Below are 84726 nucleotides of genomic sequence, written 5' to 3' on the forward strand. Positions count from 1 at the left end.
CTCCAACGCCGCCTCACCGACCTCTGGCGCGACACCCTCGAACTCGACCACATCGACATCCACGACAACTTCTTCGACCTCGGCGGCGACTCCCGGAGCCTCTCTGTCCTGGCCGCCCGGATCCGGGCGGAGTTCGACGCGGACGTGCGGGTCCTCGACCTGATGACGCACCCGACCATCGCATCGCTCAGTCGGCGGCTGAGCGGCGATCAACCGGACGACGACCGCCTGAGCGCGGTCGCGGAACAACGCGCCAAACGGCGAGAGCGGAGACGGAAGCCATGAGCGCCCGACAGGCAGTCGCAGACGACGACCGGATCGCCATCGTCGGGATGGCGGGCCGCTTCCCGGGCGCGGACGACGTGGAGGCGCTGTGGGAGCTCAGCGTGTGCGGCGGGTCCGGCGTCCGGCGGGTGTCCGGCCGGGACGGACTCGTGCCGTACCGGGGCGTGGTCGACGGTGCCGACCGGTTCGACGCCACCTTCTTCGGCGTCCCCACGCACGAGGCGCAGATGACCGATCCGCAGCAGCGGATGCTGCTGGAGGTCGCCCAGCACGCCTTTGACGACGCGTCGATGGATCCGACCAGGGCCTCCGGGGCGGTGGCGGTGTACGCCGCCTGCGCACCCACCGCCACCACCGCCCCGGCCGACTCCGTGTCGGGCACCTACGAGTGGGTGTTGGCCACCTCGGCGGACTTCGCCGCCACCCGGCTCTCCTACCGGCTGGGCCTGCGCGGCGAGAGTATGACGGTCCAGACCGGCTGCTCGTCGTCGCTGGTGGCCGTGCACCTGGGGGTGCAGGCCCTGCTGTCCGGGCAGGCGGACGTCGTCCTCGCCGGCGGGGTGTCCTTCCCGGGCGACCAGGAGTCCGGCTATCCGACCGAGGAGGGCATGATCGCCTCCCCGTCGGGGCGGTGCCGCCCGTTCGACGCGGACGCGGACGGCACCGTACCGGGTGGCGGCGCCGCACTGGTCGTCCTCAAGCGACTCACCGACGCCGAACACGACGGCGACCGGGTGCACGCCGTGATCCTGGGTTCGGGGACCAACAACGACGGCTCCACCAAGGTCGGCTTCATGGCCCCGTCCCCCACCGGCCAGGCCGAGGCGATCGCCACCGCCCACGCGGTCGCCGGGGTGGATGCCGGATCCATCGGCTACGTGGAGACGCACGGGACGGGCACCCAGCTCGGCGACGAGGTGGAGATTGAAGGGCTGCGCCGCGCCTTCAACCTCGATCCGGACCGGCCCGGACCGTGCCGCCTCGGCTCGCTCAAGGCGAACTGCGGGCACCTGGACCGGGCGGCGGGCGTGGCGGGCCTGGTCCGCGCCGTGCTGGCCCTCAAGCACCGCACCATCCCCCCGATGGCCGGCTTCGAGCGGGCCGATCCGGCTCTCGACCTCGACGGTGCCGGCTTCGAGGTGCCGTCCGCGCCGGTCGGGTGGGAGACGGAGGGTACCCCCCGCCGGGCCGGGGTGAGCAGCTTCGGCGTGGGCGGAACGAACGTGCACGTCGTACTGGAGGAGGCTCCAAGTCGGCAGCCGGCCCCGTCGGTGCCCGCAGGCGACGTGCTCCTGCCGCTGAGCGGCCATGTGTCCGCGGTCGTCGCACACCAGGCAACCGGGCTGGCCGGCTGGCTGGCCGCGCGGCCCGGAATCGACCTGGGGCAGGTGGGACGGGCACTCAGCCTGGACCGGCGGGCCCGGGAACACCGGTCCTGGGTGGTGGCTGGTTCACCCGAGCAGGCGGCCGGGGCACTCACCGCGACACCCGGGCCGGTGGTCGCCGCCGCCACCCCCACGGTCGTGTTCGCCTTTCCCGGCCAGGGCGAGCCCGTCGTGGACGGCATGGCGGAGCTCTACCACACCGAACCGGTCTTCCGCGCGGCACTCGACGAGTGCGCCGAGGTGATCCGGAACCTGGCCGGCTTCGACATCCGCGCCGACCTGTACGGGCAGCACGACCGCGCCGAGTTGGCCCGGTGGTACGAGGACATGTCGCGGTTCCAGCCGGCGCAGTTCGCCGTGGAGTGGGCGACGGTCGAGTTGTGGCGTTCGTGGGGGGTGTCCGCCGACGCCGTGATCGGTCACAGCCTCGGCGAGATCGTGGCGGCCGTGTATGCCGGCGTGCTGAGCCTCGCCGACGGCCTGGCCTTCGTGGTCGAGCGCAGCCGACGGATGGAGGAGGCGCCGCTGGGCGAGACGATCAGCGTCGCGCTGCCGGCACGGGACGTCGAGGAACGTCTCACCGGGGACCTGACAGTGGCGGCGGTCAACGGCCACGAGCTGACCGCGGTGACCGGACCGGTACCCCAGGTGGCCGCACTCAAGGCCGAGCTGACCCGGTCGGAGGTGTTCTTCCGGCCGCTGAACATCCGCCGGTCGCCGCACGGCCCCGCGATGCGGGAGCCGGCCCGGTTGCTGCGTAGCTACCTCTCCTCGTTCGCGCTGGCCCCGCCCACCGTCCGGATCGTGAGCAACGTGACCGGCGACTGGATCGGCGACCGGATCGCCACGCCCGACTACTGGGCCACCCAGCTCTGTTCGCCGGTCCGCTTCACCGACCAACTCTCCCGGGTCGCCGAACTCGACGACGTCGTCGTGCTCGTGGTGGGTCCCGGCACCGGTCTCGGTCGCATGATCTCGCACGAGCTGGCGGGGCGGGTCCGCGCCGTCGTCGCCTCGGGCCGGGGCGCCGACGATCCGGGCGGCGACCGCCGGGCAGTCCTCGTCGCCGCCGGGGAGCTGTGGTCGCACGGCGTCGCGGTGGACCTCGCCCGGCTGGCCCACCCGTCCCGGTACGCGACGGCGCTCCCGCCGACCTGTTTCGACCACGGTCGACGGTGGCCGGTGGGGCAGCCGGCCCGCCGGGAGCGCAGTGCCCCGGCGGGCCGGCTGCCGGACCCGGGTGCCTGGTTGTACGAGCCGGAGCGGACCCTGCTGAGTCGGCCTGCGGTGCCTGCGGTGCCGGTGACCATCGCCTGGCACGGCGCGCCGGGCGCGGAGCACGACGCGTTCCTGCGGGCCGCCGTGTCCCGTGGGCACACGCTGGTGCCGCTCGACCACGTCACGTCCGCCCCGCCGAGTGAGGGCCCACGGGACGTGCTGTGGTGGTTCGGGAACGACCCGCACGACCTGCTCCGCCGGGCGGCGGCCTTGGCCGACCTGCTCGGCCGGCAGGCGACCGGTACCCGGGTGTGGCTGGTGACCGGCGACGACGGGAACGGTTCCGGCCTCTCCGCGAGGAACCTCGCCCATGCCGTGGCGCGGGTGCTGCCGCAGGAGAACGTCGGGTGCGCCTGGACCGCTGTGACGCTCAGTGTCTCTGTGCAGGGGCACGAGCTCGACCTGGCGGCCGGTCACCTGATCGACGCCGTGGCCGACGGCACCGACGGCACAGTGCTCACCGTGGACACCACGGGCGCACGACGGCTCGGCTTCCGCCGGTCCTGGCCGCACTGGCGGGCGCGCCCGCTGCGGGAATCCGGCTGTTACGTGATCACCGGCGGGCTGGGGCCGGTGGGTCGCGCCATGGCGCTGGCCCTGGCCCGGGAGGTGCCGGCCACGGTCGTGGTGCTGGGCCGCCGGGCCGGGAGCGCGGTCCCCGACGAGGTGACCGCCCTGGCGGCGAGGCTGCGGGAGGCGGGTTCGCGCCTGGAGTACCGGTCGGTCGACGTGACGGACACCGCTGCGGTCGTCGCCTGTTTCGCCGACCTGCGGTCCCGGTTCGGACGGATCGACGGCGTGGTGCACGCCGCCGGCTTCACCGACCGGGCAGCGTTCCCGCTGGCGGCGGACGCCGCACCGGAACTGGTCGAGGTCGTCGCAGCCGCCAAGATGGACGGCGCGCGGGCGATCCACGACGCCCTCGCCCCGGACGACGCGGACTTCGTACTGCTCTGCTCCAGCCTCTCCGTGGTCCTCGGCGGGGTGCGGTTCGGTCCGTACGTCGCGGCGAACGACGCGCTGGACGAGTTCGCCGCGCGGCGGTACGCGGCCGGTGACGACCGCTGGGTCAGCGTCGGATGGGACGCGTGGACCGACGGCGACGACGCCGTGCCGGACCCGGTTGGCCCGGCCCGGTACGCGCTGACCGCCCGGGACGGTCACGAGGTGTTCCGGCGGTTGCTGTCCGTAGGCGGTCCCGTCGTCTGGGTGTCCACCGGTGACCTGGACGCCCGATTGGTCGAGGTCGCCGACCAGGTCGGCATGGGCCCTCAGGCGGCTGTGCCGGACGGCGCCGTCACCACGGCCGACCCGGGTGGCCTGGTTCGGGCGGTCCTGACCGAACTGCTCGGCGCGGTACCGCCCGACCACGACCGCGACCTGCGACTGGACGGGCTGGAGTCGCTGGCCATCCTGCAGATCGTCACCCGGCTCCGGGACCGGACCGGGGTCCGGATCGCGCTCGCCGACGCGCTCCGCTCGCTGAGCGTGACCGGGCTGGAGGCGCTCGTCAGCCGCGTCGTGTCCGCCCCGGACCGGGCGTCCGGCTTCCTGATCACGCCCACGCCCCCGGCTGCCGATCACCCCACGTCGAGTACCCAGCGACGCTGGCTGGAGCTGCTGCCCGAGGGGTACGGCGGTCTCGACCTGGCCGTCGAGGTCGAGTGCGGGTACCCGGCCGAGCAGCTCGTCCGGGCGGTGGAACGGACGATCGACCGCCACGGCGGGCTACGTACCGTTTTCCACCGCCGGGGCGACACCTGGCGCCAGTCGGTGACCCAGGGCCAGCCCGTGAAGCTCGTGGACCTGTCGGCCTTTACCGAGGCCGAGCAGCGGGCCGAGATCAGCCGGCTCGTCCAGACCGCCGGGGACAGCTGGTTCGACTTCGGTCGGACCCCACCGTTCGAGGTCACCATCGCCCGCCTCGCCGAGGGACGACGCCACGCGATGCTGATCCATGCCCACCATGTCCTCTTCGACGGCTGGTCGTCGAGCATCTTCCTGCGGGACGTGGCGGAGGAGTTGGACTCGGAGCCCGGGAAAGCGCCCCTTCAGTATGTGGACTACGCCGCCGCGCAGTGGGACTACCTGCACAGCCCGGCGCTGCTGGCCGCCCGGTCGTACTGGCGGGAGCACTTCGCCGGGGCGCCGGCGCCGACCCGGGTGCCGGGCGACGTGGGTGACGGGACGGGCGACGCCGGTGACGGGGCGGCCGACGACCGGGGCGAGCTGCTCACCTTCGCCCTCGGCGAGGCGACGTCGGCTGCGCTGCGGGACCGGTCCGCCGCACTGGGCACCACCCCCTTCGGTCTCATGATGACCGCGTACGCGGTCCTGGTGCACCGGCTGACCGGGGACGACGACCTGGTGCTCGGCACCACTGCGGCGGGCCGCCCCAGCGCCGAGGCCGAGGAGATCGTCGGCGTGTTCGTCAACCCGCTACCACTGCGGGTGCAGATCGATCCCGGGGGCAAGGTCGGGGATCTGGTGAGCCGGGTGCACCACAGCCTGGTCGGCTTCCACGACCACGGCAACTATCCCCTGGAGGACCTGGTCACGGCCGTTCCACCCTTCATCGGGCTGGGATTGAACGATACGTTCCAGTGCTATCTTCTCTACCAGAACTACTGGCGGCCCGAGGCGGGCACAGTACGTTACCAGCCGATGCAGCTCGACACGCCGTATCATCACAAGGTGATGCGTGACTGGGAGATCGTTCTTGCGGAGGGAGAGGCTGGACTGACCGGCGAACTGTGGTACCGGACCAGCCGCTACTCCGCTTCCTGGGCCGAAGGGTGTGCCGCTTCCTTCCGGAAGCTCCTCGGCCGGTTCGCGACTGACGCAGAGATCTTCCGCAGCCCCGTGGGGGCACTGCTCGACCAGTAGAAGAGATAAAGGAGTAGTTCCGTGTCCGGTCCGATGACCGCGGATCAACTACGATCAGCGTTCCTCCAGTACTTCGTCGAACGCGGCCACACCCGGGTGGCATCCGCGGGCCTGATCCCGGCTCACCCGGCCGCGCCGCTGTTCACGAACGCCGGAATGGTGCAGTTCCTTCCATACTTCTTCGGCGAGGAGGCTGCGCCGTACCGGCTGGCCACGTCCTCGCAAAAGTGCGTCCGGGTGCGCGGTAAGCACGACGACATCGAGGCCATCGGCCGGACCACCCGCCACCTGACCTTCTTCGAGATGCTCGGCAACTTCAGCTTCGGGGACTACTTCAAGGAAGGCGCGATCTCCCACGCCTGGCACTTCCTGACCGAGGTGCTGGGCATGCCCGCCGACCGGCTGTGGGCCACGGTGCACCACAGCGACGACGAGGCGGCGCAGCTCTGGCGGGACGTCGTGGGCCTGCCCGCCGACCGGATCCACCGGCTGGGCGAGGACAACTTCTGGGAGATGGGCAGTACGGGCCCGTGCGGGCCGTCCTCCGAGATCTTCTTCGACAAGGGCCCGGAGTGGGGTCACGAGGGCGGGCCGGCGCACGGCGGCGAGGAACGCTACGTCGAGATCTGGAACCTCGTCTTCATGGAGTTCAACCGGCCGGAGAGCGGCGAACTCGAACCCCTGCCCCAGCGGAACATCGACACCGGGGCCGGCATGGAGCGGATCCTGCCGATCATCCAGGGCACGAACTCGGTTTTCGAGACCGACGTGCTGCGGCGCCTGATCGGCGACGCCGAGCAGCTCTGTGGCGCGACGTACGGGTCGGACGCGGAGCGTGACGTCAGCCTCCGCATCGTGGCGGACCACTCCCGCGCCATCTCGTTCCTGATCGCCGACGGCGTCGTGCCCTCCAACGAGGAGCGCGGGTACGTGCTGCGCCGGATCATCCGGCGGGCCGCCCTGCACGCCCAGCGGGTTGGCGCCCGTCGGGGGGTGCTGGCGGAGATGGCCGGCCGCGTCGCCCAGGTCATGCACTCGGGGTACCCCGATCTGACCGAGGTGATCGACCAGGTGCAGAGCACCCTGGAGCGGGAGGAACACCGGTTCCGGGAGACCCTCTCGCTGGGGCTCGGGATGCTGGACAGTGCGGTTCCCGCGGGGTCGACGACCATCCCCGGCGAGGTCGCCTTCAAGCTGCACGACACCTACGGTTTCCCGATCGACCTGACCCGCGAGATCGCCCGGGAGCGGGGACTGGGCGTCGACGACGCCGGGTTCGAGGCCGCGATGACGCAGCAGCGCACCCACGCCCGCGCCGATGCGAAGGCCGGTGCGGTCGACAACGGCGCGGCCAACGCCAAGGTGGTCCGGGACGAGTACGGCGTGACCGACTTCCTCGGGTACGAGACGCTCACCACCGACGCGAAGGTGACCGGGGTCTTCCCCCACCCCGAGCCGGGTCGGGTGGAGGTGTACGTCGCCGCGTCCCCCTTCTACCCGGAGGGCGGCGGCCAGATCGGCGACACCGGCACGATCACCGGTCCCCATGGGCACGGCCGGGTGCTCGACACCGACGCGCCGCTGCCGAACGTCATCCGCCACCACGTGGAGGTGGAGCAGGGCACCTTCGGTGTCGGCGAGACCGTCGCCCTGGCGGTCGACGCCGATCGGCGTGCCTCCCTGCGGCGCAGCCACACGGGTACCCACCTGCTGCACTGGGCCCTGCGCAAGGTGCTCGGCACGCAGGCCCGCCAGCAGGGCTCACTGGTCGCACCCGACTACCTCCGGTTCGACTTCAACCACCACTCGCCCCTCACCGACGAGCAGCTCAGCGAGGCGGAGAACCTGGTGGCGGAGCAGATCCGCAGCAATGGCGGGGTCGAGATCAAGCACTCCTCCCAGGCGGAGGCGAAGGCTGCCGGGGCGATCTCGTTCTTCGGCGAGAAGTACGGCGAGGTGGTGCGGGTGATCCGCGCCGGGGAGCACTCGATGGAGCTCTGCGGCGGCACCCACGTGTCCGCCCTGGGTGAGATCAGTGAACTGGTGGTGACGTCGGAGTCCTCCGTCGGCGCCAACCTGCGCCGCATCGAGGCGTTCACCGGTGCCCGGGCGTTCGAGGAGAACCGTCGCCAGCGCCAGTTGCTGAAGGCGGCGGCCGGCGCGGTCCGCACCACGCCCGACCAACTGCCCGCAGCGATCGGGCGGTTGCAGGAGGCGCAGAAGGCCGGGGAGCGGGAACGCCGTCAGCTGACCACGCAGATCGACCGGTACCTGGCCAGGGACCTGGCCCGGGAGGCGGACGACGGGCTGGTCGTCGCCCGCTGTGACGGCCGCGACCAGGGGCAGCTCAAGGGCCTCGCGCTGGCCGTGCTGAACGAGCCGGGCATCTCGGCGGTGGGCCTCATCGGATCGGCGGACGGCAGTTCGGTCGCGCTCGCGGTCGCGGTCGATGACCGGGTCGGCGACGCCCCCTCCTTCGTCCGGGCGGCGGCAAAGCTGGTCGGTGGGGGCGGCGGCGGGCGGGACCGCCGCATCGCCGTCGCCGGGGGACGCGACCCGAGCCGTATCGACGAGGCGCTCAAGGCGCTGCGTGAGGCACTCGCCTCGGCCTGACCGGCCAGGTGCACGGGGCGGGCCGCTCGACGGCCCGCCCCGTGCCGTCCTGGTCAGGAGCCGGGCCGGGCCGTACGGTCACAGCCGCTCGACGTTGGGCGCCGCCGGCACCCGGTGCACCGTGTCGAGCACGAGTCGACACTGCTGCCAGTCGATGGCGCCGTCCAGTGCCTCGTGCGGCGTCACCAGCACCACGCAGTCGTACTCGTCGAATGGAAGCTTCCGTACGTCGAGCGAGCTCAGGACGGTGCCGTCGATGTCGAGCTCGGCAACCCACGGGTCGCAGTAGTCCACTGTGGATCCGCTGGCGAGCAGCCGGCCGATGATGTTCAGGGCCGGCGCGTTACGCAGGTCGGGCACATTCGGCTTGTACGCCACACCGAGTACCAGCACCCTGCTGGTCTCGATCGGGGTACCCACCCGCGCCAGCATCTCCGTCACGCGGACGGCGACCTTGAGCGGACGGGCACTGGCCTGGCGGTGCGCGGCCTCGATGATCGGCATCGGCACGGACTGCCGCCCCGCCTCGGTGATGAGGAAGAGCGGGTCGACCGGGATGCACTCGCCCCCGATCCCGGGCCCCGGCCAGTGCGGCAGGTACCCGAAGGGCTTGGTGGCGGCGGCACGGATCACCTCGTCCACCGGGACACCGAGTTTGTGGCAGAGGTCGGAGATCTCGTTCGAGAAGCTGATGTTGACCAGCCGGGCGCTGTTCTCCAGGAGCTTGCTCATCTCCGCGACCGTCGCGTCGGACAACTCGGTGACCTGCATGGAGATCGACGTCAGCACGGTCGCGGCCCGACGGGTACAGGCCGCGCTGACGCCACCGACCACCCGGGGGGTGTTGGTGATCGTCCAGCCGTCCCGGTTGGCCGGGTTGACCCGCTCGGGCGCGCACGCCACGAAGAGGTCCCGGCCCAGGGTGAGCCCGGTCTCGGCGGACAACCGCTGCGCCCAGCGCCGGGTGGTTCCCGGTGGCACCGTCGACTGGAGCACGACCACCGTGCCCGGTCCGATCATCGGCGCCAGTGAGGCGAAGGCGCTGTCCACGAAGGTCAGGTCGGGCTGCTCGTCGGTGGTGACCGGGGTGGGGACGGACACCATCACCACGTCCGCCGAGCCCACATCCCGGGCGTCGAGGGCGAGGTGGAGGCGGTCGGCGACGGCGCGGATCTGCTCGTCGCTGATGTCCGGCAGGTACGACCTGCCCCGACGGAGCTGCTGCACCTTGACGTCGTCGATGTCCACGCCGTGCACCGTGAAGCCGGTGGCGGCGAAGGCATGCGCGAGCGGTAGACCGGTGTAGCCGAGGCCAACCACCGCGATGGTCAGGTCGCGGTCCAGGGCCCGCTGGTGAAAGGCCCCCTCGTCGCCGTAACTGGTCGAATTCGTCGGTTCCGTGACAACGTTCATATCTTCTCGCCCTCATACGCACCCTGCGCGCCTCCGGCGCCCACGGGCGGTTCTGCTGTCGCCCCGGTTCCCCGCTCCGGCGGATGTGTCTAGCGGCCGGCGGTCATCTCGTCCCGGTGGTGCTCCGTCTGGGGGCGCTCGAGCACGGTGCAGGCTCCGGCGATGGCGGCGGGTGTGCCCTGGTCGAGGAACTGCCGTGCGGGCACCCTGAGGCTGTGGGTGTGGCGCAGCAGTGCGATCGCCTGGACCACGAGCAACGAGTGCCCGCCCAGCTTGAAGAAGTTGTCATGCGGGCCGACCTTCTTCCCGAGCACCTCTTCGAAGACATCGGTCACGGCCGCCAGGTTGCTGTCGTCAGCGGACATCTTTCCCCCCACGGATGTGGTCGCTGTGCCCGGCCTGTTCCCCGTCCCGGTAGATGACGCCCCGCTCCGAGTCGAGGACCAGCCGGTCGCCGTAGGGGAGTACCCACGCCGGGTCGTAGTGCCCGCAGTCTCCGCCGACGAAGATCGGGAAGTCCGTACCGCCGAGGTGCCGGTCGACGAACCCCGCGATCAGGGCTAACCACTCCTCGAAGTCGACCCATGGGTTGTCCCCGATCAGCATCCCGTTCAACGTGCGGAAATCAATCAGCTTCGCCAGCCGTTCGAGGTGCTCGTGGACGTACGACAGCTCCGGCTTGAGGGGGTCCCACCACAGCACACAACCGGTGGGGTCCAGCAGTTCCGCCTCGACCAGCCTCGGAAGGACGCTCAACTCCGCGCCGAGCAGGGGACCACTGCCCACCCCCGGACGGAGCCAGGCGTGGTGGCCGGATCGGGGGCGTTCCAGCGGAGTCTCGTCCTGGGCCAGCGACCGCCAGTTCCGGCCGCCCATCGTCCGGGAGGCCGACACCTGGTACGTGACCGGATCGTCGGCCATCAGGACCTGCCGGAACGAGGTGAGGGTCTCCCCGGGGACGGCCAGCTCCCCGAACTGGAAGACGTAGGTCACGCCGACGAAGGAGGAGACCCGGGCCCGGGTCTCCAGGAAGGCGTTGAGCACGATGTTGTCCGAGCGCCCGATCAGCGGCTTGGGGTTGTCGGCGAACACCGACGGGGAGAGGTGGGGCAACAGCTCAGCCGAGGTGGAACCCCCGGCGGCACAGAGCACGGCGGCGACCTCCGGGTCGGCGAAGGCGCCGTGCAGGTCGTCCGCGCGCATCTGCGGGGTGCCGGCCGACCAGCCGTCGTCCGAGATCTCGAAGCAGTTCGGGGAGAAGTCGACCCGCAGGCCCAACCCCTCCAGGGCGGCCCTGGCCCGCTCGGCCCGAACGGTGGCGAAGGCCATGGAGGGCAACGCGGGACTGATGATCCGCACCAGCGAGCCGGGGGCCAGCGGGGCCGGTCGCAGGATGTCCAGTGTCCGCTCCGTCATCGATTCGTCTCCTACAGATGAAACCGGTCGGTGGTCACAGCCGGCGTGCCGAGCACCCGGTACCCCTCACCGGACCTCCTCCATCGCCCCGGACCCGGGCGACCCGGCCGGCGCGAACCCGAGGACCGCGCCGTAGAAGGCGAGTTCGGTGCGGGCGACCGTACGGATCGTCTCGGCCAGCCGGAACCCGTGCTGCTCGCCGGGAAACTCGACGTACTGGTGCGGGACGCCCCGGTGCCGCAGCGCCTCGGCCAGCCGGGCCGTCTGGTCCGGCGGCACCACCCGGTCCTCGGCGCCCTGAAAGAGCAACAGCGGCACCCTGAGCCGGTCCAGGTTGAACAGCGGGGAGCGTTCCCGGAACCGGTCGATGTCCCGGGGCAGGCTGCCGATGAGGAACTCCAGGTACGACGACTCGAACTTGTGGGTACCCGCGGCTATCGAGGTGGCGTCCGCCACCCCGTAGTAGGACACCCCGACCGCGAAGAGGTCACCGAAGGTGGCCGCGCAGAGCGCCGTGAAGCCACCCGAACTCGCTCCCTTGACGATCAGCCGGTCCGGGTCGGCCAACCCCAGGCTCACCAGCCGGCGGGCCGCGTGCTCGCAGTCGGCGACATCGACGACGCCCCAGCGGCCGCGCAGCGCCTCCCGGTACCGGCGCCCGTGGCCGGAGCTGCCCCGGTAGTCGACGTCCGCCAGGGCGAAGCCGCGGCTGGTCCAGAACTGTACGGCGTAGTTCAGTGCCGGGCTCGCCGAGAACGTCGGTCCGCCGTGACAGAGGACGATCAGCGGGGGCAGTTCCCCGGCCGGTGCGGTGAAATCGCCGTTGCGCGGCGGGTAGTACAGCATCCGAGCGGTGGCGCCGTCCGCCGACTCGTACTCGAGATAGCGCGGCGTCGACAGGTACTCCGGTCCGACCAGCGTACGGCGGCTGCTCCGCAACACACGGTGTTTCCTGCCGCCGGTGAGATCGAGTTCCACGACCGCACTCACCTGGTCCGCCGAACCGCATACCGCGACCGCGCGAGTCCCGGCGACACACAGATCGGTGAAGGAGGTGAAGCCCGTATCTATCGGAACGAACCGCTCCCCGCCCGGTTCCGACAGGCCCAACTGACCACTGTTGTCCCTGGTCCACACCGCGACCAGGGTGCCGTCGGCGAGAAAGCCGTAGGGACGCTCCCCGAAGTGCCACGACGGTTCCGCGAACTCCGCGTCCAGACCGCCGACCCGGTACCCCCGCACGCCGTCGTCTCGGTAGACGTTCCAGAAGCCGGACCGGTCGGACACGTAGTACAGCGTGCCGTCCGGGGCATAGCCGGGATGGACGACCGACTCCGTCCGGCTGCCGGCCACGAGGCGCGTCCCGACCAGGTCACCTGACGGGCCGAGAGTGCCTTCCCACAGCTCGGTGCCGTCCCACGGCATGTTCGGGTGGTCCCAGGTGAGCCAGGTCAGCCGGGACCCGTCGGGCGAGAACCGGGGCCCCGTCACGAAGTCGTGCCCGCCGCAGAGCGGCACCGGGTCGGCTGCGCCCGAGGTGGGCACCGCGACGATGTCGTGTCGCACGCCCTCGTCGGTGTGCCGTTCCCGGATGCACACCACTCGGCTTCCGTCCGGGCTGAGGGTGAGATCACCGAAGCGCACCCGGCGGTCGGCAACCGCGGGGGTTATCGGCTGGGTGGACCCGTCGTCCCGGTCCATCCGGTAGATCCGCTGGTCGTCGCCGTTGACGAAGAAGATGTGCCGCGAGGACCCGGCGTAGGCGAGCCCGCCGTACTCGTAGACGAGGCTGCGGACGCTGAACCCCGAGGTGGTCACGTCCGTGGGCGGCCCGTCCCCGACCTGCTGGACCAGCACGTAGCGGCCACCTTCGGCCGGCCGCAGCTCGACCCAGAGAACGGCTGGTCCGACGACCAGCGGACAGCTCGGCACCACCCGGTCCTCGGCCAGCAGGTCCTCGCTGACAGGGGACTTCCAGGATCCGTACGGTGCCGTGGTGGCGACCGACCTCACCAGTGGAACCCGTCGAGAAGCTCCACGATCTCCGGGTCGCCGCTCGCCCGGAGCCCGTCGGTGAGCGCCGAGGACACCGGCACACCACGGGTGATCTCGCTCTTGAGCCAGGACGGCGAGTAGCCGAACAGGATCAGCCGGCGTCGTCCACAGGTCTCGGCGGTCGGCTCGGTACGGTGCCACAGGTTGCCGTGCATCAGGATGCAGTCGCCCGGCTCGAAGTAGAGCTTCTGCTGACCGGGCTGGTCCGAGGAGTCGTTGGGCAGCTTCAGGGTCGTCTGCTGGTGGCTTCCGGGCAGCACACAGAGCGCGCCCTCGTCGGCGCCGACCCGGTCGAGGTAGATGAGACCGTGCACCTGGTGGGGGTACACGAAGTACGGCGGCATCGGATCGGGGACCACCCGCAGGTGGATGTGCCAGTTGACCCCGGCGTTGGCCACGCCCTCGAAGGCCATCCGGGCCTCCACGCCGAAGGCGACCTGGGGACCGAGCAGGTAACGCGCCACGGAGAGGGTCGGCTGGTAGCGGATCAGCCGGTGGAAGACCTCGTCCTTGTCCAGCAGGGCGCGGATGTACAGCCCGTTGTTCGGCAACCGCTCCGCAGTCGGGTGGCTGATCTCCTCGGCCGCGATCCGGTCCAGGGCCGCCCCGAACTCCGCGATCCACTCCTTCGGGACCAGCCCTCGGCGTAGCAGATACCCGTCCTTCTGGAACCCGGCCAGTTCGTCCTCAGTGGCCTCGACCCGCACGGAACGAACGGGGTATCCATTATTCCGGTCATTGATGTGGTACTCGACTTCAAAGCCTCCACCGGCAGACGTCTTGCCATTTGCCGCCATGTGGTAAACCCCTAGTCGATTTGGGGTTACGCAACGCATAAATGGAGGCTACGTTACGCAACCAACGGTCAAAGCCGGTAGCGGTGAGGTCGGAAATCCTGTTGAATCGAAGATTCATCGATACAGCGTGGAGCCATCAAAGCACATGTGACGAGTTTGCGGAACCCCGGCCAGGCGACCCGATGCGGCTCCGACCGGGGGCAGGTCAAGCCCGGACGACGGTTGCAGAACGAATCGCAAACAGTGCGCTCTGCGATCGCGTTATTGTGCCGATACAGATTGTGGACCGATCTGTGGGGAAGCATCCACGCCCTTTACCCACAAGGCTCTCGGCAGGCGGACCACGGCCGGATTCCAGCCAGGACTGTCACCGGGCAGCGACTCCGACGGAAGTCAACGGCCATGACGGCGAAAAATCGGAAAACAGAACGCACTCATCGAGCAACGTGCGCGGATAACGCCGGGGATCGCCCTGCCGCCAGGCGGCCGGCCACTGGTCCGCCCGCAACGGCTCCCGGGCGCTCCCTGGGACCTGTGACACGTCCCCCTCGGGCCGGTGCCCGGGGCAACCGCCGCAGTGCCAAACTGATCGCCACGGAACGATCCGAGGACACGGGAGGCGGCGTGCGCTGGCGCAGTTTCGTGGCGGTGGGGGACAGCTTCACCGAGGGCATGGACGACGCGTATCCGGACGGCACCTACCGCGGCTGGGCGGATCTGGTGGCCACCCGGCTGGCGGCCGAAGCCGGCCCCGACTTCCGGTACGCGAACCTGGCGATCCGGGGCCGGCTCTTCCCCAACGTCGTGGCCGAACAGGTGCCGGCCGCGCTGGCGATGAGGTCCGACCTGATCAGCTTCGCGGCCGGCGGCAACGACGTGCTGCGCCGCACCTTCGACCCGGACGCCCTGGCGACCCGCTTCGACGACGTCGTCGGCCGACTTCGCTCGGGCGGCGCGGACGTGGTGCTGTTCCGGTTCGCCGACGTGATGGCCCGGCTGCCCGGCCAGCGCCTGGTCGCCCCCCGGGTCCAACTGCTCAACCAGGCGGTCGGGGCGACCGCCGAGCGGCACGGCGCGATCCTGGTCGACCTGTACGCCGACGACACCTTCCTCAACCCGATGCTGTGGAGCACCGACCGGCTGCACCTGTCGGCGGCCGGGCACCGGCGGGTCGCCGCGCAGGTGTTGACCGCGCTCGGGGTCGGCTGCGACGAGGAGTGGCTCATGGTCCCGCCGCACCCCGCGCCGACGCCCTGGCTGGCCGCCCGCGCCGCCGACCTCCGTTGGGCGGGCCGACACCTGGCCCCGTGGATCAAGCGCCGGCTGACCGGCCGGTCGTCCGGGGACACGGTCACCGCGAAGCGGCCCCGACTCGGCCCGTTCGCCGACTGACGTGCCCATCCTGCACGCCGCGCGGCTCCTGCGGCACACCCTCGACGATCCGCCGGGGCCCGGCGGGGCCGTGCTGGTGGCCGGGAGCCGGATCGAGGCGGTCGCGCCGCTGGACGAACTGCTCGCGGCGTACCCCGGGGTGCGGGTGCGGCGGTGGGCCGGGGCCCTCGGGCCGGCGCTCGTGCACGACGGGCCGCTGCCGGCCGCCCCCACCCCGCGCGAGCGGGTGCACGCGCTGTTCCGCTCCGGGGCGGCGGCGGTCCCGGCCGCGCATCTCACCGACCCGGGCCTGCGGGCGGCGGCGGTCCGTGGCGACGTCGCGGTCCTCGATCGGGTACGGCCGCCCGCACTGGTCGTCGGCGGACGGGCCGACCTGGCCGTCTTCGCCGACGACGGAACCTGCCTCGCCACGGTGGTGGCTGGCCGACTGGTGTACCGCCGGGCCTGACCGTCCTCGGCCCGCGTGGCCCGCCATGATCGTTTGCTGGTCACCGGCATGACACGCCGGGCCCGCTGCCGCTCAACGACAGACGATCATGAGACGGCGTACTGGGGCAGGCTTCCGATGCGGGGCACCTCGTCGGGGAACCCGCGTACCTTGGGACTCATGCCTGTGCCGAGCGATCCCGATCCGCGCCTCCAGTCGTACGCCGACCCGCAGCGGCTGGTCACCACCGAGTGGCTGGCCGAGCACCTGGGCGACGAGGGGCTGGTGGTGGTCGAGTCCGACGAGGACGTGCTGCTCTACGACACCGGGCACATCCCGGGCGCCGTGAAGGTCGACTGGCACACCGAGCTGAACGACCAGGTGACCCGGGACTATCTGGACGCGAAGAGCTTCGCCGAGCTGTGTGCCGCCAAGGGCATCGGCCGCGACGACACCGTCGTCTTCTACGGCGACAACTTCAACTGGTGGGCCGCGTACGCGCTCTGGGTCTTCTCGCTCTTCGGGCACGCCGACGTGCGTCTGCTCGACGGCGGCCGGCAGAAGTGGGCCGCCGAGGGGCGCGAGCTGACCCGGGACAGGGTGACCCGGCCCCGCGCCGAGTACCCGGTGCCGCAGCGCGACGACGCGCCGATCCGGGCGTACCGGGAACAGGTGATGGCGCACGTGGCCGCCGGCCGGCCGCTGGTCGACGTGCGCTCGCCCGGCGAGTACACCGGCGAGATGCTGCACATGCCGGACTATCCGCAGGAGGGCGCGCTGCGCGGCGGGCACATCCCGGGTGCGGTGAACAAGCCGTGGAAATCCGCCGCGAACGACGACGGCACGTTCAGGTCCGCCGACGAACTGCGCGCCATCTACGCCGACCAGCTCGGGCTGAGCCCGGCCGACGACGTGGTGGCGTACTGCCGGATCGGGGAACGGTCCAGCCACACCTGGTTCGTGCTGCGTCACCTGCTCGGCTACCCGCAGGTGCGCAACTACGACGGCTCGTGGACCGAGTGGGGCAACTTGGTCCGGGCCCCCGTCGTGCGGGGCGACCAGCCCGGCGGTCTGGCGACCTGAGCAAGATCCTGATAGGTGCCGTAGGGCATCTCTTGTGGCGGCCAGAGTACGGTCGGTCGTACGGGGACCGACCGACGCGGCGGCGCGGGGGGCAGCCCGGCGCGCTCAGCCGGCGGCGAGGGAGACCTCGCCGTGCAGGTCCTGGACCACGCCGGTCACCTCGCCGGTCTCGGGCTGCCAGCGCAGCAGCCCGCCCGGGTCGTGGCGCAGCAACACCGCCCCGTCCCGGTCCCAGCCGAGCACCTCGCAGCAGCCCTTCCACCGGTCCCGACCCAGGTCGAGCAGGTGGGTCACCACGCCGGTTTCGGCATTCAGCAGCGCGACGCCCTCCAGCCCGCCCATGGTGTCGGTGGTGATCCAACCGGCCCGGGCCATCCGCTCGCCGCGCTGCCAGCCCCGCCCGTAGAACTCGTCGACCCGGTGGCCGCGGGGCAGCGCGCGGAAGTCGACCGGGCCGCTGCCCCGGTGCGTCTCGTCGCCGCTCCAGCGGACCCGCGTCAGGCTCGGCGGCGTGCCGCCCAGTTCGAGCAGGGCGTTCGGGGGGGCCGTCGGGTCGGGCGCGACGACGTCCCACGGCGACACCGGGATCTTCCGGCTGGTGCCGGTGTGCGGGTCCATGTCGTACGTGGTGTCGCCGTCGCCGACGAGCAGCCGGTTGCCGGACCAGAGGACGTGCTCCAGGTAACCCCTGAGCGGGTGGCGGCGCACGGCGGCGGTGGTCAGGTCGACCACGATCACCTCGTCGGTCTGGGCGAAGGCGGCGGTCCGCCCGTCCGGGGAGAGGCTCCCGCTCTTCAGCGCCGCCGCCTCGTTGCCCCCGGCGTCGCGGGTCGGGGCGGGAGTGACCACGTCGAGGTCCCGGACGAGGCCGTCGTCGCCGAGCACCCGGATCCGCCCCTCGACGGCGGTCTCCGGGTCGATCGGCTGGTAGAGCGCCAACGCCCTGCGGACCGGTCGGGCCGAGAGCGTCGCGCCGACCGGGTCGCCGAGGCGGCCCAGGGGGCGCCCGGGATAGGCCAGGTCGGCCGGGATCGTCTGCACGGGCCCGGGGTGCGGGACCGGGCTCCGGTCCGGTGTCGCGGTGGTTGCCGGTGGCGGCGGGTCAGCGGGGCGCAGGGCCAGCGCCGTACCCCCGGTGAGCAGGGCAACCGCGAGCGCGGCGGCACCGGCGGCACGGCGGGCGCGACGCACCCGGCGGGCCCGCTCCCAGCCGGCTGCCGCAGGGTGCGCCGGGCGGACGTCCTCGGCGGCGACGGTGAGCAGCCGGTGCACTTCCTCTTCCCTCACGGGTTCACCTCCATCCCGGTGACCAGGCCCTTGCCGGGCCGTCCCTCGTCCTGACCAAGCTCCGGCGCTACCTCGCGGAGCCGGCGCAGCGCCGCGTGGCACTGGCTCTTCACGGTCCCGACCGTGACGCCGAGCGCCTCGGCGGTGGCCGCCTCGGTGAGGTCCTCGAAGTAGCGCAGCACCAGCACGGCGCGCTGCCGGGGCGGCAGGTGGCCGAGCGCGTCGCGCAGCGCGAGCCGCAGCGCCCCGTCGCCCTCGGCCGTTGGCCGCTCCGGCGGGTACGCGCTCAGCCACTCCCGGCGGCGACGGCGCCACCAGGAGACGGTGTCGCGGTAGAGGATCGCCCGCACGTAGGCGGCCGGGTCGCCATGCCGCACGGCGGGCCAGCGCAGGGCCAGCTTCAGCAGCGCCTCCTGGAGCAGGTCCTCGGCCTGGTGCCGGTTGCCGCAGACCAGGTAGGCCGCGCGCAGCAGCCGGTGCTGGTGGCACTCGACGAAGGTGACGTAACCGTCCCGCCCGTCGTCGATCGTCGGCGCTGCCATTCGCCCTCCCTCCGGCCGGCGTCGCGCATACCGCGTCACCAGGCAGACGCACGGGGACCCGGAAAAGGTTGGCCGACCCCGGCGGGCACCGCCACGGCGATCCGACCGCACTGCGCGGCTGCCCCACCCGGCACTGCGCGGCTGCCCCGACCGGCAACCGCTGCGGTGCCCGGTGGGCGTCGGCCAATCGGGGCAGCGCCGGGCCGAGCATCTGGCCTTGGCGATGACAAGCCGCATAGCGGTGATCGGCGCTCAGCGGCGACGGGGCGGCTGGGTGATTGCAGCCGGCTCGGCGGTTGCAGCCGGCTCGGCGGTGGCGGGCGGCTGCGGCTTGGCCGGTCCCAGCGCCCGCCACGACGCGACGGTGACGAGCACGAAGACGACGGCCACCGCCACCGCCACCGCCACCGCCACCGGCCCCACCCCGTACGCGGCTCCGGCCACCCCGGCGAGCGCCGCCCCGATCGGCGCGGTGATCAGGCCGACCATCCGCTGGGCGGCACCCACCCGGCCGAGCAGCACGGCCGGCACGTGGCGCTGCCCGTACGACGCCCAGAGGCCGTTCCACACCGTGGTGCCAGCGGCGAACACCGCAAGCGCCAGCCCGCCGGGCACCGGGTGCCGGGCCAGCGCCAGCCCGGTCAGCGCGACGGCCTGGGCGGCGAGTACGGCGCGGAGCGCAGGCACCGTGCCGAGCCGAGCGGCCAACCGACCCGCCCCCAGTCCACCGGCGAGGCCGCCGAGCACCGCCGCCGCGGCGAACAGTCCGTACCCGGCCGGCGGCACCCGCAGCACGTCGAGCGCGTAGAGCACCAGCACCGCCATCAGCCCGCTGATCGCGAAGTTGCTCCCGGCGGTCGCCACGGTCAGCCGCCACAGCGTCGCGTCCCCGCGCACCCACCGCACCCCCTCGACCCCCTCCCGCCACACCGCCCGCGCCCGCCCGCGCCCTCTCCCCGCGTCACGCCCCCGGCTGTCCTCCGCGATCTTGCAGTTGCGGCCCCCACTCTGGGGCTTTTCGCCGGATTCGTTCGGGCCCAAAGTGCAAGATCGCGGGGAGTGGGAGTGGGAGTGGAGGGCGAGGGTCAGGAGGGCCGCGGCAGCGAAGGTGAGGGCGTCCACGGCGAACGGGAGGGGTGCGGCGAGGGCGAAGAGCACGCCGGCGGCGGTGGCGCCGAGGAAACCGCCCGCCACCGCCGAGCCGGCCTGTAGGCGGCCGTTCGCCCGGGCCAACGCGGCCGGGGGCACCACCGCCGGCAGCATCGCGAACGAGGCGGCGTCGAAGAGGGTGCCGAGCGCGGCGAGCAGGAACGCCACCGTCACGAGTACGGCGACGCCGGCCCGGTCGAGGGCGACCGCGAGGGCGAGTCCACCGACCACGGCCGCGCGCAGCCCGTCCACCACCGCCATCGTCCGGCGGCGGTCCCAGCGGTCCGCGTACACGCCGCCGAGCAGGCCGAACAGCAGCGGCGGGAGCTGCCCGGCGACGGTCACCACGGCCACCGCCCGGGGGTCGCGGGTCAGCGCCGCGGCCAGCAGGGCCAGGGCGGGGGTACGCAGGCTGTCGCCGAACCGGGACAAGACAGCGGCGGACCAGAGCAGCCGGTAGTCGCGACCGAGGCCGACTGTGCGGCGCGCGGCCGGGGCGGCGTGGCCGGCTGGGGCGGTACGGGTCATGCGGCCGACACTCGGGGCTCAACCCGGTCGAGGGTCAAGTTCCGGCGTACGGGGGGCAGCCGGCCGTCGGTGATCACCGGTACGGTGAGCGCCGGCACCGGACCGGGGAGCAGCAGGCGTGGACCGCACCTTCCAGGTCGACCTCCGAGGCGTGGTCGACCTGCTCAGTCATCATCTCTACGGCAGCCCACGGGTCTACGTCCGTGAGCTCATGCAGAACGCGGTGGACGCGATCACCGCGCGCCGGGCCACCGAGCCCGACGCCCCGGCGCTGATCCGCATCGAGCCGCCCGAGCTGACCGGCGACGGCACGCTGCGGGTGCACGACACCGGCGTCGGCCTCACCGAGGCGCAGGTGCACGAGCTGCTGGCCACCATCGGCCGCAGCTCGAAGAGGGACGAGCTGGGCTTCTCCCGCCACGAGTTCCTCGGCCAGTTCGGCATCGGGCTGCTCTCCTGCTTCCTGGTCGCCGACGAGATCCGGGTGGTCACCCGGCACGCCGACGAGCCGACGGTGCTCTGGACCGGGTACTCCGACGGCCGGTACGCCGTCGCGACCGCGCCCGCCGGGCAGCGGCGGGCCGAGCCGGGGACGACCGTGACCCTGGTGCCACGTCGCGACGCCGGCCAGTGGCTCGCCACCGCGACGGTCACCGACCTGGCCCGGCTCTACGGCTCGCTGCTCCCGGTCACCGTCCGGGTCGGCGACGCGGTCACCACCGCCGGGGACCCACCCTGGCCGACCGCGCCCGGCGTGCCCGCCGACCGCCCGGCCCTGCTCCGGTACGCCCGGCAGCACCTCGGCGTCGACCCGTTCGACGTGGTGCCGCTGTCCGTCCCGGAGGCGGGGCTGACCGGCGTCGCGTTCATCCTGCCGACCCCGGTGAACCCGGCCGCCCGCGCCGGCCACCGGGTGTACCTGAAGCGGATGCTGCTCACCGAGCACGCCGACGGACTGCTGCCCGACTGGGCGTTCTTCGCCCACTGCGTGGTGGACGCCAGCGAGCTGCGCCCCACCGCCAGCCGCGAGGCGCTCTACGAGGACACCCTGCTGACCGCGACCCGGGAGGCCCTGGGCGCGCAGGTGCGCGGCTGGCTGGTCCGGCTGGCCCGGCACGACCCGCGCCGGCTCGCCGAGTTCCTCCAGGTGCACCACCTGGGGGTCAAGGCGCTCGCCCTGCACGACGACGAGATGCTCCGCCTGGTCGACCAGTGGTGGCCGATGGACACCAACGTCGGCACGCTCACCCTGGCGGAGTTCCGCCAGCAGCACGGCCTGATCCGGTACGCCGCCAGCCTGGACGAGTTCCGCCAGCTCGCCGCCGTCGCCGCCGCGCAGGACCTGGCCGTGGTCAACGCCGGCTACACGTACGACACCGAGCTGATCGAGCGGCTGCCGACGGTGGACCGGTCGGCGCTCATCGAACGGCTGGAGCCCAGCGACCTGACCACCCGCTTCGACGCCCTCGAACCGCAGGTGGAGCTGGCCCTGCGGCCGTTCCTCGCCGGGGCGCAGCGGGCCCTGGAACGGCTCGACTGCGAGGTGGTGATCCGGGCGTACGACCCGGTGTCACTGCCGGCGCTCTACCTGGTCAGCAGGTCGGCGGCGTTCAACGACCAGCTCGCCGCCACCCGGGACCGGACCGACGAGTTGTGGGGCGGGGTGCTCGACGCGCTCGCCGCCTCCGCCCCGCCGGACCGCCCGCAGTTGGTGCTCAACCACCGCAACCCGCTGGTCCGCCGGGTCACCACCCTCGACGATCCGGAGCTGGTCGGGCTCGCCGTCGAGGCGCTGTACGGGCAGGCCCTGCTGCTCGGGCACCATCCCATCCGCCCGGCCGACGCCGCGCTGCTGAACAGTTCCTTCCTCGGCCTGCTCGGCCGGGCCGTACCGGGACGGGAGTGAGGCCGCGATGAGTGAGGACGACCTGTGGCGGATGCTGCACGGGACCACCGAAATGCCGTACGGGGCGGGGCGGACGGCCGCCCTGGAGCAGCTGCTGCGCCGGGCCGACGCCGGGGACGACCGGCACCTGGCGTTCGCCGTCCGGATGCAGGCCACCACCGGATACGTCTACGGCGGTGAGGCGGGCAAGTCCTTCGTCACCTTCTCCTGGTGCCTGGCCGAGTTCGACCGGGATCCGCAGCCGTACCACCAGGGCTACGCCCACCAGCTCCTCTGGCACTTCAAGTACATGGTCAACGCCATGCTGAAGTTTCCCGAGCTGCCGCTGGACCGCACGTACGCGGTGCTCGACGACATGGAGCGTCGGTACCGGGACGCCGGGCACAGCCTCCAGGCCGTACACAAGCACCGCTACCTGGTCGCCGACCACGTGGGCGACGCCGAGGCCGCCGAGCGGTGGTACCGGGAGTGGCTGACCGCCCCGCGCGACGAGCTGTCCGACTGCGCAGGCTGCGACCCCACCACCCAGGTCGCCCATCTCGCCCACGTCGGCCGGCACGACGAGGCGGTGGCGCTGGCCGAGCCGGTCCTCGCCGGCCGGCTGACCTGCACGGAGCAGCCGCAGGCGATCCTCACCGCGCTGCTGGTGCCGTACCTGCGCACGGGGCGGGGCGACGCGGCCCGGGACGCGCACCGGGAGGCGTACCGGCGGCTGCGGGGCAACCTGTCGGACCTGTGGGACATCGGGGACCACGTCGAGTTCTGCACGCTGACCGGCAACGAGGCCCGGGCCGTGGAGATCGTCGAGCGGCACCTGGACTGGCTGGACCGGGCGCCCACCCCGGCCGCCGCGATGCACTTCGCGGCGGCGGCCGCCGCCGCGCTGCGCCGGGCCGCCGGGGCCGGCGACGTCACGCTGCACCGTCGGGCGGCCGGCGACCGGCCGGCGGGTGAGGTGTCCGCCGCCGCGTTGGCCGCCGAGCTGACCGACACGGCGACGGCGCTGGCCGCCCGGTTCGACGCCCGCAACGGCACCTCGCACCAGTCGGAGCGGATCGCCCGGCGGCTGGCCACCGGGCCCGCCGGGGAACACCTGCCGCTCTCGGCCAGCCTGCGCCGCAGCCCGGCCGATCCGACCCGGTACCCGCACCCGGCGGTGCCCTCGGCCGAGGAGCCGGCCGTCCCGGCTGACGCCACCGCCGACGAGCTGCTCGACCTGGCCGACGAGTGCCTGCGCACCCACCGCCGGTCGGGGCTGATCGCCGCGCTGGCCGCGTACGACGAGCGGTTCGGCGCCGCCGAGGCGCCGCCCCGGACGGCGGCCCGCCGGCTGGAGCTGCGGGCGGGTGAGCTGACCGAGACCGACGGCCCGGAGGCGGCGCTGGCCGCGAGCCGGGCGGCGCTGGCCGCGTACCGGGAGCTGGGCGACCAGGTCCGGGCGCAGGTGGTGGCCGGCCGGCTCGGGGTGCTGCTCTGCATGAGCGGGGAGGCCGAGGAGGGTCTGGCGCTGGTCCGGGGAGCCGCCGACCTCCTCGCCGCGCACGCCGACGCCCGGGAGCGGGCCGCCGCGCACGACCGGCTCGCGCTGGCGCTGGCGCACCTCGAACGCTGGGCCGAGGCGCTGGCCGCCGCGGACCGGGCCGCCGTCGAGGCGTACGACGATCCGTGGTTGGCCGCCCGGGCGGCGCTGCACCGCGCGCACGTGCTGGAGGAACTGGACCGGCCCGAGGAGTTCCGGGCGGCGGCCGGGAAGGCCCGCCGGCTGGCCCGGGAGGTGGGCGTCGGCGAGCTGGTCACCGCCGCCGCGCTCGCCTACGCCCGGGCGGTGGACGACACCGCCGAGACGGTGGCGGCCTGCGACGAGGCGCTGCGCACCGCGCCGCCGGGCGCCCGGCTCCCGGTCCGGGTGTTCCGGGCCCGGGCGCTGCTGGCCGCGGAGCGGGCGGCCGAGGCGGTGGAGGACTTCGCCGAGGCGGTGACCCTCTGTGTGGAACAGGGCGCCGACGGGGACGCCTTCCTGCGCTGGGAGCTGGCGAACGCGTACCGGATCGCCGGGCGGCCCGCGGAGGCGGCCGAGGTGGCCGAGGAGGCGGTGCTCGGGCTGGACCGGCTCGGGGCCCAGGCCGAGGCGGACCGCTGCCGGCATCTGCTGGTCGGGATCTACGTCGACCTGGGCGAGCTGGAACCGGCGCTGGCCCTGCTGGCCCTGCTGGCCCGCAACCTCGACGGGCCGGACAACCTGCCGCACCGGGCGCAGGTGCTGGAGGAGGCCGGAGGCCTGCTCTACGACGCCGACCGGGACGCGTTGGCGGGGCAGCGGTTCGCCGAGGCCGCGACGGCGTACCGGCTGGCCGGGGCCCCGGTCGACGAGCTGCGCGCCCGTCGCCGCGAGGTGGACGCGCTCTTCTGGGCGGGCGACGGGCCGGCGGCGGTCCGCGCGGTCGAGGTCTGCGACGGGCTCGCGACCGCGCTGACCGGTCAGCCGGAGCAACCGCCGGTGGTGACGTACGAGGTGGCGCTGGCCACCGAGGCGGCGGCCCGGGTGCTGGCCGGCGCCGGCCGAACGGACGAGGCGCTGGACCGGTTGGCCGGGGTTCCGGCCCGGCTGCGGTCGATCGAGGCCTTCGGCGAGGCGGCCCGGGCGGAGCTGCTCACCGGCGAGACGCTGGCGCACGCCGGCCGACCCGGCGAGGCCGAGCCGCTGCTGCGCGAGGTGCTGGGCGGGCTGCCTCCCGGCTCCCGGTCGGCGGCCCGGGCCGCCTGGCTGCTGGCCGGGACGCTCGATGAGCTGGGCCGCCCGGACGAGGCGGCGGCGGTCCGCGCGAAGCACGGGCTGACCGACGACGAGGAGGACTGACCGGGGCCGGCGGACGCGACCGACGGGTAACCGAGCCCCACCCCGTCCGGGGGCGGGTCTAGGCTTGCCCGGTGAGCGTGGAGCAGCGGGCACGGGGGACGGCGGGCGGCGTGACGGGTACGGGTCGGCGACGGTCCCGGCGGGACGAGATCCTGGAGATCGCGGTCGGGCTCTTCGCCGCGCGGGGCTATCACGGCGTTTCGATGGACGACATCGGCGCCGCCGCCGGCGTCACCGGCCCCGCCCTCTACCACCACTTCGCCGGCAAGGAAGCCATGCTGGTCGCCGCGCTGGTCCCGGTCAGCGAAGGGCTGCTCGACGGCGGGCGGGAGCGGGCCGCCGGCCACCCGGACGACCCGGGCGGCACGCTGGAGTCGCTGATCGACTTCCACGTCGAGTTCGCGCTCGCCAATCCGGCCGTGATCGCGCTTCACCTGCACGAGCTGGACCGGCTGCCGGACGAGCCGCGTCGCCGCATCCGCCGGCTCCAGCGGCTGTACGTCGAGGAGTGGGTGACCGTGCTGACCGCACTGCACCCGGGGCAGCCGGCCAGCGAGGCGCGGGTGCTGGCGCACGCGGCGTTCGGCCTGATGAACTCGACACCGTTTCTCGGCGGTGAGGTGGACCGGCAGCGCCGTGCCGCCCTGCTGCGCGCCGCCACCCTGGCCGCCCTGCTGACCGAGACGGCTGCCTGAGCCCCACCCGGGGGAGCTGCCTCGGCGGACGCGTCAGCCTGAACATTGCGTCATCCGGTGCAGCCCCAACGCAGATATCCGCCCCGGCCACCTCCCACGGGGGAAGAAAACAGGCCCAGGGCGGGCGCTCAGCGGCGCTCGGTGCGGCGTGGGCGGGTCGGGGACAGCCAGCCGAGGAACCGGGTGTGCATCGCGGCGGGGTCGGGGCAGCCGCCGAGTCGGTAGGTGTCGTCCGTGGCGTCGTGCATCATGGCGGCCAGGTAGAAGGCGAGCGCGACGGTGTGGCCGTGGAACTCGGTGGGCAGGTCGAGTTGCGCCGCCGGGCAGGGCCATTGGGCGGCGCAGACCCGGCACAGCCAGGCGGGCCGCATCGGCAGGTGTGGGCGGGGCATCAGGACACCCGGGTGGGGCTCGCGCCCCGGGCCGGGGTGGCCTGCCGCAGGGGTGCGGCGAGCCGGCGCAGCCCTGCGCGCAGCACGAACAGCTCGCGCTTGGCGACGGCGTCGCCTGCGGCGTTCAGCTCGTAGGCCTCGACCCACGTCCAGCCGTGGTAGGTGTGTTGGTTCCTCATCTCGCGGATGACCCGTACGGTGATCGGCCTGACGAACTGCGGGCTCGCGGCGCGGGTCAGGTGCAGCACGTCACCCGGGTGGATCGGTCGGGCTGCCTCCGCCGCCCTCGGCTGGTGGAGTTCTTCTCGGTTCGACACGGCGTTTCCCCTGTCCGTGGAGATCTGGAGAGGGGGCCGCCCGCGCTTCGTGCGCAGGACCGACCGGGCGACCCCCTCGACGAACGCGGGCCGGGGCGCACTCCTCGCCTGCCAACCCACGCCGTCCTGGAAACAACCTGCCGTATGGTGACGGGACGCAGACACAGCGTTAAGGTAGGACTCCGATAAGCCCGGGACGTCCAACCAGGAGGTAAGGGTGAATCACGGACTGATAGCAGCCATGGTCGAGGCGGGTGAGACCGCCGACAGCCTCGCTGCTCAGGTAGGGGTGGACCCGAAGACGGCGCAGCGGTGGGTGAGCCTGGGACGCATACCGAGGCCGCTACGCCGCTCGCAGCTCGCGACGATCCTCGGGCGGGATGTAAAGGACCTTTGGCCGGACGTGCTGAAGCGCCGCGAGCCGGTGTGGTTCCGACCGTGGGTCGAGCTTGAGCGCGAGGCGGTCGCGTTGCGGTGGTTCGAGCTGGCATGGGTCCCGGGCCTCTTTCAGACGGAGGCGTACGCGCGGGCAACGCTCGCGGGGGAGACGCTGACCCCCGAGGAGGTCAACGCGCTGGCGGCTGCGCGTATCGACCGGCAGGCGCTCCTGCACCGGTCCCGACCGCCACTCGTCGTCGTGGCGATCGACGAAGCGGTCCTACGGCGGCCGGCGGCGCGCGACGACGGCACGCTGATGCGCGAGCAGTGTGAGCACCTCGCCGCGTGTGCGGAGCTGCCCGGTGTACAGGTCCACGTGGTCCCGGCAGACACCCCCATGTACCCCGGCATGGGCGGGCCCTTCACCCTGGCCGAGATGCCCGACGGGGCGCGGGTGGCGCACATAGACGGGCAGATCAATGCGCAGATCATCACCGATCAGGTCGATATTGCTACCATGGAGCGGCGATGGGCGCGCATTGTAGGTGAAGCGCTACCTCGGGTGGCCTCCCTGGACCTCATCAAGAAGGCGGCAGCATCATGGACATGATCGGCGCCCAGTGGCGTAAGAGCACGAAGAGCGGAAACAACGGCGGTAACTGCGTCGAGGTCGCCGACAATCTGCCCGGCGTCGTCCTCGTCCGCGACACGAAGGACCGCGACGGCGGAACGCTCTCCTTTTCGCCGGCCGTGTGGCGCGGCTTCGTCGACCTGGCGAAGCGCGTCGGCTGACCCCGCTCAACCCGAAGGCCCTTCAACCCATACGCCCTTCAACCCGCAGGCCCTCGGCATACGCCGGGGGTCTGGTTCGTTGCCGAAGCGGGACGACACGGGTGCGATGCCGTGCGCCTAGTGCCGCCCGAAAACCGGTCGCCACTCTGACGACGAGCGGAGTTCGGGTAGATCTTGGAAGATTTCGGCCCCCGGAAGGGCCGTTTGCTTCCAAGATCTCCAAGTTCCAGGGTCGGCGCAGACCTGACATCCCGGAGCGGGCGGGCCCCCACCCCACCCGCCGAGCCGAGGCAGGCCGACTTCAGACACCGGCCCTCGCACCAGCGGCGGCGAGGAACTGCGGCGGGACGTCGGGCGCGTCGTCAGCGTCCTCCCTGAAACCCTCCCGGCTACGGGGCTCGACTCGTGGGCGACGGGTCACTCGTGGTTTCCTTGCCTCCGTCCCATCTTTTGGACGCTGGAGGAAAACATGATCGAGTCGCTGTTGGTCGCCAACCGGGGCGAGATCGCCCGCCGGGTCATCCGTACCGCGAGGCGGCTCGGGATCCGCGCGATCGCGGTGCACTCCGAGGCCGACGCCGACCTGCCGTTCGTCACCGAGGCCGACGAGGCGGTCTGTGTCGGCCCGGCCAACCCGGCCCAGAGCTACCGCAACGTCGAGGCGATCCTCGCCGCCGCCAAGTCGACCGGCGCGCAGGCGATCCACCCCGGCTACGGCTTCCTGTCGGAGAACGCCGACTTCGCCCGTACCGTCGAGGCCTGCGGGCTGGTCTGGGTCGGGCCCGGCGCGGACGCGATCACCGCGATGGGCGACAAGATCAACGCTCGGAACCTGATGGCCGCAGCCGGGGTCCCGGTCGCGCCGGGCACCACCGACCCGGCGGCCGACGTGGAGGCGGCGGTCGCCGCCGCCACCGGGATCGGCTATCCGGTGATGGTCAAGGCGGCGGCCGGCGGTGGCGGCATGGGCATGGGCGTGGCCACCGACGAGGCCGGGCTGCGCACCGAGTACGACAAGGTGCGCTCGTTCGCCGAGCGGATGTTCGGCGACGGCTCGGTGCTGATCGAGCGGTACTTCCCCCGGGTACGCCACGTCGAGGTGCAGATCCTCGGCCTGGCCGACGGCCGGGTGGTGGCGCTCGGCGAGCGGGAGTGCTCGGTGCAGCGGCGCAACCAGAAGCTGGTCGAGGAGTCCCCGTCCCCGGCGGTCTCGCCGGAGCTGCGCGGGCGCATCCTCGCCGCCGCGGTGCGCGCCGGCGAGGCGGTCGGCTACCGCAACGCGGGCACCGTCGAGTGCCTGCTGGTCCCCCGTCAGCGGGGCCAGGCGGGTGACGGCCCCGGCTCGGAGGAGTTCTTCTTCCTGGAGATGAACACCCGGCTTCAGGTGGAGCACCCGGTCACCGAGTACGTCTACGGCGTCGACCTGGTCGAGGAGCAGCTCCGGGTGGCCTCCGGCCTCGCCCCGACCTTCGACCCGGACGCGCTCGTCCCGCGCGGACACGCCATCGAGCTGCGGATCAACGCCGAGGATCCGAAGCGGTTCCTGCCCGGTCCGGGCGTCATCAGGGCCTGGAACGAGCCGACGGGCGAGGGGGTACGGGTCGACTCCGGTTATGTCGCCGGCAACACGGTGACCCCGTTCTACGACAGCCTGATGGCCAAGCTCATCGTCAGCGGCAGCGACCGGTCGGAGGCCGTCGAGCGGGCCCGGGCGGCCGTGGCGGCCTTCGAGATCACCGGCCCCAAATGCAACCTCCCATTCCACGCCGAACTCCTGGAGAACGAGGAATTCCTCTCCGGCGACTACGACACCGGCATTGTCGGCCGGATGCGCTGACCGTTCCGGCCCGCCGGTCCGTTGCCCTCGGGCCCGCCCACCACGATGAACGGGACGGGCACGAACGCGAGCGCTGCTCCCACGGCCGGCGTACCGGGGTGAGCCCTCCCGAGCGCCGCCCGATCACCCCCGACGGACAACGCCGGGGGCGTGCGGGAGCGGGTCGACCTGGTACGCGGCGGGGAGCGGGCCGGTGGGGCGGGGCGTGGCCCATACCTGATCGAGCAGGGGAGACCGGTGCCGACCGGCCGGGGCGTCGTTGGTCGTGGTGGGGGTGGTGGGGGGTTTCCCGGCCGCGGGCGGGGCGGAGAACCGGCCGGGGTTCCAGCCCCCACGGGGCGCCCCGAGGGGCGGCACGGCCGCCCGGTGCCGCGGCACGTCCTCCGGCCGGGCCTCGGCACCGAGCGGCCGGTGCCGGGAGCCGTCCCGGACGGGCTGCCGGGCCGGCGTGCTGAGGGCGTGTCGTAGCAGCTCGTTCTCGGCCTGGCTGGCGGCCAGCCGCTGCCGCAGCGAGGCGTTCTCGCGGAGCAGCTGGGCGATCGTGGTGCGGGCGCACTCGTCGGGCCGGTCGGCGTCCGCCTCCGGGTCGATGACGTCGGGGTGCGCCGGGCCGGCCGTCCGGTGGCCCGACGGCGGGCGCTCACCCCGGGCGGCCTCGTAGAGCTGTTCGAAGTGGCCGAGCGTGTCCTCCCGCTCGGCCTCCGCGACGATGCACTCGACGACCAGGACGACGGTCTGCCACGGGGGCCCTTTCGTCTCGGCAGTGAAGTGCCGCGAGAGTCGCTTGCGCCAGGCGTCCCGGTCGCGGGCGGGCTTGTTCCGGCAGATCCGCTCGGCCAGCCTGCTCCAGGTGTCGACCGCCCCGATCCCCGGGCAGCCCTCGACGAGGTCGCGCACCGCCAGCCCGTACGCGGACACCGCCGTGGACCCGTACCGGGACTCGTACTCATCAGCCAGTCGCTCACGCGGGACGAGCCAGTGCCGCCGATGCCATCCCCGGGGCGAGGGTGACGTGCTGGTGTCGGAGGTCATGGCCGGACCTTTCGCAGAGCTGCCTGACTCGGGAACCGTATTTGTACCCCTTCCGGTCGAACGACGGATACCTCGATGTGTGCCCACGGTCATTTTCTGGCCGGGTGGTTGTCCGGGTAGGACGGTCTGATTCCAGTCGGGAAGGCCTGCGCGGACCTCCGACGACACAACCCTTGCGGCGGGCCGGCGACCGAGCCTCCACTTTGGCCGCCCGGCTGGGTCGCTGCCCGGCCAGAACGCCGCGCGGTCAGCCGTGACCGGTCGTTGTTCCCGTCGTGCGACCGGCTGCCGTCGAACTGCCTGGCGGCGTTTATCGGACGTGCATTTGCCGATGGAAATCCCATCGGTGCATCTTGCATAACCGGGATGGGGAAATGGGAAGAGGAAGAGCGAACAATGGCGTGCCTCCACGCCTCGACCGTCGTCGCCTGGCCCGGTGGCTGCGGTCGGTGTCCCTGTTCACGGAGGGGGCGATGGCGATGGCGCTGGCTCTGGGCGGGGAGGAGGGCGTCGTCTGCGCCGGAGCCCTCTTGGCCACGCTCCGCAGCGTCGCGGAACTCCTGGAAGGGCCCGCGCGGCGCTGACCCCGGTCGCAGGCTCGGGGTGAGGGCGCGAGCCGGCGGCGGGCTCCCTCGCCGGCTCGCCGCGCCTCGGCTTCGGTCTGTGTCGCTCGTCGGCTCGGGTTCCGCCGCCGGGCTGGCACCCGGCTTCGCCCGTACGTTGCCGGTCGGCGAATGCCGCCGGGTCCGGCCTGGCGTCCGATGCCGGCCTTCTGGTTCCCTGGGGGAACCACCGGTCGGCCGGCGTCGGCCGTCGGCCGCCTTCACGAGAGGCGGCGCGGCGCGACGGCACCCCGGCGACCCGATGTCACAGCGAGGTGACCATGAGCCAGATGCCAGTGGCGGTGTCGATCCGCGAGGTCGGGCCGCGCGACGGGCTCCAGAACGAGGAGCCGGTCCCGACCGAGGCCAAGGTGCGGCTGATCGACGCGCTCTCCCACACCGGGGTACGCCGGATCGAGGCGGTGTCGTTCGTGCACCCGAAGGCCATTCCACAGATGGCCGACGCCGACGAGGTGTGGCAGCGGGTCGCGAAGGCCCCCGGGGTGCGCTATTCGGCGCTGGTGCCGAACACCCGGGGCGCGCAGCGCGCCCTCGCGGCCGGGTTCACCGAGATCGAGGTGGTGGTCTCGGCCAGCGACACGCACAACCGGCGCAACGTCAACCGGTCCACCGACGAGTCGCTCGACGACATCGCGGAGCTGATCGACCTGCTGCACGGTGCCGGGGCGACGGCCGAGGTGATCGTGGCGACGAGCTTCGGCTGCCCCTACGAGGGCGACGTGGACCCCCGGCGGGTCGCCGGCATCGTCGACCGGGTGGTCCGCGACGGCGCCGACCGGGTCGCGTTCGGCGACACCACGGGCATGGGCACGCCCCGGCGGGTCCGCGAGCTGCTGACGGCGGTACGCGACCGCAACGCACACGTTCCCGTGCTCCTGCACTTCCACAACACCCGGGGCACCGCGTTGGCGAACCTGCTGACCGCCTTGGAACTCGGGATCACCGAGTTCGACGCCAGCGTCGGGGGCCTCGGCGGCTGCCCGTACGCCCCGGGGGCCAGCGGCAACCTGGCCACGGAGGAGGCGGTGCACATGCTGCACGACATGGGCATCGACACGGGAATCGACCTGGACGCCCTGATCGGGGCGGCGGAGCTCGCCGAGCGCCTGCTCGGCAAGAAGCTCCCCTCCGGCGTCCTCCGCGCCGGCCCTCGCACCCGCCTAACCCCCACCCCAGCTGGCTAGGGCCTGTGTCGAGGTCATCGACGTAGTCACCCTTTGGTGGCGACGGTGTGCGCGGTGGCGTCGGGGTACAGGGCGGTGTCGTCGCCGACCGGCGGCCAACCCCGCGGCGCCTCCTTTGCTCTGCTGCGCCCGGTGCAACGCTCGCGGAGTGTGACGGTCCTGCCGACCTCTTGGGCCGGCACCCGACGCGAAGCGGCTGCGCGACGCTGCAGCTGGTGCTGGTCGTTGCACGGGGTGTTGCTGTTGCACGGCGGTGCTGCTGTTGCGGTGGCGGCAGCAGAGCAAAGGGGTCGAGGTGGCACTACCCGCCCGGCCCACGCCCCCGGGACACCTCGGTGATCAAGAGGTCTACGTCGTGCGGCCGGCCCGTTCTGACGCAAACCTCTTGATCGACGCCCTTGATGGAGGGTGGGGTGGGGTGTTGGGGGGTGGGGGAATGGGTTAGCCTAACGATCGTTTAGGTTGTTTTGCCGCGCTTTTATGGGGCGTGGTGGTCAGGCGGCGAGGGAGTCGGCGTGACGCTCGACGGTGAGGCACTGGAGCAGCTGCGCAAGCGCGCCCAGGCCGGCGGTGCGGACAAGTACCATGCGGCGAACGCCGCGAAGGGCAAGCTCTTCGCCCGCGAGCGGGTGGCGCTCCTGGTCGACGAGGGCTCCTTCGTCGAGGACGGCCTGTACGCCAACGCGCTGGCCGAGGGCCTGCCCGCCGACGGCGTGGTCACCGGCACCGCCACCATCGACGGCCGGCAGGTCTGCCTGATGGCCAACGACTCCACGGTCAAGGCCGGAAGCTGGGGCGCGCGTACCGTCGAGAAGATCATCCGGATCATCGAGCGGGCGTACTCGACCGGGGTACCGATGGTCTACCTGGTCGACTCGGCCGGCGCCCGGATCACCGACCAGGTCGACCTGTTCCCCGGCCGGCGCGGCGCCGGGAAGATCTTCTGGAACCAGGTCCGCGCGTCCGGCTCGATTCCGCAGGTGTGCGCACTGTTCGGGCCGAGCGCGGCCGGCGGGGCGTACATCCCGGCGTTCTGCGACGTGGTGGCCATGGTGGACGGCAACGCCAGCATGTACCTCGGCTCCGACCGGATGGTCGAGATGGTCACCGGCGAGAAGACCACCCTGGAGGCGATGGGCGGGGCCAAGGTGCACTGCGCCGAGTCGGGTGTCGGGCACTTCCTGTGCAAGACCGAGGCGGACGCGCTCGACGTGGTCCGCCGCTACCTGTCGTACCTGCCGGCGAACTGGACACAGCAGCCGCCGGCCGCCGAGGCGCTGCCCGCCCCGGAGAAGGCCGACCTGGCCGCGCTCGTCCCGGCCAGCGAGCGTCAGGCGTTCGACATGCGCCGGTACGTCCGGGGCCTGCTCGACGACGGTTCCTTCTTCGAGATCCAGGCGCTCTGGGCCAGGGAGCTGACCATCGGCTTCGGCCGGCTCAACGGCGAGGTCGTCGGCGTGGTCGCCAACAACTCGATGTTCAAGGGCGGGGTGCTCTTCGTCGACTCGGCCGACAAGGCGACCCGGTTCGTGCAGCTCTGCGACGCGTTCAACGTGCCGCTGCTGTTCCTGTCCGACGTGCCCGGGTTCATGGTCGGCAGCGCGGTGGAGAAGCAGGGCATCATCCGGCACGGGGCGAAGATGATCACCGCGATCTCCGAGGCGACCGTACCCAAGATCTGCGTGGTGGTGCGCAAGGCGTACGGCGCGGGCCTGTACGCGATGGCCGGCCCCGGCTTCGAGCCGGACGCCACGATCGCCCTGCCCACCGCGAAGATCGCGGTGATGGGCGCGGAGGCCGCGGTCAACGCCGTCTACGCCAACAAGATCGCCGCCATCGCCGACGAGGCCGAGCGGGCCGCCTTCGTCGCCGCCAAGCGCGAGGAGTACGAGCGGGACATCGACATCGTCCGGCTCGCCAGCGAGCTGGTGGTCGACGCGATCGTCGAGCCGCACGAGCTGCGCGCCGAGCTGGTCCGCCGGTTCACCGCAGCCCGCACCAAGGACCGGCACTTCTCCCGTCGCCGGCACGGCGTCACCCCGGTCTGACCGCCCCCCACCCCAGGGGTACCGGCCACCGAGACCAAGGATCGTCCCACCCGTCAGCGTCACGAGCGCCCGGCGGAGGAACCCGTACAGGAGGAACCGATGGACTTCCGGCTCACCGACGAGCAAGAGGCGCTGCGGGAGAGCGTGCGGGACTTCGCCCGCGAGGCAGTCGCTCCGGTCATCGCCGAGCACTACGAGAAGCACACCTTCCCGTACGAGGTGGTCCGGCAGATGGGCAAGATGGGCCTGTTCGGCCTGCCCTTCCCCGAGGAGCACGGCGGGATGGGTGGCGACTACTTCGCGCTCTGCCTCGCCCTGGAGGAGCTGGCCCGGGTCGATTCCAGCGTGGCGATCACCCTGGAGGCGGCGGTCTCCCTCGGCGTGATGCCGATCTTCCGTTTCGGCACCGCCGAGCAGAAGGCGCGGTGGCTGCCGAAGCTGGTCAGCGGCGAGGCCCTCGCGGGCTTCGGCCTCACCGAGCCCGGCACCGGCTCCGACGCCGGTGGCACCCAGACCCGGGCCGTCCTGGACGAGTCCACCGACGAGTGGGTGATCAACGGCTCGAAGGCGTTCATCACCAATTCGGGCACCGACATCACCGCGCTGGTGACGGTCACCGCCGTCACCGGCATCCGGCCGGACGGCGCAAAGGAGCTGTCCACGATCATCGTCCCGTCCGGCACCCCTGGCTTCACGGTCGCCCCGGGCTACTCCAAGGTCGGCTGGAACGCCTCGGACACCCACGAGCTGACCTTCGACGACTGCCGCGTGCCGGCGGCGAACCTGCTCGGCGAGCGCGGCCGGGGCTTCGCCCAGTTCCTGCGCATTCTCGACGAGGGCCGGATCGCGATCGCAGCCCTCGCCGTCGGCCTCGCCCAGGGCTGCGTCGACGAGTCGCTGAAGTACGCGAAGGAGCGCCAGGCGTTCGGCCAGCCGATCGGCAACTACCAGGCCATCCAGTTCAAGATCGCCGATATGGAGCTGAAGGCGCACACCGCCCGCCTGGCGTACTACGACGCCGCCGCCCGAATGCTGGCCGGCGAGCCGTTCAAGCGGCAGGCGGCGATCGCCAAGCTGCACGCCAGCACGATCGCCGTGGACAACGCCCGCGAGGCCACCCAGATCCATGGCGGCTACGGCTTCATGAACGAGTACCCGGTGGCCCGGTTCTGGCGGGACGCCAAGATCCTGGAGATCGGCGAGGGCACCAGCGAGGTTCAGCGCATGATCATCGCCCGCGACCTCGGACTGTAAACGGAAGGGCCCCTCGCTGACGCCCCCGGCACGGGCGGGAACACCGCCGCGACCGCTGCCGCGCGGCTGTCGGATATCCGTGTGCCGGGGCGTCGGCAGGCCGACGGTTGCCTGCCAGCCGTCACACCCGATCCGTACCCTTCCTGCCCATGGTGCCCGATCATGATCGTCCGCCGGGTGCGGACGGTCGTACCGGCCTGTCGGACCTGTTGCGCGCGTACCGGCGCGGGGCCGGCCTCACCCAGGCCGAGCTCGCGTACCGGGCGGGTATCGGCGTGCGTACGGTCCGCGACCTGGAGCGCGGTCGGTCCGCACGACCGCAGCGGACCACCGTCGAGCTGCTCACCGGCGCGCTCGACCTGTCCGGCCCGGCGCTCGCGGAGTTCATCGCCGCAGCCCGGTCCGCCCCCGCCCCGCCCGACGGCCCCGCCGCCGGGCCGTCCCGGCGGCCGACCCCGACCGTCGGCGCCGGGTGGTCGCCGGCCGCCCAGTCCGCCGGTACGCCGATCGCGCTTCCGTCCCCGGTCGAGCTGATCGGTCGGGAACGGGACGTGGCCGAACTCGTCGATCTGCTGACCGCCGGCCACGGCCCGCCGGTGGTCACCCTCGTCGGACTGGCCGGGGTGGGGAAGACGGCGCTGGCCCTGGCGGTGGCCCACGCCGTCGCCGGCCGGGTGCCGGCAGGCGCGGCCGGGGTGCTCGTCGGGGAGGGCTCGGACGCCGCCGACGTGCTCTCGGCGGTGGCGGCCGTGTTCGGCGGCGCCCGCCCCCCGGACCTCGCCGTCCGGGTCGCGGGCCGCCCGGCGCTGCTGCTGATCGACGCGGTGGAACGTGCGCCGGACGCGGTGGCCGAGGCGCTGCACCGGCTCGCCCGGGCGGTGCCCACGATGCGGATCCTGGTGACCGGCCGGCATCCCGTCGGCGTGCCCGGCGAACGGGTCTGGCCGGTGCAGCCGCTGGACGTGCCCCCGCCCGAGCTCGACCCGGCGGAGCCCGATGTCCTCGCCGGCTACCCGGCGGTGACGCTGTTCACCGCGCGCCTGGCCCGGGTGCGGCGGGAGCCGCCGGACCCGGCCGAGTTGCCGGCCCTCGCCGCGCTCGCCCGCCGGCTGGGCGGGCTGCCGCTGGCCATCGAGCTGATGGCCGCCCGGGGGCGCATCCTCGACCTCAACGAGCTGCTCGACCGGTACGGCGACCGCGTCCTCGACCTCACCACCTCGCCGGTGTCGGCCCCTGGGCCGGGGTGGGCGGCGTCCGAGCCCGGCGGGGCGGTGGGCGGAGCACCGGTCACCCTGCGGGACGCGGTGGCGGCCAGTTACCGTCTGCTCGCGCCGGACGAGCGGGCGGCGCTGCGTCGGCTCTCCGCGTTCAGCAACCGGTGGTCGGTGGAGCTGGCCGAGGAGATGCTCGCTGACGACGCCGACCCGGAGGGCACCGTGTCGGTCGACCCGGTGCCGCTGCTGGACAGGCTGCTCCAGCTCGGCCTGCTCAGCGTGCGCGGCGCCGGGCCGTTCCGGTTCCGGCTGCTCGACGCGGTGCGGGAGTTCGCCGCCGAGCAGGCCATCGGCGTCGGCGAGCTGAGCGTCGTCCGGCGGCGGCACGCCGACGTCTACGCGCGACTGGTGGCCCGCATCGTCGCCGAGCTGGCCGGTTCCCAGCTCACCTCGGCGGTGCGCCGGCTCGACGAGGCGGCCGGCGACATCACCGCCGCGCTGGCCCACGCGGCGGTCGACGACCCGGTCACCGCGCTGCGGCTGGCCGCCGGGCTGGCCCGCTGGTGGCGGTTCCGGGGGCGCAACGTCCTCGGGCGGCAGTGGCTGCGCCGGCTGCTGGCCGACCCGCGTACCGCGAACGCGGACCCGATGCTGCGCGCCTGGGCGGCGCTCGGAGTGGCCCGGCTGGCCGCCGAGCACGGGGCGGCGGAGCAGGAACTGCCGGCGGCGCGGGGTGCCTGGGCGGTGTTCCACCGGGTCGGCGACGTGGCCGGCGAACTTGAGGCGCGTACGGTGCTCGGCGCGCTGCTGGTCGCCACCGACGCGCACGACGAGGCGCGGGAGCAGGCGCTCGCGGTTCTGGCCCTGGCCACCCGGCACAACCGGGCACGTGACATGGCCGTGGCACAGAACAACCTGGCCTGGCACGAGACCCGGCTGGGCAACCTGGCCGGGGCCCGCCGCCGGCTGGCCGCGGTGGACCGGCTGGCCGCCCAGTCCGGCGAGCGGCGACTGCGGGTGCTGGCCCGGGCGAACCTGGCGGAGGTGTCCCGGTTGGAGGGCCGGTACGCCGATGCCGTGGCGCAGGGCCGACGGGTGCTCGCCGGGGTGGCGGAGCTCGGCGATCCGGGGCACCGCCGGCGGGCCCTCGGCACCGTCGGACTGGCGCTGGCCCAGAGCGGGCGCCCGGACGAGGCGACCGAGGTGCTGTCCGGCCTCCGCTCGTGCGCGGCCGGCGACGCGGCGCTCGGTGCGGGTCCGGCCGGTGGCCGGTCGGTGCCCGGGTGGGACGCCCGTGGCCGGGTCGGGGAGGCCCGGTTCGAGGGCGCGGCCTGCGCGCTGATCGAGGCGAACATCGCCCTGCACCGGGGGGACCGGGACCTGGCGGCGGAGTGGTTCGCCGCCGCGGTCGAGGCGGGCGCCGACGGGCGGTACCGCCGGGACGTGGTGGAGGCCCTGGTCGGGCTGGCGGCGAGCACCGGCGACACGGAGGTGTTCGACCGGCTGGACCGGCTCTGCCGGGAGCGCGGCATCAGTCTGCTGCCCCGGGAGGCCGCCCTGCTCGCGCCCCTGAGATCGGCCTCCGGCCGTGATCTCGGACGCTGCGGCGCGGCGGAAAGGTGACGCCGGAAAGGGTGCGGCGGGGGGTGGCGCGAGCGAAGAAGCCCCCTGGTGTTACCCCTCGCTCATCGCTCGCGCCAGCACCCCCCGGTGCGCCCCCGCTCAGAGCACAGTAGCCACCGCAAGTGGGGTGTTTCGCCCGTTCCGCCCGGATAGCTGCCGCTGGCTCAACGGATTCTGCCGGTTTTTCTGCCGGTCGGATCAGCCGCCGAGCGGGGCGGCCGGCTCCCCCGGGTTGGTGCTGCCCGCCGTCGCCCCGGGGTGCACGGCGTCGCGTACCCGCCGGAGGCCGTCGAGGAGGACGTGCAGCGTGCCGGGCGCCAACTGGCCGGTGAACCACTGCTCGATGATGCGCAGGTGCCCCGGGAGGGCCTGGTCCAGCCGTTCCAGACCGGCCGCGGTGACGACGGCGTACGAGCTGCGCCGGTCGGACGGGCAGGCCCGGCGGCGGATGAGCCCGTCGCGCTCCATCCGGTCCACCACTCGGGTCACCCCGCTGGTGGAGAGCGAGGTCTGCGCGGCCAGGTCCGTCATCCGGAGCTGGTTGCCGGGCGAGCGGGCGAGGCGGGTCAGCACCTCGAACTCGACCGGGGACAGCCCGTGCTCCTCGAACTGGGCGGCGAACCGGGCCGACAGCCCGGCGTGCGCCTCGACGAGCAGGCCGACGGCGGTGATCCGGGGGTCGTCGAAAACGTTCTGGTCCACCCGCTCATCGTAGCAGTGCTTGACATTGGGAATATTGCTCTGGTTATAGTTGCTCAGTCAGTCGTTGGGCAACTAAACAATCTTTCCTGGAGGACAGCACCATGACCAGCAGCACCGGATCTGTCACCCGCGAGTGGGACGGCCTCACGATCCCGGCCGCCGGCACCTACCTGCTGGACGCGGCGCACAAGCGGGTCGGTTTCGTCGCCAGGCACATGATGGTCAGCAAGGTCCGTGGTGAGTTCGCCGACGCGGCCGCCACGATCACGATCGCCGAGGACCCGGCGCTGTCCTCCGTCACCGCGACCATCCAGGCCGCGAGCATCAGCACCGCCCAGGCCGACCGGGACACCCACCTGCGCAGTCCCGAGTTCCTGGACGCCGAGACCTTCCCGACCCTGGAGTACCGCAGCACCGGGGTGAAGTCCCGGGACGGCAACGAGTTCGTGCTCTCCGGCGAGCTGACCATCAAGGGCGTCACCCGTCCGGTGGAGCTGGAGGTCGAGTTCGAGGGCGTCGGGCGCAGCCCGTTCGGCCAGGACATCTTCGGCTTCTCCGCGAGCACCGAGATCGACCGCGAGGACTTCGGCCTGACCTGGAACGTCGCCCTGGAGACCGGTGGCGTGCTGGTCGGCAAGAAGATCAAGATCGAGATCGAGGGCGAGGCCGTCCGCCAGGCCTGATCCCCGTAACTCGCGGGGACTGCTTAACCCTGCGTCCCCGTACCGGAGGACTCCGCGGGCCCGCGTCGCACCAGTCGGCGCGGGCCCGCGGCCGTGCCGGCCCACGAGCCCCTGGCGACGCTGAGTCGGTGCCCCGGGCCGGTGACGGTGTGGATTGTCACGTGTCGCCGCACGTCGTGAGCGGTGGCAGGAGCGCCCACCTGGGTAGAGATCCGTCGGGAGCGTCCTTCGTCCCGGTCGCGGTCGTCCGTCGCGGTGATCACGCGGCGTCGGCCTCTGGCCCGGCGCGTTGGGCGCATTTACCGTAGATGGTTCACAATGCGCTGCGGGGCGACACCGTTCCGTAGCGCCTCGCGCCGGGAGGGCACATGGGTAGAGACGTCGAGCAGGGCGCCTTCTCCCGAGAGGACAGGGTCCGCTACCGGCAGAAGGTTCGGCGGTGTCTGGACGTCTTCGCGCTGATGTTGGACGACTTCGGGTTCGACGCCGACCGGCCGATGACCGGGCTGGAGATCGAACTCAACCTGATGGACCCGGCGGCCGAGCCGGCCATGCGCAACGAACAGATCCTCGCGGACATCGCCGACCCGCTCTTCCAGACCGAGCTGGGGCAGTTCAACCTGGAGTTGAACGCCAAACCCCGGCTGATCGAGGGCAGCGGCTTCGCCGACTACGAGCAGGACCTACGCAGCAGCCTGACCCGGGCCGACGAGCGGGCGGCGAAGTCCGAGGCCCGGATCGTGTTGGTCGGCATCCTGCCCACCCTGACCGAGCGCCACCTGGTCGCCGACAACCTCTCCACCGCCGTCCGGTACCGGGTGCTGAACGACCAGATCGTGGGTGCCCGCGGCGAGGACATCGAGCTGGACATCCGCGGCGTCGAGCGGTTGCAGACGTACACGGACTCCATCGCGCCGGAGGCTGCCTGCACCAGCCTGCAGTTCCATCTCCAGGTCGCCCCGGACAGCTTCGCCGACTACTGGAACGCCTCCCAGGCCATCGCGGGCGTCCAGGTCGCGGTCGGGGCGAACTCGCCCTTCCTGTACGGCCGGCAGCTCTGGGCGGAGACCCGGATCGCCCTGTTCCAGCAGGCCACCGACACCCGCCCCGACGAGCTGAAGGCCCAGGGCGTACGCCCCCGGGTCTGGTTCGGGGAGCGCTGGATCACCTCGATCTTCGACCTGTTCGAGGAGAACGTCCGCTACTTCCCGCCGCTGCTGCCGATCTGCGGTGACGAGGACCCCGTCGAGGTGCTACACGCCGGCGGCGTCCCCGAACTGGCGGAGCTGCGGCTGCACAACGGCACGGTCTACCGCTGGAACCGGCCGGTCTACGACATCATGAACGGCCGTCCGCACCTGAGGGTGGAGAACCGGGTGCTGCCGGCCGGTCCCACGGTGGTCGACATGCTGGCGAACGCAGCCTTCTACTTCGGGCTGGCCCGAGGCCTGGCCGAGGCGGAACGGCCGATCTGGAGCCAGTTGACGTTCAGCTCGGCGGAGGAGAACTTCCACACCGCCGCGCGGCGTGGCATGGACGCCGTCCTGCACTGGCCCCGCCTCGGGGACGTGCCGGTGACCAAGTTGGTGCTCGACACCCTGCTGCCAACGGCGGCCGTCGGGCTGGACCGTTTCGGCGTCGCGCCGGCCGAGCGGGACCGTCTGCTCGGCATCATCGAGCAGCGGTGCCGCACCGGCCGCAACGGCGCCGTGTGGCAGACCGAGGCGGTCTGGGCCGCCGAGCGGCACCGGGGGATGGACCGCGGCGCGGCCCTGCACGACATGGCGCAGCGCTACGTGGCGCTCCAGCGCAGCAACGAGCCGGTGCACACCTGGCCGGTCGACTGACCAGGCGTCACCGGGTGCGCCGGCTGCTGCGGGGCCTCGGCGCAGCCGGCGGCCGGGGCTCGGTGGCCGCCTCCACGGCGGTGGGCGTTTCCGTGCCGGCACCGAACGTGAGCGGGCCGGTCCCGCCTGCGGTGGGCGTTTCCGTGCCGGTATCGGGCGTGAGCGGGCCGGCCCGGCCTGCGGTTGGCATTTCCGGCTCGGCGTCGGCCAGCCCGGCCCGCTGCCGGGGCACCAGCACCGCGGCCTCGGACCCGGGCAGGGCAGCCGGGGGCACCGGTACGCCCGCGCGGCGGGCCACCGCACGTTGGGCCAGGGCGGCGGTCAGCATCGACCCGGCGAGACCGGCCAGCACCGCGTACGGCGCGACGAGGTGGGCCGACACCTGTTCCCGCCCGATCGTGGCGAGGCCGGGCACGGCCAGCAGGTAGGCCAGCGCGACGAGCAGCGGCCCCGCCGCGCCCGAGGCCGCCGCCCCGAGCCGGTGCTCCGGCGACCGGGCGGTACGCCGCGCGGCCAGCGCGCCGATCAGCAGTGCTGAGCCGAGCGCGAGGAGCGCGCCGGGCCAGTAGAACCAGTCCCGGATCCAGAAGCCCGGCCGGTCGGCGCTGAGCTGCCAGATGCCGAGCTGGGCGGTGGTCAGCCCGCGCCCCGAGAACACCCCGTCCGCCACGGCGACCATCGCGAGCAGCCAGAGCCAGCCGACGGTGGCGATCACGCCGGTCGCCGCAGCCGGCGAGCGCAGCGCCCACCTGGCGACCAGCATCCCGATCAGCACCCCGGCCCCGGCGTACGCGGCTGCCACGGCCTGCGGCGCGGAGACGTCCGGAACGCTCGCCACCCGGGCCGGTACGGCCACCAGCAGCAAGGTGACCAGCGCGCCGACGCCCCCGGCGAGCGCCAGGACCGTCGATCCGAGCCCGCCGAACTCGCCCCACCGGGAACCGCCGGGGACCGGGACGGGAACGGCCACATCGGGGGAGTCGTCCGGGCCCACCCCGGACCCACCGATCGGCTCGGGCCCGGACGGCACACCGACCGACTCGGGCCCGGTGGGGGTGCCGACCGGGTCCACCCGGGCGGGCGTGCCGACCGGGTCCGGCCCGTCGGGGGAACCGCTACCCGCCGGGACGTCGGGCGCGTCGGGCGCTTCCGGTCGCCGCTCGGCGGCGGGGGGAGCGTCCGGGACGGGGGTCGCCGGTGCCGAGCCGCGCTGCCGCAACCGCTGGGCGCAGACCGCGCCGGCGATCGTCGAGGTGCTCGCGATCCAGGTCGACCAGGCGAGGCTGGCCACCCAGGCCGTCCCGCCACCGACGTCCGCCGCCGCCCAGTCGATGATGCCCAGCCCGTAGCCGAAGCCCAGTTGGGCCGCGCCCGCGCCGGCAGCGACGCCGACCGCCGTGGCGATCGATCCTCCCCAGCCTCGTCTGGCCATGCCGGGGAGCGTAACGTCCCGAGGTCGGCCCGGCGAGTCGTGGCGAAGGGCGGGGCCCGGCGCTTGGCGCGGCCCGATACGGTCGCCGGTGATGAGATGGTGGGCGCGATGACGGACGGGAACAACGCTCGGGAGACGTACTCCGACGAGCCGGGCGGATCCGGGTCGGGCCGGATGGCCAGGGTGCTCGGCGGGGGTCTCGCCGTCGCGCTCCTCGCGGCCGTCGGCGCGGCCGGCGGCTGGCTGCTGGCCGGCGAGGACGCCCCACCGTCCGGCCCGAACGCGGACGCCGGCGCGACGTCCCCGGCCACTCCCTCCGAGACCCCGTCGCCGACGGTCCGGACGACTGCGCCGCCCACGCCCCGGACCAGCGCGCCCACCCCGTCCGGTGGGCTGACCGTCCCGCCGGTGGTGGGCACGGACTTCGAGGACGCCCGGGACGAACTGCGGGACCACCGGCTCGGCTGGCGGCTGGTCTTCGGCACCGGGTCGGGGCGGGACGTGCGCAGCGCCGACCCCCCGGTCGGCTCGCCCGTGCGCCGGGGCACCACCGTCGCGTTGTACGTCGCGGGGCCGGCACCCGAGGTCAGCGTCCCGGACCTGCTCGACGAGGACTGCTCCGACGCGGCCGACGACCTGGTCGAGGAGGGCCTCTACCCGCGCTACCGCACCGGCCGGGCCGGCATCGTCACCGCGCAGGACCCGGCGCCCGACAGCACGGCGTACTGGAACGACCCGGTGACCCTGACCTGCGGAAAGGAGCCGGCGGAGCCGAGCGGGGAGCCGGCACCGACCCCGTGACCTCCGGTCCGGCGCACCGACTGGCCTCCCACCCCTGCGGCTCGCCGCGCTGATCCCGGCCGATGCGCGCGGCAGCGGTTAGCGTGGACGCCGAGGGCCGTGCCGCCCGCCCGGTGGGGAGAGGACGTGCGATGAGCGACGACCGCCAGGACCCGCCACCCGACGACGACGATCGCACCCGGCCGCTGCCGGGTTCCTCGCGCGGGCTGCCCGCCGAGGAACCGGCCGACGCGACCCGCGCGCTGCCCCGGTCCGGGGACACCGGTCGGCAGCCGCCGGCCACCTCTGCGGTCTGGTCCGGGCGGGCCGGGATCCCGCCGCCGCGCCCGGCGGACTACCGCGACCCGGCCGGCGAGGACTGGTACGCCGAGGACCAGCCCGGCCGGCGCTGGTGGACGCCGATCCTGCTCGGTGTCCTGGCGCTGCTGCTGGTCGGCCTGCTCGGGGCCGGCCTCTGGTTGCTCGCGTCGGCCGACGACTCTTCCCGTCCCGGGGAAACCCCCTCGGCGCGGCCGACCACCGCCCCGGCGACGACCGGCGCTCCGACGACGACCGGCGCTCCGACGACCGAGGCGACGACCGCTGGGCCGTCCAGCACCCCGCCGTCGACCACCCGACCCGCGGTGCCGATGCCGCCGCTGGTCGGGCTGTCCCGGGCGAGGGCCGAGCAGGTCCTGGACGAGCTCGGTATCGAGCACAGGGTCGAGGCCCGGGAGTCCGACCAGCCGGCCGGCACGGTGCTCGAGACCGATCCCGGCCCCGGCGAGCTGGTGCCCGCCGGGGAGGAGGTCACGCTGGTGGTCGCGGCGGCCCCGGCACCCACCACCAGCGCGGTCGAGCCGTCGGCGACCACGCCTGCCAGTCCGACGCCCTGACGCTGCCGGGCCGGCCCTCGGCGGCGACGGGGCCCTCGCCGTGGCGGTCGTGCGCTCACCACCTCCGGCGTCTGGTCCCGACAAGTCCCAGTCCGGCCAGCGAGATGGCCAGGCCGAGGACCCCGGACCAGAACAGTGAGCGGCTCACGTCGTCCCGGCGTTCCGCCGCCCCACCCGGTGCCCGGTGGGCCTCGACCACCGCGTCCGTTCCGTCGCCGGCACCCGCTCCGGCGGGGCCCGGTACGCCGACCACCCCCGCCGGAGCGCCCCGCGCCCCTGCCGAAGCGTCCTGGTCGGCCCAGCCCGGCCCGGGATCGGGCCCCTCGTCCACCACGGTGATCTCGGGGGCCGGGACCGGAGCGCTCAGCTCGGTGGCGGACAGCGCCGGATATCGGACCACCACCACGAGGGTGGTTACGGCGCCGAGCAGCGCCAGCAGGCCGAAGGCGTAGAGGGTGCGGGAGCGGTGGTGTCGCCGCGCGGCGGGCAGAATGACCATGACCATCCCAGGTTCAGGGTCCGGGACGCGCGGGGTGGAGACGTTCGCCGGGGTGGGCGTACCGATTCTATGCCGGCGGCATGCCTCCCGACCTGCGATTCCGGTGGGTCAGCCCACCCGGACCGCCGTACGGACTACCGGGCGGCGCTGGCGGACGGTGTGCTGCTGGGGCTGCGGCGCGGTCCGGAGCTGACGCAGCCCGGCCGCCTGCACGAAGATCGACCGCTGGCTGACCGCGTCCCCCGCCGCGTTCAACTCGTAGCCGTCGAGCCACACCCAACCTTCGTACGTGGGCCAGTCGTGTACCCGGATCACGCGGAACATGATCGGTCTGAGGAACTGGACACTCGCCGCGCGAGTCACGTGCACTACGTCACCTGAGCGGGGAAGCACAGAGGACTCCTGGAAAGGATCGGCCGGCGTACGCCGGCGGTGATTTCGGGGGATGCCGTGCGCCCGGTCACGTGGTCGTGCCTCGTGAACCGGTCAGGCGGGCGGTGGTGGTCGGGTTGTGCCCGCTGGTGGCGTGCCGTCACCCGACCATCACCCGCCTGCACCCGGTCGTCGCTCCCGCCATCGCAGCCAGGTGGCATGCGGCAACGGGGCCTGGAACCGGGGCAGGTCCGTGTGGTGCCTGGGCCTGGCCCCTCGACCGGGCGCTCCGTCGCGGCGGAGCGCCCGCCCCTCCGGCGGCCGACCGGAACGGTGAGTGACCTTGGCCCTACGGACAGACTGCATCAGCGGCGTGTTTCATGCAAGTTGCATGTCGACTTTTGCCGATACGTGAGCGGCGCGCGGAAATAGACGCTTGATGCCACTGTCCTCGGGGCGGCACACTGGACGCCGGTTTCGCCCGCCGCGGCCGGTCGACGACCGCACCACGCCTCTGCCGCGAAACGCTCGCCGCCCGACGGTCGCGCCCCCGGCGGGCGTCGAATCCGGGCGCGAACGACCGGAGGTAACCGGGTGAGCGCGAGCAGCGATCGGTTCGGCCACGTGGCCCGCTGGGGGACGCCGTGAGTGAGCGACACAGCCCCACCATCCGCCGTCGCAGGCTCGGTGCCGAGCTGCGCCGCCACCGCGACGCGGCACGCATCACGATCGAGGTGGTCGCCGAGCGGTTGGAGTGCTCCGCGTCGAAGATCTCCCGGATCGAGACCGGCCACACCACCGCCACCCCGCGCGATGTCCGGGACATGCTGCTGATCTACGGGGTGTCCGGCACCGAGAGCGACGAGCTGGTGCAGATCGCCCGGGAGGCCCGGCAGAAGGGCTGGTGGCACCCGTACAGCACGGTGCTGGTCGGGTCGTTCGTCGGCCTGGAGTCGGCCGCGAGCTCCATCCGGACGTACGAGCAGCAGGTGGTGCCGGGCCTGCTGGAGACCGAGGAGTACGCCTCGGCGATGATCCGCGCCGCCCGTCCGGACTTCACCGCCGATCAGGTCCAGCAGAGGGTGCGTGTCCGAATCGACCGCCAGTCGTTGTTGACCCAGGACGATTCGGTCGATCTCTGGGTGGTGCTCGATGAGGCGGTGCTGAGCCGGCCGGTGGGCGGCGACGCGGTGATGCGTGGTCAGCTCAAGCGGCTGGTGGAGGTGGCAGAGCTGCCGAACGTGACGCTCCAGATCCTGCCGTTCTCGGTAGGGGCGCACGCCGGCATGGACGGCACCTTCACCATCCTCAGCTTCCCCGAAGCGGGTGATCCCGATGTCGTGTACGCGGAGAACGCCACGGGTGGGCTCTTCCTCGAGAAGAGCGACGAACTGCAGAAGTACAACTTCATCTTCGATCACATTCGAGCAGCAGCCACACGGCCGGAGGAATCCATCGCACAGATCGCAAAACTGGCAGAGGAGCCGTTGTGGAAGTGGCGACCAAGTGGTCCCGTGGGGACCTGACGCGGGTGACGTGGTTCAAGAGCTCGAAAAGTGGGCCGAACTGTGACAACTGCGTCGAGGTGGCGTACGTGACCGGGGCGGTCGGGGTACGGGACTCGAAGGACAAGAGCGGGCCCAACCTGATCTTCGCTCCGGGTGACTGGCACGCCTTCGTCGCCGGCACCAGGGAAGGCACCTTCGCCCGGGACTGACGGACCGGACCCAGACACGACGGGCGCGGCCCGTCCGGCAACGTCGCCGGACGTTCCGCGCCCGTCGTGCGTCCCGGGGTGGGACCGTGACCTGCGGGTACGGATCTGCGGCCAGCGGCACGGATCGGATCCGGACCCGTCGCCACCCCCGCCCCGGGTCGTTGTACCCCTCGGTACGGCGCTGATCGACAAACCGCCGGGATCGGCAACCGAGCGAGGCAGGCGAGACGATGACGACGATCGGGTCAGAGAACCTCACCAACGGTCCGGGCAAACCGGAGCGGTTCGGCGGCAAGTACCGCGGGGCCCGCCGGGACACCGTGCTGACAGAGGTGGTCTCCACCGACACCGACTTCGGTGGCAGGGAAGGCGGGGCGCCAGCCCCCGAGCAGGCCGGGCCGCCGCTGTCGCTGCCCTCGCTGGACCCGAACCCGCTCACCGAGCCGTCGTTCCCGCCGGCCGGCTGGCCGACCGGGTCGGCCGAGTCCCTGGCCGACCATCCGTTGCTGCGCGGCCTGCTGCTGGAGCTGCCGCCGAAGGGGAGCGTGCCCCCGCCCGGCTGGATGGACCGCTGGTTCGAGGCGACCCGGGCGATCCTGGAGCTGCTATACGTGCAGGGGACTGGCCGCCCGCGGTGACGCCGGCTGCTGCTGGGACAGCGCCCGCTCGGCCAGCCGGCTGTGGCGCAGCGCGTGTCGTACCCCGATGGCGGCAACACCCAGCGCGCCGACGGTGACTGCGGCCCCGGTCGTGCCGGGCCCGGCGAAGACCTCCAGGCCGCTGGCCGAGAGCACCCCCGGAACGGTGGCCAGGCCGGTCACCTGGAGCGGCAGGCCGACGAGCGGATGGGCGGCGGCGGCCCGCAGGCCGTGCGGGGCTGGGGCGTGCGGTGCCGTGGCGAGGGCGCCCGCGCCGGTCCGCAGCCGGCGGATCCGCCGGGCGGCGCAGACCGCGACGAGCAACGCGGGTGGGGCCGCCAGCGCGAGCCCGGCGGCGGCTCGGTCCACCGTGCCGGTGCCGGCGCTCTGCAACCCGGCGGCCAGCACGCCCGCCGTCAGGCCGAGGCCGGTCAGGGTCAGGGCCAGCACCCATCCGGTACGCCGGTGCAGTGCTCGGGCGCGGTCCAGCCGGGGCAGCCGGTCGGCGAGGAAGCCCGCGGCCAGCCAGACGCCGGCGACCGGCAGCAAAACGATGAGATGCCCATCCATGACCCCAGCCTTGCCGAATCCGACCCGGGGCGGATCCGGGCCGTTCCCGGGTTCGACCCGAAGCCTGGCCCCCTAGGGGCGGGGACCGGCGGGAGATGCCCTGCTCCCGTCCGCCCCCTGTGGAACTGCCCCGTCTGCGCGGGCGGAGCCGTTAGCATGTGGCCGGTGCGGCAGCCGGTGGATCGTGAACCGGTGACCCTCCAGGGTGCCACCGAGCAGCTCTGGCCGGTCGTCGAGCGGCTGGGCCAGCTCTACCGGCACGACCTGTCCGAGTTTCGCGGCATGGTTCCGCGCGCCGACGGGCGCTTCGCGTTCGATCAACTGCCTTCGTTCCTCGGGGCAGCCGACCGGGTGGCCCACCTGATCCGGTGGGGCCCCACCGTGGCCGGGTTCGCGCTGACCCGGCACCCGTCCAACCGTCCGTCCTCCGTCGCCGCCTTCTTCGTCGTACGCGCGCTGCGTCGCCGGTCGGTCGGTCACCGCGCCGCGTTGAAGCTGCTGCACGGCCGCCCGGGTGGCTGGGAGATCACGTTCCAGGAGGAGAACCCGGGGGCGGCGCGGTTCTGGCGGGCGGTCGCCGCGTCCATCGGGACGGGTTGGCAGGAGGAACACCGGCCGGTGCCGGGCAAGCCCGAACTCCCGCCCGACACCTGGCTGCTGCTCAACGTTCCCACCCCGGCCTGAGCCATTCCAACGGTCCGCTGGGAGCGGTGGCGTGGACGGGGCAGCTTCACAGGGCCCGGACCGTGCCCGCCCGCGGCCCGAGGACGAAGCCGATGAGACCGCGAAAGCCGGTCAGACGGCGAAGGTGGCCGGGCGCTCGGCGGCCGGGGTGGGCGGCTTCGCCTTCCACAGGCCGGTCTTCTGCGCCGCCAGCCGGCCCAGGTAGGCCGGGTTGAGGATGACGTACCGGCGCCAGAGTCGCTTCGGCTCCAGGCCGAGCCGCCAGAACCACTCCAGGCCGGCCCGCTGCATCCACGGCGGCGGCTTGCGGAGCAGGCCCGCGTGGTAGTCGAAGGCCGCCCCGACCGCCATCAGCGGCATGTCCAGCAGGGGCCGCATGGCGTACGCCCAGACCTCCTGGCGGGGGCAGCCCAGCCCGACCAGGACGAGCCGGGCGCCGCTGGCCCTGATCCGGCCGGCGATCTCGACGTCCTCGCCCGGCTGTACGGCCCGGAACTTGGACGGCTCCACCCCGGCGATCTTCAGGGCCGGGAACATCCGCTCCAGCTCCGGGATCAGCCGGCCCAGGGTGTCCTCCGTCGAGCCGTAGAGGTAGACCGGCAGGCCCTCCTCGGCGAAGCGGCGCAGCACGTGCAGGGTCAGCAGCGGGCCGTAGACCCGGTCGGCCAGGCCGGCGTGGTGCAGCAGGTTCAGCGCCCAGCGCACCGGCTGACCGTCAGGGGTGACCAGGTCGAACGAGTTGAGCCGGGCGTTGTGCGCCGGGTCGAGCACGCCGGTCATCACGCCGTGCACGGCCAGCGCGGTCAGCGCCAGCGGCTGGCGCTCGCGCGCCGCGGCCACCACCCGCTCGGTCGCGCCGGCGTAGTCGGTGGCGTCGACCAGGACGCCGAGGACGTTGCGCTTGCTGTCGACGGTCATGCGCCGGGAACCCACTTGTCCACGTTGGCCTCGTGGATCTCCCGCATGATCATCGGGACGTCGTAGACCTGCTTCCAGCCCGGGTAGTCGGCCTGGAACGCCTCGTTCGAGCCGATCCACCACTTGTGGTCGCCGATCCGGTTCGCCTCGACGTACTCGGTGACCATCTCCTGGCCGGTGATCTGCTCGGCCAGGGCGAACGCCTCCCGGTTGGAGGTGTTGGAGTGCCGTCCGCCGCCGAGGTTGTAGACGGCCGCCGAGCGCGGGTCGCGGAAGAACGCCTCGAACGCCGAGACCACGTCCGAGCTGTGGATGGCGTCCCGGACCTGCTTGCCCTGGTACCCGAAGATCTTGTACGTCCGGCGTTCCATGTTGGCCCGCATCACGTACCCGAGGAAGCCGTGCAACTCGGTCGCGGAGTGCGCCGGGCCGGTCAGCGTGCCGCCCCGGAAACAGGCGGTCCGCATCCCGAAGTAGCGGCCGTACTCCTGCACCATCACGTCGGCGGCGACCTTGGACGCGCCGAAGACCGAGTGCAGGCAGGCGTCGATCGACATGTCCTCGCGGATGCCCCGCGCGTACGGGTGCCCCGGCTCGATCTCCCACCGGGTCTCCAACTCGACCAGGGGGAGGCTGTTGGGGCGGTCGCCGTACACCTTGTTGGTGGAGCAGTGGATCACCGGCGCCTCGACGCAGTGCTCGCGGACGTTCTGCAGCACGTTGAGGGTGCCGCCGGCGTTGACGTCGAAGTCGGTGAACGGGTCCCGGACCGCCCAGTCGTGCGACGGCTGTGCGGCGGTGTGGATCACCACGGCGATGTCGCGGCCGTACCGGGCGAAGAGCGCCGCCAGCGAGTCGCGGTCCCGGATGTCGATGCTGTGGTGGGAGTACGCCCCGCCCAGCTCCTCGGTCAGCCGCCGGACGTTCCACGCGGTCGACGCCTCGGCGCCGAAGAACTCCTGCCGCATGTCGTTGTCGATGCCGACGACGTCGAGACCGAGGCCGGCGAAGTGCCGGACCGCCTCGGAACCGATCAAGCCGCCCGACCCGGTCACCAACGCGACACTCACACGCCACTCCTGGTCCATAGGAGGCAGGGAAACGATCGGAGCATAGCGTGACGTCCGGCACCGGCCGGACGCGACGCGGGCCCCCCACAACGACTCGAGGGCCCCGCATCGCTGCGGAGCCCTCGATCTGGTGGGGAAGGGGGGAGTTGAACCCCCACGTCCTTTCGGACACACGGACCTGAACCGTGCGCGTCTGCCATTCCGCCACTTCCCCGTGGCTGACCGGGAAAACTGTAGCTTGCCCCGGCTCCGCCGTTGTCAGCGGCCCGGCACATCCTACGGTCTTTCCGACCCTGGCCACGACCGGTTACCGTTCGTGGCGGACGAAACTGTAGCACGAGGGCACCGGCCCGCCCGAGCGGGCCGGCAGCGGGCGGCCGAGCGGCGTGTGAGCTGCACGCGCGCCGGCCGGATAGCATCATGTCCTCGGGACCCGAGGAGGAGCCGGTGAGCGTGCTGCAACGCTTTGAGAAGCGTTTGGAAGGCCTGGTCGAGGGAGCCTTCGCCAAGGTCTTCAAAGGGGTGGTTCACCCTGTGGAGATCCTCAACGCCATGCAGCGGGAGGCCGAGGCGCACAAGGCGATCCTGGCCGGTGGGCGAACGCTGGTGCCCAACCGCTACGTGATCGATCTCTCGCCCTACGACCACAGCCGTCTGGCGCCGTACGCCGCCGCGCTGGCCCAGGAACTGGCCCAGTCGCAGGCGGAGTTCATCGGCGAGCAGGCCTGGACGGTCTACGGCGACGTGATCGTCGAGATCGAGCGCGGCGAGGGCCTCGACACCGGGATGTTCCGGGTCACCGCCGAGGTCTACACCGGCGGCGACGTCGCCCCGGTCTCCGCGCCCGGCTACGACCAGGGCGGTTACGACCAGGGCCCGCCCGCCTACCCCGCGTACGACCAGGGCGGCGGCTACGGTCCCCCGCCGGGGCACGGCGGCGGGCGCAACGTCCGGCTGGTCTCCGGCGACGGCCGCACCTATCCGCTCCAGATGGGCTCGACGGTGATCGGCCGCGGCGACCAGGCCAACCTGCGCCTGCCGGACGTCGGCATCTCCCGGCGACACGCCCGGCTGGATTTCGACGGTGGTCAGGTTGTGCTGACCGATCTCGGGTCGACCAACGGCACCATGGTCAACGGCCAGCGGGTCTCCGCCGTCGCCCTCAACCCGGGCGACATGATCCAGCTCGGCACCACCACCCTGACCTTCCGCGTGGACGGCTGATCCGCCTTGCCGGAACTCGTCATCACCGTCGCCCGGTTCGGGTTCCTCATCCTGCTGTGGATCTTCGTGTTCACGGTGGTCGGCGTCATCCGCCGGGACCTGTTCGCAGGCGCCCGTTCGGGTCGGCTGGTGGCCGCGCCACGGGCGGTGGGAGCCTCGACCGGGCAGCCACAGGCCAAGCCGGCGAAGGTGAAGCGGGGCCGGGCCGCGCACCAGCTGGTGGTGACCGCCGGGCAGCTCGCCGGCACCCGGATCACCCTGGGTGAATCGCAGATCACCATTGGTCGGGCCGAGGATTCGACCCTGGTCATCACCGACGACTACGCCTCCGCGCGACACGCCCGACTCGTGCCGCGTGACGGGCAATGGTTTGTCGAGGACCTCGGATCGACTAACGGCACCTACCTGGATCGCGCTAAGGTCACCGGACCAACCCCCGTCCCCCTCGGCGTGCCGATCCGTATCGGCCGCACCTCTCTCGAATTACGGCCATGACTCTGACCCTGCGCTATGCGGCCCACAGCGACCGCGGTCTGATCCGAGACGGTAACCAGGACTCCGTCTACGCCGGACCGCGGCTTCTCGCCGTCGCCGACGGCATGGGCGGCATGGCCGCCGGTGACGTCGCCAGCAACATCGTCATCGGTGCCATGGAGCCGCTCGACCAGGACGTCCCCGGTGACGCCCTGGTCGACGCGTTGCGCTCGGCCGTGGGCACCGCCAACCAGCAGCTCCGCGACACAGTGGACGCCAACCCGCAGCTGGAGGGGATGGGCACCACGCTGACCGCGACCCTCTTCTCCGGCACCAAGCTGGGCATGGTCCACATCGGCGACTCGCGGGCCTATCTCCTGCGCAACGGCGAGTTCGCGCAGATCACCAAGGACGACACGTACGTCCAGATGCTCGTCGACGAGGGCCGGATCAGCGCCGAGGAGGCGAGCAGCCACCCCCAGCGCTCGTTGCTCACCCGGGCGCTCGACGGCCGCGACATCGACCCGGAATACAGCGTCCGTCAGGTGCTGCCCGGCGACCGCTACCTGATCTGCAGCGACGGCCTCTCCGGCGTCGTCAGTGCGGAGACGATCGGCGACACCCTGCGCGAGTACACCGACCCGCAGCAGTGCGTCGAACGGCTGGTGCAGCTCGCGCTGCGCGGCGGCGGCCCGGACAACATCACGGTGATCATCGCCGACGCCACCGCCCATGACATCGTCGAGGCGAGCCCGATCGTCGGTGGCGCCGCCGCCCGCGACCGGGGCATGGCCACCTCCGCCGACATCTCCACGCCCGCCGCGCGCGCCTCGGCGCTGTCCGCGCCCCGGCCGCCCGCACCCGAGGAGCCGGCCGAGGAGGACGACGACCGCCCGAGGCGTCGCCCGTTGCGGACCACGGCGATGCTCCTCGGCCTCGTGGTCATCCTCGGTGGCGTGCTCTTCGCCAGCTGGACCTACACCCAGCGGCAGTACTATGTCGGCGCCACCGAGCAGGGCGACGTGGCCGTGTTCCGGGGCGTCCAGGGGCAGATCGCCGGCCTGGACCTCTCGGCCGTGCACTCCACCAGCCCTGCCCGGCTGGACGACCTCACCCTGGCGGCGCAGGAGCAGGTCAAGCAGGGCATCCCGGCCAAGAACGAGCCGGACGCCGAGCGCCGGCTGGCCGAGCTGACCAGTGACGACCCGGCCAACCCGAACCTCAAGCCGATCTGCCAGGCGGGCCCGACGGCGACGACGGATCCGGCCAACCCGGGCCCGGCGACCCCCACCCCCGGGGCGAGCCGTACCGCGGTCGCCAGCGGCGCACCCACCAGGCCGGGCGGCACGGCGGCGCCATCAGCCACAGCCACCCTGACGTCCTCGCCCACCACGACACCCGACGCTCCGCCCTCCGACACGGCCACGCCGGCCGACCCCGCCGGCTGCCGATCGCCCGAGTGAGTGTCGGCTGAGAAAATCCGAGGACCATCCGTGACCGCAGCGGCCGTACCGGCAGCCTCGCCCGCCACGACGGGCGAGCAGTCCGGCGTACGCATGGCCAGGTCGCGACGCAACGCCGAACTGTCCCTGCTGCTGCTGGCCCTGGTGATCGTGGCCGCGTACGGCGCGACGGTGGAGGCGACCGTGCTCGACACGGTCACCCCGGACTTCTGGGTTCCGACCGCCGTGCTGGCGGGCGTGTTCCTCGCCCTGCACGTGGTCATCCGGTTCCTCGCGCCGTTCGCGGACCCGGCCCTGTTGCCGGCGGTGGCCCTGCTCAACGGGATCGGGGTGGGCTTCCTGCGCCGGCTTGACCTGGCCAAGGCCACCCCCGGGGATCGGGAGTCGCTGGCGATCTTCGCCGGCAACGGCGGCCGGCAGTTCGCCTGGACGCTCGCGTCGGTGTTCCTCGCCGCGGTCCTGCTCGCGTTGATGCGCGACCACCGGTCGATCTCGCGGTACGCGTACACCCTGGGCCTCGCCGGCATCGTGCTGGTGATGATCCCGGCGGTGCTGCCGGCGAGGTACTCCGAGATCTACGGCGCGAAGCTGTGGATCCGCATCGGCGGCTTCAGCATCCAGCCCGGCGAGTTCGCCAAGCTGGCGCTGCTCGTCTTCTTCGCCTACTACCTGGTACGCAAGCGTGAGGTGCTGTCGCTGGCCAGTCACCGGGTGCTCGGCATCGACTTCCCGCGCGGGCGGGACCTCGGCCCGGTGCTCGCGGTGTGGGTGCTGAGCGTGCTGGTGCTCGTCTTCGAGAAGGACCTGGGCACCTCGCTGCTCTACTTCGGCATGTTCGTGGTGACCCTCTACATCGCCACCGAACGGGTGAGCTGGCTGCTCATCGGCCTGATCCTGTTCTTCGGCGGGGCTTACCTGGCGTACGTGCTGGGTGGCGTGATCGGCGGGCCGTTCGCGAACTTCCACCTGCGCGCCGAGATCTGGCTGGACCCGTTCGCCGACCCGTACGAGGACGGCTACCAACTGGTGCAGGGCCTGCTGGCGCTCGGCAGCGGCGGCCTGTTCGGCGCCGGGCCGGGCGGCGGGCAGCCGCTGGAGATCCCCGAGGTGCAGAACGACTTCATCTTCGCCGGCATCGGCGAGGAGATCGGCCTGTTCGGGCTCTCCGCGCTGCTGGTGGTCTACCTGCTCATCGTGGAGCGGGGGCTGCGGGCCGCCCTGGCGGTACGGGACTCGTTCGGCAAACTGCTCGCCGGCGGCCTGGCCTTCACCCTCGGCCTCCAGGTGTTCGTGATCGTGGGCGGGATCAGCAAGCTGATCCCGCTGACGGGTCAGACCACCCCCTTCCTGTCCGCCGGTGGCTCGTCGCTGATGGCGAACTGGCTGCTCATCGCGGTGCTGCTACGGGTCTCCGACGGCGCGCGCCGTCCGCTGGCCGGGGCCGGCGGTTCCGCGGCCCGACCCGGGGGCGGCCCGCCCGAGCAACTGCACGGTGCCCCCACGGAGGTGATCCGGCCGTGAACGCACCCCTGCGCCGCGTTGGCGTCGTCGCGATGGTCCTGTTCGGTCTGCTCTTCGCGAACCTGAACTGGATCCAGGCATACAAGGCGGACGAGTACCGCAGCAGCGACTACAACGGCCGGGTTCAGGTGGCCGAGTACGAGCGCAAGCGCGGCAACATCGAGGCCGGCGGCACCGCCCTGGCCACCAGCAAGGAGACCGGCGGCAAGCTGCGGTTCCTGCGGACCTACCCCGGCGGGGAGAAGTACGCGCACGTCCTCGGCTACAAGCCGGTCAACCTCGGCGACACCGGCATCGAGCGGGTGGAGAACGACTTCCTCGCCGGCACCAGCGACGCGCTGATCGCCAACCGGATCAAGGACATGTTCACCGGCGACGAGACCGGCGGCGGCAACGTCCTGCTCACCCTCTCCAAGCGGGCCCAGGACGCGGCGTACAACGGGCTGGCCGACAACGAGGTCGGGGCGAAGAAGGGCGCGGCGATCGCGTTCGACCCCCGTACCGGTGCGGTGCAGGCGCTGGTCTCCATGCCCAGCTTCAACCCGAACCCGCTGGTCAGTCACGACAGCAACGAGGCAACGGCGGCTTACAACAAGCTGGACAACGCCCCGAACGGCCCGCTGAAGAACCGGGCACTGTCGGAGGTGTTGCCCCCGGGGTCCACCTTCAAGATCGTGGTGGCCGCCGCCGCCCTGGAGAACGGCGTCGGCAAGAACACCGAGATCCCCGCCGGCTCCAGTTGGACCCCGCCGACCTCGGGCACCCCGATCCGCAACGCCGCGCCGTCGATCTGCCCGGAGGACCAGGTCACCCTCCTCGACGCGGTCACCGAGTCCTGCAACACCGGCTTCGCCCAGCTCGGCGTCAAGCTCGGCGCCGACAAGGTGAAGGAGAAGGCCCGCCAGTTCGGCTTCGAGCAGGACGACCTCACGATCGGCCAGCTCGGCGAGGACGGGCTGCCGACGGCGGCCAGCAGCACCGGAACGATGCAGGCCCCCGACGGCGCCACCGACCCGGCCGCCCTGGCGCAGTCCTCCATCGGGCAGCGCGACGTGAAGATGACCCCGCTCCAGGGGGCGCTGATCGCCGGGACGGTCGCCAACGGCGGCAGCCAGATGCGGCCGTACCTGGTCCGGCAGCTGCTCGCCCCGGACCGGACCACCAGTTACTACACCGCAAAGCCTCGGGAGCTGCGCCAGCCGGTCAGCGGCCCCGTCGCGTCGGACCTGCGCGACATGATGGTCAGCGTGGTGGAGAACGGCAGCGGCCGCAAGGCGAAGATCGACGGCTACCGGGTCGGCGGCAAGACGGGCACCGCCCAGTCCGGCCCGCAGACTCCCGACCACGGCTGGTTCATCGGCTTCGCGTTCGACAAGAACGGCAACCCGGTCTCCGCGGTCTGCGTGATGTTGGAGGAGGCGGGCGCCGGCGGCAGCGCCGAGGCAGCCCGGATCGCCGGCAAGATCATGCAGGCGGCGATCGCCGACCCCGGGGGCCGCTGACATGCTCAGCCCCGGCGTCCAGCTCGGCAACCGCTACCGCCTCGACGAGCGGATCGCCAGCGGCGGCATGGGCGACGTGTGGCGCGGCACCGACCAGGTGCTGGGCCGTACGGTCGCGGTGAAGAGCCTGCTCCCGGCGCTGCTGGACGAGCCGGGCTTCGCCGAGCGGTTCCGTGGCGAGGCGCGCACCATGGCCACCATCAACCACCCCGGCGTGGTCGACGTCTACGACTTCGGCAGCGACCAGCACATCGCCTTCCTGGTGATGGAGTACGTCGAGGGCGACGCCCTCTCCTCCACGCTCGGCCGGGTCGGCCGGCTCACCCCGGCCCGCACCATGGCGCTGCTCGCTCAGGCGGCCGACGCGCTGCACGCGGCGCACTGCAAGGGCATCGTGCACCGCGACGTCAAGCCGGGCAATCTGCTCGTCCGGCCGAACGGGACGCTGGTGCTGACGGACTTCGGCATCGCCCGCTCCGAGCTGGTCGGGCAGCTCACCGCAGCCGGCTCGGTGCTCGGCACCGCCTCCTACATCTCCCCCGAGCAGGCCACCGGCGCGGTCGCCACGCCCGCCTCCGACGTGTATGCCCTTGGCGTGGTCGCATACCAGTGCCTCGCCGGACGGCGGCCGTTCGAGGGCGATAATCCGCTCGAAATCGCCATGAGGCACGTCCGGGACGCACCCCGGCCGCTGCCCGGCGACATCCCGCCGTCGGTACGGGCGATCGTCGAACGGGCGATGGCCAAGGACCCGACCGCCCGCTGGCCCAGCGCCGCAGCCCTGGCCGGGGTGGCCCGGCAGGCGAAGCTCGCGCTCGGCCAGCAGGCTCGCACCGCCGGGCACCTCGGCCAGGTCTCCGCCGCGCCGGCGTCCCCGGCGGCCCCGCTGGCCCGCGCCCAGGTGCCGCCCGCCACACGCCAGCCGCCCCATCCGCCTGCGGTGGCGCAGCGGCCGGTCCCGACGTCCGCGTCGCCGCAGCCCCGGCCGCCGGCCGCCGTACCCCGGCCGCCGGTCGTCCACCAGTGGCGCCCGCCGGTCACCCCCCAGCAGGCGCAGCCTCCGCCGGCCGTTTCCCGTCCGCCGGTCGCCACCCCGCCGGCCTACCCGCGCGGCGCCGCGGCCGTGCCACCGGCCCCGGTCCGGCAGGCCGGCCCGATCGGGTACGCACGGCAGCCCGGCCCACCGCCGGCCCCCCCACAACGGTCCAGTTCAGGGGTGGTCCTGCTGTTCGTCGTGCTGGCCGTAGTGGTCCTGCTCTGCTCCGGCGTGATTTCCTACAACTTGCGGCAGAACGCGGCGGCCGGTGATCCCGGCGTCCTCGGCATCCGGGCCGTGACCTCCGGTGCGTCGGCGGCCGGCGAGGGCGACGAATCCTCCCGGACGCCGTACCGTCGGATGGAACGGCTCCTGCCGGGTGGCGGCGAGACGACGACGAGCGAAGGACGACAGACGCGATGACAGCGCAGGCCCGCCTGCTCGGTGGCAGGTACCAGGTCGGCGAGCTGCTCGGCTACGGGGGCATGGCCGAGGTGCACCGTGGCCGTGACCTCCGGCTCGGTCGGGACGTCGCGATCAAGATGCTCCGGGCCGACCTGGCGCGGGACGACACGTTCCAGATGCGGTTCCGTCGGGAGGCGCAGAACGCCGCCTCGCTCAACCACCCGGCGATCGTGGCCGTGTACGACACCGGCGAGGAGACCGGGCCGACCGGCGAGACACTGCCGTTCATCGTGATGGAGTTCGTCAACGGGCGGACCCTCAAGGAGCTCCTCGGCGTCGAGGGGCGCCTCCAGCCGCGCCGGGCGCTGGAGATCTGCGCCGACATGTGTGCCGCGCTGGAGTTCAGCCACCGGCACGGCATCATCCACCGGGACATCAAGCCCGGCAACGTGATGCTCACCCAGACCGGCCAGGTCAAGGTGATGGACTTCGGCATCGCCCGGGCCCTGGCCTCCGGCGTCACCTCGATGACCCAGACCAGCGCGGTCATCGGCACGGCGCAGTATCTCTCCCCGGAGCAGGCGCGCGGCGAGGCCGTCGACGCCAGATCCGACGTGTACGCGGCCGGCTGCGTGCTCTTCGAGCTGGTCTGTGGCCACCCGCCGTTCGTCGGGGACAGCCCGGTCAGCGTGGCGTACCAGCACGTTCGGGAGGCCCCGCCGACCCCCAGCGACATCAACCCGGATGTCACCCCCGCGATCGACGCGATCGTGCTGAAGGCGCTGTCGAAGAACCCGCTCAACCGGTACCAGAGCGCCGGCGAGATGCGGGCCGACCTGCTCCGGGCGGCGGCCGGCCGGCCGGTGATGGCCACCCCCGTGATGCAGGAGGCCGAGACCGCTCCGATGGCGGCCGCCAGATCCGGGTACCCGACTCAGGTCGTCGGCGGCGCGGCCACCCGGCAGCAGCCGCCGGCCCGCGTCGGCGATCCCCGGCAGCGCAGGGCCTCCTCCTGGGTGATCGCCACCTTCGCCGCGCTCGGCGTGCTCGCCGTGATCGCACTGGTCACCGGCATCCTGCTGAACGAGAGCGACCCCGAGAAGGTCGGCGTTCCCAACCTGGCGGGCCAGACCAGGGACGCTGCGGTGGCTGCGATCGAGGGAGCCGGCCTGGTCCCCACCGTCGGCGACCCGATCCCCGGCAGAACCTGCAAGAAGGACACGGTCGTCAAGCAGGAGCCGTCGGCGAGCACCGAGCTGGAGAAGGGCCAGGGGGTCACCATCCAGCTCTGCGGCGGCAAGCCGGAGGTGGCGATCCCGCCCGCCCTGGTCGGCTCCCCGTTCAAGAACGTGGAGCAGCAGCTCAAGGGGCTGAATCTTCGGGTGACCAAGAAAGAAGTGAGCAGCGAGGCCGCCGAGGGGAACGTCACGGAGGTCGACCCGCCCTCCGGGACCATGGTCGCCGAGGACACCCAGGTGACGGTGACGGTCTCCAAGGGCAACATCCGTGAGGTGCCGAATGTCGTCGGCTCCTCGGCGGAGAACGCGAAGCGGGAGTTGGAGCGGGCCGGCTACGTGGTGAAGATCGTCGACGGTGACGAGGTGCCGGCCGACCAGGCCGGCAAGGTGTCCGGCCAGAACCCACGGGGGGGCACGAGTCTCGAGAAGGGCAAGCGGGTGACCATCGAGGTGGACGTCCCCGAACCCAGCCCGGAGCCCACCGAGCCGACCGGGACGCCGCCGCCCAGTAGTCCGACCCCGTCGGTGGGCGGCACCGGCGGCGGGCAACCGTTCCCGACCCCACCGATCCGGCTCCCCGAGCGGTGACCCCCGAGCCCGACCCTTCCGAGGGGTCGGGCTCGTCGGTTCCGGCCTCGGGGCGGCGCGAACGCCACCGGTCGGCCTTCGAGGCGGCGCGAACGCGACCGGTCGTTTTTGGGGCGGCGCGGACGCGACCGGTCGACGTCAGACGGTGGCGAACGCCGAGCGGCGGCGGGCGTCGACCTCGGCGGCCAGCTCCGGCGCCCGCTCCAGCGCCTGCGGGTGGCCGCACGTCGCCAGCCAGTTGGCCAGCATCAGGTGGCCGCCCTCGGTGAGCACCGACTCCGGGTGGAACTGGACGCCCTCGATCGGCAGCGTCCGGTGCCGCATCGCCATCACCACGCCGGAGCCCGTCCAGCCGGTGACCTCGATTTCGTCGGGCAACGTCTCGGGCAGCACGGTGAGCGAGTGGTACCGGGTGGCGGTGAACGGGTCCGGCAGCCCGGCCAGCACCCCCACCGAGTGGTGTCGCACCTCGGACGTCTTGCCGTGCAGCAGCTCGGGGGCGCGGGCCACGGTCGCCCCGAACGCCTCGCCGATCGCCTGGTGGCCCAGGCAGACGCCGAAGATCGGCAGCTCGCCCGCGTACCGGCGGATGACGTCGAGGCAGATGCCGGCCCGGTCCGGGCTGCCCGGCCCCGGGGAGAGCAGGACGCCGTCCGCGCCGACCCGGCCCACCTCCGCGATGTCGATCTCGTCGTTGCGCCGCACGTCGCAGTCGACGCCGAGTTGGCCGAGGTACTGCACGAGGTTGAAGACGAACGAATCGTAGTTGTCGATCACCAGGACGCGCATCGACTCACCTGTTCGGGGTGGGGGGAGGGGTGTTGTTCTGGTCGGTGTTGTACGGCAGGTCGTGCTCGTCGCCGGCCGGGGCGCTCCCGTCCACGCCCGGCTCTCCGCCCGGCTCGCCGCCCGGCTCTCCGGAGTCCTGCGTGACCTGCACGTCGTCGAAGGGGAGCAGCGGCTCCGCCCACGGGAAGACCACGTACCACAGCAGGGCGACCGTCGCGGTGGCGAGCAGCAGCGAACCGGCCAGCTTGCCGGGCAGCCCCAGCGGCAGTTTGCGCCAGATCCAGCCGTACATCGTCAGGCCCCCAGCTCCGCCGGCCGGCCGGCCGACTTGGCCTCGGTGCGGTCCAGTTCGGCGTGGATGATCAGGCGCTGGTAGTTGTCGAACTTCGGGTTGCAGGTGGTGAGGCTCAGCAGCTTCTTCGTCGGCTTCGCGTCCGGTTCCATCGGCACCGGGGCGACGACCTCGACCTGGTTGGGCTTGACGATCCGGGACTTGTAGACCTTGTAGACGTACCAGTTGGTCTTGCCCTCGACCACGATGGCGTCGCCGCTGTCCAGCTCGTCCAGCCGCCAGAACGTGGCCCGGTTGCGGTGGCCGGCGACGGAGAAGTTGCCCACCTCGCCCGGCATGGCGCTGTCCGGGTAGTGGCCGGGGGCGTACCGGATGTCCTCCTGGGTGACGCCCTCGACCACCACCCAGTTCTTGTCGAGCTTCGGGATGTAGAGCCCGGCGAGGGGCTTGCCGTGCACCGGCGGCTTCGGCTTCGAGGTGGCGGAGGCGCTGGCGGTGGCGGTGGGGGCCACGGTCGGGTCGCCGCTCGCCCCCCAGGCCTGGGCGAGCTGGCGGTCGAGGTCGTTCTGGTGGGCGTCGACGATGGCCGACTTGCCCCACACCTCGTACCCGGCGAAGAGGAGCACCACGAGGCCGAAGGTGATCAGCACCTCGCCGGTGACCCGTACCCCGGTGCGCAGCCGGGTCCAGATGGACGGCCGGGTCAGCTCGGAGTAGACGCTCTTGTAGCCCTCGCCGGTCTGCTCGGCCCGGAGCTGGACAACCCGCTCGCCACGGCGGGGTCGGGGCGGCTCGGCCGGCTCGGCGTCGGCTCCGCCCGGGTCGTCGCTCTCCGGCATGCGGGGCACGGCGCCCATCAGCGCGGTCGAGTCCAGGGCCGGGCCGGTAACCGACGGCCGGCCGGGCGGCACCGCCGGGAGGAAGGTGGTGGGGGCCTCGGCGGCGGACGCCGGTCGGCCCGTGGGCCCGAACTGGGGGCGATCTCCGGAGGGCCGTCCGTACGGCTCCCGGGCGGGCGGCCCGTACGGCTCCCGGGCGGGCTGGTCGGCGGGCCGCCCGTACTGCGGGAGGCCCGTTCCGTCGGCGGGCCGGGGGGGACCGGGTCGCTGGGGCACACCCGTGGGGGGCCTGCCCGTGGACTCGGGGGCGCGGGCCGGGGGACGGTTCGCGGCGGGGCCGGGCCGGGCGGGCGGCGTGTCCGCCGGCTTAGGTCGGGTGCCGGGTGCCGCCGGATCGCCGCCCCGGGAGGCCGTCGAGCGGGGCGGCAGCACCGGGTCGGGCCAGGGGCCGGCCTGGCCGGGTCGCTCCGACGGGCTCGGTCCGGGGCGGTCGACCGGGGGGAGGAAGTCGGTCGCCTCCTCGTCCCGGCCGGGGTTCCGGCCGTCCCAGCGGCCGTCGGGCGTCCGGCTCACCTGGGCACCTTGGCAGCACGCAGGGCTGTCGAGTCCTCGAAGGCCGGCACGGTGACCTTCGAGACCGTCTCCCGGTACCCGAGGTGGAAGTCGTCGACCACGCCCTTGAACACCCGGACTCCCTCGGAGGCGGCGAGGGCCTGCTGGAGGGCAGCTGGATCGCCGATTGCCACGATCTTGAACGGTGGGGAGTACACCCGGCCGTGCAGCAGCAGGGTGTTACCCACGCAGCGTACCGCGCTGGTGGCGAGCACGCGGACGTTCATGATTGACATGGCCTCCGCGCCGCCGGCCCACAACGCGTTCACCACGGCCTGGACATCCTGCTGGTGAACGACCAGGTCGTCGTTGCTGGCACCCTCGGGCAGCCCCTGCTCCGGGCGGCGCGGCGCGTCGTCCAGCTCCACGACGACGCCGGTCCCGCTCAGCGCGGTGAACCCGGCGGCCTGACGGCTGGCGGCGGCGCGGTCCCGCTGGTCCCTGATCGGGCCGTCGGAGGCGGCGAGGGCGGCGGTCTCGTCCTCGACCTCGCCGCGTAGCCGGGCGGCCCGCAGCTCGTTCGTCGCGACCTGCTCCCGGCGGTCCTCGATGAGCTGTGTGAGCTGAGGGCGGCGGTCCTCGCGCAGGGCGGTGCCCCCGGCGGTCGTCGCGGTGGTGGTGAAGAGCAGCCCGGCCGCAGCGGCGATCAGCGGCACCCCGATCGACCAGCCCGGCCGGCGCTGGCGTGGGCGTCGGGGCCGGAGGGCGATGACCGCCCGCCGGAGGACCTTCCGCCAGGAGGCGGCGCCGGATGTGTACTCCACCGACCGTTCCTTCCGCGTCGTCTGGTGTCAGCCCGCCACGACGCGGACCGGTGCGGGTACCCGAACAGTCCCGCCCTTTTCGGTCACTCCGCGCATCGGCCTGACCCCATTCATGGCCTGGACGGGCCTTCGGGACTACGCTAGCTGTCGAAACATTATTGGCCATGGACCGTCGCCCCCGTGCCCGGTTGTCAGGCCGGACGAGGTCGTCACCCCCTCTGGAGAGCGTCGTGCCCAAGTCTCAGGTCCGCAAGAAGAAGGTGTACACCCCGCCGACGGACGTGCGTCCGACGGCAACGGCGGCGACGCGCAAGCCTAGCCCGGTCTGGCTGCCGATCACGGCGGTTGCGCTGATCGTCGCCGGCATTGGCTGGCTGGTGATCTACTACCTCTCCGAGCAGGCCTACCCGGTCATGTCGTGGGGTTACTGGAACCTCGCGGTGGGCTTCGGCGCGATGGTCGGGTCCCTGGTGCTGCTCTCCCGCTGGCGCTGACCACGCCGGGCGTCGGCCCGGCGCGTCGTTTCCGGTGGTGGACCACGACTACGTCACCTAGCGAGCCCCTGCCCGGCGCTTCGGCGCCGGGCACCCTATGGTGTCCGCAGGGCGGCGTGGCCCCCAGGTGCGAGATGACTCACGTTACTGCTGGGTAACCTTGCGCGTAGGCTGCACTGCATGACCGAGCGGAGCGAGGTCATCGACCGGTCCGGTCGGTGCGCGGGGGCGGTGTAACGCCGGTCCCGCACACCGACCCGGTCGCCGAGCCGCTCGACAGGCAGCAGACCGGGAGGCCAACTCGATGGGCAGCGTCCAGATCGTCACCACGATCCTCGCGGCCGCCATCACCGCCGTGGCGGTGTGGCTCGCGGTGCGTGCCGTCATGAAGATGGTGGCAGTGATCCGGTTGGGTCAGCCCGACCCGGAGCGGTTCACCGACAGGGCCACCCGCACGAAAACGATGCTGGTGGAGACCGCCGGCCACACGCGGATGCTCCGGTGGGGCGTGGTGGGCGCCGCGCACTGGTTCGTGATGGTCGGCTTCATCGTGCTGTCGCTGCTGGTGCTGGAGGCGTACTTCGAGGTCGTCTCCCCGACCGGCGGCCTGCCGCTGATCGGTGGCCTGGCGGTCTACGGCCTGGTCACCGAGCTGATCGCGGTGCTCGGCGTGGTCGGCATCCTGGTGCTGATCGCGATCCGGGTCCGCAACCGGCCGACCCGGCCGGGCGGGCGGTCCCGGTTCACCGGCTCGACCATGTGGCAGGGCTACTTCGTCGAGGCCGTGGTCCTCGCGGTGCTGATCATGGGCTTCGTCATCCGGGGCTTCAAGGTCGCCACCGACCACTTCGAGTACCCGGTCTGGGCCACCCCGGTCAGTCACGCCGTCGGCTCGCTGCTGCCCGACTGGGAGGCCGGGGTCAGCATCGCCGCCGTCATCAAGATCGCCATCTCGATGACCTGGCTGATCGTCATCGCGCTCAACGTGACCATGGGCGTCGCCTGGCACCGCTTCCTGGCGTTCTTCAACATCTTCTTCAAGCGCAACCCGGGTGAGGCCGGCTCCGGGCTCGGCGCGCTGCGGCCGATGATGAGCGAGGGCAAGCCGCTCGACTTCGAGGAGGCCGACCCGGAGAAGGACCAGTTCGGCGTCGCGCAGGTCGAGCAGTTCACCTGGAAGGGCCTGCTCGACTTCAGCACCTGCACCGAGTGCGGCCGGTGCCAGTCGCAGTGCCCGGCCTGGAACACCGGCAAGCCGCTGTCGCCGAAGCTGCTGGTGCTGAGCCTGCGCGACCACGCGTACGCCAAGGCGCCGTACCTGCTGGCCGGCGGCGGCAAGGACCTGACCGGCGAGGAGAAGGCCACCGCCGCGCAGCTCGCCCACATGGACGTGCTGGCGCTCGCGGAGGCCGAGAAGCCGTTGATCGGCGGGGCCGAGGACGGCGGCATCATCGACCCCGACGTGCTCTGGTCCTGCACCACCTGCGGGGCGTGCGTCGAGCAGTGCCCGGTCGACATCGAGCACGTCGACCACATCGTCGACATGCGCCGCTACCAGGTGCTGATCGAGTCGAGCTTCCCGTCGGAGGCCGGCGTGATGCTGCGCAACCTGGAGAACAAGGGCAACCCGTGGGGCGCGCCGCAGAACACCCGGGAGGACTGGACCAAGGGCCTCGGCTTCGAGGTGCCCCGGGTCGGCGAGGTCGAGGACTTCGAGTACCTCTTCTGGGTCGGTTGCGCGGGCGCGTTCGAGGACCGGGCCAAGAAGACCACCCGGGCGGTCGCCACGCTGCTCAACGAGGCCGGCGTCAGCTTCGCCATCCTCGGCGAGGGCGAGACCTGCACCGGCGACCCGGCTCGCCGGATCGGCAACGAGTTCGTCTTCCAGATGCTCGCCCAGCAGAACGTGGAGACCTTGAACGAGGCCTTCGAGGGCCGGGAGAAGAACAAGCGCAAGATCGTCGCTACCTGCCCGCACTGCTTCAACACCCTGGGCAACGAGTACGGGCAGCTCGGCGGCGAGTTCGAGGTGGTGCACCACACCCAGCTCCTGGCCCACCTGGTCAGCACCGGCAAGCTCACCCCCGTCCAGCCCGTCGACGGTGGCGTCACCTATCACGACCCCTGCTACCTGGGCCGGCACAACCGGGTCTTCGCCCCGCCGCGTGAGGTTCTCGACAGCTCCATCGCCGGCGAGGTCACCGAGATGCCGCGCAACAGCGAGCGCTCCTTCTGCTGCGGCGCCGGCGGCGCCCGGATGTGGATGGAGGAGAAGATCGGCAAGCGGATCAACGTGGACCGGGTCGAGGAGGCCATGGCCACCGGGGCGAAGACCATCGCGGTCGGCTGCCCGTTCTGCTCGACGATGTTGAACGACGGCGTGAACGGCAAGGGCGCCGGCGAGCAGGTCGAGGTCGTCGACGTCGCCAGCGTGCTGCTCCGCTCGGTCAAGCCGGCGGACGCCGCCGGCGCGAAGGAGACCGCGCCGGCCGGTAGCTGACGGCGGCGCCCCGGGCGCGGGCGGGACAGGTCACGGTGGACGGCGACGCCCCGGGCGACGACTGGCCGGCGGCGACTGCGCGTGGTCGTGTGCGATGCGGCCGGTCGTGGAACAATCGCGCCGAGGTGAACCGATCATCGACAGTCCTCTCGTTACCACGGTGTTGCCCCTGGTCGGCTTCGTGCTGCTGACGGCGGGTAACGCGTTCTTCGTCGCGGCCGAGTTCGCGCTGGTCACCGTGGACCGGCCTGAGCTCGACCGGCGGGCTGCGGCCGGGGACGGCGGTGCGGTCACCGTCCGCCACGCGCTGCACGAACTCTCCTTCCAGCTCTCCGGGGCGCAGCTCGGCATCACCATCACCGCCCTGCTCACCGGGTACCTGGCCGAGCCGGCGCTGGCCCGCCTGTTCACCCCGCTGCTGCACCCGCTGGGGGCGTCCGCCGACCGGTTCACCCCGTTCCTCGCCCTGGCCCTGGCGACCCTGCTCTCCATGCTCTTCGGCGAGCTGGTGCCGAAGAACCTGGCGCTGTCCCGGCCGATGCCCACCGCACTGGCCACGGCCCCGGGGATGCGCGCCTTCTCCCGGACGTTCGGGTGGCTGATCAGGGGGCTGAACAACTCGGCGAACAGGCTGGTGCGACGCCTCGGGGTGGAGCCGCAGGAGGAGTTGGCCAGCGCCCGGTCCCCGGAGGAACTGGGCCTGCTCGCGGTGATCTCGGCACAGGCCGGCGCGCTCCCCCCGGACACCGCGATGCTGCTGCGGCGCACCATCCGCTTCGGCGACAAGCGGGCCGCCGAGGCGATGACCCCCCGGGTGGACGTGATCGCGCTGCGCGCCACGGCCAGTGTGGCCGAGCTGCTCGCCCTCGCCCAGCAGACCGGCCGGACCCGGTTCCCGGTCTTCGAGGAGACCCTCGACCTGGTCACCGGCGTCGCGGCGGTGCCGGACGCGCTGGGTGTCGCGCTCGCCCGCCGGGCCGGCACCAGCGTCGCCTCGGTGGCCCGGGAGCCGGTGTACGTGCCGGAGAGTCTCGACCTCGACGGCGTACTCGCGGCGCTCAAGGCGGCCGGCTCGGACCTGGCGATCGTGGTCGACGAGTACGGCGGCACCGACGGCGTGGTGACCATGGAGGACCTGGTGGAGGAGCTGGTCGGGGAGATCGCCGACGAGTTCGACCCGGCCTCGGTCGACGACGGCGGGCCGGTCGAGCTGACTGTGCCGGGCGGCGAGCGGACCGCCCTGGTCGACGGGGTGCTACGCGAGGACGAACTGGCCGAGCAGACCGGCTTCCGGCTGCCCGAGGGCCCGTACGAGACCCTCGCCGGGTTCCTGATGGCCCGGCTCGGGCACATCCCGGTGGCCGGGGAGACGGTCGAGGAGAGCGGGTACGAGTTCACCGTGGTCGAGGTGGAGCGGCACCGTATCGAGCAGGTGCGGGTGGTCCGCCCGGAGGAGCCCGGCGACGATGCTTGAACTGTCGGTGACCGTGCTGCTGCTGCTCGGCAACGCCTTCTTCGTCGGCAGCGAGTTCGCACTCATCGCGTCCCGGCGGACCGTGATCGAGCCGCTCGCGGCGACGTCGAAGCGGGCCCGGTGGGCGCTGTCGGCGATGAACCAGATCCCGCTGATGATCGCGGGGGCGCAGCTCGGCATCACGGTCTGCTCGCTGGGCCTCGGCGCGATCGCCGAACCGGCGCTGGCGCACCTGCTGGAGACGCCGTTCCACGCACTGGGGCTGCCGGCCGGGGCGGTGCACCCGGTGGCCTTCCTGATCGCCCTCGGCGTGGTGGTCTTCCTGCACACCGTCGTCGGCGAGATGGTGCCGAAGAACATCACCCTCGCCGGGCCGGAGCCGGCGGCGCTCTGGCTGGGCCCGGCGATGCTCGCGTTCTGCACGGCGACCAAGCCGCTGCTCCTGGCGATGAAGTGGGCGGCGCGGCGGGTGCTGTGGCTGTGGCGGGTCGAGGCGACGGACTCGGTCAAGACGGTCTTCACCGCCGAGGAGCTGGCGGGGCTGGTGGCGCAGGCCCGCACGGAGGGCCTGCTCGATGCGGAGGAACACGCCCGGATCACCGGCGCGCTCGCCCTGCACACCCGCACCGCGGCGGACGCCCTGCAACCCTGGTCGACGGTGACCACGGTGGCCGAGGACGTCTCGCCGGCCTCCCTGGAGGTGCTGGCCACCCGCACGGGCCGGTCCCGGTTCCCCGTGGTGCAGCGGGCCACCCGCAAGGTGCTCGGCTTCGTGCACGTCAAGGACGTCCTCGGGTACGCCGGGGCGGACCGCCGCGCGCCGGTGCCCCCCGAGGTGTACCACCCGCTGGCCGTGGTCCCGCCGGACCGTACGCTGGCCGACCTGCTGCTGGCGATGCGCCGCGAGCGGCGGCACATGGTCCTGGTCAGCGACGGCCGCCTGCCGCTGGGCGTGGTGACCCTCGACGACGTGTTGACGGCCATCGTCGGCTGAGTCGTCCCCGCCGGACCGCATCCGTGGTGTGCGAACGGTTTCCGGTACGTGACCGTAGGCGACCCACCTTGATTACCCGAGTGGGCCTCGCCTAATGTGGGGCGCTGACCGCTGTGGGTCGTCTGTCTCGTTCTTCCCTCTCGCGAGCGCCCGGCGGTCGGTTGCGAAGGAGTCGGTGCCGGTGGCAACCATGCCCCCCCATCGCCATGTCCCGGGCCGGTCACCTGCTCGTCCGGGTGGCGCCCGCCGGTTCGTACGACGCCTGCTCACCCTGGTCGCGGCGGTGGCCGTGGGCGCCGGAACCCTGACCGCGCCCGCGTACGCCGAGCCCTCGGTCGACGAGATCGAGGCGCAGATCGACAAGAAGTGGGAGCAGCTCGAACCCACCATCGAGCAGTACAACAAGGTGCGGGCCCAGCTCAAGCTGAACAAGCAGAAGTCGGCGGAGCTGCAGAAGAAGATCGAGCCGCTCGCGCTCGAGACCGAGCTGGCGATGAACCGGGTCGGTGACCTCGCCGCCCGCTACTACATCTCCGGCCCGTCGCAGGACCTCGGCGCGCTGCTGGTCAGCACCAAGCCGGGGACGCTCGCCGAGCAGCTCACCATGCTGGACCGGCTGGCCTCGGAGGAGCGCCGTCAGTTGCAGGGCGTGCTCGCCGTCCGGGCCAAGTACGACGGACAGAAGCTGAAGCTGGACACGCTGATCGTCAGCCAGGAGAAGCAGACCAAGGAACTGGCGGCCAAGAAGACGCAGATCAACACCGAGATCAAGCAGTTGCAGGCGTCGATGCCGAAGACCGTGGTGCCCGCCGGCGGCGGCTGCCCCACGATCCAGGGCGTGGTCAGCGCGGCTGCCCGGACCGCGATCAGGACCGCCTGCGCCCAGGTCGGCGATCCGTACGTCTGGGGGGCCACCGGCCCGAACTCGTTCGACTGCTCCGGCCTGACCCAGTACGCGTACAAGGCGGCCGGGATCTCGCTGACCCACTTCACCGGCGCGCAGTGGAACGAGGGCCGGGCCATCCCGCGCTCGGAGGCCCGCCCGGGTGACCTGGTGTTCTTCTTCAGCGACCTGCACCACGTCGGCCTCTACCTCGGCAACGACAAAATGGTGCACGCGCCCCGGGCCGGTAAACCGGTCAACGTGAGCAGCATCAACACCATGCCGGTCGCCGGCTTCCGCCGACCCGGCTGACGCCGCGCGGCCCCGCACCTGAGCACCGCCCACGACGAAGGCCCCCGGTCGGGTGACCGGGGGCCTTCGTCGTGTCGAGGAAACCGTCAGCGGGGCGCGCCCAGCGGGGACGGCACCAGGTTCACGTCGGCGCGGTCGACGTACATGATCCGGTGGCCGAACTGGATCTGCACGTACTGCTTCTCACCCCGGATCACCGTCCGGTCACCGGGGGCCGAGCCGTCGAACGTGGTGGCCCGGTAGTACTCGCCGGGCAGCACGTTGCCGACGGCGTACCGCTGGCCGGCGGAGAGGGTGTACTGCAACGGCGAGATCGGCTGGTACGGCACGCCGGCCGGGTATGCCGCCTCCTCCGGGTAGGCCCGCCCGTACACCGGGATCGTCGCCTTCCCGGCCTTCGGGGTGGCCACCAGGCCGACGGTCCACGCCGCGGTGGGCGCGGACGCCGGGTTGTGGAACCACGCCTTCTGCCCGAGGTACCAGATCGCCGTCCAGTCACCATCACGGCCGGCCAGGGCGTACGTCTGCCCGGTCGAGGCTCGGGCGCCGTGGTCGGAGACGGCCATCGTGGCCGGCGAGCCGTTCGGACGCAGGGCGATGTCGTTGACCAGCGGCGCGTCGGCGCTCGGCGCGGAGCGCAGCACCACCGCCGAGGAGCCGCGCGAGGGGCACGGCACGCCTGCCGTCACGCAGCCGGTGAACGCCGGCCGGTTGGTGGCGAAGTCGGGGTCGATCCGCACCATGCCGGTCAGCGGGGTGCCGGTGTTGAGCTCCGGCGCGCGCAGCAGGTCGAAGTAGTGCGACCAGTCCCAGTACGGGCCCGGATCCCAGTGCATGCCCCGCACGTTCGCCGCGACGGTGCCGGGGACGTTGTCGTGGCCGATGATGTGCTGCCGGTCCAGCGGGACGCCGTGCCGCAGCGCGAGGTACCGGACCAGCTTCGACGAGGTGCGGTACATCGCCTCGGTGTACCAGGTGCCCTGGGCGGCGAAGCCCTCGTGCTCCAGCCCGATCGACTTGGCGTTGACGTACCAGTTGCCGGCGTGCCAGGCGACGTCCTTGGTCTTCACGTGCTGGGCGATGTGCCCGTCCACCGAGCGCAGCGTGTAGTGCCAGCTCACGTAGGTCGGGTCCTGGACCATGTTGACCGTGCCCGCGTAGCGGCCCTCGGTGTCGTGGATGAGGATGTACTCGACCTTCTGCCGCTTGGGCCGGTCGGACAGGTCGTGGTTGCCGTAGTCGCCGGGGTCGGCGCTGAGCGACTGGTAGGGGGCGGGGATCCACTCGCAGGAGATGGTCGACGGGCACTCCAGGCCGTCGGGGCGCTCCGGCAGGCGCAGGCCGAGCCGGTCCAGCCAGGACTTCTGCGGGGTCACCGCGCGGGCGGCGAGGGTTACCCGCTGCCCGTCGTCGGTCACCCGGCTCTCGCCCTCGGCGATGGTGCCGAAGACCTCGTCGGCGAAGGCCGCCGCCGCGTCGGCGCCGTCCGCGCCGGCGTACCGGGCCACCGCGCCGTACCAGGCCGCCGGGTCGGTGCCGGCTCCGACCGGGGCGCCGATCTGCCGCTGGTACGACGCGAGCAGCGCCGCCCCGCCCCGGATGTTCGTCGGCGCGTCGGCGCGCAGGGCAGCCTCGTCGGCCCCGGTGAGGGTGGCGGCGGTGTCCAGGGTCTGCAACGACGCCGCGGTCGGGGCCTCGTCGGCCGAGGGCTGGGCGGCGGAGAGGGCCGGGCGGGAGTCGTCCCCGCGCGGGTCCTCGTCGCCGGAGTCGTGGTGGGTGCCGGTGGGCAGGCCGGTCACGTATTCGGCGTCGGTGAGGTGCATCGGCCCGTACCCACCGCTGGTGCTGGGGGTGCCGGCGTTGGTGTCCCAGCGGGACTGGAGGTAGGAGACGCCGAGCAGGACGCTCTCCGGCACGCCGTACTCGGCGGCGGCGTCAGCGTACTGCTGCTGGCGGTCGGGGGTCTGGCCGGCCGCGGCCGGGGAGGCGGTGGTACCGAGGGGCACAAGGGCCGTGGTGGCGGCCACGGCGGCGGCGAGCAGGATCCGTCTGCTCGACGACACGACAGAACGGGGCATCGAACCTCCTGGTTGGGCGTCGGATGAGGTCACCCTTCCGCCGTCGTCCTCCCACGTCAATAGCTTTCCACCAGGTGTCGCGATGTGAAGGAAACTTCCGCACGGTGGCGTGGTATGGCGTGTCATCGCCCGGCGGGTTGCGGATCGATAACGGGCGTCTCTACTCTGGTCAATCGTCGGCCGGTAGCTGTATCGCCCAGCCGGGCGGTGACGGTCCGACACCGCCGAGTCGCCTCCGGGCGAGCCGGGGACCCAGGTACGCCGGGGTGAATCCGCAGCGCCGCTGCGGTAGGGCGCTCTCCCTTCCCGCCCGAACCCGTCAGCTAACCCGGTAGGCGGTCAAGGAAGAAGGAGAACGGAGCCAGGTGGCACTTCCTGCCCTGCGGCGCCCGTCACGCCGGTCGGCGCACGTCGACCGGACACCGGTTACGCCGCGTCCACGCTGGTCACGCTTCACCACCGCTCTCGCCGCACTGGCCGGCGCCGCCGTCGTCCTGACCGGCACCCCGACCTCGGCCCAGGCCGATCCCTCGATCGCCGAGATCGAGCGGCAGATCGACCAGGACTGGAACAAGCTCGAACCGCTCATCGAGCGGCACAACGCCACCCGTCAGGACCTCGCCCTCAAGCGTCGGCAGGCCGACGCCGTCGCCAAGCAGATCGGGCCGCTGCAACGCCGGGTCGACGAGGCGATGGACAAGGTCAGCGGCCTCGCCGTCGAGGCGTACAAGACTGAGAACCTGTCGGCGGTGAACGCGCTGCTCGGCAGCCGCTCGCCCGGTCAGATGATGGGACAGTTGGAATTGCTCGACCAGTTCGCCGAACGCCAGCAGCGCGACATCCGGGCGGTCGTCGACCTCCGCGACGAGCTCGATGCGAAGAAGAAGCCGCTGGACGAGATGGTCGCCCAGCTCGCCCGCACCGAGGCGCAGCTTGCCGCCAAGCGGAAGCAAATCAACACCGAGATCGACCGGCTCCAGAAGCTGCGGCTCAAGGTGTACGGCAACGGCGGTGGCGGCGCGCTGCGTCCCGCTCCCTGCCCGGCTGCCTACCCGGGCGGCGGCGCGGGAGTCGCGGTGAAGTTCGCCTGCGCCCAGATCGGCAAGCCCTACGTCTGGGGCGCCGAGGGGCCCAACTCGTACGACTGCTCGGGCCTGATGCTCGCGGCCTGGGCCAAGGCCGGCGTGTCGCTGCCGCACAACGCGGCCCAGCAGCGGTCGGTGACCGCCCGGGTGAGCCGCGCCGACCTGCGCCCCGGTGACCTCGTCTTCTACTACGCCGACCTGCACCACGTCGGCATGTACGTCGGCGGCGGCTGGGTGGTGCACGCCTCCCAGGCCGGCCAGCCCGTCAAGATGAAGCGCGTCGACGACGGCCAGATCCACAGCTACGGCCGCCCCGACTGAGCGGCGGGGGGCCCGTTCCGCGGGACGGGCCCCCCGACCACGCCCGCGCCGTCAGCGGGTGGGCCAGGTACGCCAGTTCTGCCAGGAGCGGCTCGGGGTCGGGCCGCGCTGGCCCTGGTACCGCGAGCCGTACACCGTCGACCCGTACGGGTGCTCGGCCGGGGAGGAGAGCCGGAAGATGCAGAGCTGGCCGATCTTCATGCCCGGCCAGAGCGTGATCGGCAGGTTCGCCACGTTGGACAGCTCCAGCGTGACGTGACCGGAGAAGCCCGGGTCGATGAACCCGGCGGTGGAGTGGGTGAGCAGCCCGAGCCGGCCCAGCGAGCTCTTGCCCTCCAGCCGGCCCGCGAGCTGGTCGCCGAGCGAGATCACCTCCAGCGTGGAGGCGAGCACGAACTCGCCCGGGTGCAGCACGTACGGCTCGCCGTCGGGCACCTCGACCGCCGAGGTCAGGTCGTCCTGCTGCGCCGACGGGTCGATGTGCGTGTAGAGGTGGTTGTTGAAGACCCGGAAGAGCTTGTCGAGGCGCACGTCGATGCTCGACGGCTGCACAAGGGTGGGCTCGAACGGCTCCAGCGCGAGCGTGCCAGCCTTCAGTTCGCTGACGAGATCGCGGTCGGAGAGCAGCATCGGCACACCATAGCGACCCTGGTCGGCGGGCCTGTCATCGCCTGTGGCAACCGGCGTGCCGCGCTCGCCTGTCGTACACGTGTTCGATAGAATGTCCACATGGCTTCCTGGTCCGAATTCGCCGCTGACGAGCCACGACTCGCCGGCGGGATCCGCCTCCTCATGCAGCAGTACGGGCCGGGCTTCGGCTACCTGGCGACCGTCCGCGCCGACGGTGGGCCCCGGGTGCACCCGGTCTCCCCGGTGATCACCGACGACGGGCTCTTCTGCTTCATCGTCGACTCGCCGAAACGGCGCGACCTCGAACGCGACGGCCGCTACGCGCTGCACTCCTTCCCGCCGGAGGACAGCGACGACGAGGCGTACGTGGCGGGGCACGCGTGGCCGGTGACCGACCAGGCCCGGGTGGCTCGGCTCGCCGAGCTGGGGCGGGCCGCCCCGCAGGTGGACTGGCGGCTGTTCGAGTTCACCGTCGACGTGGCGATGCTCGCCCGCCGCTACCAGGCCGGCTCCGTCTTCCCGGGCGGGGGCCCGGGGCAGCCGGCCGTGCAGGTGTGGCTCGACCCCCGGGCCGCCGAAGGCGCGGGCGGCGCCCCGGTGGGCGTACCGGATCGGGGGCCGACCCGGCGCGCCCACGGCTCCCACCGCGCGGCGGCCTGACCCCCGACGACACCGGTGCCGGCCCCGTCGAAGGACGGGGCCGGCACCGGAGGGTCAGGAACAGGGGTGCGTCAGGCCGCGCGGTACGCGTTCCACGCGGTCAGCATCCGGCTCGCCTGCCCGGCGGTGAACTGGTGCATGCACGAGTCGTAGGTGTAGTCCATGAAGTTGGTGATCGGGTCCTTGCCGGTGGCGGTGCAGGTGTCCCGCCCGGTCGGGCACTCGTACGCCGGCGAGGCCTCCGCCGGGGTGTCGCTCACGCTGTCGCCCGAGCCGGAGCAGCCGCCCTGGAAGGTGTGGTACAGGTTCAACCAGTGGCCGACCTCGTGGGTGCCGGTGTCGCCCTGGTTGTAGTTGGTGGCGGTGCCACCCGGCAGCGACTCGTTCAGGGCGACGACGCCGTCCATCTTGTCGAGGGTGCGCTTCGGGAAGGTCGCCCAGCCGAGCAGGTTGTCGCTCAGCTCGCCGAGGTAGATGTTCAGGGTGTTCTTGCCGCCCTCACGCAGCGAGGTCTTCATCGAGCGCTCGGCCGACGAGCCCGACACGATCGGGTACCACGCCGGGTTGGTGACCCGGTTGATCTTCTGGAGCTGGAAGCCGAAGGCGGTCGCCGCGCCGCCGGTGGCGCCGCTGTAGGCCTGGTTCAGCACGGCGATCTGCGAGGTGATCAGCGAGTCCGGGATGTTGCCGCCGGCCCGGGTGCTGTTCTCCTGGATGACGTGCACGACGACCGGGATGGTCACGGTCGCGAGCGTGCCGGCGCCGGCCCCGGCCCGGAAGTTGGCCCGCTCGCGCAGGGCACCCGCCAGGTCGGCCTCGCGCTCGCGGACCTGGGCGGCGGTCAGCTCGTTGGGTTCGTGCTTGGTCTGCGCGCCCGCCTTGACCCGGGCGTCGGAGTGCACGTCGGCCGGCTCGGCGCACGTCTGAGCCGGGGCGGCGGAGAAGGCCGATGCGGCGGGAACGACGCCCACGGCGGCGGTGCTGAGCAGGAGTGCGAGGGTCGTCGACGCGACGCCGGCGGTACGCCGGGTCAGCAGGTTGGCACGGAGTCCCATGGGCCCACCTCTTTCTGGCGGCGCGGCAGGGGGTGTGTCGCGCCGTGGCTGAAACTTGTGGCAGACGTTACAACCGATCGAAGGATTTGAGAACGGCTATATGTTGCCGGTATGAAACTTCTACGGTTCATCGATGGCTCGGGTCATCCGGGGAGGCGGTGAGGTGGCCATGGACCGGGTTGGGCGGAGTACGGGCAGCGGCGTCGGCCCGGTGCGGCTGCCGGTCGGCGGCGCGCGACGGGGTGCCTGGATGCACCCGGCGAAGCCGTCGGGTACAGTGGTGCCGCCTGCGGGTGTAGTTCAATGGCAGAACATCAGCTTCCCAAGCTGACAGTGCGGGTTCGATTCCCGTCACCCGCTCCACCACGAAGGCCCTGGTCAGGACGTGATTCCCGGCCAGGGCCTTCGACGTTGCTGACGCTTACCGCGCTTGCCGTGCCCGATTCCGGGTCAGCTGAGCGCGGGGTGGGCTCGGGCATGCGGTGCCCCGCTGCGGTAGGTAGAGCCAGGTATACCGCTCGGGTACCGGCGCCTCGACCGGGGGCGCGGGCTCGTGCACCATCGCGCCCCGAACGGGTGGTTCCTAGGGTTGACCTGTGCGAATTCGAAGAATCACCGCGATTGTCGCCGCCGGTGCACTGACCCTCGGCGGAGTACTGACCACGACTGTCGCGTCGGCCGGGGTTGCCCAACGGCAGTCGGTGAACTGGCACGGCTGCCTTACCGGTCCGGCCGACGAGCTGGGCGCCGCTCTCGACGACGCGGGTGCCCAGTGCGGCGAGGTGACCGTTCCGGTCGACTACAGCCGCCCGCACGGCCCTACGACCACGGTCGCGATGGCGCGGATCAAGGCGACCGATCCGGCCCAGCGCCGTGGCGTCCTGATGCTCAACCCGGGAGGCCCTGGAGACAGTGGGATGGGGATGGTGCTTGCCGGCGAGCAGATGCCGGACGTCGCGGCCCGGTACGACCTGATCGGGATGGACCCGCGGTTCGTGGGCCGGAGCCGCCCGATCGAGTGCCGATGGGAGACCAACACGTTCCTGCGTTCCGCCGGCCCGAGCCAGCGCACGTTCAACGAGAGCGCGGCACTGGCCAAGGAGCTCGCCGCCGGGTGTGCGCAGGGCAACCTCGATCTCCTGCCGCACGCGTCCACGCGGAACACCGCCCGGGACATGGATCTCATCCGAGGCGTCCTGGGGGAACGGAAACTGTCCTACCTCGGCTACTCGTACGGCACCTACCTGGGTGCGGTCTACCTGCAGATGTTCGGCTCCCGCGCCGACCGGGTGGTGCTGGACAGCGCCGTGGATCCGGCCATCTTCGGCCCGGCCCTGTTCTCCCGCAACGCGGCGGCGATCCAGGCCGCACTCGAACACTGGGCCGCGTGGGCGGCCGATCACAACGGCGAGTACGGCCTGGGCACCACCGCCAGCGAGGTGTTGGCCGTGGTCGACCGCATCAACAGCGCCAGCGCTCGCCGTCCGCTCAAGATCGGTACGTACGCGGTGGACTCGCACGTGTTGCCGTACTTCCTCTTCGCCCACCTCTACGACGACCTCGTCGAGGGCTACGCGGATCTCGCCGAGCAGCTGCGGGTGCTCGACGCTGCCGCACGCGGCGAAGCGACGACGCCCACACCGTCGCTGGAGGCGTTTCTCGCCGGTCTGCTCACCGGCGACGGCTACGCCGCCGATCGAGCAGGGACCCCCGTCCTCTGCGCCGACCGCGCCGCTTCCCGGGATCCGGGCACGTATTTCCGCGACATTCAGGCCCACCGCGCCGACGAGCCCCTGTTCGGGCCGTTGACCCGCAACATCACGCCGTGCGCGTTCTGGCCGGTCCGGCCGGCGGAGGCGGCCACGACGATCCGCAACAACGCGCCGGCGCTGATCGTCGGGGCTGACGGCGACGCGGCCACCCCGTACCCGGGACAGCAGGCGATGCACCAGGCGCTGGCGGGCTCGCGGATGGTGACGCTGCGCGGCCGTTTCGCGCATGCCCAGTATCTCGCCGCGGGGAATGAATGTGTGGACAGCACCGTGAACCGTTACCTGGTCGACGGCGTTCTGCCGACCCGTGACACAGACTGTGTCGCAGGGGCGTGAACGTGGCTGCGAGCGTGTGGCGGGCGATAGCGGGCAATCCGCTCCGCTTTCTCCGGTCGTCGTGGCCGTGGCGGAGCCTGGCCTACGTCGCCAGCACGGTGCCGGTCGCCGGAGCCGCGTGGGTCGCCGTACTGGTGCTGTTGTTGTTCCCGCCGTTGCTTCTGCTCATCGGTATGCCGGTCGGGGCGCTGGAGCGTCACCGGCTCCGCCTCCTGACGTCGGCCCAGGTCCGCAACCCGCACGCGACGGCACCCGGAAGCGGGCTGGCCTGGGCACGGCTGAGGGTGCGGGAGACGGCCACCTGGCGCGAACTCGGCTATTTCGCGTGCCTACAGTCGGTGCTCCTTCTCCTCGACGCGCTCGCCTTGTTCGTCGTCTTCCTCTGCGTCATCCTGCTGGCCCTGCCGCTGTTCGTCGCGACGATGAACCCGGGTCAGTTCCAGATCGATCTGGGCGGCTGGTCGGTCGACACGGTTGGCCAGGCGTGCGCCGTCGCCGCCCTGGCCGGGGTGCCCGCCACGATCGTCACCCTGTACGGGATCAGCGTTCTCGCCGGTGGGCAGGCGGAGTTCGCCAGGTGGCTGCTCGCCCCCACCAGTACCGAGTTGAGCCGTCAGATGGACGAGCTGGCCGAGTCGCGCAACCGGCTGGTGAACGCGTTCGAGGCGGAACGTCGACGCATCGAGCGTGACCTGCACGACGGCGCACAGCAGCACCTGCTGCTGTTGACGATGAATCTGAGCCTGGCCGAGATGGAACTCGCCGGCAAGAACGAACGGACCGGCGAACTCGTCGGCGAGGCCCACCAGCAGGCCCGGATGGCGCTCGCGGCGATCCGGGAGCAGATTCGCGGCATCCATCCGCAGATTCTCACCGACTTCGGGCTGGCCGAGGCGGTACGCGAACTCGCCGAGCGGTGCCCGATTCCGGTCGAGGTCGACCTCGTGATGCCCGGTCGCCCGTCGCCTGCGGTGGAGTCCACCGCCTACTTCGTGGTCTCCGAGGCCCTGACCAACGTGGTTCGGCATGCCGCCGCCACCTGCGTCCGGGTCACCGGAAGGGTAATGGGGGATCGGCTGGTGCTGACGATCACCGACGACGGGCGGGGTGGTGCCGACCCGTCGCTGGGCACGGGCATCCGGGGGCTGGCCGACCGGGTGGCCGTCATGGATGGCACCCTGGAGATCAGCAGCCCGCGAGGAGGCCCGACCGTGGTGAGGATCGACCTGCCGTGTCGCTGCGGATAGTCCTGGCCGAGGACTCCACCCTCATGCGGGCCGGCCTCGTCAGCCTGCTTGAGGGCCTCGGCCACACGGTCGCGGCGGCGGTCGGCGACGGTGACTCGCTGTTGCGGGCCGCCCTGGAGTGCCGGCCTGACCTGGTCATCACCGATGTCCGCATGCCGCCCGGTTTCACCGATGAGGGGTTGCGCGCCGCGGTGACACTGCGTGCCGGCGATTCGGACGCGGCGGTCCTGGTGCTGTCGCAGTACGCGGCCACCGCGTACGCCGCCGAACTGCTCGGCCCGTCCGGTCAGGCCGGGGTCGGCTACCTGCTCAAGGACCGCATCGGCGAGGTCGCCGACTTCGCCGATGCGGTGTCGCGGGTCGCGTCCGGCGAGACCGTCATCGACCCCGCTGTGGTGCGGCAGTTGCTGAGTCGGCAACGCACCACCAATCCGCTCGACCGGCTGACCCGGCGGGAACGGGAGGTGCTCGGGCAGATGGCCGAGGGCCGCTCCAACCCGTCGATCGCACGCACGCTCGGGGTCAGCGACGCCGCGGTGGCCAAGCACATCGGCAACATTTTCCTGAAACTCGATCTTCCCGTGGAGGACGGCCACCGCCGTGTACTCGCCGTCCTGACCTACCTGCGAAGCTGACCGGCCTGCTGGCGTCGGTGAGCGGACGACGGGGCGCAGCGGTGCCCCCCGTCAGGCCGACCACTCGTCGAGGATCGTGTCGAGATCGGCGCGCAGCTTGTCGAGGCGGAAGTCGGGGGCCTGCGTAGCTCCTCGACCGTCAGGTCCCCGTACAGGCCGTCCATGATCACGAAGCATAATCGCGCTGGTGCCCTGGTCGGCCGGGGCGGCGTAGGGTGGTCGGCCGGGTCGAACACGACCGGGACGCCGGGGAGTCGAGCACGCTCGCCTACGCTGCGCGGCATGGATCAGAGTCTGCCTCCGAAGCTCACCCGGGATGAGGCCATCGTCCTCGTTGAGCGGATCATGAGTCTCGGCTACGCGGACGACGCTGAGCTCGACGACTTGTTGGATCGACTCGAACGTGGCCTCGTCTGCCCGGACGTCGCTGACATGATCTTTTCGGTCCCCGAGCTGACGGCCGCTGAGGTCGTCGACCGGGCCCTCGCCTACGAGCCGATCGAGATGCGGTCCGGGCCGTGGACGGAGCCGGCGACCAGTTAGGCGACGTCACCGGCGGGTGCGAACTGCTTGTCGACCAGCGCCAGCAGGGCGGCGTGCGTCGGGCGGTCCGCCGCCACGATGAGCCCGCCCGAGCCGGTGTGCGGGGGTTGACCCTGGATGCCGGTCACCACGCATCCCGCTGCCTGGCACAGAGCGATCCCACTGGCGAAGTGCACGCTGTCCCGCAGGTCGCCGTCGGTGACGTAGGCGGCCCGTCGACCGGCGGCGACCCAGGCCACCGCCAGGGTGGTGGAGACGACGCGCGGGCGGAACCACTCGACGAACTCCGGGTCGGCGAGCAGCCGCGCCGCCTGGAACCGGGGAGCGTTCGGGAACGGCGGATCGAGATTGACATCCACCAACCGGGACTCGGCGGAGGGCGCGAGCCGCTCGTCGACGCCGTCGCGGCGTACGTACGCGTGCGTGCCGTCGGTCCAGAACACCTCGTCCGTGAACGGGTCGGCCGAGGCCGCCACGGTGACCTTCGTATCGGTCCGCAGCGCGACGTTCACCGCGACCAGCATGCTGCGTACGGCGTAGTTGAGTGTGCCGCACAGGGGGTCGACCAGCCACTCGCGGGCGGTGCCGCCGGCACCCGTGCGTCCACTCTCCTCGCCCGTCACGGCATCCTCCGGCCGCGCGGAGCGGAGGACATCGAGGATGGCGTTCTCCGCCTCGATGTCGGCCGAGGTGGCGAAGTCGCCTCCGGACTTCTCGAAGCGGGTCAGGGCGGAGCCGTACCTGGCCCGGACGATGACGGCTCCCGCTTGCGCGGCCTCGATCGCCACGTCCTCGTCGCTGCCCACCATCCGCGCAGGATACCGGCCCTCGACGGATTGAGTGTCGCCCGATCCGGCGGGTCGGGCGCTCCGCTGTGTCCTGCCGCGCGGCCGGCGCGTCAGGGACAGCCAGCCGAGGAACCGGGAGTACATGGCGGCCCCGTCGGGGCGACCGCCCAGCCGATACACGTCGTCCATCGCCTCGTACATCGACGTGGCCAGGTAGAAGGCGAGCGCAACCGAATGGCCGTAGAACTCGGTGGCCAGGTCAAGTTGGGCCGGCGGGCACGGCCACTGCGCGGCACAGACCCGGCAGAGCCAGGCCGGGCGCATCGGCAGGTGAGGGCGGCTCACGGTACGTCCTGCCGTGGGGTCATAGTCCCTCATCGACACGGCCGACCACCGTTGCCGCGTCGCTCCCCGCCCCGCGTGCGGAACTCGCCCGCCGCCGGTCGCAGGACCCGCGTCGCGGCGTCGTTACGCGGGAACCGATGCGGCGGGATCATCGGGCCGATCAACGGCGTGGTCGTACGGGACCGGGTCCGGCTGGGCCGGCGACGGCGCGGGCTTCGGATCGGGTTTCGGCTTGTCCTCTCCCACACGCTCCCGCCACGGCGGACACGCGGCGTGCCCGCCCCGGCGATTGTTGGCGCGGTGACGTCCTCCTCGGTTCGGCACGATGCTCCCTGTCCGTCGAGTCTGGAGAGGGGCCCGCCCCGCTCCTCAGTGCGCAGGATGGCCGGGGCGGGCCCCTCGACGAACGTGAACCGGGCTACCCATCACACCGACCCACGCCGTCCTGAGAAGCCAGCCTTCCGACAGTTGCGGCGCGATTACACTGCGTTGCACTATGGAACGCGGACGTACGGAACGTTCAAGAAAGGCGGTGGGATGAACCGGGCCGTACAAGCAGCGATGGCCGAAGCAGGTCACACCGCCGACAGCCTCGCAGCTCAGGTTGGCGTCGACCCGAAGACCGCAGCCAAGTGGGCGAGCCACGGACGGATACCGCAGACGCGGCACCGTGCCCAGGTGGCAGAACTTCTGGGTAAGGACGTTCTGGAGCTGTGGCCGGACGTGCTGAAGCGAAAGGAACCGGCATGGTTCCGGCCGTGGGCGGAGATAGAGCGCGAGGCGACCGGGTTGCGCTGGTTCGAGTCGGCCGTTCTTCCAGGGCTCCTACAGACGGAGGCGTACGCCCGTGCAGTCCTCGCAAGTGGCCCGCTCAGGGTCGACGCGGACGACCACGTCGAGTCCCGTCTCCGGCGGCAGGCTGCGGTGTTCGACCGCCCGCGTCCCCCGCTGACGGTCTTCGTGATTGACGAGGCGGCGCTCCGCCGAGGTCATCCAGACGTGATGGGCCCGCAGCTCGACCACCTCGCGAGCACGGCTCAGCGACCCGACGTCATGGTGCACGTTCTCCCGCTGAGCGCCGGCTTGCATCCAGGCCAGGCCGGGCCTTTCATCATCGCGACCACACCGGAGGGCGAGGAGGTCGGCTACCTCGATGATCAATCCTCCGGCCGTATCACGAATGACGTTGCCCCCCTCTGGGCTGTCTGGGATACCGTGAGATCGGTAGCGCTTCCGCGTGACCAGACCATCGACCTGTTGAGGGCGCGAGCATGGACGACCTGACCGGTGCGCGGTGGCGAACCAGCACCCGCAGCAGCTCCAACGGCGGCGCTTGTGTGGAGGTCGCCGACAATCTTCCCGGTGTCGTTGCCGTGCGGGACAGCAAGGACCCGGCCGGCCCGGCGCTCACCTTCGCCCCGGTCACGTGGCGTGCGTTCGTCGCCCGCGTCGCCGAGCGAGCCTGAACGACCCCGCACACCCAGAGCGCCCGTCCCAGTCGCGTGGCGGGCGCTCTGCCGTGGACCAACGGCTGCGGTCTGACGGCGAAACCGGTGGTGTCCGTCGTCGGCGTCCCGGTACCGTCCTGACATCCCGGGCCCGAACCGGTAGGGCCGGACGAGCGGGAGCGAGGTCGAGATGGGCAGCGGTGGCGGTACGACGGTGCTGTGGCGTCCGACCGGTCCGGAGGAACTGGAACTCGTCCGCCTGTCCGGATGGCGGCGCTGGCCGCCGCGCCTGCCGGACCAGCCGATCTTCTACCCGGTCCTCAACGAGGAGTACGCGATCATGATCGCCCGGGACTGGAACGTCCCGGCGTCCGGCGTCGGGTACGTGACCCGCTTCCACGTCGAGTCGGACTTCGTTCGCCGGTACCCGGTACGGCAGGCCGGCGGCGAGGCCATCCTCGAACTGTGGGTGCCCGCCGAGGAGCTGGACGAGTTCAACGACCACATCGTCGGGTCGATCGAGGTCATGCACGAGTTCCGGTAGCCGACAGCTAGCGCTTGTGTCGAAGTCGATCTACCTCGGTGCGGCGCGGGCGGTGGGTGCGGGGTGAGGGCTCGCCGGGGCCCGCCCGCTCCGGGCTGTCAGGTCTGTTCCTTGGCGGGACGAGCCCCGGCGAACTCCTGACACGGTCCTGTCCGTACAGCGGGCACGACCGAGCGCGCTCTTGCGCGCCTGACCGGGTCGGCGGCGGTTCCCGCCCCGGAACTGGGAGATCTTGGAAGCAAGCGGCCCCTCCACTTGGGCTCAACCGGTGGTTGCAACACCTTCGTTGATGGTGGTGGAGGTGGTTGCTGATGGCGGCGCGGTTGTCGGCGGGGGAAC

General features: G+C 72.3%; 72 protein-coding genes, 2 tRNA genes and 1 riboswitch. Of the genes, 47 read left to right on the top strand and 27 right to left on the bottom strand.

The features are described from left to right. The 3 genes from ACFYZF_RS26995 to alaS form a co-directional block, all read left to right on the top strand. Positions 1-285, top strand: a 285-nt coding sequence (locus ACFYZF_RS26995) for a phosphopantetheine-binding protein (RefSeq protein ID WP_387025395.1), incomplete at its 5' end; no start/stop codon positions are given. Further along, positions 282-5834, top strand: coding sequence for an SDR family NAD(P)-dependent oxidoreductase (locus ACFYZF_RS27000; protein ID WP_387025397.1), 5553 nt, complete (start codon positions 282-284; stop codon positions 5832-5834). The genes ACFYZF_RS26995 and ACFYZF_RS27000, both read left to right, overlap by 4 nt. A gap of 21 nt (positions 5835-5855) precedes the next feature. Further along, complete coding sequence (alaS, locus tag ACFYZF_RS27005; RefSeq protein WP_387025399.1) at positions 5856-8447, top strand: alanine--tRNA ligase; 2592 nt, start codon at positions 5856-5858, stop codon at positions 8445-8447. 78 nt (positions 8448-8525) lie between these two features. Here the strand turns inward: alaS and ACFYZF_RS27010 are convergent, their stop codons facing one another. The 5 genes from ACFYZF_RS27010 to ACFYZF_RS27030 all read right to left on the bottom strand — a co-directional run bounded on the left by ACFYZF_RS27010 (position 8526) and on the right by ACFYZF_RS27030 (position 14038). Continuing rightward, complete coding sequence (locus tag ACFYZF_RS27010; RefSeq protein WP_387025401.1) at positions 8526-9860, bottom strand: nucleotide sugar dehydrogenase; 1335 nt, start codon at positions 9858-9860, stop codon at positions 8526-8528. Between the two features lie 89 nt (positions 9861-9949). After that, the gene (locus ACFYZF_RS27015; protein ID WP_387025403.1) at positions 9950-10225 is read right to left on the bottom strand and encodes a phosphopantetheine-binding protein; all 276 of its coding nucleotides are present in this window, start codon (positions 10223-10225) and stop codon (positions 9950-9952) included. Then, complete coding sequence (locus ACFYZF_RS27020; protein ID WP_387025404.1) at positions 10215-11276, bottom strand: LD-carboxypeptidase; 1062 nt, start codon at positions 11274-11276, stop codon at positions 10215-10217. Before ACFYZF_RS27020 ends, ACFYZF_RS27015 begins: the two co-directional genes overlap by 11 nt. Positions 11277-11342: 66 nt before the next feature. Beyond that, entirely contained in the window at positions 11343-13289 is a 1947-nt protein-coding gene (locus ACFYZF_RS27025; RefSeq protein ID WP_387025406.1) for a S9 family peptidase, read from the bottom strand. Continuing rightward, positions 13286-14038, bottom strand: coding sequence for a phytanoyl-CoA dioxygenase family protein (locus ACFYZF_RS27030; protein WP_387025408.1), 753 nt, complete (start codon positions 14036-14038; stop codon positions 13286-13288). The genes ACFYZF_RS27025 and ACFYZF_RS27030 overlap by 4 nt, the downstream gene beginning before the upstream one ends. Before the next feature lie 714 nt (positions 14039-14752). Here ACFYZF_RS27030 and ACFYZF_RS27035 point away from each other — a divergent pair. The 3 genes from ACFYZF_RS27035 to ACFYZF_RS27045 all read left to right on the top strand — a co-directional run bounded on the left by ACFYZF_RS27035 (position 14753) and on the right by ACFYZF_RS27045 (position 17030). Then, on the top strand, positions 14753-15520 hold the full coding sequence (locus tag ACFYZF_RS27035; RefSeq protein ID WP_387025410.1) for an SGNH/GDSL hydrolase family protein: 768 nt from the start codon (positions 14753-14755) through the stop codon (positions 15518-15520). A gap of 1 nt (position 15521) precedes the next feature. Then, positions 15522-15968: a hypothetical protein gene (locus tag ACFYZF_RS27040; RefSeq protein WP_387025412.1), complete on the top strand. Its 447-nt coding sequence runs from the start codon at positions 15522-15524 to the stop codon at positions 15966-15968. A gap of 159 nt (positions 15969-16127) precedes the next feature. After that, positions 16128-17030, top strand: coding sequence for a sulfurtransferase (locus tag ACFYZF_RS27045; protein WP_387025414.1), 903 nt, complete (start codon positions 16128-16130; stop codon positions 17028-17030). Between the two features lie 105 nt (positions 17031-17135). Here the strand turns inward: ACFYZF_RS27045 and ACFYZF_RS27050 are convergent, their stop codons facing one another. The 3 genes from ACFYZF_RS27050 to ACFYZF_RS27060 all read right to left on the bottom strand — a co-directional run bounded on the left by ACFYZF_RS27050 (position 17136) and on the right by ACFYZF_RS27060 (position 20536). Further along, a complete protein-coding gene (locus ACFYZF_RS27050) occupies positions 17136-18317 on the bottom strand; it encodes a hypothetical protein (protein ID WP_387025416.1) in 1182 nt (393 codons plus the stop codon). Continuing rightward, on the bottom strand, positions 18314-18859 hold the full coding sequence (locus ACFYZF_RS27055; RefSeq protein WP_387025418.1) for a SigE family RNA polymerase sigma factor: 546 nt from the start codon (positions 18857-18859) through the stop codon (positions 18314-18316). The genes ACFYZF_RS27050 and ACFYZF_RS27055 overlap by 4 nt, the downstream gene beginning before the upstream one ends. A gap of 252 nt (positions 18860-19111) precedes the next feature. Further along, positions 19112-20536: an MFS transporter gene (locus ACFYZF_RS27060; protein ID WP_387025420.1), complete on the bottom strand. Its 1425-nt coding sequence runs from the start codon at positions 20534-20536 to the stop codon at positions 19112-19114. Positions 20537-20654: 118 nt separating this feature from the next. Between ACFYZF_RS27060 and ACFYZF_RS27065 the strand changes: the two genes are divergently transcribed. The 3 genes from ACFYZF_RS27065 to ACFYZF_RS27075 all read left to right on the top strand — a co-directional run bounded on the left by ACFYZF_RS27065 (position 20655) and on the right by ACFYZF_RS27075 (position 25994). Continuing rightward, complete coding sequence (locus ACFYZF_RS27065; protein ID WP_387025422.1) at positions 20655-22442, top strand: HSP90 family protein; 1788 nt, start codon at positions 20655-20657, stop codon at positions 22440-22442. Positions 22443-22449: 7 nt separating this feature from the next. Further along, on the top strand, positions 22450-25299 hold the full coding sequence (locus ACFYZF_RS27070) for a hypothetical protein (protein WP_387025424.1): 2850 nt from the start codon (positions 22450-22452) through the stop codon (positions 25297-25299). Between the two features lie 71 nt (positions 25300-25370). Continuing rightward, complete coding sequence (locus ACFYZF_RS27075) at positions 25371-25994, top strand: TetR/AcrR family transcriptional regulator (RefSeq protein WP_387025426.1); 624 nt, start codon at positions 25371-25373, stop codon at positions 25992-25994. A 128-nt stretch (positions 25995-26122) separates the two neighbouring features. Here ACFYZF_RS27075 and ACFYZF_RS27080 read toward each other — a convergent pair whose 3' ends face one another. Next, complete coding sequence (locus ACFYZF_RS27080) at positions 26123-26386, bottom strand: hypothetical protein (protein WP_387025428.1); 264 nt, start codon at positions 26384-26386, stop codon at positions 26123-26125. After that, complete coding sequence (locus ACFYZF_RS27085) at positions 26386-26649, bottom strand: hypothetical protein (RefSeq protein ID WP_387025509.1); 264 nt, start codon at positions 26647-26649, stop codon at positions 26386-26388. The genes ACFYZF_RS27080 and ACFYZF_RS27085 overlap by 1 nt, the downstream gene beginning before the upstream one ends. 271 nt (positions 26650-26920) lie before the next feature. On the opposite strand from ACFYZF_RS27085, the gene ACFYZF_RS27090 reads away from it, so the two are divergent. From ACFYZF_RS27090 to ACFYZF_RS27100, 3 genes are all read left to right on the top strand, one after another. Beyond that, complete coding sequence (locus ACFYZF_RS27090; protein ID WP_387025430.1) at positions 26921-27691, top strand: DUF5753 domain-containing protein; 771 nt, start codon at positions 26921-26923, stop codon at positions 27689-27691. Beyond that, on the top strand, positions 27688-27873 hold the full coding sequence (locus tag ACFYZF_RS27095) for a DUF397 domain-containing protein (protein WP_387025511.1): 186 nt from the start codon (positions 27688-27690) through the stop codon (positions 27871-27873). The genes ACFYZF_RS27090 and ACFYZF_RS27095 overlap by 4 nt, the downstream gene beginning before the upstream one ends. A gap of 469 nt (positions 27874-28342) precedes the next feature. Continuing rightward, a complete protein-coding gene (locus tag ACFYZF_RS27100) occupies positions 28343-29710 on the top strand; it encodes an acetyl/propionyl/methylcrotonyl-CoA carboxylase subunit alpha (RefSeq protein WP_387025431.1) in 1368 nt (455 codons plus the stop codon). 123 nt (positions 29711-29833) lie between these two features. On the opposite strand, the gene ACFYZF_RS27105 is transcribed toward ACFYZF_RS27100, so the two are convergent. After that, a complete protein-coding gene (locus ACFYZF_RS27105) occupies positions 29834-30742 on the bottom strand; it encodes a hypothetical protein (protein WP_387025433.1) in 909 nt (302 codons plus the stop codon). A 449-nt stretch (positions 30743-31191) separates the two neighbouring features. Between ACFYZF_RS27105 and ACFYZF_RS27110 the strand changes: the two genes are divergently transcribed. The 5 genes from ACFYZF_RS27110 (at position 31192) to ACFYZF_RS27130 (ending at position 38688) form a co-directional block, all read left to right on the top strand. After that, complete coding sequence (locus ACFYZF_RS27110) at positions 31192-31326, top strand: hypothetical protein (RefSeq protein WP_387025435.1); 135 nt, start codon at positions 31192-31194, stop codon at positions 31324-31326. A 308-nt stretch (positions 31327-31634) separates the two neighbouring features. Continuing rightward, complete coding sequence (locus ACFYZF_RS27115) at positions 31635-32549, top strand: hydroxymethylglutaryl-CoA lyase (RefSeq protein ID WP_387025513.1); 915 nt, start codon at positions 31635-31637, stop codon at positions 32547-32549. A 515-nt stretch (positions 32550-33064) separates the two neighbouring features. After that, positions 33065-34597 carry an acyl-CoA carboxylase subunit beta gene (locus ACFYZF_RS27120; protein WP_387025437.1) on the top strand — a complete coding sequence of 511 codons (1533 nt, stop codon included), beginning with the start codon at positions 33065-33067 and terminating at the stop codon, positions 34595-34597. A gap of 99 nt (positions 34598-34696) precedes the next feature. Beyond that, positions 34697-35851 (top strand): acyl-CoA dehydrogenase family protein, encoded by a 1155-nt coding sequence (locus ACFYZF_RS27125; protein ID WP_387025439.1) that lies wholly within the window; start codon positions 34697-34699, stop codon positions 35849-35851. 149 nt (positions 35852-36000) lie between these two features. Next, positions 36001-38688 carry an ATP-binding protein gene (locus tag ACFYZF_RS27130; RefSeq protein ID WP_387025441.1) on the top strand — a complete coding sequence of 896 codons (2688 nt, stop codon included), beginning with the start codon at positions 36001-36003 and terminating at the stop codon, positions 38686-38688. Between the two features lie 198 nt (positions 38689-38886). Here the strand turns inward: ACFYZF_RS27130 and ACFYZF_RS27135 are convergent, their stop codons facing one another. After that, a complete protein-coding gene (locus tag ACFYZF_RS27135; RefSeq protein ID WP_387025443.1) occupies positions 38887-39390 on the bottom strand; it encodes a MarR family winged helix-turn-helix transcriptional regulator in 504 nt (167 codons plus the stop codon). A 101-nt stretch (positions 39391-39491) separates the two neighbouring features. Here ACFYZF_RS27135 and ACFYZF_RS27140 point away from each other — a divergent pair, with 101 nt between their 5' ends. Together ACFYZF_RS27140 and ACFYZF_RS27145 are read left to right on the top strand one after the other, a co-directional pair. Continuing rightward, positions 39492-40073: a YceI family protein gene (locus tag ACFYZF_RS27140; RefSeq protein ID WP_387025445.1), complete on the top strand. Its 582-nt coding sequence runs from the start codon at positions 39492-39494 to the stop codon at positions 40071-40073. 368 nt (positions 40074-40441) lie between these two features. Beyond that, positions 40442-41920: a glutamate--cysteine ligase gene (locus ACFYZF_RS27145; protein WP_387025447.1), complete on the top strand. Its 1479-nt coding sequence runs from the start codon at positions 40442-40444 to the stop codon at positions 41918-41920. Between the two features lie 7 nt (positions 41921-41927). On the opposite strand, the gene ACFYZF_RS27150 is transcribed toward ACFYZF_RS27145, so the two are convergent. Continuing rightward, positions 41928-43352, bottom strand: a complete 1425-nt coding sequence (locus tag ACFYZF_RS27150; protein WP_387025449.1) for a hypothetical protein — start codon at positions 43350-43352, stop codon at positions 41928-41930. Between the two features lie 108 nt (positions 43353-43460). Here ACFYZF_RS27150 and ACFYZF_RS27155 point away from each other — a divergent pair, with 108 nt between their 5' ends. Then, complete coding sequence (locus ACFYZF_RS27155; RefSeq protein ID WP_387025451.1) at positions 43461-44153, top strand: PASTA domain-containing protein; 693 nt, start codon at positions 43461-43463, stop codon at positions 44151-44153. A gap of 131 nt (positions 44154-44284) precedes the next feature. Continuing rightward, a complete protein-coding gene (locus ACFYZF_RS27160; RefSeq protein ID WP_387025453.1) occupies positions 44285-45028 on the top strand; it encodes a PASTA domain-containing protein in 744 nt (247 codons plus the stop codon). A gap of 55 nt (positions 45029-45083) precedes the next feature. Here ACFYZF_RS27160 and ACFYZF_RS27165 read toward each other — a convergent pair whose 3' ends face one another. Both ACFYZF_RS27165 and ACFYZF_RS27170 read right to left on the bottom strand, forming a co-directional pair. Then, a complete protein-coding gene (locus ACFYZF_RS27165; protein WP_387025455.1) occupies positions 45084-45533 on the bottom strand; it encodes a hypothetical protein in 450 nt (149 codons plus the stop codon). 102 nt (positions 45534-45635) lie between these two features. Then, positions 45636-45920, bottom strand: coding sequence for a hypothetical protein (locus ACFYZF_RS27170; protein WP_350880338.1), 285 nt, complete (start codon positions 45918-45920; stop codon positions 45636-45638). A 623-nt stretch (positions 45921-46543) separates the two neighbouring features. On the opposite strand from ACFYZF_RS27170, the gene ACFYZF_RS27175 reads away from it, so the two are divergent. The 3 genes from ACFYZF_RS27175 to ACFYZF_RS27185 all read left to right on the top strand — a co-directional run bounded on the left by ACFYZF_RS27175 (position 46544) and on the right by ACFYZF_RS27185 (position 48254). Beyond that, positions 46544-47425, top strand: coding sequence for a helix-turn-helix domain-containing protein (locus tag ACFYZF_RS27175; RefSeq protein ID WP_387025457.1), 882 nt, complete (start codon positions 46544-46546; stop codon positions 47423-47425). Continuing rightward, positions 47395-47616: a DUF397 domain-containing protein gene (locus ACFYZF_RS27180; protein WP_387025515.1), complete on the top strand. Its 222-nt coding sequence runs from the start codon at positions 47395-47397 to the stop codon at positions 47614-47616. Before ACFYZF_RS27175 ends, ACFYZF_RS27180 begins: the two co-directional genes overlap by 31 nt. Positions 47617-47846: 230 nt before the next feature. After that, positions 47847-48254: a hypothetical protein gene (locus tag ACFYZF_RS27185; protein ID WP_387025459.1), complete on the top strand. Its 408-nt coding sequence runs from the start codon at positions 47847-47849 to the stop codon at positions 48252-48254. Here the strand turns inward: ACFYZF_RS27185 and ACFYZF_RS27190 are convergent. Then, on the bottom strand, positions 48222-48824 hold the full coding sequence (locus ACFYZF_RS27190) for a hypothetical protein (RefSeq protein ID WP_387025461.1): 603 nt from the start codon (positions 48822-48824) through the stop codon (positions 48222-48224). The two genes, ACFYZF_RS27185 and ACFYZF_RS27190, sit on opposite strands and share 33 nt — an antisense overlap. Before the next feature lie 165 nt (positions 48825-48989). On the opposite strand from ACFYZF_RS27190, the gene ACFYZF_RS27195 reads away from it, so the two are divergent. Then, a complete protein-coding gene (locus ACFYZF_RS27195) occupies positions 48990-49508 on the top strand; it encodes a GNAT family N-acetyltransferase (RefSeq protein ID WP_387025463.1) in 519 nt (172 codons plus the stop codon). Positions 49509-49619: 111 nt separating this feature from the next. Here ACFYZF_RS27195 and ACFYZF_RS27200 read toward each other — a convergent pair whose 3' ends face one another. From ACFYZF_RS27200 to ACFYZF_RS27210, 3 genes are all read right to left on the bottom strand, one after another. Beyond that, positions 49620-50426, bottom strand: a complete 807-nt coding sequence (locus tag ACFYZF_RS27200) for a WecB/TagA/CpsF family glycosyltransferase (protein WP_387025465.1) — start codon at positions 50424-50426, stop codon at positions 49620-49622. After that, complete coding sequence (locus ACFYZF_RS27205) at positions 50423-51496, bottom strand: NAD-dependent epimerase/dehydratase family protein (protein ID WP_387025467.1); 1074 nt, start codon at positions 51494-51496, stop codon at positions 50423-50425. The genes ACFYZF_RS27200 and ACFYZF_RS27205 overlap by 4 nt, the downstream gene beginning before the upstream one ends. Positions 51497-51624: 128 nt before the next feature. Further along, positions 51625-51710 (bottom strand) — tRNA-Leu (locus ACFYZF_RS27210). A 206-nt stretch (positions 51711-51916) separates the two neighbouring features. On the opposite strand from ACFYZF_RS27210, the gene ACFYZF_RS27215 reads away from it, so the two are divergent. From ACFYZF_RS27215 to pknB, 7 genes are all read left to right on the top strand, one after another. After that, positions 51917-52720, top strand: a complete 804-nt coding sequence (locus tag ACFYZF_RS27215) for a DUF3662 and FHA domain-containing protein (RefSeq protein WP_161688773.1) — start codon at positions 51917-51919, stop codon at positions 52718-52720. Positions 52721-52726: 6 nt separating this feature from the next. Then, entirely contained in the window at positions 52727-53215 is a 489-nt protein-coding gene (locus tag ACFYZF_RS27220) for an FHA domain-containing protein (RefSeq protein WP_350880350.1), read from the top strand. Continuing rightward, positions 53212-54657 (top strand): protein phosphatase 2C domain-containing protein, encoded by a 1446-nt coding sequence (locus ACFYZF_RS27225; protein ID WP_387025469.1) that lies wholly within the window; start codon positions 53212-53214, stop codon positions 54655-54657. Before ACFYZF_RS27220 ends, ACFYZF_RS27225 begins: the two co-directional genes overlap by 4 nt. Positions 54658-54750: 93 nt before the next feature. Beyond that, on the top strand, positions 54751-56178 hold the full coding sequence (locus tag ACFYZF_RS27230; RefSeq protein WP_387025517.1) for an FtsW/RodA/SpoVE family cell cycle protein: 1428 nt from the start codon (positions 54751-54753) through the stop codon (positions 56176-56178). After that, on the top strand, positions 56175-57680 hold the full coding sequence (locus ACFYZF_RS27235) for a peptidoglycan D,D-transpeptidase FtsI family protein (RefSeq protein WP_387025471.1): 1506 nt from the start codon (positions 56175-56177) through the stop codon (positions 57678-57680). The genes ACFYZF_RS27230 and ACFYZF_RS27235 overlap by 4 nt, the downstream gene beginning before the upstream one ends. 1 nt (position 57681) lies before the next feature. Next, positions 57682-59139: a protein kinase gene (locus tag ACFYZF_RS27240; protein WP_387025473.1), complete on the top strand. Its 1458-nt coding sequence runs from the start codon at positions 57682-57684 to the stop codon at positions 59137-59139. Continuing rightward, a complete protein-coding gene (gene pknB / locus ACFYZF_RS27245) occupies positions 59136-60947 on the top strand; it encodes a Stk1 family PASTA domain-containing Ser/Thr kinase (protein ID WP_387025474.1) in 1812 nt (603 codons plus the stop codon). Before ACFYZF_RS27240 ends, pknB begins: the two co-directional genes overlap by 4 nt. Before the next feature lie 138 nt (positions 60948-61085). On the opposite strand, the gene ACFYZF_RS27250 is transcribed toward pknB, so the two are convergent. The 4 genes from ACFYZF_RS27250 to ACFYZF_RS27265 form a co-directional block, all read right to left on the bottom strand. Next, entirely contained in the window at positions 61086-61736 is a 651-nt protein-coding gene (locus ACFYZF_RS27250; RefSeq protein ID WP_387025476.1) for an aminodeoxychorismate/anthranilate synthase component II, read from the bottom strand. A gap of 4 nt (positions 61737-61740) precedes the next feature. Beyond that, entirely contained in the window at positions 61741-62028 is a 288-nt protein-coding gene (locus tag ACFYZF_RS27255) for a hypothetical protein (RefSeq protein ID WP_387025478.1), read from the bottom strand. Between the two features lie 2 nt (positions 62029-62030). Then, a complete protein-coding gene (locus ACFYZF_RS27260; RefSeq protein WP_387025480.1) occupies positions 62031-63143 on the bottom strand; it encodes a class E sortase in 1113 nt (370 codons plus the stop codon). A 293-nt stretch (positions 63144-63436) separates the two neighbouring features. Then, positions 63437-64243, bottom strand: coding sequence for a DUF881 domain-containing protein (locus ACFYZF_RS27265; RefSeq protein WP_387025482.1), 807 nt, complete (start codon positions 64241-64243; stop codon positions 63437-63439). 230 nt (positions 64244-64473) lie between these two features. Here ACFYZF_RS27265 and ACFYZF_RS27270 point away from each other — a divergent pair, with 230 nt between their 5' ends. From ACFYZF_RS27270 to ACFYZF_RS27290, 5 genes are all read left to right on the top strand, one after another. After that, positions 64474-64737 carry a cell division protein CrgA gene (locus tag ACFYZF_RS27270; RefSeq protein WP_350880366.1) on the top strand — a complete coding sequence of 88 codons (264 nt, stop codon included), beginning with the start codon at positions 64474-64476 and terminating at the stop codon, positions 64735-64737. 304 nt (positions 64738-65041) lie between these two features. Next, complete coding sequence (locus ACFYZF_RS27275) at positions 65042-67237, top strand: (Fe-S)-binding protein (protein WP_387025484.1); 2196 nt, start codon at positions 65042-65044, stop codon at positions 67235-67237. 163 nt (positions 67238-67400) lie between these two features. Then, positions 67401-68711 carry a hemolysin family protein gene (locus ACFYZF_RS27280; protein ID WP_387025519.1) on the top strand — a complete coding sequence of 437 codons (1311 nt, stop codon included), beginning with the start codon at positions 67401-67403 and terminating at the stop codon, positions 68709-68711. Continuing rightward, positions 68704-69705 carry a hemolysin family protein gene (locus tag ACFYZF_RS27285; protein ID WP_387025486.1) on the top strand — a complete coding sequence of 334 codons (1002 nt, stop codon included), beginning with the start codon at positions 68704-68706 and terminating at the stop codon, positions 69703-69705. Before ACFYZF_RS27280 ends, ACFYZF_RS27285 begins: the two co-directional genes overlap by 8 nt. A gap of 175 nt (positions 69706-69880) precedes the next feature. Beyond that, entirely contained in the window at positions 69881-70900 is a 1020-nt protein-coding gene (locus ACFYZF_RS27290) for an NlpC/P60 family protein (protein ID WP_387025488.1), read from the top strand. Between the two features lie 86 nt (positions 70901-70986). Here ACFYZF_RS27290 and ACFYZF_RS27295 read toward each other — a convergent pair whose 3' ends face one another. Next, positions 70987-72978, bottom strand: coding sequence for an N-acetylmuramoyl-L-alanine amidase (locus ACFYZF_RS27295; protein WP_387025489.1), 1992 nt, complete (start codon positions 72976-72978; stop codon positions 70987-70989). 212 nt (positions 72979-73190) lie between these two features. Next, positions 73191-73331, top strand: a riboswitch (cyclic di-AMP (ydaO/yuaA leader). 12 nt (positions 73332-73343) lie between these two features. On the opposite strand from ACFYZF_RS27295, the gene ACFYZF_RS27300 reads away from it, so the two are divergent. Then, positions 73344-74384 (top strand): NlpC/P60 family protein, encoded by a 1041-nt coding sequence (locus ACFYZF_RS27300; RefSeq protein WP_387025491.1) that lies wholly within the window; start codon positions 73344-73346, stop codon positions 74382-74384. A gap of 51 nt (positions 74385-74435) precedes the next feature. Here the strand turns inward: ACFYZF_RS27300 and dcd are convergent, their stop codons facing one another. Further along, positions 74436-75014, bottom strand: coding sequence for a dCTP deaminase (dcd, locus tag ACFYZF_RS27305; protein ID WP_387025493.1), 579 nt, complete (start codon positions 75012-75014; stop codon positions 74436-74438). 99 nt (positions 75015-75113) lie between these two features. Here dcd and ACFYZF_RS27310 point away from each other — a divergent pair, with 99 nt between their 5' ends. After that, positions 75114-75674 carry a pyridoxamine 5'-phosphate oxidase family protein gene (locus ACFYZF_RS27310; protein ID WP_387025495.1) on the top strand — a complete coding sequence of 187 codons (561 nt, stop codon included), beginning with the start codon at positions 75114-75116 and terminating at the stop codon, positions 75672-75674. A gap of 71 nt (positions 75675-75745) precedes the next feature. On the opposite strand, the gene ACFYZF_RS27315 is transcribed toward ACFYZF_RS27310, so the two are convergent. After that, a complete protein-coding gene (locus ACFYZF_RS27315) occupies positions 75746-76729 on the bottom strand; it encodes a zinc metalloprotease (RefSeq protein ID WP_387025497.1) in 984 nt (327 codons plus the stop codon). 289 nt (positions 76730-77018) lie between these two features. Between ACFYZF_RS27315 and ACFYZF_RS27320 the strand changes: the two genes are divergently transcribed. From ACFYZF_RS27320 to ACFYZF_RS27340, 5 genes are all read left to right on the top strand, one after another. Further along, positions 77019-77092: transfer RNA gene (locus ACFYZF_RS27320), tRNA-Gly, on the top strand. Positions 77093-77325: 233 nt separating this feature from the next. Continuing rightward, the gene (locus tag ACFYZF_RS27325; protein WP_387025499.1) at positions 77326-78837 is read left to right on the top strand and encodes an alpha/beta hydrolase; all 1512 of its coding nucleotides are present in this window, start codon (positions 77326-77328) and stop codon (positions 78835-78837) included. A 2-nt stretch (positions 78838-78839) separates the two neighbouring features. Continuing rightward, a complete protein-coding gene (locus ACFYZF_RS27330) occupies positions 78840-80084 on the top strand; it encodes a sensor histidine kinase (protein WP_387025501.1) in 1245 nt (414 codons plus the stop codon). Beyond that, positions 80081-80719: a LuxR C-terminal-related transcriptional regulator gene (locus ACFYZF_RS27335; protein WP_387025521.1), complete on the top strand. Its 639-nt coding sequence runs from the start codon at positions 80081-80083 to the stop codon at positions 80717-80719. The genes ACFYZF_RS27330 and ACFYZF_RS27335 overlap by 4 nt, the downstream gene beginning before the upstream one ends. 282 nt (positions 80720-81001) lie before the next feature. Next, positions 81002-81262, top strand: coding sequence for an e9imm peptide (locus tag ACFYZF_RS27340; RefSeq protein ID WP_350880389.1), 261 nt, complete (start codon positions 81002-81004; stop codon positions 81260-81262). Here ACFYZF_RS27340 and ACFYZF_RS27345 read toward each other — a convergent pair. Further along, a complete protein-coding gene (locus ACFYZF_RS27345) occupies positions 81259-82071 on the bottom strand; it encodes an inositol monophosphatase family protein (RefSeq protein WP_387025523.1) in 813 nt (270 codons plus the stop codon). The genes ACFYZF_RS27340 and ACFYZF_RS27345 overlap by 4 nt on opposite strands. 861 nt (positions 82072-82932) lie before the next feature. Between ACFYZF_RS27345 and ACFYZF_RS27350 the strand changes: the two genes are divergently transcribed. From ACFYZF_RS27350 to ACFYZF_RS27360, 3 genes are all read left to right on the top strand, one after another. After that, entirely contained in the window at positions 82933-83679 is a 747-nt protein-coding gene (locus ACFYZF_RS27350; protein ID WP_387025503.1) for a DUF5753 domain-containing protein, read from the top strand. Continuing rightward, positions 83667-83861: a DUF397 domain-containing protein gene (locus ACFYZF_RS27355; protein ID WP_387025505.1), complete on the top strand. Its 195-nt coding sequence runs from the start codon at positions 83667-83669 to the stop codon at positions 83859-83861. The genes ACFYZF_RS27350 and ACFYZF_RS27355 overlap by 13 nt, the downstream gene beginning before the upstream one ends. A gap of 172 nt (positions 83862-84033) precedes the next feature. Next, the gene (locus ACFYZF_RS27360) at positions 84034-84387 is read left to right on the top strand and encodes a hypothetical protein (protein ID WP_387025507.1); all 354 of its coding nucleotides are present in this window, start codon (positions 84034-84036) and stop codon (positions 84385-84387) included. Positions 84388-84726: the final 339 nt, after the last annotated feature.

It is taken from the genome of Micromonospora sp. NPDC001898, assembly GCF_042891255.1.
Lineage (GTDB): Bacteria > Actinomycetota > Actinomycetes > Mycobacteriales > Micromonosporaceae > Micromonospora.

Bases quoted from the DNA above. Each gene is read 5' to 3' on its own strand.
- ACFYZF_RS27240 (WP_387025473.1), top strand. From the start codon at position 57,682: ATGCTCAGCCCCGGCGTCCAGCTCGGCAACCGCTACCGCCTCGACGAG.
- ACFYZF_RS27340 (WP_350880389.1), top strand. From the start codon at position 81,002: ATGGATCAGAGTCTGCCTCCGAAGCTCACCCGGGATGAGGCCATCGTC.
- ACFYZF_RS27310 (WP_387025495.1), top strand. From the start codon at position 75,114: ATGGCTTCCTGGTCCGAATTCGCCGCTGACGAGCCACGACTCGCCGGC.
- ACFYZF_RS27165 (WP_387025455.1), bottom strand. From the start codon at position 45,533: ATGGTCATGGTCATTCTGCCCGCCGCGCGGCGACACCACCGCTCCCGC.
- ACFYZF_RS27100 (WP_387025431.1), top strand. From the start codon at position 28,343: ATGATCGAGTCGCTGTTGGTCGCCAACCGGGGCGAGATCGCCCGCCGG.
- ACFYZF_RS27125 (WP_387025439.1), top strand. From the start codon at position 34,697: ATGGACTTCCGGCTCACCGACGAGCAAGAGGCGCTGCGGGAGAGCGTG.
- ACFYZF_RS27295 (WP_387025489.1), bottom strand. From the start codon at position 72,978: ATGCCCCGTTCTGTCGTGTCGTCGAGCAGACGGATCCTGCTCGCCGCC.
- ACFYZF_RS27055 (WP_387025418.1), bottom strand. From the start codon at position 18,859: ATGGCAGCGCCGACGATCGACGACGGGCGGGACGGTTACGTCACCTTC.
- ACFYZF_RS27015 (WP_387025403.1), bottom strand. From the start codon at position 10,225: ATGTCCGCTGACGACAGCAACCTGGCGGCCGTGACCGATGTCTTCGAA.
- ACFYZF_RS27000 (WP_387025397.1), top strand. From the start codon at position 282: ATGAGCGCCCGACAGGCAGTCGCAGACGACGACCGGATCGCCATCGTC.
- ACFYZF_RS27230 (WP_387025517.1), top strand. From the start codon at position 54,751: ATGGCCAGGTCGCGACGCAACGCCGAACTGTCCCTGCTGCTGCTGGCC.
- ACFYZF_RS27275 (WP_387025484.1), top strand. From the start codon at position 65,042: ATGGGCAGCGTCCAGATCGTCACCACGATCCTCGCGGCCGCCATCACC.
- ACFYZF_RS27350 (WP_387025503.1), top strand. From the start codon at position 82,933: ATGAACCGGGCCGTACAAGCAGCGATGGCCGAAGCAGGTCACACCGCC.
- ACFYZF_RS27360 (WP_387025507.1), top strand. From the start codon at position 84,034: ATGGGCAGCGGTGGCGGTACGACGGTGCTGTGGCGTCCGACCGGTCCG.
- ACFYZF_RS27070 (WP_387025424.1), top strand. From the start codon at position 22,450: ATGAGTGAGGACGACCTGTGGCGGATGCTGCACGGGACCACCGAAATG.
- ACFYZF_RS27200 (WP_387025465.1), bottom strand. From the start codon at position 50,426: ATGACCGTCGACAGCAAGCGCAACGTCCTCGGCGTCCTGGTCGACGCC.
- ACFYZF_RS27255 (WP_387025478.1), bottom strand. From the start codon at position 62,028: ATGTACGGCTGGATCTGGCGCAAACTGCCGCTGGGGCTGCCCGGCAAG.
- dcd (WP_387025493.1), bottom strand. From the start codon at position 75,014: ATGCTGCTCTCCGACCGCGATCTCGTCAGCGAACTGAAGGCTGGCACG.
- ACFYZF_RS27130 (WP_387025441.1), top strand. From the start codon at position 36,001: ATGGTGCCCGATCATGATCGTCCGCCGGGTGCGGACGGTCGTACCGGC.
- ACFYZF_RS27345 (WP_387025523.1), bottom strand. From the start codon at position 82,071: ATGGTGGGCAGCGACGAGGACGTGGCGATCGAGGCCGCGCAAGCGGGA.
- ACFYZF_RS27285 (WP_387025486.1), top strand. From the start codon at position 68,704: ATGCTTGAACTGTCGGTGACCGTGCTGCTGCTGCTCGGCAACGCCTTC.
- ACFYZF_RS27185 (WP_387025459.1), top strand. From the start codon at position 47,847: ATGACGACGATCGGGTCAGAGAACCTCACCAACGGTCCGGGCAAACCG.
- ACFYZF_RS27095 (WP_387025511.1), top strand. From the start codon at position 27,688: ATGATCGGCGCCCAGTGGCGTAAGAGCACGAAGAGCGGAAACAACGGC.
- ACFYZF_RS27145 (WP_387025447.1), top strand. From the start codon at position 40,442: ATGGGTAGAGACGTCGAGCAGGGCGCCTTCTCCCGAGAGGACAGGGTC.
- ACFYZF_RS27105 (WP_387025433.1), bottom strand. From the start codon at position 30,742: ATGACCTCCGACACCAGCACGTCACCCTCGCCCCGGGGATGGCATCGG.
- ACFYZF_RS27060 (WP_387025420.1), bottom strand. From the start codon at position 20,536: ATGACCCGTACCGCCCCAGCCGGCCACGCCGCCCCGGCCGCGCGCCGC.
- ACFYZF_RS27045 (WP_387025414.1), top strand. From the start codon at position 16,128: ATGCCTGTGCCGAGCGATCCCGATCCGCGCCTCCAGTCGTACGCCGAC.
- ACFYZF_RS27250 (WP_387025476.1), bottom strand. From the start codon at position 61,736: ATGCGCGTCCTGGTGATCGACAACTACGATTCGTTCGTCTTCAACCTC.
- ACFYZF_RS27150 (WP_387025449.1), bottom strand. From the start codon at position 43,352: ATGGCCAGACGAGGCTGGGGAGGATCGATCGCCACGGCGGTCGGCGTC.
- ACFYZF_RS27225 (WP_387025469.1), top strand. From the start codon at position 53,212: ATGACTCTGACCCTGCGCTATGCGGCCCACAGCGACCGCGGTCTGATC.
- ACFYZF_RS27215 (WP_161688773.1), top strand. From the start codon at position 51,917: ATGTCCTCGGGACCCGAGGAGGAGCCGGTGAGCGTGCTGCAACGCTTT.
- ACFYZF_RS27115 (WP_387025513.1), top strand. From the start codon at position 31,635: ATGCCAGTGGCGGTGTCGATCCGCGAGGTCGGGCCGCGCGACGGGCTC.
- ACFYZF_RS27020 (WP_387025404.1), bottom strand. From the start codon at position 11,276: ATGACGGAGCGGACACTGGACATCCTGCGACCGGCCCCGCTGGCCCCC.
- ACFYZF_RS27160 (WP_387025453.1), top strand. From the start codon at position 44,285: ATGAGCGACGACCGCCAGGACCCGCCACCCGACGACGACGATCGCACC.
- pknB (WP_387025474.1), top strand. From the start codon at position 59,136: ATGACAGCGCAGGCCCGCCTGCTCGGTGGCAGGTACCAGGTCGGCGAG.
- ACFYZF_RS27010 (WP_387025401.1), bottom strand. From the start codon at position 9,860: ATGAACGTTGTCACGGAACCGACGAATTCGACCAGTTACGGCGACGAG.
- ACFYZF_RS27190 (WP_387025461.1), bottom strand. From the start codon at position 48,824: ATGGATGGGCATCTCATCGTTTTGCTGCCGGTCGCCGGCGTCTGGCTG.
- ACFYZF_RS27155 (WP_387025451.1), top strand. From the start codon at position 43,461: ATGACGGACGGGAACAACGCTCGGGAGACGTACTCCGACGAGCCGGGC.
- ACFYZF_RS27140 (WP_387025445.1), top strand. From the start codon at position 39,492: ATGACCAGCAGCACCGGATCTGTCACCCGCGAGTGGGACGGCCTCACG.
- ACFYZF_RS27080 (WP_387025428.1), bottom strand. From the start codon at position 26,386: ATGCCCCGCCCACACCTGCCGATGCGGCCCGCCTGGCTGTGCCGGGTC.
- ACFYZF_RS27315 (WP_387025497.1), bottom strand. From the start codon at position 76,729: ATGGGACTCCGTGCCAACCTGCTGACCCGGCGTACCGCCGGCGTCGCG.
- ACFYZF_RS27355 (WP_387025505.1), top strand. From the start codon at position 83,667: ATGGACGACCTGACCGGTGCGCGGTGGCGAACCAGCACCCGCAGCAGC.